Origin of the sequence: Demequina sp. NBRC 110054 (assembly GCF_002090115.1) — a bacterium.
Classification (GTDB): Bacteria; Actinomycetota; Actinomycetes; order Actinomycetales; family Demequinaceae; genus Demequina.
In genome coordinates, this window is the sequence record NZ_BBRK01000006.1 from 513,439 (window position 1) to 596,753 (window position 83,315).

64 protein-coding genes (1 of these 64 running past the window's edge) are annotated in these 83,315 nt (G+C 70.8%); 23 read left to right on the forward strand and 41 right to left on the reverse strand.

All coding sequences use genetic code 11. From position 1 onward, the window contains the following. Positions 1 to 1,581, forward strand: partial view of a glucose-6-phosphate isomerase gene (gene pgi / locus B7K23_RS15025; protein WP_084127487.1) — the 3' portion only. The gene continues 99 nt to the left of window position 1, outside the view; only the last 1,581 of its 1,680 coding nucleotides appear in the window; the start codon falls outside the window, past its left edge; the stop codon is at positions 1,579 to 1,581. A gap of 133 nt (positions 1,582 to 1,714) precedes the next feature. Here the strand turns inward: pgi and deoD are convergent, their stop codons facing one another. From deoD to B7K23_RS15875, 4 genes are all read right to left on the reverse strand, one after another. Then, the gene (gene deoD, locus B7K23_RS15030; RefSeq protein ID WP_084127488.1) at positions 1,715 to 2,425 is read right to left on the reverse strand and encodes a purine-nucleoside phosphorylase; all 711 of its coding nucleotides are present in this window, start codon (positions 2,423 to 2,425) and stop codon (positions 1,715 to 1,717) included. A 43-nt stretch (positions 2,426 to 2,468) separates the two neighbouring features. Next, positions 2,469 to 3,113, reverse strand: a complete 645-nt coding sequence (locus B7K23_RS15035) for a DsbA family oxidoreductase (RefSeq protein ID WP_143338329.1) — start codon at positions 3,111 to 3,113, stop codon at positions 2,469 to 2,471. 169 nt (positions 3,114 to 3,282) lie between these two features. Further along, positions 3,283 to 3,615: a hydroxyisourate hydrolase gene (gene uraH / locus B7K23_RS15040; protein ID WP_084127489.1), complete on the reverse strand. Its 333-nt coding sequence runs from the start codon at positions 3,613 to 3,615 to the stop codon at positions 3,283 to 3,285. Then, entirely contained in the window at positions 3,612 to 4,091 is a 480-nt protein-coding gene (locus B7K23_RS15875) for a 2-oxo-4-hydroxy-4-carboxy-5-ureidoimidazoline decarboxylase (protein ID WP_143338330.1), read from the reverse strand. The genes uraH and B7K23_RS15875 overlap by 4 nt, the downstream gene beginning before the upstream one ends. A gap of 58 nt (positions 4,092 to 4,149) precedes the next feature. Between B7K23_RS15875 and B7K23_RS15050 the strand changes: the two genes are divergently transcribed. Then, positions 4,150 to 4,707: an NTP transferase domain-containing protein gene (locus tag B7K23_RS15050; RefSeq protein WP_234996562.1), complete on the forward strand. Its 558-nt coding sequence runs from the start codon at positions 4,150 to 4,152 to the stop codon at positions 4,705 to 4,707. A 6-nt stretch (positions 4,708 to 4,713) separates the two neighbouring features. Here the strand turns inward: B7K23_RS15050 and B7K23_RS15055 are convergent, their stop codons facing one another. The 6 genes from B7K23_RS15055 to B7K23_RS15080 form a co-directional block, all read right to left on the reverse strand. Continuing rightward, the gene (locus B7K23_RS15055; RefSeq protein ID WP_200809864.1) at positions 4,714 to 5,508 is read right to left on the reverse strand and encodes an HNH endonuclease family protein; all 795 of its coding nucleotides are present in this window, start codon (positions 5,506 to 5,508) and stop codon (positions 4,714 to 4,716) included. A gap of 76 nt (positions 5,509 to 5,584) precedes the next feature. After that, positions 5,585 to 6,535 (reverse strand): PhzF family phenazine biosynthesis protein, encoded by a 951-nt coding sequence (locus B7K23_RS15060; RefSeq protein ID WP_084127491.1) that lies wholly within the window; start codon positions 6,533 to 6,535, stop codon positions 5,585 to 5,587. A 168-nt stretch (positions 6,536 to 6,703) separates the two neighbouring features. Then, positions 6,704 to 7,996, reverse strand: coding sequence for an allantoate amidohydrolase (locus tag B7K23_RS15065; protein WP_234996563.1), 1,293 nt, complete (start codon positions 7,994 to 7,996; stop codon positions 6,704 to 6,706). Continuing rightward, positions 7,993 to 9,219 (reverse strand): alanine--glyoxylate aminotransferase family protein, encoded by a 1,227-nt coding sequence (locus tag B7K23_RS15070; protein ID WP_234996564.1) that lies wholly within the window; start codon positions 9,217 to 9,219, stop codon positions 7,993 to 7,995. Before B7K23_RS15070 ends, B7K23_RS15065 begins: the two co-directional genes overlap by 4 nt. A 78-nt stretch (positions 9,220 to 9,297) precedes the next feature. Next, complete coding sequence (locus tag B7K23_RS15075) at positions 9,298 to 10,875, reverse strand: AtzH-like domain-containing protein (protein WP_084127492.1); 1,578 nt, start codon at positions 10,873 to 10,875, stop codon at positions 9,298 to 9,300. After that, a complete protein-coding gene (locus B7K23_RS15080; RefSeq protein WP_084127493.1) occupies positions 10,872 to 11,990 on the reverse strand; it encodes an acetamidase/formamidase family protein in 1,119 nt (372 codons plus the stop codon). The genes B7K23_RS15075 and B7K23_RS15080 overlap by 4 nt, the downstream gene beginning before the upstream one ends. 151 nt (positions 11,991 to 12,141) lie before the next feature. Here B7K23_RS15080 and B7K23_RS15085 point away from each other — a divergent pair, with 151 nt between their 5' ends. Beyond that, positions 12,142 to 12,855: a YoaK family protein gene (locus tag B7K23_RS15085; RefSeq protein WP_234996565.1), complete on the forward strand. Its 714-nt coding sequence runs from the start codon at positions 12,142 to 12,144 to the stop codon at positions 12,853 to 12,855. A gap of 472 nt (positions 12,856 to 13,327) precedes the next feature. Continuing rightward, entirely contained in the window at positions 13,328 to 13,777 is a 450-nt protein-coding gene (locus B7K23_RS15090) for an Hsp20/alpha crystallin family protein (protein WP_084127495.1), read from the forward strand. A gap of 157 nt (positions 13,778 to 13,934) precedes the next feature. On the opposite strand, the gene B7K23_RS15095 is transcribed toward B7K23_RS15090, so the two are convergent. From B7K23_RS15095 to B7K23_RS15105, 3 genes are all read right to left on the reverse strand, one after another. Then, positions 13,935 to 14,513 carry a gamma carbonic anhydrase family protein gene (locus tag B7K23_RS15095; protein ID WP_084127496.1) on the reverse strand — a complete coding sequence of 193 codons (579 nt, stop codon included), beginning with the start codon at positions 14,511 to 14,513 and terminating at the stop codon, positions 13,935 to 13,937. A 143-nt stretch (positions 14,514 to 14,656) separates the two neighbouring features. Next, entirely contained in the window at positions 14,657 to 15,742 is a 1,086-nt protein-coding gene (locus B7K23_RS15100) for an SDR family NAD(P)-dependent oxidoreductase (protein ID WP_084127497.1), read from the reverse strand. 22 nt (positions 15,743 to 15,764) lie between these two features. Continuing rightward, positions 15,765 to 17,411, reverse strand: coding sequence for an FAD-binding protein (locus B7K23_RS15105; protein WP_084127498.1), 1,647 nt, complete (start codon positions 17,409 to 17,411; stop codon positions 15,765 to 15,767). Positions 17,412 to 17,464: 53 nt separating this feature from the next. Here B7K23_RS15105 and B7K23_RS15585 point away from each other — a divergent pair, with 53 nt between their 5' ends. Next, positions 17,465 to 18,022, forward strand: coding sequence for a TetR/AcrR family transcriptional regulator (locus B7K23_RS15585; RefSeq protein WP_143338331.1), 558 nt, complete (start codon positions 17,465 to 17,467; stop codon positions 18,020 to 18,022). 23 nt (positions 18,023 to 18,045) lie between these two features. Here B7K23_RS15585 and B7K23_RS15115 read toward each other — a convergent pair whose 3' ends face one another. The 5 genes from B7K23_RS15115 to B7K23_RS15135 form a co-directional block, all read right to left on the reverse strand. Then, entirely contained in the window at positions 18,046 to 19,539 is a 1,494-nt protein-coding gene (locus tag B7K23_RS15115; protein ID WP_234996566.1) for an amidohydrolase, read from the reverse strand. Positions 19,540 to 19,594: 55 nt separating this feature from the next. Further along, entirely contained in the window at positions 19,595 to 20,632 is a 1,038-nt protein-coding gene (locus B7K23_RS15120) for a LacI family DNA-binding transcriptional regulator (RefSeq protein ID WP_234996567.1), read from the reverse strand. A gap of 60 nt (positions 20,633 to 20,692) precedes the next feature. Continuing rightward, entirely contained in the window at positions 20,693 to 21,547 is an 855-nt protein-coding gene (locus B7K23_RS15125) for a carbohydrate ABC transporter permease (protein WP_084127500.1), read from the reverse strand. Beyond that, positions 21,547 to 22,575, reverse strand: a complete 1,029-nt coding sequence (locus B7K23_RS15130) for a carbohydrate ABC transporter permease (protein ID WP_084127501.1) — start codon at positions 22,573 to 22,575, stop codon at positions 21,547 to 21,549. The genes B7K23_RS15125 and B7K23_RS15130 overlap by 1 nt, the downstream gene beginning before the upstream one ends. A gap of 85 nt (positions 22,576 to 22,660) precedes the next feature. After that, on the reverse strand, positions 22,661 to 23,995 hold the full coding sequence (locus tag B7K23_RS15135; RefSeq protein ID WP_084127502.1) for an ABC transporter substrate-binding protein: 1,335 nt from the start codon (positions 23,993 to 23,995) through the stop codon (positions 22,661 to 22,663). A 334-nt stretch (positions 23,996 to 24,329) separates the two neighbouring features. Between B7K23_RS15135 and B7K23_RS15140 the strand changes: the two genes are divergently transcribed. Together B7K23_RS15140 and B7K23_RS15145 are read left to right on the forward strand one after the other, a co-directional pair. After that, entirely contained in the window at positions 24,330 to 24,773 is a 444-nt protein-coding gene (locus B7K23_RS15140) for a hypothetical protein (protein WP_084127503.1), read from the forward strand. Between the two features lie 175 nt (positions 24,774 to 24,948). Then, positions 24,949 to 25,152: a hypothetical protein gene (locus B7K23_RS15145; RefSeq protein WP_084127504.1), complete on the forward strand. Its 204-nt coding sequence runs from the start codon at positions 24,949 to 24,951 to the stop codon at positions 25,150 to 25,152. A 13-nt stretch (positions 25,153 to 25,165) separates the two neighbouring features. Here B7K23_RS15145 and B7K23_RS15150 read toward each other — a convergent pair whose 3' ends face one another. The 4 genes from B7K23_RS15150 to B7K23_RS15165 all read right to left on the reverse strand — a co-directional run bounded on the left by B7K23_RS15150 (position 25,166) and on the right by B7K23_RS15165 (position 30,971). Beyond that, on the reverse strand, positions 25,166 to 28,162 hold the full coding sequence (locus tag B7K23_RS15150) for a BTAD domain-containing putative transcriptional regulator (protein ID WP_084127505.1): 2,997 nt from the start codon (positions 28,160 to 28,162) through the stop codon (positions 25,166 to 25,168). Between the two features lie 150 nt (positions 28,163 to 28,312). Next, positions 28,313 to 29,389 (reverse strand): tRNA 2-thiouridine(34) synthase MnmA, encoded by a 1,077-nt coding sequence (gene mnmA / locus B7K23_RS15155; RefSeq protein ID WP_084127506.1) that lies wholly within the window; start codon positions 29,387 to 29,389, stop codon positions 28,313 to 28,315. 98 nt (positions 29,390 to 29,487) lie between these two features. Beyond that, positions 29,488 to 30,090 carry a VanZ family protein gene (locus B7K23_RS15160; protein WP_084127507.1) on the reverse strand — a complete coding sequence of 201 codons (603 nt, stop codon included), beginning with the start codon at positions 30,088 to 30,090 and terminating at the stop codon, positions 29,488 to 29,490. Between the two features lie 74 nt (positions 30,091 to 30,164). Then, positions 30,165 to 30,971 carry an IclR family transcriptional regulator gene (locus B7K23_RS15165; protein WP_084127508.1) on the reverse strand — a complete coding sequence of 269 codons (807 nt, stop codon included), beginning with the start codon at positions 30,969 to 30,971 and terminating at the stop codon, positions 30,165 to 30,167. A 77-nt stretch (positions 30,972 to 31,048) separates the two neighbouring features. Between B7K23_RS15165 and hutH the strand changes: the two genes are divergently transcribed. The 5 genes from hutH (at position 31,049) to hutI (ending at position 38,198) form a co-directional block, all read left to right on the forward strand. Beyond that, positions 31,049 to 32,626 (forward strand): histidine ammonia-lyase, encoded by a 1,578-nt coding sequence (gene hutH, locus B7K23_RS15170; RefSeq protein ID WP_084127509.1) that lies wholly within the window; start codon positions 31,049 to 31,051, stop codon positions 32,624 to 32,626. Positions 32,627 to 32,718: 92 nt separating this feature from the next. After that, entirely contained in the window at positions 32,719 to 34,413 is a 1,695-nt protein-coding gene (gene hutU, locus B7K23_RS15175) for a urocanate hydratase (RefSeq protein WP_084127510.1), read from the forward strand. Further along, positions 34,410 to 35,708, forward strand: coding sequence for an allantoate amidohydrolase (locus tag B7K23_RS15180; protein ID WP_234996568.1), 1,299 nt, complete (start codon positions 34,410 to 34,412; stop codon positions 35,706 to 35,708). Before hutU ends, B7K23_RS15180 begins: the two co-directional genes overlap by 4 nt. Continuing rightward, the gene (locus B7K23_RS15185) at positions 35,705 to 37,021 is read left to right on the forward strand and encodes a formimidoylglutamate deiminase (protein WP_084127511.1); all 1,317 of its coding nucleotides are present in this window, start codon (positions 35,705 to 35,707) and stop codon (positions 37,019 to 37,021) included. Before B7K23_RS15180 ends, B7K23_RS15185 begins: the two co-directional genes overlap by 4 nt. Continuing rightward, complete coding sequence (hutI, locus tag B7K23_RS15190) at positions 37,014 to 38,198, forward strand: imidazolonepropionase (protein ID WP_084127512.1); 1,185 nt, start codon at positions 37,014 to 37,016, stop codon at positions 38,196 to 38,198. The genes B7K23_RS15185 and hutI overlap by 8 nt, the downstream gene beginning before the upstream one ends. Here hutI and B7K23_RS15195 read toward each other — a convergent pair. Continuing rightward, on the reverse strand, positions 38,167 to 40,212 hold the full coding sequence (locus B7K23_RS15195; protein ID WP_084127513.1) for a TIM-barrel domain-containing protein: 2,046 nt from the start codon (positions 40,210 to 40,212) through the stop codon (positions 38,167 to 38,169). The two genes, hutI and B7K23_RS15195, sit on opposite strands and share 32 nt — an antisense overlap. Before the next feature lie 174 nt (positions 40,213 to 40,386). On the opposite strand from B7K23_RS15195, the gene B7K23_RS15200 reads away from it, so the two are divergent. The 5 genes from B7K23_RS15200 to B7K23_RS15220 are packed head-to-tail and all read left to right on the forward strand — an operon-like array spanning position 40,387 to position 45,761. After that, a complete protein-coding gene (locus B7K23_RS15200; protein ID WP_159451447.1) occupies positions 40,387 to 41,061 on the forward strand; it encodes a response regulator transcription factor in 675 nt (224 codons plus the stop codon). Continuing rightward, entirely contained in the window at positions 41,058 to 42,476 is a 1,419-nt protein-coding gene (locus tag B7K23_RS15205) for a cell wall metabolism sensor histidine kinase WalK (protein WP_084127515.1), read from the forward strand. Before B7K23_RS15200 ends, B7K23_RS15205 begins: the two co-directional genes overlap by 4 nt. 23 nt (positions 42,477 to 42,499) lie before the next feature. Beyond that, on the forward strand, positions 42,500 to 43,078 hold the full coding sequence (locus tag B7K23_RS15590; RefSeq protein ID WP_143338332.1) for a hypothetical protein: 579 nt from the start codon (positions 42,500 to 42,502) through the stop codon (positions 43,076 to 43,078). Then, positions 43,075 to 45,237 (forward strand): MMPL family transporter, encoded by a 2,163-nt coding sequence (locus tag B7K23_RS15215; RefSeq protein ID WP_159451448.1) that lies wholly within the window; start codon positions 43,075 to 43,077, stop codon positions 45,235 to 45,237. Before B7K23_RS15590 ends, B7K23_RS15215 begins: the two co-directional genes overlap by 4 nt. Next, positions 45,234 to 45,761 carry a hypothetical protein gene (locus B7K23_RS15220; protein WP_084127518.1) on the forward strand — a complete coding sequence of 176 codons (528 nt, stop codon included), beginning with the start codon at positions 45,234 to 45,236 and terminating at the stop codon, positions 45,759 to 45,761. The genes B7K23_RS15215 and B7K23_RS15220 overlap by 4 nt, the downstream gene beginning before the upstream one ends. 57 nt (positions 45,762 to 45,818) lie before the next feature. On the opposite strand, the gene B7K23_RS15225 is transcribed toward B7K23_RS15220, so the two are convergent. Beyond that, positions 45,819 to 46,955, reverse strand: a complete 1,137-nt coding sequence (locus B7K23_RS15225) for a cysteine desulfurase family protein (protein ID WP_084127519.1) — start codon at positions 46,953 to 46,955, stop codon at positions 45,819 to 45,821. Positions 46,956 to 46,981: 26 nt separating this feature from the next. Then, a complete protein-coding gene (locus B7K23_RS15230) occupies positions 46,982 to 47,674 on the reverse strand; it encodes a tyrosine-protein phosphatase (protein ID WP_084127520.1) in 693 nt (230 codons plus the stop codon). Positions 47,675 to 47,822: 148 nt separating this feature from the next. Between B7K23_RS15230 and B7K23_RS15235 the strand changes: the two genes are divergently transcribed. Continuing rightward, positions 47,823 to 48,653, forward strand: a complete 831-nt coding sequence (locus B7K23_RS15235) for an oxidoreductase (RefSeq protein WP_159451449.1) — start codon at positions 47,823 to 47,825, stop codon at positions 48,651 to 48,653. A gap of 104 nt (positions 48,654 to 48,757) precedes the next feature. Here B7K23_RS15235 and B7K23_RS15240 read toward each other — a convergent pair whose 3' ends face one another. After that, on the reverse strand, positions 48,758 to 53,773 hold the full coding sequence (locus tag B7K23_RS15240) for an ExeM/NucH family extracellular endonuclease (RefSeq protein WP_159451450.1): 5,016 nt from the start codon (positions 53,771 to 53,773) through the stop codon (positions 48,758 to 48,760). A 235-nt stretch (positions 53,774 to 54,008) separates the two neighbouring features. Continuing rightward, positions 54,009 to 54,941: a hypothetical protein gene (locus B7K23_RS15245; RefSeq protein WP_084127523.1), complete on the reverse strand. Its 933-nt coding sequence runs from the start codon at positions 54,939 to 54,941 to the stop codon at positions 54,009 to 54,011. A gap of 176 nt (positions 54,942 to 55,117) precedes the next feature. On the opposite strand from B7K23_RS15245, the gene B7K23_RS15250 reads away from it, so the two are divergent. Further along, positions 55,118 to 55,420 (forward strand): helix-turn-helix transcriptional regulator, encoded by a 303-nt coding sequence (locus B7K23_RS15250; protein WP_234996569.1) that lies wholly within the window; start codon positions 55,118 to 55,120, stop codon positions 55,418 to 55,420. Beyond that, entirely contained in the window at positions 55,417 to 56,634 is a 1,218-nt protein-coding gene (locus B7K23_RS15255) for a permease (RefSeq protein ID WP_084127525.1), read from the forward strand. The genes B7K23_RS15250 and B7K23_RS15255 overlap by 4 nt, the downstream gene beginning before the upstream one ends. An 81-nt stretch (positions 56,635 to 56,715) precedes the next feature. On the opposite strand, the gene B7K23_RS15260 is transcribed toward B7K23_RS15255, so the two are convergent. The 9 genes from B7K23_RS15260 to B7K23_RS15300 form a co-directional block, all read right to left on the reverse strand. Further along, on the reverse strand, positions 56,716 to 57,675 hold the full coding sequence (locus B7K23_RS15260) for an electron transfer flavoprotein subunit alpha/FixB family protein (RefSeq protein ID WP_084127526.1): 960 nt from the start codon (positions 57,673 to 57,675) through the stop codon (positions 56,716 to 56,718). Beyond that, positions 57,672 to 58,460 (reverse strand): electron transfer flavoprotein subunit beta/FixA family protein, encoded by a 789-nt coding sequence (locus B7K23_RS15265; protein ID WP_084127527.1) that lies wholly within the window; start codon positions 58,458 to 58,460, stop codon positions 57,672 to 57,674. The genes B7K23_RS15260 and B7K23_RS15265 overlap by 4 nt, the downstream gene beginning before the upstream one ends. A 50-nt stretch (positions 58,461 to 58,510) precedes the next feature. Next, complete coding sequence (locus B7K23_RS15270; RefSeq protein WP_084127528.1) at positions 58,511 to 59,968, reverse strand: glycoside hydrolase family 43 protein; 1,458 nt, start codon at positions 59,966 to 59,968, stop codon at positions 58,511 to 58,513. 36 nt (positions 59,969 to 60,004) lie between these two features. Then, positions 60,005 to 62,422, reverse strand: a complete 2,418-nt coding sequence (gene pgmB / locus B7K23_RS15275) for a beta-phosphoglucomutase (RefSeq protein WP_084127529.1) — start codon at positions 62,420 to 62,422, stop codon at positions 60,005 to 60,007. Continuing rightward, positions 62,419 to 63,654 carry a glycoside hydrolase family 1 protein gene (locus B7K23_RS15280; protein ID WP_084127530.1) on the reverse strand — a complete coding sequence of 412 codons (1,236 nt, stop codon included), beginning with the start codon at positions 63,652 to 63,654 and terminating at the stop codon, positions 62,419 to 62,421. Before B7K23_RS15280 ends, pgmB begins: the two co-directional genes overlap by 4 nt. A 56-nt stretch (positions 63,655 to 63,710) precedes the next feature. Next, complete coding sequence (locus B7K23_RS15285; protein WP_084127531.1) at positions 63,711 to 64,571, reverse strand: ATP-binding cassette domain-containing protein; 861 nt, start codon at positions 64,569 to 64,571, stop codon at positions 63,711 to 63,713. Then, a complete protein-coding gene (locus B7K23_RS15290) occupies positions 64,568 to 66,364 on the reverse strand; it encodes a dipeptide/oligopeptide/nickel ABC transporter permease/ATP-binding protein (protein ID WP_084127532.1) in 1,797 nt (598 codons plus the stop codon). The genes B7K23_RS15285 and B7K23_RS15290 overlap by 4 nt, the downstream gene beginning before the upstream one ends. Then, entirely contained in the window at positions 66,361 to 67,302 is a 942-nt protein-coding gene (locus B7K23_RS15295) for an ABC transporter permease (protein ID WP_084127533.1), read from the reverse strand. The genes B7K23_RS15290 and B7K23_RS15295 overlap by 4 nt, the downstream gene beginning before the upstream one ends. Before the next feature lie 87 nt (positions 67,303 to 67,389). Further along, the gene (locus B7K23_RS15300; RefSeq protein ID WP_084127534.1) at positions 67,390 to 68,946 is read right to left on the reverse strand and encodes an ABC transporter substrate-binding protein; all 1,557 of its coding nucleotides are present in this window, start codon (positions 68,944 to 68,946) and stop codon (positions 67,390 to 67,392) included. Between the two features lie 109 nt (positions 68,947 to 69,055). Here B7K23_RS15300 and B7K23_RS15305 point away from each other — a divergent pair, with 109 nt between their 5' ends. The 3 genes from B7K23_RS15305 (at position 69,056) to glgX (ending at position 74,744) form a co-directional block, all read left to right on the forward strand. Then, positions 69,056 to 69,646 carry a TetR/AcrR family transcriptional regulator gene (locus B7K23_RS15305; protein ID WP_084127535.1) on the forward strand — a complete coding sequence of 197 codons (591 nt, stop codon included), beginning with the start codon at positions 69,056 to 69,058 and terminating at the stop codon, positions 69,644 to 69,646. A gap of 116 nt (positions 69,647 to 69,762) precedes the next feature. Further along, positions 69,763 to 72,540 (forward strand): alpha-L-rhamnosidase, encoded by a 2,778-nt coding sequence (locus B7K23_RS15310; protein WP_143338333.1) that lies wholly within the window; start codon positions 69,763 to 69,765, stop codon positions 72,538 to 72,540. Between the two features lie 47 nt (positions 72,541 to 72,587). Next, complete coding sequence (gene glgX, locus B7K23_RS15315) at positions 72,588 to 74,744, forward strand: glycogen debranching protein GlgX (RefSeq protein WP_084127537.1); 2,157 nt, start codon at positions 72,588 to 72,590, stop codon at positions 74,742 to 74,744. Positions 74,745 to 74,847: 103 nt separating this feature from the next. Here glgX and B7K23_RS15320 read toward each other — a convergent pair whose 3' ends face one another. From B7K23_RS15320 to B7K23_RS15340, 5 genes are all read right to left on the reverse strand, one after another. Beyond that, on the reverse strand, positions 74,848 to 78,528 hold the full coding sequence (locus B7K23_RS15320; protein WP_084127538.1) for a glycosyl hydrolase 53 family protein: 3,681 nt from the start codon (positions 78,526 to 78,528) through the stop codon (positions 74,848 to 74,850). Positions 78,529 to 78,674: 146 nt separating this feature from the next. Continuing rightward, a complete protein-coding gene (locus B7K23_RS15325) occupies positions 78,675 to 79,565 on the reverse strand; it encodes a sugar ABC transporter permease (protein ID WP_084127539.1) in 891 nt (296 codons plus the stop codon). Beyond that, on the reverse strand, positions 79,565 to 81,163 hold the full coding sequence (locus tag B7K23_RS15330) for an ABC transporter permease subunit (RefSeq protein ID WP_143338334.1): 1,599 nt from the start codon (positions 81,161 to 81,163) through the stop codon (positions 79,565 to 79,567). Before B7K23_RS15330 ends, B7K23_RS15325 begins: the two co-directional genes overlap by 1 nt. Before the next feature lie 144 nt (positions 81,164 to 81,307). Continuing rightward, positions 81,308 to 82,579, reverse strand: a complete 1,272-nt coding sequence (locus B7K23_RS15335) for an extracellular solute-binding protein (RefSeq protein ID WP_084127541.1) — start codon at positions 82,577 to 82,579, stop codon at positions 81,308 to 81,310. A 154-nt stretch (positions 82,580 to 82,733) separates the two neighbouring features. Next, a partial coding sequence (locus tag B7K23_RS15340; protein WP_200809865.1) for a beta-galactosidase trimerization domain-containing protein occupies positions 82,734 to 83,315 on the reverse strand: 582 nt, incomplete at its 5' end.

An 83,315-nucleotide genomic window follows, 5' to 3' on the forward strand; every position in this document is an offset into this window, starting at 1 on the left:
GACGCCGGTCGCGTGGAGCGCATGAGCCTGCCGCTGGCCGACCTGCACGTCGACCTGTCGAAGAACCTCGTCACCGATGAGATCCTTAGCAGCCTCGTGAAGCTCGCCGAGGAGACCGGCGTCGCCGACCGCTACGCCGCGATGCTCGCGGGCGAGCACATCAACACCACCGAGGACCGCGCCGTGCTGCACACCGCGCTGCGCCGCCCCGCCGGCATGGAGCCGGGCCTGACGGTCGACGGCCAGGATGTCGACGCCGACGTCCACGAGGTCCTCGCCAATGTGGCCGCCTTCGCGGACCGCGTCCGCTCGGGCGAGTGGCTCGGCATCACAGGCAAGAAGGTCGAGACCGTCGTCAACATCGGCATCGGAGGCTCCGACCTGGGCCCCGTCATGGTCTACGAGACCCTCGAGCCCTACGCCACCGCCGGAATCGACGCCCGCTTCGTGTCCAACATCGACCCGACCGACATGGGCCAGAAGGTCAAGGGCCTCGACCCCGAGACCACGCTGTTCATCGTCGCGTCGAAGACCTTCACCACGCTCGAGACGCTCACCAACGCGCGCCTCGCCCGCGAGTGGCTGTGGACCGCGCTGGCCGAGGCCGGCGTCGCGGTCGGCACCGACGAGGAGAAGTCGGACGCCGTCGCGCACCACTTCGTCGCCGTCTCCACCGCGCTCGACAAGGTCGAGGCCTTCGGCATCGACCCCGCGAACGCCTTCGGCTTCTGGGACTGGGTCGGCGGCCGCTACTCGGTGGATTCCGCGATCGGCCTGTCGCTCGCGATCTCCCTCGGCCCGGACGTCTTCGGCGACCTGCTCGAGGGCTTCCACGCCGTCGACACGCACGTCGCTCAGACCCCGCTCGCGCAGAACGTCCCCGTCCTCATGGGACTGCTGAACGTCTGGTACGTGAACTTCCTGGGCGCGCAGTCGCACGCCGTGCTCCCCTATGCGCAGCAGCTGCACAGGTTCCCCGCGTACCTGCAGCAGCTCACGATGGAGTCCAACGGCAAGTCCGTGCGCTGGGACGGCACGCCCGTCACCACGGAGACCGGCGAGATCTTCTGGGGCGAGCCCGGCACGAACGGCCAGCACGCCTTCTACCAGCTGATCCACCAGGGCACGAAGCTCATCCCCGCGGACTTCATCGCGGTCGTGAACCCTGCCTACGCCCTCAAGGACGGCGACCAGGACGTCCACGCGCTGTTCCTCGCGAACTTCCTCGCGCAGACCAAGGCGCTCGCGTTCGGCAAGACCGCCGCAGAGGTCGAGGCGGAGGGCACCACCGGTGCGCTCGTCGCGGCCCGCACGTTCGCCGGCAACAAGCCGACCACGTCGATCTTCGCGCCGTCGCTCACGCCGCAGGTGCTCGGCCAGCTCATCGCGCTGTACGAGCACATCACGTTCACGCAGGCCGCCGTGTGGGGCATCAACGCCTTCGACCAGTGGGGCGTCGAGCTCGGCAAGAAGCTTGCGATGGAGATCGCCCCGGCGATCGAGACGGACGATGCGGCGCTCGCCGCGCAGGACGCCTCGACCCAGGCGCTGATCGCCTACTACCGGGCGAACCGCAAGTAGTCAGGCTCGTCGGCCCGCGCCGACAGTGTGAACCAATTTCAGATACGACACCCCGCGTCTGAGCCCTCACGGGCCCGGATCGCGGGGTGTCGCGCGTCAGATTGGTTCACACTGTCAGTTAGGGGTCAAGAAATCACGGACGCATGAGCGCCCCGAGCGCGACCGAGACCATCGCCGCGAAAGTCTTCTCGCGCTCGTCCGCCTCGAGGAACTCGCCCTTGACCACATGGTCGGACACGGTGCCGACCATGAGCGCCTCGACGCCCTCGGCTGCGGCGACCGCATAGAGCCCCGCGGCCTCCATCTCGACGGCCAGCGTGCCGTACGCAGCCAGGCGAGGGACGAGCGTCTCGTCGGGGTGGTAGAACGCGTCCGACGTCAGCACGGGGCCCACGCGCAGGGGCGCGCCGGCCTCATCCGCGTAGTCGGCGGCGGCGCGCAGCAGCGAGAACGACGGGGCGTGGGAGTAGTGCACGCCGGGAAGCCGGTGCGCCGTCATCGCGGAGTCGGTGTGGGCCGCGGAGGCCGCGACCACGTCGCCGAGCTGCAGGTCCATGTGGATGCCGCCAACGGTGCCGACGCGCACGAGACGCTTCACGCCGTAGTGGCGGATCAGCTCGGTCATATAGATCGTGGCCGAGGGCATGCCCATGCCCGTCGCCATCACGGACATCGGTCGACCCTGGTAGGTGCCGGTGTAGCCGAGGATGCCACGCACCTCGGTCACGAGCTCGGCGTCGTCGAGGAAGGTCTCGGCGATGCGGGCTGCGCGGCGAGGGTCGCCGGGCAGCAGGACGTCGGGCGCGAAGGCGCCCTCGGGCGCGGAGATGTGCGGTGTGGGCATGCACCGAGCCTACGCGCCGAGCAGGGACGATGCGGGCGCCGGGTCAGGCGTCGGCCGCCGCCTTCTCCCGCGCGCGCTCGAGCGCGGTCTCGAAGACCTCGAGCGGCTGCGCTCCCGACACCGCGAAGGCGCGGTCGAAGACGAAGAACGGCACTCCGTTGGCTCCGAGCGAGGCGGCCTCGTCGATGTCGGCCTGGACCGCATCGTCGTAGGCGTCGGTCGCGAGCATCGCGCGCACCTCGGCGCCGTCGAGGCCGACCTCCTCTGCCAGGCCCGCGAGGACGTCGAGGTCGTCGACGATCGCGCCGTCCGAGAACTGGGCCTTGAGCAGCCGGTCCTTCATGGGGCCACCGAGCCCCGCCTCCTGCGCCATGTGCAGCACGCGATGGGCATTGCGGGTGTTCGCCTGGATGTAGCCGTCGAAGTTGTACTCGAGACCCTCCTCGGCGCCCAGGTCGATGAGTCTCTGGCCGATCTCCTGGACTCGTTCGTCGGGCATGTTGAACTTCTTCGCCATCGCCTCCGCGTGCGGGGTGTGCTCACCGTGCAGGATCGTCGGGTCGAGCTGGAAGCTCCGCCACGTCACGCGCGCCTCGCCGTCGAAGGCTTCGATCGCCTTCTCGAGGCGGCGCTTGCCGAGGTAGCACCACGGGCACGCGACATCCGACCAGACCTCGACCTCGACCACGGGCGCTCCTCTCAGAAGTTCGACCCGGGGACGATGCCCGGGCCGAGACGTGTCAGAGGGTTCGCCCGGGGACTGGCGAACCCTCTGTGTACGGTCCACAACCGCGCGCCGCGCGAATCCATTCCCCCGGGCCGTCACCGGGCCCAGGCGGGCTTCGCAGGCGGACTCCTCAGCTCCCCCGGTACGTCGAGTACGCGAAGGGGCTGAGCAGGAGCGGCACGTGATAGTGGTCGCCGCCCGCGACCGAGAACGCGATCTCGACCTCAGGGTAGAACGTCTCGACCTGACGCTTGGCGAAGTAGATCCCGGTCTCGAAGCGCACCTGGTAGACGCCGTCGTCGAGAACGTCCGGACCCAGCTCGCGCACGCGGCCGTCCGCATCGGTGAGCCCCTGCGCGACGGGCTCCCAGCCCTCGGCACCCCGGCGAGACAGCGTCACCGCGATCCCGGCGGCGGGCACGCCCGCCACGGCGTCCAGCACGTGCGTCGTGACGTGGCTCATGCGAGCGCCTCCTCGTACGTCGTGCGCAGGCGCAGCAGCGCGATGCCCCGCAGCTGGTCGGCGACCTCGGCGATCTCCGCCGCCTCGTCGTTCGTGAGACGTCGCTCGAGCTCCGCGACGATCTCGTCGCGCGACCGTCCCGCAGCGCGGATGAGGAACACCCTCCCGAAGGCCTCCTCGTACGCGGCGTTGAGCGTCGCCAGGCGCGACGCGAGCACCGCATCGTCCGTGGACGATGCCTCCTGCTCCTTCGCCGAGAACCTCGCCTCCGCATCGTCCCCGGCCGCCTTCTCCCCGATGCGGGGGTGTGCGGCGAGCGCCTCGTCGACCTCTGCCTCGCTCATCGGCGTCGCGATCGACACCGCCGCGCGCTCCATCTCGAGCATCGAGTCGAACTCCAAGCGGGCCATCTCGTCGGCCCAGCGCTCGACACGCAGGCACGCGAGCAGGTCCTCGCGGGTCGGCTTCACCGTCACAGCATCTCCCCTGGCCTCACGGCGCGAGGTCCATTCCCTCGCGCGTAGTGTCTCCAGTATGGCAATGAGGATCGCGGGCGCGGTGCTGGCCGCCGGGGCGGGAACGCGAGCCGGTGGACCGAAGGCGCTGCGGCGCGCGGAGGACGGCACTGCCTGGGTCGAGCGCGCCGCCATCACACTTCGCGACGCGGGCTGCGATCCCGTGATCGTCGTGGTGGGCGCGCAGGCCTACGAGGCGGAGGAGCTCGTGCCCGACTGGGCCGACACCGTCGTCGCGTGGAACTGGGCCGAGGGCCAGTCGGTGTCGCTGCGCAAGGTCGTCGAGGAGGCGACCGAGCGCGGGGCCGAGGCGCTCCTCGTCACGCTCGTGGACCTGCCCGAGCAGAAGACGGAGGCGGCGCGCCGGGTGCTCGCCGCGGCGCACGACCAGACGACGCTCGCCCGCGCGACGTTCGACGGCGCTCCCGGACACCCGGTCCTGATCGGCAGGGCCCACTGGGAGCCGCTGGTCGCGATGCTCGAGGGCGATCGCGGCGCGGGGCGGTACCTCGCGGCGCACGGCGCGCGCGAGATCGACTGCTCCGACCTGGGTGGTGGGGCCGACGTCGACGAGTGAGGTCGCCTACGACCCGACGTTGTCCGCCGTGACGGGCTGGTCGCCGAGGTCGGGCAGCTCCTGGTCCGGGCACGAGTCAAGGACCGCGAGCATCGCGTCGAGCTCTGCCTGCGTGACCCACACCTCGTACTTGGTCTTCACCGCGACCTGCCGCGCCACATACGTGCAGCGGTAGGACTTCTGCGCGGGAAGCCAGCTCGCGGCGTCCGAGTCGCCCTTCTCCCGGTTGGCGCTCGCGTCGACCGGCTCGAGGTTGAGCGGGTCGTTCGCGAACGCCACGCGCTTCGCGTATTCCCACTGCGCGGCGCCCTTCTGCCACGCGTCCGACAGCGCAACGAGGTGGTCGATGTCGACCTCGCTCGCCCCGCCGCGCTCGAAGTGGATGCTCTCGCCGGTGAACGGGTCGTCGAGGTCGCCCGCGAGCACGATGCAGTCGCCGTCCATCTCGAGGCCCGTCAGCCGCAGCTGCAGTTCGTCGTTCCTGGTGTCGCAGCCGTTGCGGTCCACGTCGATCCAGCCCGAGCCGAACTCGTCGCGCTCGTAGCCGGTCTTCGCCGCGCGCCCCTTCACGGTGAGCTCGAGGGCCGCCTCATGGACACTCCCCTCGCCCCCGGACGATGCGACGGCCGGCTCGGACGCGGAGGTGGCCTGAGAGGTCGGGGCCGCGGCATCGGCCGCTCCTCCGTCACCCCCGGCGAGGCCGCTGACGGCGATCGCCACAAGGCCCGCGACCAGCAGCAGGATCGCGAACATCGGCTCGGGGCGACCCGCCGTGGGCGCGCTCGCGCTCGTGCCTGCCATCGTGTCTCCCTCCAGTGGCCCGGAGAGAATGTAGTCGCGGGAGCGGGCATCGCGGGGACCCGGTCCCGGCGCGGCGTCAGGCGTCGATCGTCCCCGTCACCGCGACGTGCGTCGCGCCGCCGATCCAGAGCTCACCGTCGCCCTCGGTGACGGAGATGCGGCCGTCGCGGCCGAGCACGGTCCCCTGGCGGGCGTCGTACGGCGCGGCGAGGACGCCGGCCGAGGTCAGCCATTGCGCGGCGGATGCGTTCAGGCTGCCCGTCACGGGATCCTCGAAGAGCCCGGCTCCCGGGTCCCCGACGAATGCGCGCACCTCGAGCGCAACGCCGTCCGGCCCGGCACCGTCGATTCCTTCTCCGTCGGCTACGGTGCCGATGCCGGTGCCGGTGCCGGTGCCGGTGCCGGTGCCGGTGCCGGTGCCGGTGCCGACCATTCGGTCCGGACCGTAGAGCCCGACGACGCCGTAGAAGCCCTTGTCCTCGCGCGCGGCCGTGTCGGGCCGCACCTCGAGGACGCTCTGCGCGTCCTTGAGGAGCAGGCCGAGCCAGCCGGGCCCGTTGTCGACCCACTCGGCGGCGACCACGTCGTCACGGTCCAGGCGCAGCCGCTCGCACGCGACGGCCACGTCCGCCTCGTCCACCGGACCCGACCGGAGCCGATCCGGGGCAGCGAAGGCGAGCATCGTCCCGTCGTGCCGAAGGGGCACCAGACCGACTCCGCACTCCTGGGTGACGCGGCCGAGCACCCGCGGCACGCCGCCCGCGTCGAGCCACGCCCGGGCCGTGCCGAGCGTCGGATGGCCCGCGAACGGGAGCTCCTCCGCGACGGTGAAGATGCGGACGCGGTAGTCGGCCGACGGGTCGGTGGGCGGCAGCACGAACGTGGTCTCCGACAGGTTCGTCCAGTTCGCGATGCGCGCCATCTGCTCCGTGGTCAGGTCCTCGGCGTCGAGGATCACCGCGACCGGGTTGCCCGTGTAGGGCCCGTTGCCGAAGACGTCGACCTGGCGGAAGGGGTGCTGGCTCATGAGCCCACGCTACGGGTGCCCATCAGGGCAGGTCGGGCGACGAGTGGCACCACCCCTGTTGACCATGGTGGGGATTGTCCGTACTGTCGTGTGGCAGGCGTCGAGTGCGATGGGGCTCTTGGCGCCGTTTCTATGCCCGGATTCAGGCGCTGCCGCGAGGCCGCCGGCTCAGCCGAAGTCCTTCGCCAGGTCCAGGACCGCCGCCTCGAACGCGTCGAGCGCGAGCGCCACGTCCGACTCGATCACCGACTCGTCCTTGTGGTGCGAGATGCCGCCGCCGCAGCGGATGAAGAGCATCGCGTAGTCCGTGAGCGACGCGACCGCCATCGCGTCGTGACCGGCCTTCGACAGCAGCTCGAGGGGCTCGCTGTCCCCCGTCGCCGCGATGCCCGCACGGATCGCGTCGGCGAGGCGCGTGCCGACGACGGTCGCCTCCGCATCGTGCCTCTCGACCGCCTCGAACGTCAGGTTGCGCGCGGCGCAGATCTTGTCGGCGCGCTCCTGGATCAGGTCCCAGACCCTGTCGCGCAGCTCGTCGGTCTCGGCACGCAGATCGAGCGAGAACTCGGCGCGGCCGGGGATGACGTTCGCGGCTCCCGGGTAGGCCTGCATGCGGCCGACCGTGCCGATCGCGCCGTTGTCGCGGGACAGCTCCTCGATCGCGGTCACGAGCTCGGAAGCGCCGAGCAGACCGTCGCGGCGCCGACCGTAGGGCATGCCGCCCGCGTGGCCGGCCTCGCCGATCATCGTGAGATCGAAGCGGCGGGCACCCATGATCCCGGTGACCACGCCTAGGGCACGGTCAGCGTCCTCGAGCAGCGGACCCTGCTCGATGTGAGCCTCGAGGTAGCCGAGCACCTGATCGCGCGGCAGCGCCGCCTCCTCGATCCGCGCGGGATCGAGCCCGAACGCCTCGAAGGCCGTGCGCAGCGTGATGCCCTGCGCGTCCTTGAGGTCCCACCACGCGTCCTGCCACGCGCCGGCGACGGCGCACGAGCCGAGCAGGGTGCGGCCGAAGCGCGTGCCCTCCTCGTCGGCGAAGCCGAGCACCTCGATGCCGAACGGCAGGTCCACGCCCTTGGCCTCGAGCCTGCCCACGACCGCGATCGCCATGAGCGTGCCGAGGATCCCGTCGTACCTGCCCGCCCCGGGCACGGTGTCGAGGTGAGAGGCGAGCATCAGCACCGGCGAGTCGTCCTCGGGCCCGGCGAGCGAGCCGCGCTGATTGCCGGCCACGTCCTGCCACGGGTCGAGTCCCGCCTCGGCCATCCACTCGCCCACGGTCCAGTTCGTGCGGGCGTGCTCGGCGGTGAGGTACGAGCGCTCGATCGCGCCGATGCGCGAGCTGTGGGTCGCGAGGACATCGCAGCGCTCGAGGATCTCCCGCGCCGAGAAGGGCACGGGACCGTCCGCATCGTCCATGTCGAGGGGACCCGGGACGATCTCGCCAGGCGAGGTCACGAGGCCTCCCCGTACACGCGGTAGGCCTCGTCGACGCCGCCGCCCGCGGGAAGGCCGAAGCCCTCGCGGCGAAGCACCGCCTCGAGCGCGGCGAGCGTGGTGAGGACCGCGTCCTGGCGCGCGTTGTAGCCCATGGTGCCAATCCTCCACACCTTGCCCGCGAGCGGCCCGAACGACGTGCCGATCTCGATCCCGAAGTCCTCGAGCATGCGCGTGCGCACGGCCTCGCCGTGCACGCCCTCGGGGATGACGACGCCGACGACGTTGGTCATCTTGTGCGCGGTGTCACCGAAGACCTCGAGGCCGAGGCCGCGCACGCCCTCCATCATCGCGCGGCCGTGGAGCGCATGCCTGGCCTGGAAGTTGCCGAGCCCCTCCTCGAGGACGATGCGGGCCGCCTCGCGTGCCGCGTACAGCATGGTCGTGGCCTCGGTGTGGTGGTTGAGCCTGCGCTCGGACCAGTAGTCGAAGACCATCGACATGTCGAAGTAGTTCGAGCGGATCGGGTGCGCCGCGACCTCGTCGCCCTCGGCGCGGATGCCGGCCTCGATGCTCTTGCGGGAGTTGATGACGCCCTCGGCCCGCGGCGAGAAGGTCGCGGGCGCGGACCCGGAGGGACCGCCCAGGCACTTCTGCAGCCCGCCGGTCGCGATGTCGACGCCCCACTCGTCGGTGAGGAACTCGTTGCCGCCGATCGAGGCGGTGACGTCCGCGTACAGCAGCGCGCCGTAGCGCGCGCACAGCTCGCCGAACCCATCGAACGGTTGCGCGACCGTGGTCGAGGTGTCGCCGTGGACCACCGCGAGGAGCTTGGGCTGGACCTTCGCCATGGCGTCCGCGATGAGCTCGTAGGGCGCGACCTGGCCCCACGGCACCTCGACCGTGTGCACCTCCGCGCCGCAGCGCTGGGCGATCTCGACGAGCAGGTGGCCGAAGCGGCCCATGACCGGCACGAGCACCTTGTCGCCGGGCTCGAGCACCGAGACGAGCGCCGCCTCGATCGCGCCACGCGCGGTCGAGTCGACGAGCAGGGTCTGCCGGTTGGCCGTGACGAAGACGCGGCGATACAGGTCCATGACCTCGTTCATCGCGTGGGTCATGAACGGGTCGTACTGCCCGACCAGCGGCGCGGACATCGCGCGCAGCACGCGCGGGTCGGCGTTGATCGGGCCAGGGCCCATGAGCAGGCGTGACGGCGGATTCAGCGGCCCCGGAAGAGTCATGGCTTCTCCAGAAATGTTGATGAGACCTACACAGTCTGGCGGATCGCGCGTTTCATGGGGATTTCGACGGCCGGAGGCCTACCCCTGCTGGTCGTGGAGCAGCTCGCGCTCCCACGTGAGCGCCGTCTCGATGAGCGCCAGGTCCGACCCCTTGGGGCCGATCAGGCTCAACCCCACGGGCCCCTCCGAGGTGCGCATCCACGGCACCGTGAGCGCCGGACGGCCCGTGAGGCCCGCGATCGCGGTCATGGACAGCGTCGCCTCTCGGACCCCCTGGAGGTACTCGATCGACGCGTCGAGGCTCGGCGCCGCGGACGGCGAGGTCGGCAGCAGCAGGATCGCGTTGCCGAGCGCATCGTCGATCTCCTTGGCGAGCTCGGCGACGTCGATCAGCGCCTCGGCCTCCTGCTCCTTGCCCACCGAGGACGCGTACTCGAAGCGCTCGAAGATGTCCTGACCGAGCGCGCCGGGGTGCTTCTCGACCCAGGCGCCGTCCGAGCGCCAGGCCTCGGCCGACTGCGTCACCCTGAACCCGGCGTAGAGGCGGCTCACATCGGGCAGGTCGACCGGCCTGAGATCGACGTGCACCTCGAGCCACTGGAGCAGCTGGATGAAGATCTGCCGCACCTCGGGCTGCGCGAGCACGGTGGCGCTCGGGGACGCAAGCACGACGTCGTCCAGCGTGACCTCCGGCTCGCCGGAGAACGAGGCCTTCGCGGCCGCGAGCAGGGTCTCGCCGTCGCGCGTCATCCACCCGACGGTGTCGTAGCGCGGCGCGAGCGGCACCACCTCCTCGAGGCTCACGGCGCCGTGCGTCGTCCTGAGACCCCACAGCCCCTGGTAGGAGGCGGGGATGCGGATCGAGCCCGCTGTGTCGGTGCCCAGGCCGATGCTCGCCTGACCCAGCGCGACCGCCGAGGCGGGGCCCGACGACGAGCCTCCGGGGACCGCGCCCTGCACGGCGCCGTTGGGCGGGGTGCCGTAGTCGGGGTTGAGGCCCGCGATCGAGTACGCGAACTGGTCCGTCTGGGCGATTCCGACGACGTCGGCGCCCGCGTCGAGCAGCGACTGCACCGCGGGCGCGTTGAGCTCCTTCGGCTCCGACTCCTCGAGATAGGCACGCACGCCTGCGCCCACGCGCTGGCCGAGCACCGAGAACAGGTCCTTCACTGCGACCGTCTCACCCGCGAGCGGCCCCTCGGACCTGCCCTCGAGCAGCGGGGCGCCGACGACGCGCCAGATCCGGGTGTCGATCGCGGCGGGCGTCGAGGACACGTGGGCGACCGCGATGCGCCATCCACCGCCGGGCCCGCCGACCGCGTCGGCCGAGTAGCGCCACAGCTGGGTCACGAGGCCGCGACCGCCCGCGACGGGGGCGTTGACCGAGACCGCGAGCCAGTCGTCGCCGGCAGGGGTCAGGCGCAGCTCCACGAGGCGGCGCGCGCCCGCGCCGCCGCGCTTGGCGCGGAACGAGGCGATCGCGTCGTGGCCGATGAGCAGGCCGGCGCCGTCGCCGCGGAGTGTCTCGTCCCCTGGCTCGAAGAACGCCGCGAGCGCGTCGAGATCGTCCGCCGCGAGCACCTGCTCGTACGCGTGGATCGCCTCGATCAGCCCGTCAGGGGCCATCGCCCCCGCGGCCACGTGGATGTTCGTCATGCCTCGCTCCAAACCGGCGCCCCCGGCGCCTCGAAGTCTTCCTTGCGGATCATCGCGTGCGCCCCGCACACGAGATCGACCACCTGGGAGATGCGCAGGTCCGTCGCCGCGGACAGGTAGGCATAGGCCAGGTGGGACTCCATGCCGTACCGGGCCGCGAGGATCGCGATCGCCGCGCGAGTGGCCTTGCGCACCGCCTCGTCGAGGTCGGCGTCGATCCCCGTGGGCATCAGATGCGTCGCCGTCTCTCCGAGCGGCCCGATGAGGTCGCCGAACGCGCGAGCCGCCTCGGCGGCCGGGATCAGGTCGAGCCTGATGCGCACCCGCAGGGACGCCTCGAGCGCGGTCAGCGCGACCTCGCCGTCGCCCTGCGCGAAGTGCGGGTCGCCCACGTACGCGAGGGCACCCGGCACCTGGACGGGGAGGAACAGCGTCGAACCGACGACGAGCTCCTTGATGTCGATGTTGCCGCCGTGCGAGCCGGGCGGGACCGAGTGGGCGCGCTCCGCGGTATCGGTCGCGACGCCCATGATCCCCAAGAACGGCGCGAGCGGGAAGGCGACGTCGCGCGGGCCACCCTCGCGGCGCGGCAACCAGCCCTTCCACACGCCGTCCTGGTCCGGCGCGATCGGCGCGAACACGGAGACGGCGTCGGCGCCGCCCGCGGGCATCTCTCCGGGCAGCGCGCCCCGGCCGTGGCGATTGGAGACGACGCCGTAGGGCACGCGCGGCGTCGCGTCGAGCAGGGTCATCGCGAGCACATCGCCCAGGCGCGCGCCCTCCACCGCGATCGGGCCGGTGACGACGTGGGGGCCATCGGCGCCGGGGTCGCGGCGCGAGGAGGTGGACAGGGCCGCGGCCTCGGCGAGCACCCTGTCCTCGGGCACACCGTGGGAGGAGAAGAAGCCGGCGGCGTCGGATCCCTGATCCGGCAGCAGGCCCTCGTGGCTCAGTGTGTCGACCACGACCTCGGCGCCCGAGTCCACCGTGAGGACCGGCGCATCGTCCCTGCACGGAAGGCGACCCCAGAACACGGCTTCGGGATCCGCGGGCAGGTACGGGAGACCGTCGGGGATGCTCTCCCCCGACCTCAGAATCCCTGCGTACTCGCCCACGTGACCCCCTCCGCCGCACAGGGCGCCCTCGTGCGGGCCGGAGCGCCCGCACCACGTCGTGTCCTACCCTGGCGCTACGAGACTACCGCCGACGCGCGACCCTGGCCCCGAGGGGCGACACGGCGCGCGCCCGTCCCCACCAGGAGGAACCGTGCTGACCCGGATGCGCGCCAACCCAGACCACAGCTACCTCGGGCTCATGCTCGCGCTCACGTTCTCCACGGGGATCATCGACGCGGTCGGATACCTCGGCCTGGACCGCGTGTTCACGGGCAACATGACCGGCAACGTCGTGATCCTCGGCATGGGTCTCGCGGGCGGCAACGACCTGCCCGTCGAGGGCCCGCTGGTCGCGCTCGCGGCGTTCATGGCCGGGGCCGCGATCGGCGGTCGCGTGCTGCGCGGCGCGCGCAAGGGCTGGACCGGGAAGCACACCGCGCTGTTCGGCGGCGTCGCCGCGGTACTGATCGCGGGCGTGGTCGTCGCGATGACCGTGACGATCGAGCAGGGCACGATCGCCGCGTACGCCGCCACCGCGTCGCTCGGCCTCGCGATGGGATGCCAGGCGGCGACCGCCCGGCACATCGCAGTCAAGGACGTGACGACGGTCGTCGTGACCTCGACCATCACGGGCCTCGCCTCGGACTCGGTGCTCGGCAAGGGCGGCGGCCAGCCGTGGGCGCGCCGCGCGGGCGCGATCGTCCTCATCGGCGCGGGCGCGCTGACCGGCGCGCTGCTGCTCAAGGTCGACTTCTCGGCGGGTCTGATCCTGTCGGCGCTCATCACGGTCGTCGTCCTGGTGCTGGGCCACATCACGCGTCCGATGGGCCACCGCATGCCGTACGACGGCGCGATCAGCCAGTAACCGCTCCGCGCTGTCGGGCGGTGCGACACACCTCCCGACAGTTCGAACCACTCCCACCTGCGACACTCCGGCGACACGCCGCGGTGCGCCTCGACGCGCTCGTGTGTCGCGACTCAGATTGGTTCAAAGTGTCCGCGACGGCTTGGCCCAAAGTGTGAGCGGCGGTTTGGCCCAAAGTGTGAGCGGCGGTTTGGCCCAAAGTGTGAGCGGCGGTTTGGCTCAAAGTGTCCGCGGCGACGCGCGATCGCACGGGGACGATGCTCCGCTCACCTAATCTACCAGGCCTTACTATCAATCTCTCGCCTTGAGCGAACATGACTCAACTTTGACTTGAGTCGAGGCCGCTCAAGTCTTATAGTGAGGGTGAGCGACGGACCCGCGGGGGCCACCAACAGGGGCCGGCCGACCGGGTCCGCCGCCACCGTCGGGAAGGACCCGACGCACACAGACGACTCACAGGAGGTTGAGGACCATGGCACGAGAGGTGATGCGCAAGGCGGCTCCGGCCACCGCGACGAAGGTGTGGCAGGACGACATGGATCGCATGCTCCGGCAGTTCTTCGGCGACGCTGACGCCTCGCTCGCGGGCGCATTCTCGCCTGCCCTGGACGTCAAGGAGACCGACGACGGCTTCACGCTTCACGTCGAGCTCCCGGGCGTCAAGGCCGAGGACGTCGAGGTCTCGCTCGAGGACAACGTGCTCACCGTCGCTGGCGAGCGCAACTTCTACGACGAGACCGAGGGAGAGGGCTACCGCCGCATCGAGCGTCGGTTCGGTAAGTTCCACCGCGCGGTTCGCCTGCCCGACAGGGTCAGCCCGGACAAGGTCGAGGCCACCTACACGGACGGCATCCTCACGGTGAACGTCCCGAAGGCCGAGGAGGCCAAGCCCCGCAAGATCACCGTCGCCAAGGGCGCGTAAGCGGCCTTCGCGACCGTCACGCTCGTCGGAGCCGCCCCCCGGCACCGGCGGGCACCCTCGCCCCGATCCGCTTCACCCCCCGAAGCGTCGACCGAGGCAGCAAGGCCCTCGGGGATCGCACCCCGGGGGCCTTTGCGTGCCCGGGCGCATGCCGCGTTCAGCCGGAGTCGGGCCGGTGCAGCTCGCTCTGGTCGCGCATGATCTGGCGCGTCGGCGTGCCGCGCTCGACCCCGTAGACCGTGCCCGGGAAGTCGAGCTCGCGCTGCACGCGCCAGATCTCGTCGTGCCGGTCGGGAGGCAGGACCAGGGCGGGATGACCGACGGCCACCCAGTGGATCGGCACCATGGTGCCGGCCTCGAGCATCGTGTTGACCTGGACGACGCCGCCGATGCGGATCTCGCACCCCTCCCCCACGCGCGCTCCGGGGAATACCGACGCGCCGGTCGCGACGAAGGATCCGCTCCCGATCGTCGCGCCTGAGACGTGCGCGTGCGGACCGACCATGACGGCGTCGCCGATCCTGCACGCGTGCCCCGCGCGGGACTTCACCACGGCGTTCTCCAGGACGATGCTGTCCTCGCCGATCGTGACCGGACCCTGTTCCCCGCTCACGACGGCGCCGTGCAGGATCCGCACGCCGGGGCCGAGCGTCACGTCTCCGCTCACGACCGCCGACGCGGCGACCGAGGCCGTCGGGTCGATCTGCGGGCTCGTCCCACCGTGGTCGAGGATCATCGTCAGCCTCCCTGGTCAGGCACTGGTCCGAGCCCTTACCGCGGCCACGGAGACGGCGCGCACGCACCCGTCCCTGTCAGGGTACGACCGGACGCAGCGGGGGTCCCGGGCAGCACCCGGAACCCCCGCCTCGCACCCCCTCGTCAGACTGCCGACCAGCCCCCGTCGGAGGGCAGGATCACGCCGTTGAGGTTCACCCCGTCGTCAGAGAGCAGGAACGTGATGGATGCCGCGAGCTGATCGGCGGTGGTGGGCGGAGGCGCGACGACGAGCGCGCCCATCACCCTGTCCTGACCGAGCTCCGAGTCGAAGCGCGCCTCGATGTTCGTGATGACCCCGCCGGGAGCGACGGCGTTGACGCGGATGCCGCTCGGGCCGTACATGAACGCGGAGCTCTTGGTGAGGCCGACGACCGCATGCTTGGAGGCCGTGTAGGCGACGCCGGCCGCAGAACCGCGGAGCCCCGCCTCGGAGGCAATGTTGACGACCGACCCCTTGCCCACCTCGAGCATGAGGGGGAGCACGGCGCGCGTGAGCTTCATGAGACCGGTGACATTGACCGAGAACACCCGCTCCCACACCTGGTCCGAAACCTCGTGCAGCGGCGTCATGTTGTCCATGATCCCCGCGACGTTCGCGAGCGCGTCGACCTTGCCGCCGGCCGCCTCGAGCACGCGGGCGATGTCCTCGTCCTTCGTGACGTCGGCCGTGACGACGGTGACGTCGCTGCCGTCGAGCTCCTTGGCGAGGCTCTCGAGACGCTCGGCGGAGATGTCGAGTGCGATCACCCGTCCGCCCTCGCGGGCGACGCGGGACGCGGTCGCGCGGCCGATGCCGGATCCCGCGCCGGTGACGACCACGGTCTGTCCCGTGAACCGTCCCTCGGTGATCCTCTCCTTCCATTCGGGCAGCTCGTCCGCGCCGTCGGTGAGCGTCGATACATCGTCGGGGGTGACGGGCTCGCTCCCCTCGACTGCCTGCTCGGGCGAGCCACCCTCGGCGGCTGCGGCCTCGGCCCTCTCGATCAGCATGTCGAGCGTCTCCTGAGTGAAACGCCCACCGGAGATCTTGATGAGCTTGTTCATGGAGAAGCGCTTGACCGGCGCCATCGCCTTCTCGCTCTGACCTGACTCCGCGAGCATCTGCCGGATCACGGGGCCGCCGTAGGGGTCCTTGAACCAGTCGGCGATCTTGGTGTCGCCTGTGAGGTGGGTGTGCGTGGTGGACATGGGGACTCGTCCTTTCGGTTGGTCAGGGGCGTGATGCCGCGTGCATGGCCGCGAGGTAACCGAACACCGTCGCCGGGCCGATCGTGGAGCCGGCACCCGGGTAGGTGCGGCCCATGACCGATGCGGTGGCGTTGCCGGACGCGTACAGGCCGGGGATCGGCGCGCCCTTGGTGGAGATGACGCGGGCGTGCTCGTCGGTGAGCAGCCCGCCCTTGGTGCCCAGGTCGCCGGGGACGACCTGCACAGCCTGGAACGGACCCTTCTCAAGGGTGCCCAGGTTGGGATTGGGGTGGACCGTCGGGTCCCCGTAGTAGTTGTCGTAGGCCGTGCGCCCGCGCTCGAAGTCCTCGTCCACGCCTGCGCGGGCGAAACCGTTGAAGCGCTCGACGGTCGAGGTGAGCACCTTCGGATCCATCCCGAGCTCGGACGCGAGCTCCTCGAGGGTGTCCGCCTCGACGAGGATGCCGGCCTCCTTGTACTTCTTGGTGCCGGTGAGGAACGCGTTGAAGAGGTAGCGATGCCGGTGGCGGCGGTCGATGATCATCCAGCACGGGATGGTCGGCACGGTCCTGTGGTGCTCGAGGATGTCGTGCCCGACGTCGATGTAGCTGGCCGACTCGTTGGTGAAGCGTCGTCCCTCCTGGTCCACGAAGATCGTGAACGGCATCGACCGCTCAGCCACGAGGAACTGTGCGTCCTTTCCCTCGGGGTCGGGGACCGAGGCCCCCCACCACGCATCGTCCATGAGCGCCACGTCGCCGCCCGCGTCGATGCCGACCTGGATGCCGCTGCCGACGTCGCCCTCGGGCGCGGAGGTGTAGCCCTCGATGCCGTGGTTCTCGAGGCGCCACTCCTTGTTGCGGGCGAAGCCGCCGGTTCCCAGGACGACGCCCTTGCTCGCCTTCACGCGGAGCATGCCCGACGGGGTGGTCACCTCGGCGCCGACCACGGCGTCGCGCTCCTTGATCAGCGCGGTCACGGGGCTCGAGAGCATCACCTCGGTGCCCTGATCCTTGACGATCCGCATGAGGGCGCCGGTGTACCCACCGCCGAGCCCGTACAGCTTCTTGCCCGTGACGAGACCGCCCATGGTGCGGAAGAAGAACTTCGCGCCGCGGATGAAGCCGTCGGACGTGGACCACGCCCTCGAGATGAGCCACACGTCGTCGGTCTTGATCGGGATCGGCGGAAGCATGTCGGCAGTGCGCCACGTAGCCGCGTCGTCTCCTAGGCGCTTCGCGTCGAAGGGCTGCGCCTCGATCGATCGGCCGCCGGCCATGCCGCCGGGCTTGTCCGGGTAGTAGTCGGGGTAGTCCTTCGAGGGCGCCCACTCCAGCCCGAGCGATTCGAGAAGTCGGTACACGCGGGGCACACCTCGGATGAACGCCTTGCGGCGTTCCAGGGACGATGCGGGGCCGACGTCGCCGATCGTCTCCTCCATGTAGCGCAGGACCGCCTCCTCGGAGTCCTGCTTGCCGAGCGCCTCCATCCCGGGGTGCCCGGGCATCCACAGCCCGCCTCCCGAGATGGCGGTGGTCCCGCCCCACATGTCGGTGCTCTCGACGACGAGGACCTTGAGCCCCTCGTGTGATCCCGTGACCGCGGCCGCGAGCGCCGCGGCGCCGCTTCCCGCGACCAGCAGATCGACTTCCTTGTCCCACTCGGGCATGTATGCGTTCCCTCCGCAACCGGACACCGTTGTCCGGTTGCTAGCCTAGCCGCATGGCCACCTCTCGCGCCAACCCCGGCCCGCGCGCCGCGGCGGCGAACCGCCGCTCGCTGATCGACGCGGCCCGCGCGCTGTTCGACGAACGCGGTGTCGAGGTGCCGCTCGTCGAGATCGCGCGCCGGGCGGGCGTCGGCCAGGGAGTGCTGTACCGCCACTTCCCCGACCGCGCCTCGCTCGTATTCGCGGTGTTCGACGAGAACATGACGCAGCTCGAGTCGCTCGCGCAGGAGCACGGCCCCCTGCCCTTGCGGAGGCTCGGCCACGAGATCTCTCACCGCGTCCAGGGAATCGCCCCCCTGATGAGCTTCGCGACGAGCACTCCCGACGACCCCCGCCTCGGCGCGCTCGAGGGCCGCATGAGGGTGCTGCTCGAGCAGTCGCGCGACAGCGCCCACAAGGCCGGACACCTTCGATCGGAGGTCACCATCGAGGATCTCCTCCTGGCGATCTCTATGCTCGCCGCGCTCGCCTACACGGTGCCGCCCGACCAGCGGGAGTCGCGCGTCGAGCACGCATGGGAGCTGATCTCGCGCGGCCTCGAGAGCCCCTGACCAGGCGACCTACGGCAGGCTAGTTACCAGGTGCGGTGGGTCACCCGTCCCGCGCTCACGGTAAGCGCGACGTACATCCCCCGCAGGGTCGGCATGTCCGCGGCGAGCGGGTCCGCCTCGAGCACCGCGAGGTCCGCGGCTCCGCCGACCTCGAGCCGCGACGCTGACCAGGACGCCCTGAGCGCGGTCAGCGGGTCGAGCGCGTTGCCGGGCTCCCACGGCTCGCGCGCGTCGCGCGTGCGGTGCACCGCAGCGGAGATCGCGAACCACGGGTCGAGCGGCGCCACGGGCGCGTCGGAGCTGAACGTGAGTACCGCGCCCGCGTCGTGAAGCGCGCGGTAGGGGAACGCGCGCTCCGTCCGGCCGACCCACAGGCGGTCCGTCACGTCGCGGTCGTCGAGCGCATGCTCGGGCTGGACCGACGCCCCGATGCCGAGCGCGGCGAAGCGCCCGAGATCCTCGGTGGTGACCATCTGCGCGTGCTCGATGGTCCCCTTCGCGCCCGATGCCTCGAACGCGTCGAGCGCCCGCTGCACCGCCAGGTCGCCGATCGCATGCAGCGCGATCCGGAAGCCTGCGGCGTCGGCGTCGCGCATCACCCGCTCGAGCTCGCCCTCCCCGTAGACGGCGTGGCCATGGCCGCCGTCGGCGTAGGCGTCCACGCACAGGGCGGTCCCGGAGTTCAGCGCGCCGTCGGCGAACAGCTTGAGGGCGCCCACGGTGACGAGCCCGTCGGTGTCGGGCACGACGGACCCCGTGCGCTCGCCGCGCGCGATCGACAGCGGGAGGTGCTCGGGGTACACGTTCGCGGTGACGCGCACCGCGTTCAGCCCGCGTCGGAAGCGGCCCGCCCACACGCTCGGGTTATCGGCCATCTCGAGGTCCGTGATCGAGGTGACGCCGCGCGCGGCGGCGGCAGCGATCGCCGCGGCGATCAGCTCGTCCTCCCCCTCGGCGGCCTCCTTGTCGACGGCCTGCTCGACCGCGAAGGCGGCGCCCTCGCGCACGATGCCTGAGGAGGGAGCCCCGAAGCGCGAGGCGGCGGCGTCGTTGATCCAGACCGTGTGCAGGTCGTGGGAGACGACGACGATCGCGCGTCCGTCCTGGCCCGCGGCGGCGGCTGCTGCATCGAGCATCTCCCCCGTCGGCGAGTGCGACCACAGCGCGTCCTGGAAGCCTCGTGCGACGAAGGCGGAAGTGTCGGTCACGTGTTCGCTCGCGAGCGCGACCCTGATCGTCTCGGCGACGTCCTCGGGCTCGCGGGCTGCGGACACGTCGGTACGTGCGAGGTGCTTGGCCCACATGGTGAAGTGCGCGTGATGATCCACGTAGCCGGGCGTCGCCCAGCGGCCCTCAAGGTCGACGACCTGGGCGTCGCGGTCGACCTCTGCCTGGCCCGTGGGGACGATGCGCACGATGCGATCGCCCTCGATCGCGATATCGACCTCACGCTCGGGCCCGTCCAGCAGGCGGACCGCTCTCACCAGCAGCGTCACGCGCTTCTCCTCGTCACTCATGGGGGACGAGGGCGACACTACTCCGGCCGCGGGACGGCGCGGGACACCAGGGAGGTCAGGCGGAGTCGCGCTCGATGAGCTCGATCGGCAGGATCGTCGACCACGGCCGCTCGTTGCCCGCGAGCACGTCGATGAGGATGTCCGCGGTCTCCCACCCCATCGCCTCCGAGGGCTGCTTGACGGTCGTCAGGGGAACCGGGCACATATCCGCCGCGGGGCTGTCGTCGTAGCCGACGACCGCCACGTCCTCGGGGATGCGACGGCCCGCCTCGATGAGCACGGGCATCGCCGCCGACGCCATGAGGTCCGAGGCGATGAACACCCCGTCGACCTCGGGGTACCTGGCGAGGAGCTCGCGCGCGGCCCGAGCACCCCCCACCGCGGTGAAGTCTCCGCTGATCGCGGGACCAGGCTCGAGCCCCGCCTCCGCGACGACGCGCCTCCAGCCATGCGTGCGCTCGTTCGCGGACTGCATGTCCTCGGGACCCGTGATGGCGGCGATCCGGGTGCAGCCTCGCGCGACCAGGCGACGGCCCGCGACCGCGCCGCCCTCCTCGTTGTCGACGTCGACCACCCACGTGTCGATCGCCTCGAGCCCCGGCCGACCCCCGAACACGAGGGGGATCGCGTCCCCGATGCGCTCGAGGAAGTGGTTCGAGGTGTGATGCGAGACCACGACCGCGCCGTCGACCGCACCGCCCATGAGGTAGCGCGAGTTCTTCGCTCCGGGATCGGAGCTGGCCACCATGAGGTTCAGCACGTAGTCCGACTCCTCGAGCCTGCGGTCGATCCCCGCGACGATCGAGGCGAAGAACACATCGCCGAAGAACCTGGTGATGTCCTCGGGAACGACGAGCGCGATCGCGTGGCTCTGCGCGCTCGCGAGCGAGCGTGCCGCGCGGTTCGGCACGTAGCCGAGCTCGGCGATCGCCGCCCGCACCGCCTCGACCGAGGACGGATTGACCTTGTCGGAGCCGTTGACCACGCGCGAGACTGTCGCACGCGAGACGCCGGCACGGGCAGCCACCATCTCGAGCGTAGGCGCCGTGTGGCGCAGCACGCTCATCTCCATCTCGCCGTCAGGGTCAGGCATGGGCCCATGATGCTATAGAGCCCATGCCTGCCCCAGCAGGAAACGTCGGTCGTCACCGGACTAGCCCTTGACGGCGCCCTGCATGATGCCCGACACCAGCTGCTTGCCGGTGAAGATGAAGAGCAGGAGGAGCGGCAGCGTCGCGAGCAGCACACCCGCCAGCACGAGCGAGTAGTCCACGAAGTAGTTCGCCTGGAGCAGCGACAGCGCCACGGGCAGCGTCGGATTCTGCGGGTCGAGCACGATGAAGGGCCAGAAGAAGTTGTTCCAGGTGGTGACGAACGTGAACAGCGCGAGCATCGCCGCGGCGGGGCGCGCAGCCGGGAGACCGACGTGCCAGAACGTCCTGATCATGGAGCAACCATCCACGCGGGCCGCCTCGATGAGCTCGGTCGGCAGCGACTGGGACAGGTACTGCGTCATCCAGAACACACCGAAAGCGGTGACCAGCGCCGGGATGATGACCGCGCCGAGCGACCCGGTCCAGCCGAACTTCTGCATGAGGATGTACAGCGGCACCACGCCGAGCTGCACCGGGACCGCCATGGTCGCGATCACGGCGACCAGCAGGGGGCCCGAGCCCTTGAAGCGCAGCTTCGCGAACGCGAAGCCCGCGAGGGTGGACAGCACGACCGTGCTGACCGCGGTCGTGGTGGACACGATGATCGAGTTCGACAGCGCCTTCCAGAAGTTGACCGCGGGGTTGGAGATGACCTCCGCAGCGTTGGCGAGGAAGTTCCCGCCCGGCCACCAGGACATGTTCTGGTCGTAGATGGTCGACTGGTCACCCGAGCCGATAAGGAACGACCAGTAGAACGGGAAGATCGCGGTGGCGAGGACGATCGCCAGTCCGCCGTAGACGAACCAGGACGGGCGCCCGGAGGAGATGGACGTAGAGACCTTGCGGCGTGCCATCACTTGCCTCCCTTCGAGGCGGAGTTCTGCTTGGCGGGCTTGGCCTTCTTGGCGACGTTGTCGCTGGCGATGAGCCGCTGCGTGAGGAAGAAGTTGACGAGGCTGATCGACACGATGATGAGGAAGAGGATCCACGCGACGGCGGCCGCACGGCCGAAGTCGAACTTCACCCAACCGGTGTTGTAGAGGTACATCGTGATCGTGAGCCATTGCTTGTTGGCTCCGCCCAGGCCGTACGTGTCGTACATGCGAGGCTCGTCGAAGATCTGGAGCCCGCCGATCGTGGACGTGATGATGACGAAGACCATGGTGGGTCGGATCTGCGGGATCGTGATCGACGCGAAGCGGCGCATGCCGCCCGCTCCGTCGATCGCGGCCGCCTCGTAGAGGTCACGCGGGATGGCCTGCATCGCGGCGAGCAGGATCAGCGCGTTGTAGCCGGTCCAGCGGAAGTTCACCATGGTCGCGATCGCGATATGGCTGGGGATCACGTCCGTGTGCCACAGGATCGAGTCGAGCCCGATGTCGTTGAGGATCGAGTTCACGAGCCCGTACTTGTCACCGAACATGTTGGAGAAGATGAGTGCGACCGCCACCGGGGCGACCACGTACGGCAGCAGGACTCCCATGCGCCAGAACGTCTTCGCGCGCAGGTTCTGGTCGAGCATGGCCGCGATGAACGTCGCGACGATGATCTGAGGAACCGACGACAGCAGGAAGATCGAGAAGGTGTTGCGCAGCGCGATCCAGAACTCGCGGTCCTGGAGGACCCACACGAAGTGGTCCAAGCCGATGAACTCACCGGAGTTGCGCACCTGGTCCCAGTCCATCATCGAGATGAACGCGGTGTAGAGGATCGGGAAGAGTCCCGTGACGGCGAAGACGAGGAAGAACGGCGCGATGTACAGGTACGGCGAGTACTTGACGTCCCAGCGGCCGAGTCGCTGACGCCAGGTCAGCTGCGCGTGGCCGCCGTCCCGACGCTGCTCGTCGGTGGGATGGTCGGGGCGCTGAAGGGTGGAGGTCATGAAGGGTCCTTCGGGGTGACTGCAGCGGCACGGGCCGCCCCCTCCCCTTCAGAGAAGGAGGAGGCGGCCCGTCCTCGCGGCGTGATTAGCCGAGCGCGGCGATCTCGCTGAGGGCCTGGTCCCAGGACGTCGTGGGGTCCTGAGATCCGTCCTCGGTACGGGTCAGCGCGTTCTGGATGATGTCGTTCACGTCGAAGTACGACGAACCCTTGAAGGGCGACACGGTGATCGCGTTGGCACGGTTGGAGAAGATCGTGCCGAGCGAGTCGGTGTTGAAGAACTCCGCCTTCGTGGGCGAGTCACCCGAAGCGAACGCGTCGTTCAGCGCGGTCTCGTCCTCAAGCGCCGAGTTCTGGCTGGGGAAGGTGCCCGCGTTGGCGAGGGCCTTGAGCTGCTGCTCGGGGGCCGTGAGCCAGGCTGCGAACTCGATCGCTGCGTCCACGTTCTCGCCGTCGGCCGGGACGGTCAGGTAGGAACCGCCCCAGTTGCCGCCGCCGCCGGGGAAGACGTCCGCGACGTTCCAGCCGGTGCTGTCAGGAGCGGCACCCTGGATGACGCCGAGCATCCAGCCCGGGCACAGCATCGTCGCGAAGTCCTCGTTGGCGAGGGCCGCGTACCAGTCGTCCGACCACTGCGAGAGGTGGGCCGAGAGGCCTGCAGAGGCGTCGGTCACCATCGTGAAGGCGTCGGCGACCTCGGCGTTGTCGGCAGCGATGAGCTCACCGGTGTCGGGGTCCTCGTACGCGGCCGCGACCTGGTTGATCACGCCCTGGTAGATGGCGCCCGCCGAGTCGAACCACGCACCGCCGGTGGCGTCCACGTAGTCCTGGCCGACAGAGAAGTAGGTGTCCCAGTCACCCTCGAGCAGCGCGGCGACCTCGGCCGGGTCGGTCGGGAGGCCGGCCTCCTCGAAGAGAGTGGCGTTGTAGCAGACGGCCTCGGGGCCGATGTCGGTGCCGTAGGCGACCAGGCGACCCTCGGAGTCGGTGGCGGCCTCGGTCTTCCAGTCGAGCCAGCGGCCGTCGACGTCCGCGGAGGTGAGGTCCGCCAGCAGGTCCGCGTACTCCATGACCTCGGGCATCCAGTCCACCTCGATCGCCTCGACGTCGGCGAGGCCGCCGGCGCCCAGCTTGGCGAAGTAGTTGGTGCGCGCGTCGTTGGAGGTCGCGGCGACGTTCGCCTCGATCGTCACGTTCGGGTGCAGCTCGGTGTACTCGTCGAGAAGCTCCTGCGTGTAGCCGAAGTCGTTGAACGTCGAGATCGTCAGCGTGATGGGCTCGTCGCTCATCGCGTCATCTGATGCCGAGTCCGAGGACGACGGGTCGGAGTCGCCACCGCCGGAGCAGGCGGCGAGGGTCAGGGCGAAGACGGCTGCACCCGCAGCGATCCCCGCCTTCCTGGTGCGTGGTGTGAGGCTCACTTTCACTCCCTTGTGAAGTAGGTGCAAAGACGATTCCCGAGAGTGGTGCACCCCTCTGTGGGAGCGCTCTCACGAATCGCCTTGAACCTACGCCCACGCCCAGTGCCGGGCAAACGTTGCAAGCGTTTGCAGGCCTGTGTCGAAACACAATCGTTACCAAAACTGCACGCGCAACCGGTTTTCTCGTGAGAGCGCGTTCACGTGCTTGCGAGAGCGCTCTCACGTTTCCAGAAGCGACAGCTCATCCCGCGTCGTCGTCCTCCAGCCGGTGCCGGTGGGGACGGCGCCGCACCCGACCCTTTCGCACGTCGCTCCGGCGTGGAAGGCTCTGCCTATGGCGAACCTCGCGCAAGGGACAGGGACGATGCTCGTGCTGGCGTGCGCGATCGCGCTCGCCGGGTGCGCGGCACCGATCGACCACGGCGATCTCGACGCCGCCGACAGCCCCGTCGCGCGCTACGACTGGGACGCGGGAGGCCCGCGCGAGACCGCGCTCCTGACGGGCGTGCTCGAGCTCCGCGACGGCTGCCTCTACGTCGTCGGGACCGGCGACGCGGCGGACCTGACCACGGTCCCCGTGCTGCCCCGCGAGCTCACGGCCTGGGATGCGGAGCTCGAGACCCTGACGTATGCGGGCGTGGAGTACGCGATGGGCGATGCCGTCGCGGCCGGCGGCGGGTGGGGCGAGCCGCACGACGGTGTGGACCTTCCCGACGCCTGCGAGCCTGACGAGTGGGGCGAGGTCATGTACGTCCAGGACGAGTCGCTCGCGCCGTAGGACCAGCGCCGAGCCGACGCCGCATGCGCACGCACTGTCCGCGCGACAGCCTGCGCCCACGCACCGACGCCTCCAGCTCCCGTGCACCGCGCGCATACCAGCCGTATACCGGAGCCTCCGATTCTCAAATCACGTGCATCGGCACGTGTCCAGGGGAATCACAAGGGGAAAGATCATGAGCATCGTCAACTTCAGCCAGAGCCCGCAGGGCTACCCGCAGTTCCGGGTCGATGTCGGCGCCATCGCGACACCGATCATCGCCACCGGCGCCGCGCTCGCCGTCGCGGCCGGGCTCGGCTTCGCGTTCGCCGCGAGTCCTGACGACGTCGCGCCGATCTGCGACGACCTGTCACCCATCGCGGGCGTCGCCGTCTGCTGACCCCTTCTACCCTTCAGCAGTCGGCCCCGGCCGCGGCCCGCGCGACGCGGGTCGCGGCCTCGACCGCACTCACGAGAGGCTGGCGCGCTCCCTCCACCATGAGCTCGTCGCAACGGGCGTCGCCGAGGGTCACCCTCAGCGCAGACTCCGCCTCCGCGGCATCGCACGGCACCCGCCACCGGTAGGTCGACCAGCGGGAGCCCGCGGCTCCGAGCAGCCGGGCGCAGTCCTCGGGCGCGTCCGCGTGACCGAGCACCGCGGCGACGCGCAGCGCCGGGGGCAGCGGTGCCTCCCATCCAAGGAATCCGAGCACCTCGAGGACCTCGACGGTCAAGGTCGCCGAGGTGTCGGGACGCCCGCACCGCAGCGAGATCGATGCGACGGCGGGCAGCAGCACCGCGAGGCGCAGCCCCCTGCCGAAGGCTCGCCAGCGTTCGACGAGCGCAAGGCACTCGTCCAGATGCTCCCGATCGGGCGCCACGAGCGCGCGAGAGAGCGCCGCGTTCGTCTCAAGGCGCAGCTGCGCCTCGTCGAACCGCTGTCCCTCGCACAGCGCGAGGCCTCGCACGGTCTCCTCGTCGACGACGCGGCTCATCGCTGCGTCGTCCTCGAGCGCGAAGGAGGCGACGAGGGCAACCTCGGCGACCCCGGCGCGGAGGTTCGCCTCGATCGCCCCGAGCCCGCGCCCCGCGGCCTCGTCCGCGGCACGCCGCCCCTTCTCGACCGCGTGCGCGTAGCGGCCTCGCTCCGCCTCCATCGCCGCGCTCCAGTAGTCGACCCAGAGCGTCTCCGCCACCTCGCCGGTCTCCTCGAAATGCGCCCGCGCTCGCGCGAGCCCGCGGTCGGCGCCGTCGAGGTCTCCGCTGAAGCCCGCGACAGCGCCGGCGAGCAGCTCGACCTCGCCGCGCAGCCCCGCGGGCACCTCGACGCCGTCCGCGGCCTCGAGGGAGCGCGTCACCCACGAGCGGAGCAGCAGCAGACGGCCGATCGACAGCAGGGCCCAGTTGCCCCGGCCCGCGAGCCTCATGGCAAGCCGCACGTCTCCGCGCGCGAGCGCCCGGTCGAATGCCGCGCGGGCATCGAGCAGGTGCGACTCGAGCTCGCTGGTCCACTCCGCCGTCGCGCCCTGGACCCCCTGCCCGACCCTCTCCACGAGCGCGGCGACCCATTCGCCGTGGCGCGTCTCCCACGCGGTGAGCGCGTCGCGCAGGTTCTCGCGCCCGAACTCCCTCACGGTCTCGAGCAGCGTGTAGCGGTCCCGCTCCCTCTCGACCACCGACCGGTCGACCAGGTCGGCCAGCACGGCGGGCACATCGTCCTCGTCTAGTCCGTCGCCGGAGCAGACCGAGGTCGCGGCGGCCAGCCCGATCGGTCCCACGAAGACGGACATCCTGTCGAGCAGCGCGCGCTGCTGCGTGCTCAGCAGCTGATAGCTCCACTCGGTCGTCGCGCGCAGGGTCCGATGCTGGGACGGGCCTCCGAGGTCGCCATCGGTGAGCAGCCGGAAGCGAGCATCGAGACCCTCGTCGAGGTCGGCCGCCGACATCCCGCCCAGGCGCGCCGCCGCGAGCTCGAGCGCGAGAGGCATCCCGTCGAGTCTGCGGCAGACCCGCACCAGGTGCGCGGCCTCGGCCGCATCCGGGACGAGCGCCCCGCCCGCGCGCCCCGCGCGTTCGAGCAGCAGGCGGCCCGAGGCGCTGGCGACGAGCGACTCCGCTGTCTCCTCCTCGGGCAGGTCCAGCGCGGGGATCCGCCACTTGTGCTCGCCGTACACATGCAGGGGCACGCGGCTCGTCGCGAGCACCCGCAGCTCCGGACATCTCGCCAGCAGCTCCTCCGCGAAGGCGGCCACGGGCTCGCTGAGGTGCTCGCAGTTGTCGAGCACGAGGAGCCCGGGCCTGTCGCGGAACCAGGCCGCGAGCGCATCGCCCGGATCGCTCTCGTACTGCTGGGGCATCCCGATCGCTCGGCCCACGTGGATGGGCAGCGCGGCCGGGTCGGACATGCCCGCGAGCGGCACCCACCACACCGCACCGTCGCGCGCGAGCGCGTGCGCGATCCGCAGCGCGACCCGGGTCTTGCCCGCGCCGCCGGGTCCCACGATGGTGACGAGCGGCTCGCTCTCCACGAGCTCCGTCAGTCCCTCGACGTGCGCCTCTCGACCGATCAGCGCCGTGCGCTCCCTCGGCAGTCGCGTCGCGGGACTCGGCCGCGCAGGCACGTCCGGCGTGGGGGACTGAGGAAGCTCCTCGCGGAGCATCCTCAGATGCAGCGCCGCCAAGTCGGGTCCCGGATCCAGGCCGAGCTCCTCCGCGAGGCTCTCGCGGAGCGTCTCGAACTCCTGCAACGCGGTCGAGCGCCTGCCTGCGCGCCAGAGCGCCTCCATGCGGAGCGCGGCGACGCGCTCGTCGTGCGGCTCGTCGCGCGCGAGCGACTCGAGCTCGGCGAGCGTCTCCTGTGGCGATCCTTCCGCGATGCGCTCGGCGCACCAGCCCTTGCGAGCCTCGCGGTGGAGCGTGTCGAGCCTCGCGGCCTCGGCCCGCGCGAAGGTCTGCGCAATCCCGGCATAGGGCTCGCCGCGCCAGCGCACGAGCGCGTCCGCGAACGTCGCACCCGGCTCGCCGTGCATCGCGGCAGCGACCGCGGCCTCGAAGGCACCCACGTCGGTCGCCTCGTGCTCGAGCGCGAGCACGTAGCCCGAGGCACGCGTCAGCAGCGTCTGCCACTCATCGCCCTCACCGGGCTCGAGGAGCCTCCGCAGCTGCGAGATGTAGGTCTGCACGATCTTGGAGGCGGACGCCGGCGGCTCGTCCTCCCACAGCGCGTCGAGGATGCGCTCCACCGGGACGATGCGGCCGGCGTGGATCGCGAGCAGCGCCAGGAGGGCCCGGCGTCCCTCTCCCTGGACCGCGAGCAGCTCGCCGTCCCGCACGATGCGGACGTCCTCGAACAGCTCGATCGCGGGCGCGGCGGAATCCGCCTCGGCGTACGCCCGCATCGTCTCGACCATGAGCGCCCCCAGTCACGGCGCGCCTCGCGCCGCCTCCCCCTGTTGACACATCCACTGTAAGTCTTGAGAACGATCCGCGCAGAGGTTCCGGTCGACCGTGGCGACGGGGAACCCGAGCCTCGCTTGCATCGTCCGGGGGGACGTGGCGCGTCAGCGGACGAGCGTCGCCTGTCCCAGGACCCGCGTGCCCGCGTAGACGACGAGGCTCTGACCGGCCGCGATGCCGCGGGTCGGCTCGTCGAGGTGGACGACGATGCGGTCACCCTCGCGGGTGACGACGCCGGGCAGCGGGACGCCGTGCGCGCGCACCTGCGCCTCACAGCGCGTCGGCGCGTCGGCGGGAACGTCCGGCGCGAGCCACACGGCCTTCTCCCCCACGAGCGTCGAGACCGACAGCAGCGTCTCCGGACCGACCGTGACGACGTTGCGGGCCGTGTCGACGCCGGTCACGTAGCGCGGCTTTCCGTCGACTGCCGGGTTGCCGAGCCCGAGGCCCTTGCGCTGGCCGACCGTATACGCGTACGCACCCGTGTGCGCGCCGACGACCTCGCCGTCCTGGTCGACGATCGCTCCGGGACGCTCGCCCAGCTCGCGCTCGAGGAAGCCCTTCGTGTCGCCGTCGGCGACGAAGCAGATGTCGTACGAGTCCGGCTTGTTGGAGACTCCGAGCCCACGCGCGGCGGCCTCGGCGCGCACCTCGGACTTCGAGGCAACCGCGCCCAGCGGGAACATCGAGCGGGCGAGCCGATCGGGGCCCATCACCGCGAGCACGTAGGACTGGTCCTTGGCCGCGTCGGCCGCGCGATGGAGCTCGCGCACGCCGTCCTCGCGCAGGTCGATCCGCGCGTAGTGGCCGGTCGCGACCGCGTCGAAGCCGAGCGCCGACGCGCGCTCCAGAAGCGTGTCGAACTTGATGTGCTCGTTGCAGCGCACGCACGGGTTCGGGGTGCGGCCCGCCTCGTACTCGGACAGGAAGTCGGCGACGACGGTGTCGTGGAACTCGTCGCTCAGGTCCCACACGTAGTACGGGATGCCGAGGATGTCAGCGGCGCGGCGCGCGTCGTTCGCGTCCTCGATCGAGCAGCAGCCGCGGCTCCCAGAACGGTAGAGGTCGCGATTGCGGCTGAGGGCCATGTGGACCGCGGTGACGTCGTGACCCGCGTCGACGGCGCGCGCGGCCGCGACGGCGGAGTCGACTCCGCCGGACAGGGCTGCGAGCACGCGCATGGGGACCTCTTCGGATCGTTCGGGGACCCGACAAGTCTACGTGGAGCCCAGGGTCCTCCCCCGTGCTGCCGCCGGCGGCCGCGTGCCCGACGTGCGCCCTACGTTCCGCTCGTTGTCGTCTCTGAGCTCTCGAACTCCCCCAGGTTCGTCTCGGCGTTGCCAGGCCTCGCCATCCGGACCATGCGGAGAGCCCCCTTGGCGAGCAGCGCACCCAGCAGGGCGCCTACGACGGCGAGAATCACATCGTCCACCGAGGCGACTCGACCGGTCGCGAGCGCGAATTGCGCGGTCTCGATCGCGATCACGAGCACGAGCCCCGCGAGCACGCTGCGACCGATGCCCCAACGCGCGTCGATCGCCAGCAGGAGGCCGAGCGGAACGAACATGGCGACGTTGCCACCGATCTGGACGAACGGCACCTGCCACCACACGCTGTTCGCGATCAGCTCCACGATCTCAGCGAAGGGGACGAGCGAGACGGAGCGCGGACCGGCGTCGAACGTGGGCGAGAGTGTGAGCGAGGCGACGCAGAGCACCCACGCGAGCAGCCCCCCGGAGCGGAGGATGCGAAGCACCGGACGGGGCCGACGACGCTGGGCCGGGATTCCCAGCACCGCGAGCGCGACGAGCGCGAACGCGCACCCGCTGAGGATGAGCATCGACTGCAGCTCGCCACCGAAAGCGCGCCACAACTGCACCATCCGAGCCCCCGATCGACGTCGCCCCTGCGTGAAGGCTAGATGCCCCCTTCACCACACGATGCGATCGACACACGTCAGGCCTTCCGCGCCCCGATGCGGCGGCCCAGCTCGGCCGCATCGCGGGTCACCTCCTCGACGAGCGTCCCCCGCCGCTCGTCGTCGATCCGCGCCGAGTCGAAGGTGACCGCGATCGCCGCGATCGGCCAGCCTGCGTGGTCGCGCACGGGCACGGCGACCGAGGCGAGGCCCGCGGTCACGGAACCGTCCTCCCACGCGAATCCGCGCGCCCGCGTGAGCCGCACGAGCTCCTTGAGCTCGCGGTAGGACCCCGGAGACCCCTCGGGCGCCGACTCGAACGCAGCCGTCGACGGAAAGGTCGCGCGCACCTGGGCGTCGGGCAGCGCGGACAGGATCGCGCGCCCCGAGGCGGTTGCGAGCGCGCTGAGCCTCACCCCGACGTCGGTGATCAGCGTGGGGCGGCGGGGCGCGCGCTCCTCGACGATGTAGACGACGTCCCGTCCCTCGAGCACCGCGAGGTGCGCGGACTCCCCGACGCGGTCGACGAGCCCCGCGAGCACCGGGGCGCCGAGCCGGGCGAGCGGCTGCTGCCGCGAGTAGCCAGACCCCAGCTCGTAGGCCGCGACGCCCAGGCCATAGCGCGACTCCTCGGGCAGATGGACCACGTAGCCGTGCTCGACCATCGCGGACAGCTGCCGGTACAGGGACGCGCGAGGCACTCCCAGAGCCGAGGCGAGGTGCCCCGCGGTCACGGGGCCGCGTTGGCGCGCGAGGTGGGTGAGGATCGTGAGCGCCTGGTCGACCGCGGGGGCCGCCGGGCGCGCGCCACCCGCCCCGCCAGGGGCCTCCCGATCCTCCGCCACGGCTCCAGTCTCACATATGAGACACAGGCATAGCGAAGCGCGACCGAAACGCGCCCCCGGGGCCCTTTCATGAACCCATGACCCTCATCGACGCCACCGCCCTCGACCCGGCGGTCCACACCGTGACGCTCGGCTCCGGCGCGCCCTCGCCCGCCGACGTGGTCGCGGTCGCGCGACACGACGCGCGCCTCACGATCGATCCCGCCGCGCTCGCGGCGATGGCCCAGTCCCGCTCGGTGATCGACGCGCTCGCCGCCGATCCGAAGCCGCACTACGGGGTCAGCACCGGCTTCGGCGCGCTCGCCACGACGTTCATCGACCGCGACCGACGCCGCCAGCTCCAGCTCAGCCTGGTCCGCTCGCACGCCGCCGGCTCGGGCCCCGAGGTCGAGCGCGAGGTGATCCGCGCCCTCACGATGCTGCGCCTGTCGACGCTCCTGACGGGACGCACCGGCGCGCGCCCGGACGTCGCCGAGACCTACGCCGCGATGCTGAACGCCGGCATCACGCCGGTCGTGCACGAGTACGGCTCCCTGGGCTGCTCGGGCGACCTCGCCCCGCTGTCCCACGTCGCTCTCGCCGCGATCGGCGAGGGCCCGGTGCGCGACGGCCACGGCTACGCGATGGACGCCGCCACCGCCCTGCGGGCCGCCGGCATCGAGCCGCTCGTGCTCGAGGAGAAGGAGGGCCTCGCCCTCATCAATGGCACCGACGGCATGCTCGGGCAGCTGCTGCTCGCGCTCGCCGACCTCGACCGCCTCGTGACGACGGCCGACGTGACCGCCGCCATGAGCGTCGAGTCGCTGCTCGGCACAGACGCAACGTTCGCCTCCGACCTGCAGGCCCTGCGCCCGCACCCCGGCGTCGGCGCCTCGGCGCACAACCTCACTCGCGTGCTCGAGGGCTCCGGGATCGTCGCGAGCCACCGCGGACCCGACTGCACCCGGGTGCAGGACGCCTATTCGCTGCGCTGCGCGCCGCAGGTCGCCGGCGCGGTTCGGGACACGATGGCGCACGCGTGGCTCGTGGCCAACCGCGAGCTCGCGTCCGCGGTCGACAACCCCGTCGTCATGCCGGACGGCCGGGTCGAGTCGAACGGCTCCTTCCACGGCGCCCCGGTCGCGTACGTCCTCGACTTCCTCGCCATCGCGGTCGCGGACCTCGCGAGCATGTCCGAGCGCCGCATCGACCGGATGCTCGACCCGTCCCGCAACCACGGCCTCACGCCGTTCCTGGCGCACGAGGTCGGCGTCGACTCGGGCCTCATGATCGCGCAGTACACCGCCGCGGGCATCGTGTCCGAGCTCAAGCGCCTCGCCAACCCCGCCTCGACAGACTCGATCCCGTCTTCCGCGATGCAGGAGGACCACGTGTCGATGGGCTGGCACGCCGCACGCAAGCTCCGCACGGCGATCGATGGGCTGAGCCGCGTGCTCGGCATCGAGCTGCTCGCCGCCTCGCGCGCCCAGGCCCTGCGCGCCCCTCTCGAGCCCTCCCCCGCCACGGCGGCCGCCGCCGCGCTCGTGGCCGAGGCCGCCGCGCCCGGCGGGGACCGCTTCCTCGCGCCCGAGATCGACGCCGCCGCGACCGCAGTCCGCGAGGGCCACGTGCTCGCCGCGGTCGAGGAGACCATCGGCCGCCTCGCCCGCGCCTGAGCGACCACGCCGACCACGCCAGGCCCGCCCCGATTGCCAGCCCACCCCGACGCCCAGACCCGCACCAGCCGACACCCCGCCCAGGAGATCGCATGACAGCCACCGACACCGCCCGCATCGTCCGTGCCGCTCGAGGCACCGAGCTCTCCGCCAAGTCCTGGCAGACCGAGGCGCCCCTGCGCATGCTCATGAACAACCTGGACCCCGAGGTCGCGGAGCGGCCCGAGGACCTCGTCGTCTACGGCGGCACCGGCCGCGCGGCGCGCAGCTGGGAGGCGTACGACGCGATCGTCGCGACCCTGCGCGACCTCGAGGCCGACGAGACCCTCCTGGTGCAGTCGGGCAAGCCCGTCGGAGTGTTCCGCACGCACGAGTGGGCACCCAGGGTGCTGATCGCGAACTCCAACCTCGTGGGCGACTGGGCCACGTGGCCCGAATTCAGGCGCCTCGAGGCCGAGGGACTCATGATGTACGGCCAGATGACGGCCGGCTCGTGGATCTACATCGGCACGCAGGGCATCCTCCAGGGCACGTACGAGACCTTCGCCGCGGCCGCGCGTCAGCGCGCCGAGCGCGAGGGCCGCGATCCCTCGACCGCGACCCTCCGAGGGACGCTGACCCTCACGGGAGGCGCGGGCGGCATGGGCGGCGCGCAGCCGCTCGCGGTCACGCTCAACGAGGGCGCGTGCCTGATCGTCGACGTGGACCGCTCGCGCCTCGAGCGCCGCGTGGATCACGGCTACCTCGACGTCGTCGCCTCGGACCTGGACGATGCGATCGCCCGGGCGGTCTCGGCGCGCACCGAGGGCCGGGCACTGTCGGTCGGCGTGGTCGGCAACGCCGCCGAGGCCTTCCCCGAGCTGCTGCGCCGCGGGGTTCCGATCGACCTGGTCACGGACCAGACCTCGGCCCACGACCCGCTGTCCTACCTGCCGATCGGCTACACCGTCGAGGAGTGGCACCACCGCGCCGCGGCCGACCCCGAGCGGTTCACCCTCGACGCTCGCGCCGCCATGGCGAAGCACGTCGAGGCCATGGTCGGGTTCAAAGACGTTGGTGCCGACGTATTCGACTACGGCAACTCGATCCGCGCCGAGGCGAAGCTGGGCGGCTACGACCGGGCCTTCGACTTCCCCGGCTTCGTGCCCGCCTACATCCGACCCCAGTTCGAGGAGGGCCGCGGCCCGTTCCGCTGGGCCGCGCTGTCGGGCGACCCCGAGGACATCGCCAAGACCGACAAGGCGCTCATGGAGCTCTTCCCCGAGCACGAGTCGCTGCACCGGTGGCTCAAGGCCGCGGGCGAGAAGGTCCACTTCGAGGGTCTTCCGGCACGCATCTGCTGGCTCGGCTACCAGGAGCGACACCTCGCGGGACTCAAGTTCAACGAGATGGTCGCGAGCGGCGAGCTGTCCGCGCCGATCGTCATCGGACGCGACCACCTGGACTCCGGATCGGTCGCCTCGCCGTACCGCGAGACCGAGGGCATGAAGGACGGCTCGGATGCGATCGCCGACTGGCCGCTGCTCAACGCCCTGCTCAACACCGCCTCGGGCGCGACGTGGGTGTCGCTGCACCACGGTGGCGGCGTGGGCATCGGCCGCTCGATCCACGCGGGCCAGGTCATCGTCGCCGATGGCACCGACCTCGCGGCGGAGAAGATCGCGCGGGTGCTGGTCAACGACCCTGGCACGGGCGTGATGCGCCACGTCGACGCCGGCTACGACCACGCCAAGGACGTCGCCCGCGAGCGCGGTCTGCGGGTGCCCATGATGGAGGCGGGCGAGTGACGGCTGTCGAGACCGACGAGGCCATCCACGAGGGGGCCGGCACCGTGACGCGGGTCCTCGATCCCGTCGCGGCGCTCGCAGAGCTCGCGCCGATCGGCCGCGACGAGGCGCGAGGCGGGTGGTCGCGCCACCTGCTCGACGACGCGGACCAGAAGATGCGCGAGTGGTTCTTCAACACGGCAGTTTCACTGGGTTTGGATGTCGAAGGCGATCGCAACGCCAACCAATGGGCGGCATGGAGCCCGGAGGGAGCGACCGGCCCCGCAGTCGGCACGGGCTCCCACCTGGACTCCGTGCCGGGCGGAGGACCGCTCGATGGCCCACTCGGAGTCGTCTCGTCGCTCGCCGCCGTGTCACGCCTCATGGACGAGGGTCACCGGCCCACTCGCCCGATCCGCATCGCCAACTTCGCGGAGGAGGAGGGCGCGCGCTTCGGCGTGCCGTGCCTGGGTTCGCAGCTGCTGTGCGGCGAGCTCGCCGCAGAGCGCGTCGGGCCGCTCACCGACAGCGCGGGCGTCTCCGCGAGCGAGGTGCTGCGCGAGGCCGGCTTCGACCCGCAGACGATCGGCGCGGACCCATCTCGCCTGGCAGATCTCGCGATGTACGTCGAGCTGCACGTCGAGCAGGGACGCCAGCTCGCCCCGCTCGACGCTCCCGTGGGCCTCGCGACGGGCATCCTCGCGCACGGCCGCTGGCGGGTGACGATCACGGGCCGTGGAGACCACGCGGGCGCGACCGAGCTGGACTCGCGTCACGACCCGATGCTCGTCGCGTCATCCGCGATCCAGGCGGCGCGCGCCCGGGCGCTGCTCGCGGATCCCCGGACGAAGGCACGTGCAACGGTCGGCAAGCTCCAGGTGGTGCCCGGGGGCTCGAACGCGATCGCATCCGAGGTGCGGCTGTGGCTCGACGCTCGCGCCGAGCATGACGACGAGGTGCGCGCCCTGGTGGCCGACGTCGTCGCGGACGCGCGCAAGGCCGCGCGCGGCGAGGGCTGCGAGATCGAAGTCTCCGAAGAGTCGTTCAGCACCAGGGTGACGTTCGACGTCGACCTCACCGACCGACTGCACGCGGCGATCTCCCCTCACCTCGGAATCGTCCCTCGTATCCCCACGGGCGCGGGCCACGACGCGGGCATCCTCGCCGGGTACATCCCGACGGCGATGCTGTTCGTCCGCAACCCGGACGGCGTCTCCCACTCCCCGCACGAGGGTGCCTCCGACGACGACATCCGCGCCGGAGTGGGCGCCCTCACCGACGCGCTGCGCGCGCTCACGAGCCCGGAGCACCCATGAGGATCGCGTGCCGCCGCCTGGTCCTGCCGGAACAGGTGCTGAGCGACGTCGTGATCGACCTGGACGACGCGGGCGTCGTGACGGCCTGGCAGCAGGACTCCCCTGGCAGACCCGCGGATCTCACGGTCGGCCTCGCCGTGCCGGCGTTCGCGAACACGCACAGCCACGCGTTCCACCGGCGCCTGCGAGGGCGCACCCACGCAGGCGGCGGAGACTTCTGGCGCTGGCGCGAGGTCATGTACCGAGAGGCCGCCGCGATGGACCCGGACCGCCTGCGCGCGGTGGCCGCGGCGGTCTACGCGGAGATGGTCGCGGCCGGCTACTCCGCTGTGGGCGAGTTCCACTACCTGCACCACCGTCCCGACGGCCTGCCCTACGACGACCACGCGATGGAGATCGCCCTCGCGGAGGCGGCCGAGGCCGCGGGGATCCGGCTGACGCTCCTCGACACGCTCTACCTCCGGGGCGGCTTCGGACGGCCGCTCGAGGGCGCGCAGCAGCGCTTCACCGACGGCTCGGTGTGCGGCTGGCTGAGGCGATGGCACTCCCTTCGCGAGACCCTGGCCGCCTCCCACCCGGACGTCACGCTGGGCGCGGCGATCCACTCGGTGCGCGCCGTCTCGGCCCAGGACCTCGGCGATGCCGTGGCCGGGCTGCCCGCCAACGTCCCGCTGCACGTCCACCTGTCCGAGCAGACGCAAGAGAACGAGGACTGCCTCGCCGCCACCGGGCTCACCCCGACCGCGCTGCTCGCGCGCGCGGGCGCACTCACCGAGCGCACCACCGTCGTCCATGCGACCCACCTGACCGACGAGGACGTCGCGACGCTCGGGGCCGCCCGGGTGTCGGTGTCGATGTGCCCCACGACCGAGGCGGACCTGGGAGACGGCCTCGGACGCGCCGCGGACCTGCAGCGGGCGGGTGCGCGCCTCGTGGTCGGCTCGGATCAGCACGTCGTGATCGACCCGTTCGACGAGCTCCGTCGCCTCGAGGGCGGAGCTCGGCTCGCGTCGCATCGTCGCGGCGTCCTCTCCCCCGCCGCACTGTGGCGCGCGGGCGGCACCGACGGCCACGCCTCGGTGTCCTCGCAGTCGTCCCGAGCACAGGCGCTGCGCGTGGGCCACCCTCTGGATCTCGCGATCCTCAACGCGCAGTCGGCCCGCACGGTCGGCTCGGAGCCCCACGAGCTCGTGCTGTCCGCCGCGGCGGACGACGTGATCGGCACCGTCGTGAGGGGCACGTATCGCGAATCTGCGAACCTGCGCGCCCGCGCGGTCGCCGCCTACCTGGTGACGGAGACCAGCCATGTCTAGTCAGGCGATCCTGAACATCGGGACGCTCGCCACGATGGACGACGGCGGAGGGCCCATGGGTCTCGTCCACGACGCCGCCGTCGTGATCGACGGCGGCAGGATCGCGTGGGTCGGTGCGTCGTCCGAGGCTCCGGTCGCGGACACGGCCTTCGACGCCGAGGGCGCCGCGATGATCCCCGGCTTCGTCGACTCGCACACGCATGCGGTGTTCGGCGGCGACCGGTCGGCGGAGTTCGACGCGCGCATGTCCGGCGCGACCTACACCGCGGGAGGGATCCGATCGACGGTCGCCGCGACGCGGGCCGCCTCCTCCGAGGAGCTCGCCGCCCGAACACAGCGCCTGCTCGACGAGGCGCTGCGTCAGGGCACGACGACCGCCGAGATCAAGTCCGGCTACGGCCTCGACGTCCAGACCGAGCGCAGGCTGCTCGAGGTCGCGGGCCGCTTCACCGACGAGGTCACGTTCCTCGGCGCCCACGTCGTGTCGCCCGACTTCGCAGACGATCGGGCCGGCTACGTCGACCTCGTCGCAGGGACGATGCTGGAGACGGTCGCTCCCCTGGCTCGCTGGATCGACGTGTTCTGCGAGGAGGGCGCGTTCGAGGTGTCCGAGACGAGGCGCATCCTGGAGGCCGGCGCGAACGCAGGGCTGGGGCTCAGGGTTCACGCGAACCAGCTCACCCAGTCGGGCGCGGCCGCTCTCGGCGTCGAGATGGGTGCGGCGAGCATCGACCACTGCACCTTCCTGTCCGACGAGGACGTCGACGCGCTCGCGGCCTCGGATACCGTCGCGACCTTCGTGCCCGGCGCAGAGTTCTCGACGCGCCAGCCCTACCCCCGCATCGACCGCCTGCGCGACGCGGGCGTGACCTGGGCGATCGCATCGGACTGCAACCCCGGATCGTCGTTCACGACGTCGATGCCGTTCTGCATCGCGCTCGCGGTGCGAGACATGCACATGACGCCGTCGGAGGCGATCCGCGCCGCGACCCTGGGTGGCGCCCAGGCGCTGCGACGGACTGACGTGGGACGCATCGTCCCTGGTGCGCGAGCCGACCTGGTCCTGCTGGACGCCCCCGACCCGGTCCACCTGGCCTACCGACCCGGCGTGCCACTCGTCTCGCGCGTGTGGCGCGACGGCGTCGTCACCGACCGCTGGGAGCGCCGGGCAGGCTGAGGTCAGCGAGCAGGCCCGAGCCGGACTCGCGCGCGAAGACCGGGATCACCTCGAGCGGCGCCGCGGCCTCGACCCACGCGCCGCCCTCGTGCACCGCGCCGTCGTGAAGCCCTCGCCACCGTGCACCCTCCGGGAGGTACACCGCGCGCGACCGCGCCCCGGGCTCCGTCACGGGCGCGACGAGGAGCTCGTCGCCCATCATGAACTGATCGGCAAGATCCCAGCACTGCTCGTCGCCGGGGAAGTCGTGGAACATCGCGCGCAGCACGGGCTGGCCGTGCTCGTGCGCGTGCCGCATCGTCTCCCGCACGTACGGGCGCAGGTCCTCGCGCAGGCGGACGTACGCCGCGAGGACCTCGTAGACCTCCTCGCCGTAGCTCCACACCTCATTCGAAGCCCCGCTGACCAGGCGCGGTGAGCCGTCGGCGGCCACCACCTGCTCCGTGGGCTTGCGGTCACCGTGCAGCCGCATGACCGGGCAGAACGCGCCGAACTGGAACCACCGGATGAGCAGCTCGCGGAACTCGGGGTCCTCGATGTTGCCGCCGTGGAACCCGCCGATGTCGGTCGTGAACCAGGGGATGCCCGCGATGCCCATGTGGATGCCCGCGGCGATCTGGCGACGGAAGTCGGTCCAGGTCGAGTGGACGTCACCCGACCACGCGAGCGCCCCGTAGCGCTGGCTGCCGGCCCACGCGCAGCGGACCAGGTTGACCACGTCCGCCTGGCCTGCCGCGACCTGCCCGTCGTAGAACGCTCGCGAGAACAGCTGCGGGTAGATGTTGGCGACCTGGACCGCCGGGCCATCGTGATAGCGGTAGTGGTCGAAGTCGTAGACCGCATACTCGGGCTCGGCCTCATCGAGCCAGAACAGCCTGATGCCATGGTCGAAGTAGTTCCGCTTGCACAGCTCCCACACCTTCGCGCGGGCCGCAGGGTTCGTGGCGTCGAGGAACGCACTGGGCCCCTCGAAGGACATGTGGACGTTCGGCCCCCGCTCCGTGCGCACCAGGCCGTTCATCCGTGCGAGCTCGGCGAAGTTCTCCGACTCGACAGAGACCTGCGGCCACACGGAGACCATGAGCTCGATCCCGAGGGAGCGCAGCTCGTCGACCATCGCCTTGGGGTCGGGCCAGAACTCCTCCTCGAAGCGGTAGTCGCCCATCTTGGGCCAGTGGAAGAAGTCCGCGACGATCACATCCATCGGCAGGCCGCGACGCTTGTGCTCGCGGGCCACGTCGAGCAGCTGCTCCTGGTTCCAATAGCGCAGCTTGCACTGCCAGAACCCGAGGCCGTGCTCGGGCATCATCGGCACGTGGCCCGTCGCGTCTGCGTACGCCGCCGTGATCGCGGCGGGCGTCGCTCCCGCGGTGATCCAGTAGTCGAGCTGGAGCGCCGACTCGGCGACCCACTCGGTCCGGTTCGTGGCGAACGTCGCCTTGCCGATCGCGGGGTTGTGCCACAGGAGCCCATAGCCGCGGCTCGACAGCACGAACGGCACGGTCGCCTGCGAGTTGCGGTGCGCGAGCTCGAGCGTGGTCCCCTTGAGGTCCATGAGCTCCTGCTGGTACTGGCCCATGCCGTACAGCCGCTCGCCGGCGTTCGGCTCGAAGGACGCGGTGACCTTGTGCGCCCCACCAGGGATCCCCTGGAGGTGTCGCGCCTCGTACTTGAGGGAGCCGCCAGGCTCGAGCTCGTGCAGCAGCACCGTGCCGTCGGTGTCCGAGTAGTCGATGCGGCACTGGGAGACCGCGTAGCCGGCCTGGAAGTCGAAGGACTGGTGTGCCGTCAGCGTCGCGACGATGCGCCCGTTCACCACGGTCGCGATGTCGCCTTCGACCGTGATCACGGGCGCGGTCGGCACAGGAGCGAGCAGCGCATAGTCGGTGTCGACGATCGCGCCCGCGCGCGTGCTGCGCGTGCGCAGGCTGTCGGAGCCCCATGCCTGGACATAGACGGTCTCGCCGTCGCCTTGCCAGACGACGCCGTCGGGACGGACCTCGAAGTCGGCCACGTTGCCTTCCTCTCCTGCGTGGGCCGCGGCCCGCGCGACAGCGGGCAGCGGCGCCTGGATATGTGAGGGACTCCGCTCACCCTAGCGGGACGGCGGGCCGCCGCCCTTCCCGCGATGGGCCTGCTCCGGGCCATACTTGTCGGACCCGAGCGACGAGCGAGACGAGGAGGAATGATGGCGCGCATCCTTGTCGTCGACGACGACCCCGAGCTGACCGACCTCCTCGCGACCGTGCTGACGCTCGCGAGCCACGAGGTGAGCCGCGCCCCCACGATCGCCGAGGCGAAGGAGTCGCTGCGGCCGGGCACCACCGACCTCGCGCTCGTGGACCTCGGCCTGCCCGACGGCTCGGGTCACGAGCTCGTCGAGCACCTCGCCTCGCGCTTCCCCGCGGTCGGCGTGATCGTCGTGACCGCCGACGGGCGCGAGGACGAGCATGTCCGCGGCCTCAAGGCCGGAGCGGACGACGTCGTGGGAAAGCCCTTCCGCGTCTCAACCCTCGTGGCGCGTGTCGAGGCGGTGCTGAGGCGTCGCGGACCCCAGGCCGAGACGCCCGATGTGATCGAGGTCGGCGACCTCCGCATCGACTGCGACGCAGTGACCGCCACGCGCGCGGGCGAGCCGCTCGACCTCACCGCCACCGAGTTCCGCCTTCTCGAGCACCTCGCGCGCCACCGCGGCACCGTCCTGTCCAAGGCGCAGCTGCTCGAGGAGGTGTGGGGCTACGACTTCGGCGGCGACGGCGCCGTCGTGGAGCGGTTCGTGTCGACCCTGCGGCGCAAGCTCGGTGAGCCCTCCCCCATCCACACGGCGCGCGGCTTCGGCTACTCGCTGCGGGAGCCGCGATGAGCGCGAACCGCTCGCTCCAGCGCACGCTGGTCCTTCGTGTCGCGGCCGCGACCGCCGTCGGCCTCGTGCTCGCGACGGGCGCACTGCTGTGGGCCCTCGCGATCCACCTGCGCAGCGCGGTCGACAGGGATCTGGAATCGGCGCTCGAGCTCGTCGCCACGGCCGAGCGCAATGCCGAGGGCGACGCCACCGTCAACGGCACGCGGCTGTCACGTCTCCTGCCGGGACGCGCGCTGCTCGCGGTGGTGTCGACCGAGGGCGAGATCCAGGTGCTCAGTGCCGACGCGGTCGCCGTCGACGCGCTTCCCACCGAGGCACGCGACTCCGAGGACCCGTTCCCCTTCACGGTCGGCACCACGCACTACCGGGGAGTCATCGTCGAGGCCGACGCGCTCGAGCTCGCGTGGGCGGACGACGCCGCGTCCCCGATCGAGGTCCAGCGCGTCCTGCTCGCGCTCGACATCAGCGCCGACCGCGCGACGGTGCGGACCGTGTCCCTGATCGCGATCGGCGTCGACGCCGCCGCGATGCTGTTCCTGGTCGTCGTCTCGCGCGCGATCGTCGTGAGCTCGATGCGCCCACTGCGGCAGATCGCGAGCGCCGCGGGGCGGATCGCACACTCGGGCGTCGACGAGCCGATGCCGAGGGGCACCGGGTTCGACGAGACCGAGGCGGTCGCGCGCGCCGTCGACGACGCGATCGCGCGACGCACCCGCGCGGAACAGGCGATGAGAGACTTCGTGGCCGACGCCTCGCATGAGCTGCGCACCCCGGTCGCGAAGATCCAGGGCTGGTCCGAGCTCATGCTCTCTGGCGCGCTCGGCGAGGATGCGACGCGAGACGCGCTCGCGACCGTGATCGGCTCCGCCGAGGAGCTCACCGAGGTGGTCGACGAGCTCGCCCTGCTCGCCTCCCTCGACTCCGTCCCTCGCACCGAGCGGGAGGCGGTGAGCCTGGCCGACCTCGCTCGCGACGTCGTCGCCGAGGCCGAGATCGTCGCCGAGGACCGCGCCCTCCACGTCGCCGACCTGACCGCCGCCCCCGCGGACAGCATCGTCCTGGGAGACCGCACCGCGCTCACCCGCGCCCTGCGCAACCTGGTCGGCAACGCCCTCCAGCACGGCGCGGGCGACGTCTCGGTGACGGTGGCGACAGACGGGAACGACGCGGTGGTCACGGTGGCCGACGACGGACCCGGCGTCCCCGCGGAGGTGGCCGCGAGGATCTTCGATCGCTTCTACACGACGTCGCCCGGGCAGGGCCGCCATTCGGGACTCGGCCTCGCGATCGTGCGCTCCGTCGCCCGCGCACATGGAGGAGACGCATCGCTCCTGGAAACCGACCAGGGCGCGAGCTTCGAGGTACGCCTGCCGCGATCGTCAGCAGATCGTCAGGTAGACGTCAGCCACGCGTGAGGCCCGCCCCCTGAGATGGAGGCATGACCTCCTGGCGCCTCCTCACAGCCTCCCTCGCGGGCATCGCCGTCATCGGCCTCGGCGTCGGCGAAGGCGTCGCCCGCGCGACGCTCGATCACCGGCTCGCTCGCGCCGATGACGCGACGATGTCGGTCGAGTTCGTCGGCACCTCCGCACTGTGGTCGCTCGCGACGAGGACCATGCCGCTGCACGTGCAGGTCGAGGTGTCGGCGCTCGGGGAGGTCATCGCCGAGAGTACCGACGCGACGCTCTCCGACGTCGAGTCGACGGACGGAATGCTCGGCCTTGTCTTCGACGACGGCCTCGGCCCGATCCCGGGCCCGACCACGGCCTGGGTGAGCCTCGCCGCTGAGGACGGCGTCATCGAGGCGACCGTCGTCTCCATCGGTGTCGGCGAGCTCCAGTTCCAGCCCGGCGTCGTGCTCGGCGACGACCTGGTGTTCCCCGTCTCCCTGGGACAGGGACGATGCGACGCGGCCGCGCCGATCGACGACGTCACCGTCACCGACGAGGCGATCGAGCTGAGCCTGACCGCGAGCGCCTCAACCCTGTCCTGCCTCACGAACCTGGAGGAAGCATGACCAGACTCGCCCGTACCCTCGCCGGCCTGAGCGCCCGCCGACCGTGGCTCGCGATGCTCGCATGGCTCGCGTTCACGCTCGGAGTCGCCGTGGGCTCCGCCGCGTGGGGCCCCGACTACGCGGACGTGGTCGGGGTCCCCGGCTCGGACTCGGACGCGGCGGCCGCACTGCTCGCCGAGGCGCCCGAGGGCGCCGGCAGCCGCCTGGTCGCCGTGGCGCCCGACGCCCTCACGGACACCGCCACCGCCGCGGAGCTCGCGGACCTCACCGCGTCGGTGAGCGCCGTGCTGGACGTGGACGTCGTGGATCCCGTCGCCGACCCGACGTCCGCGACGACGGCGGGTGCCCAGGTGTCCTCCGACGGTCTCGCGGTGAGCATCCCGCTCGATGTGGACGTGGACGCGCTCACGGAGGAGCAGCAGGATCTCGCGCTCGACGCCATCACGGCGTCTCAGGATGCGGGCTGGCAGGTCGCGTACTCGGGAGAGCTCGGCCGCGCGCTCGACTCCTCGCCAGAGCGCCTCAGCGAGATCGTCGGCATCGCGGCAGCGATCCTCGTGCTCACCGTCGCGCTAGGCTCGCTCGCCGCGATGAGCGTCCCCGTCATCGCCGGCCTGCTGTCGGTCGGCGCGGGCCTCGGGCTGCTCGGCCTCGTCACCCATGTCGCGGACATCCCGGAGATCGCGCCGACGCTCGCGACGATGGTCGGCCTGGGGGTCGGCATCGACTACGCACTGTTCCAGGTCGCTCGCCTCAGGCAGGCCCTCGCTCGCGGGGCCGATCCTCACGAGGCGGTGCTGGCCACCGCCGCGTCTGCGGGAGCGGCCGCCGCGTTCGCCGGCATCACCGTCGCCCTCGCGATCTGCGCGCTCGCCCTGTCGGGGGTGTCGTTCATCGGCTGGCTCGGCTACGCCGCCGCGATCGTCGTGCTCATCGTCGTGACCGCCTCCCTCACGTTCACCCCTGCCCTGCTCACGGTGCTCGCGCCGCGGCTGCGCCCGTCGGAACGCCGCGCGGCGCACGCCGGCGCCGGGACCGCACGCATGGCGCGCGCCGTCGTCCGCCGCCCCTGGGCCATCGGCCTCGCGGCGCTAGGCGGCCTGCTCCTGCTCGCCGTACCTGCAGCGTCCCTCCACCTGGGCATGTCGGGACCCGGCGACCGCGCCGAGGGCAGCCAGGCCCGCACGTCGTACGACCTGGTGAGCGACCACTTCGGAGAGGGCACCAATGCGACCCTCACGGTCGCCGTGCAGCTCGACGACGCCGCGAGCGGCCCGTCCGACCCGAGGCTCCTCGAGATCGGCGCCTCGCTCGCCTCGACGGAGGCCGCGGCGGTCGGCACGCTCATCCCCCTCACGGGCGATGCGACGGTCGCCACGGCGCAGGTGGTCCCGACCGAGGGGGCGAACGCCGAGTCGACGGCGGACCTGCTCGACGACATCCGAGCGATCGAGGCACCCGACGGGACGACGATCCACGTCGGCGGCGTCACCGCGACCCGCATCGACCTCGCCGACCGCGTCACCGAGCGGCTGCCGTGGGTGATGGGCGCCGTGGTGCTCGTCTCGACGCTCGTGCTGATGATGGCGTTCCGCTCGCTCCTCATCCCGCTCAAGGCCGCCGTCCTCAACCTCATCTCGGTGGCCGCGTCGTACGGCGTCGTGGTCGCGGTCTTCCAATGGGGCTGGGGCACGTCGCTGCTCGGCCTCGACGGGCCCGTGGCGATCGACAGCTTCGTGCCGATGATCCTGTTCACCGTCCTGTTCGGGCTGTCCACCGACTATGAGGTCTTCCTGGTCTCGAGCATGCGGGAGACGTGGGAGCGCACCGGGGATCCGCGGGAGGCCATCGTCGAGGGGATGCGCTCGTCGGGACGCGTCATCACCACCGCCGCGCTGATCATGATCGCCGTGTTCCTCGCGTTCGTCGCCAACGACGACCCGACGATCAAGGTCTTCGGGGTCGGCCTCGCCGTCTCGATCCTGCTCGACGCCACCGTCATCCGCATGGTCCTCGCCCCCGCGGCCATGACCGTGATGGGCGCACGTGCCTGGACCCTGCCCGCCTGGCTCGACCGCATCCTTCCGTCCTTCGATGCCCACGGCTCCGAGGACGAACCCCACCCCGCACCGCTCGCCACCATGGAGGTCACCCGATGAAGTACACCCGCTTCGCCGCCGCCGCAGCCCTCGCGCTCGCGCTCACCGCATGCGACCGACAGATCGACGCCGCCGATATCGCCGACATCGACGGGAGCCCCCTCGCGTCGTTCGCGGCCGACGGCTCCGGCCGCGACGCCGTCGAGGACGCGCTGGCCGACAAGGCCGATGCCGTCGGGACGCATCTGCCGACCGGTGACGGCTCGCTGTCGGTCACGATGACCCAGCCACGGGAGCTGTCGATCTCCACGGAGGCCACGGTCGAGTGCGACGCCACGGGGCGGACCTACACGGCGTCGACCTCGGCCGCTGGCGAGGTCAGGGACGCGACCTTCTCCCTCACCGCGGCGCGCTACCAGGGAGCCGGCGACTACACGTTCGTCGGCAGCCTCGAGGTCACCGCCGACGGCGAGACCACCACCGTCCCGGTCACCGCGCAGGGCACCGTCGCCGACGACCTGTCGGGCACGGTCACGGTCGACACCGAGAACGCCTCGCTCACTCTCGGCTGGACCTGCGGATAGGACCCCCGTGGTCCCGGCGCCCTCACCGGGACCACGGGCCTCACGCTCCTGCGCGGCTCACAGCCCCGCCGCGCGGGCGCGCTCCACCGCCTCGGGCAGCGCGTCGAGCGCGGTATCGACGTCCCAGTCCGCCGTGGTCCATCCGAGACTGAGGCGCACCGCTGAACGCGCCTCCTCAGGCGTGTGGCCCATGGCCTGCAGGACGTGGCTGCGCTCGACCACGCCCGCGGTGCACGCCGATCCGGAGGACACGGCCACGCCCGCGGCGTCGAGCAGCATGAGCATCGCCTCGGACGAGGCCCCCGGGACCACCGCATGGACGATATGGGGTGCGCAGCCCTCCCCCGCACCCCGCACGACGGCATCGGGCACGGCGGCGCGGATCCCGTCGGCGAGGCGGGCCGCGAGCGCTGCGACCCGGTCCCGCTCGGCCTCCCGGTCGGCGACCACCTCCTCGAGCGCCGCGGCGAAGGCCGCCGCTCCCGCCGCGTCGACCGTGCCCGAGCGCACCTTCCTCTCCTGCCCTCCGCCGTGCAGCAGCGGGACGAGCGGGGCGTCGCGCCTCGCGATCAGCGCGCCGACCCCGACGGGACCGCCGAGCTTGTGCGCGCTCACCGCCATCGTGGTCAGCCCCGACGCGGCGAAGTCGACCGGCTCGTAGGACACCGCCTGGACCGCGTCGCAGTGCATCGGCACTCCCGCATCGCGCGCGGCCTCGGCGAGCGCTGGGATCGGCTGGACCGCGCCGACCTCGTTGTTGACCCACATCGCAGTGGCGAGCGTTGCGCCCACAAGCGCGGCAACGAAGGCCTCGTGCTCCACGGCCCCCGTGCCGTCGACCGCGATCTCGGCGACGTCCGCATCGTCCCTGTCGGCGAGCCACCGCGCAGGGTCGAGCACCGCGTGATGCTCGACCGCGGTCGAGACGATGCGACCGACGCCACCCCTTCCCCACCACAGCCCCTTGATCGCGAGGTTGTCGGCCTCGGTGCCGCCGCTGAGGAGGATGACCTCGCCCGGGTGGGCGCCCAGGGCTGCGGCGATGCGCTCACGCGCGTCCTCGACGATCGCGCGACGACGCCGACCATCCCCGTGAAGCGCAGACGGGTTGCCGACCGCGTCGGAGGCCTCGAGCCAGGCCTCGCGCGCGACGGGGCGCAGCGGCGAGGTGGCGGCGTGATCGAGATAGTGCACGTTCGCACCCTATGCCGCGCGGGACCTCAGCCGTCGAGCAGGCGCTCCTTGAGGCGCGTGACGACGGCGGAGGCGCCACCCGCCTGGGTCCACCAGGCCTCGACGCCGCCGGGGTGGGCGTCCCACGTGTCGAGCACCTGCTCGATCGCGTACGCCGGCGCGCGCAGCACCTCCTCCGGGATCTCGGCCACGTTCGCCGCGCCGTCGCCGATCCCGAACTGACGGGACATGCGGGCGATGACCCCGGGCATGGCCTCGGTCGTCAGCACGTAGTCCTCGACGATGTGCCTGCGCTCCACGCCGATGAGCGCGAGCGCGAGCGCCACGGTGACACCCGTACGGTCCTTGCCCGCCGAGCAGTGCACGAGCGCGGGGCCGTCCGACTCGGAGATCAGCGTGACCGCCTCGACGAAGCGGGCCGCGGCGTCCGCCTCGAGCATGCGCGCGTAGAGCCCTCGCATCGTCCCTCCCGCGGCCTGCGCCTGGATCGCGGCGTCCGCGAACACCGGCACCGCGACCACGGTCGTCGTCGAGGCGAGCGGGTGCCCGTGCGAGCGCTCGCCGTCGTCCCGCAGGTCGACGACGAGGGCCGGCGGCCACGGCTCGTGCCCCTCGGGAGTGACGTCGCCCTCGTGCGGCGCGTCCGAGCGCCACAGCACACCGGAGCGGATCCCCGGCACGGAGGAGGCGACGTCACGAAGGTTGGCGAGAGTGTTCATGCCTCGAGTTCACCACCTCGCGGGCCGGGCGCATAATCGGCCGACCGTCCCGGTTCCGGGCCCGCACGCGCGGGTAGCGTGGAGGAGGACGCCGGGGCGGGGCGCCGCGAGAGACGCGAGCGCATCGCCCGGCGAGAAGTGGAGACCCATGGCCACCTGGCTCATCACCGGCTGCTCGAGCGGCATCGGACGCGCCGCCGCCGAGGCCGCGGCGCTCGCGGGCAACACCGTGATCGCGACCGCGCGCAGGCCCGAGACCCTCGACGACCTCGTCGCGGCCTACCCCGAGCGCGTCCGCGCCCTTCAGCTCGACGTCACCTCGGACGAGTCCGTGGCGGCCTGCGTCGAGGCCGCGCTCGACCTCGTGGACAGTATCGACGTGCTGCTCAACAACGCGGGAATCGGCTTCTTCTCCACGATCGAGGAGTCCTCTCCCGAGGACGCCCAGGCCGTCATGGACGCCAACTTCTGGGGAGCGGCCAAGGTCACGACCGCGCTGCTGCCGCACATGCGCGAGCGCCGCTCGGGCCACATCCTCACGATCTCCTCGATCGCGGGCGTGCGCGGCTCGGCGGGCCTCGGCTACTACTGCGCATCCAAGTTCGCGGTGTCGGGCTTCATGGAGGCGCTCGCCGCCGAGGTCGAGCATCTCGGCATCAAGGTGACGCTGATCGAGCCGGGCCCGGTGCGCTCGCTGTGGATCCCCTCGGGCGCGAAGAACGAGGACATCCTGCCCGACTACGCGGCCGTGATGGAGCCCTTCTGGGCGCGCATCCACGCCCTCCCCGGCAACCAGCCCGGCTCGCCCGAGGCGCTGGCCGAGGCCATGCTCACGCTCGTCGACGCCGACGTGCCGCCGCGGCACTTCATCGCCGGGCAGCACGCTCTCACCCAGACCCGCGCGAAGCTCGAGCGCTTCGGCGCTGAGGTCGACGCGTGGGAGGACCTCACCATCTCCGTCGACCGGCCGAAGGGCTAGGCGGAGGGCACGGAGCCACGGGCCCTGCACCAGAGTCCAGCGCAGGACGCACGGGAGCCCGGGACCGACGGTCGGTCCCGGGCTCCTTCATGCGTGGAGCCAGGTCAGCTGTCGCGCTGAGACCTCGCCTTCGCCGTGAGGCGCTCGACCAGCGTGGCGAGCGAGTCGCTCACCTCCTCGGTCGTGGAGACCCACGCGGTCCGCGGGCTCTCCTCAGCGTCCTCGATCGCCAGGTTGAGCTTCTGCTTCTGCGCGGCCGTGAGGTTGTTCTTGGCCAGCCCGCTCGTGCGGAACTTCACGGCTGACGCGATGGTGCTCGTCAGCTCGCGGTAGGCCGCGCGCTTCGCGACAGCCTTGGTCGTGAACCCCTTCAGGACCTTGGCGAGCGCTTCATTCGCCGCCTCCGTGGTGGACACGCCCGCCGAGCGAACGGCGGCGGTGTCCTCGATGGCGGCCGCGAGCCTCTTCTGCTGAGGCACGCTGAGGAAGCGCGACAAGGACCCGTCGCGCAGCTTCTCCGCAGCGGCGATGGTGCTCGTCAGCTCGCGGTAGGCGGCGCGCTTGGCCACCGCCTTGGACTTGAGCTGCTGCACCTGCTCCGTCAGCTGCGACGTCTCTTCGAGCCGAGCCTCCGACGTGCCCTCGACACGGACCGCTCTCGCCGCGACGATCCATGCCTTGAGGTCCGCTCGCTGCTTCGTCGTGAGGAACCGCGCGAGGGAGCCATCCCGCAGCTTCACGGCCTTGGCGATGGCTTCCTTGAGCTCAGCCTCTCCCGACGTCCCACCGGAGCCGAGCTCGCCACCGTCGGCGACGGTGACCGCGAGGGCGAACTCCGTCGCGGTGGTATCACCCGCGACCGTGAGGATCTGCTCGCCCGAGAGGCCCTCGGGGATCGTCACCGTCACGGAGGCCGTGCCGTGCTCGTCGTACGCGTCGGTCGGCAGGGTGTTCGTCACCGGGAAGGTGCCGAGAACCGTGCCGTCGAGGCTCACCACGACGTTGGCGTCGGTGAGGTCGGTCTCCGCCGTGAACATGAGCGAGCTGAGATCGAACGAGAACTCCTCGCCGGCGGTCGCCTCGAGCGAATCGGCGCTGACGCCGATCGCCCGCTGGTCGTAGTCGGTGCCGATCTGGTTGCCGGCCATGAGGTAGTCGACCATCGAGTCGAAGTCGACGCGCGCCGAGTCCTTGGCGTCCGTCCCCTCCGCGAAGGTGGTGAAGTTGTCGCCGCCGCTCGCGAGGAACGAGTTCATCGCGACGGTGTACTCCGCCTCCAGGTCGATCGCCTCGCCGTCGAGCCACATCTGGAGGATGCGCTCGCCGCGATCGGCGTCGGGGTCGTAGGTGTACTCGAAGCCCTCCGAGACACCCAGCTTGAGGAACGGACGCGACGAGCCGTCAGGCTGCCACTGCTCCTCGAGAACCGCCTTGATCTGCGCGCCCGTGAGGGTCTCGGTCCACAGGGTGTTGCCGAAGGGCTGCACCGTGTTGGCCTCCTTGTAGCTGACGGTCGACGGGTAGCCGCCCGTGCCCGCGGCCTCGCCGAGCATGTCCGCTCGCAGACCGCCCGGGTTCATGAACGCGATCTCGGCGCCGACGTCCTCGGTCGCCCACAGCTGGGCGTCAGCGATGGCGTTGCCGAGGGTCGACTCGGCACCGCGGGTGCCGCCGTACGAGCCGCCCTCGTTCCGTGCCCGGTAGAGGGGCTCGGTGATCGTGCCGATGGTCTGCGCGCCGAGATCCTCGGCGGCCTCCTCGGCGGCGTCGACGATCGCCTGCACCTCCTCGTCGGCCGGGTACACGAGCTCGCAGTCCTCGGTGCACTCGGGGTCCACCTGCTCCGCGAGATCCACCGTGGCGGACTCGATCGAGGCGATCTCGCCGGCCTCGTTGTCGAAGGTGAAGATCAGCTGGTCGAGGTACATGCCGTACTGACCCGCCGAGACGACGGGACGCTCCGTGACGGCGCGACCCTCGTCGATCCACTCCTGGACCGGCACCATGTGGCTGTACGCGAGGTGCGTGTGGCCGGAGATCACGGCGTCGATGCTCGGGTCGAGCTTGGAGAGCATGTCGCCGAAGTTGTTCGACGTGTCGACCGCGTCCGCGTACGCCGTGGTCGGCGCGCCCTCGTGGACCAGGAGGACGATCGCGTCGACGCCCTCCTCCTCGAGCACCGCCGCTGACCGGTTGGCCGCGATGGACTCGTCCTCGAAGGTGAGACCCGCGATACCCGACGGCGACACGAGCGACGGGGTGTCCTCGGTGACGACTCCGATGAAGCCCATCGTGACGTCGTCGGACACGTCCGTCGTGCCGTTGTCGAAGGTGACCATCCAGGTCTCGGGGAGCGCGGCAGATCCGTCCGAGTTCCGGACGTTCGCTCCGAGGTACTCCCACTCGGCGCCGCCGTAGGGGTTCGTCACCTCATCGTAGTCCGCCATGATGCGGTCGACGAGGTCGTCGTATCCCTGGTCGAACTCGTGGTTGCCGACGGCCGAGACGTCGAGGCCCATGAGATTGAGGGCGTCGATGGTCGGCTTGTCCTTGGCCACGAAGGACTCGAACGTGGACGCGCCCACGAGGTCGCCCGCTGCGGTGAAGACCGAGTTCGTGTACTCCGACTCGAGGGTCGAGACCGCACCCGCCATCACGGCAGCGCCGGCCTCGCCGTTGCTGAGCGTCGGCAGGATGCGACCGTGGAAGTCGTTCGTGCCGAGCACCTGAACGGTCGTGGTGTCGCCGAGCTCCAGGCCGACGAGCACCGGGTCGTGGTCCGAGGTGCGGTACATGTCCTCCGAGTACAGGCCCGCGATCGCATCCTCGGTCATGTAGTCCTCGTTGTAGCTGAGGGCCGGGTTCTCGTCCGCGTTGATGTGGAACTCGGTGGCTCCGGTGACCTGCTCGTTCATCGACTCCGAGGCGAAGGCGTAGTCGAGCGTGCCCCACTGGCCGTCGTAGACGTACGAGTAGTCGCCCTCGCTGAGGTTGACGTAGCCCGCCTCGACGAAGACCTGGATCGGGTCCTCCATCGCGTAGGAGTTGAAGTCGCCCATGAGGAGGACGTCCTGGTCGCCGTTGCCGGCCTCGCCCGCCTCGATCCAGTCGACGAGTGCCTGAGCGGCTGCCGCGCGGGTGGCGTTCCAGCAGCCCGCGCCGTCGCCCTGGTCCTCGTCGGCGGAGCCGTCGCTCGGGCACGAGCCCTTGGACTTGAGGTGGTTGGCGACGACAGTGAAGTCCTCGCCGGTGCCGAGGTCCGTGAAGGACTGCGCGAGCGAGGGACGGTTGCGGTCGTCATCGAAGTCCTCGTCCACGGTGGAGTCCATGACCGTGAAGTCGCCCGCGAGCTCGACCGCGTCGGTGTTGTAGATCATGCCGACGCGGATCGCGTCGGTGCCGAGCACGCCGGTGTCGACCGAGTCCCACACCTCCGCGCCGAGCAGGTCGTTGAGGCCGTCCGCGAGGTCCGCCGCGGGGTCCACGCCGGGCGTGTTCTCGAGCTCCGCGAGGCTGATCACGTCGGCGTCGAGGGCCTCGAGCGCGAGCAGCAGCTTCGCGCGCTGCTTGCTCAGCTCCGACTCGCTGTCGGCACCGCGGCACTCCATGTCCTCGGAGGCGCCGCAGATGTCGTCGCTGCCGTTGTCGACCGTGAGGAAGTAGTTCAGCACGTTGAATCCGGACACCGTGAGCGAACCGCCCACGTCCTCGGGCTCCGTGGGGCGCACGTTGTTCGACACGAAGTCGTACGAGGCGCCGAGCGAGCCCTCGGCACGCACGCGCCAGGTGTTCGGGGACGAGCTCGAGGAGCCGCCATAGGTGTAGTTCATGACTCCGACGAGGCCCGTGACCGAGTCGCCGCCGCGGAGGGAGTTGTCCGCGGTGAGGCTCTCGCCGCCCAGCCCGTACACGATGGGCCAGTCGTTCTGGGTGTTCGTCGCGTCGTCGAGCTTGATGCGGTTCAGGTCGTTGGCGGCCTGCACCTCGTTCGCGGCGGTGCCCGGCATCGCGACCGTGGTCGGCTGGTCCAGGCGGTCGCTGCCGCTCAGCACGAGCTCGCCGAAGCGGGCCTGCTGGTAGTACTCGGTGACGAACAGCTCCTGAGCGAACTCCACGAGCATGCCCTCGTAGCGCTCGAAGTAGTCCTCGGACGTCACGGGGAGCGAGACGGCCGCGGGCGTCACGGTGCTGCCGGAGGACACGACCGTGACCTCGGAGACCGAGCCGATCTGGGTCTGCTCGTAGTACTCGCTGACCGTGCCGGAGACCGTGACCAGGTCGCCGAGCTCGGGAGCGGTGAGGGTCGACGGGTCGTCGAAGGCGCCGGGCGCGTAGACGAAGACGCCCTCGGAGGTGGCGGCGTCGCCATCGGCGTCCGCGTCCTCCTCCTGGACGAAGAAGCCGTCGAGGGCCGGGTACAGGCCCACGACGACGGCCTCGACGGTGACCGTCTCGCCCGCCATCGGCGAGTCGGCGCTGTCGCCCTGGATGTCGTGGATGAGGGTGACGGAGGCCTCCTCGCCGCCGTCGCCCTGGTCGCCGCCGTCGCTCGCGTGCGCCCAGGTGCCCGCGGTGCAGTCGGTGGTGTGGGCTCCGAAGCCCGAGATGTCGTCGTACGAGCTGGAGGTCCAGCCGGCGAGGTCGTAGGTGTCGGTCGCATCGGCGTCGCCCTCGCAGACGTCCGCGTCGCGGTGGATGGTCATGTTGGTCATGGTCGCCGCGGCGGAGGACCAGTACTCGTTGCCGGCGATCTGACCCATCGAGTCGACCACCTCGGTGCCGTACTTGAGCACGATCGAGTCGTTGCCGTTGAAGTTCGCGGTGCCGCTCGCGAGCGTGATGGCGCCGAGCGAGCTGAGACCGAGCGCCTCGCTCGAGTGGCGCACGACGAGGGTCTCGCCGGAGGCCAGGGTGCCGGACAGCGCCTGAGTCGACGTGGCGGACGTGTTGGCGTTCGAGTACATCTCGACCGTGTACCCGGACAGGTCGATGCTGTCCGCGGTGCCGTTGTAGAGCTCGTAGCCCTTGTTGTTGCTGGATCCCTCGAGGTACTCGGTGATCAGCAGGTCGGTGAGTGCGTCCCCGGTCGCGGCCGTGGCTGGGACGGCCACAGCGGCCATTCCCCCCATGGTCAGCAGGCCGACGGAAAGCAATGCGCGTGCACGCATGTTGGTTCCCCCGTCATGACAGTGTCAGTTGGCGTCCTCCATGGACGCTCAACAACCTAGGGTGACGGGGAGCTGTGCAGATGTCGGCCTGATGGACATCGGATGAAATTCGTGAATCGGACACGCGAACTTCTCACGGCCCGGGGAACCGTGCCGATGCGGGCCGCCAGAGCGGGGGCGGCCCCTCCTATCCCAGGAGCCCCAGCATGTCGGAGTCGCGGGGCACCACGAGCGGCAGCCGGCAGCCGCCCGCGCGGATCGTGACGTCGACGGCGTCCGGGTAGAGCGGGTGCGGCGCCGTCTCCACCGAGTCGACCGCGGCGAGCGGCATCGTCAGCCGCGACGCCGACATCGTCGGCACCGTTCCCTGGATGAGCCACGAGTGACGACCGAGCAGCTCGAGGATACGGTCGTCGCCCGCGAGGATCCCTCCGCTGAGCGTCACGGGCGAGAACACGTGCCGCATCCGCACGATCGCACCGTCGAGGCCCGACGTCTCGGGCCACAGCCGCCGACGCCCGTGGCACGCCCACGCCTTGACGTCGCGATGCTCCGCGCGGAGCTCCTGGAGCTCCCCCGCGATGCCCTGCTCGACCACGGAGAGGTCGACCTCGCGGCCCCGCGTCGCCTCGAGCACGGACTCGCCCCACATCCCCGGCTCTCGCGAGCGGAACTCGGGGCGCAGCGCCTCGACGAGCCTCCCGACACCACCACGCGGCGAACCCGAGTGGCGCATCGAGATGGAGCTGCCATCGCGCGCGTGCAGCGCGACCCTCCCGTGCAGGAGGTTCACGGTGTCGTGGATCGCGACGAGTTCGTCGAGCGCGATCCGATCCTCCGAGTAGCCATGGGTGATGTCCGCGTGGCTGCCCTCGACGCCTCGGCGCGTCAGCACGGTGACGGCGTCGTCATCGATCACGACGAGGTGGTCGTAGAGGTCCATGTCGGGGCGCGCGTCGCGGTGCTGGATGTCGCGCGGCACCTTGAGCACCAGGCGGACGGCGTCGAGGTCGAGCGGATGGTCGCGATACAGAGGAGGGATGTCGTCAGGCGTCTCGACCGGATCGATCCACGGCCCGAACCGGGCCCATTCGTCGGTGTAGACCTGTTGCTTCTGCATGGCAACCTCACCTCCCCCGGGGCGACGCCGTCGTCGCTCCGGTGCTGCCGCGCAGCCTCAGCGGGGTCCGAGGCCGCGCACGGTCCTCTTGTCTCCAGGGTACGCCGGACCCCCTTGCGCGGCACGGGCCCGGGAAGCATACTTCAATCGTGGTTGAATCAAGAACTCTTGAAATGATGTCCCGAGACGACGCGGCGCCGCTTGCGACCGAGAGCGCCGCGCTGCTCGCGGCGATCGCCGACCCGCTCCGGCACAGCGTGCTGCGGTTCCTCGACCGCGAGGGCGAGCAGTGCGTCTGCGACATCCAGGCAGCGATCCCGATCGCGGGAAACCTGCTCAGCTACCACCTCAAGACCCTGCGGGACGCGGGACTGGTGAGCACTCAGAGACGGGGCCGCTGGGTGCACTACCGCGTCGCCGACGACGCCGCCTCACGGCTGTCCGCCGCCCTGCCCCTCACTCTCGGGAGCCCGTCATGACCTCTCCGTCCGCCGACACCTGCTGCACGCCCGCCGCCGCATCCGCACCGCCGTCCGCGACGCCGCTGCCCATGGCCCCGACCCAGGCGAGCGCATGCTGCGACACCGCCCCCGCGGCCGCATCGTCCTGCTGCGACTCGGTGACCGCTCCCGCATCCTCCTGCTGCGGCGAGGAGGACGCGGCGCAGGACGACCCGGCTCATCCACACAACGCCTCGCATCCAGGCAGGCTTCGGGCCGGCCTCGCGGCCGCCGCGCTCGGGGCACTCGCCCTCATCACGGTCGCCGACCAGGCCTGGGCAGGGCTGCTGACCGCGGTCGGGCTCGACCTCGACACCGCCGCGGGCGGCGCCGTGCACTTCGCGCTGTACGAGTCGGGCAAGATCCTGTCGCTCATCGCGCTCATCGTGTTCGCGGTCGGGTTCCTGGGCACGTGGCTCACGCCCGCACGCGTGCAGGGCCTGCTCAGCGGGCGTCGACGAGGCGTCGGCCACGGGCTGGCCGCAGGCCTCGGAGCCCTCACCCCGTTCTGCTCGTGCTCGTCGGTGCCGCTGTACGTCGGGATGACGCGCGCCGGGGTGCCCGCGGGAGTCGGGATGACCTTCCTGGTCGCGAGCCCTCTCATCAACGAGGTCGCGCTCGTGATGCTCGCGTCTCTCGTGGGCCCGGCGATCGCGCTCGCCTACCTCGTGCTCGGGCTCGCGATCGCGCTCGGCGCCGGCACGCTCGTCGGCGCGCTGTCGTCGCGGGGAGCCGCCGCCCCCAGGACGATGCTCGCGCTCGCGACCTCGGAGCCGCGCCCGTCGTTCGACGACCGCCTTCGCGCCGGGGTCAAGGAGACGCGGACCACGATGCGCAAGCTCTGGCCCTACGTGCTGCTCGCGATCGGCCTCGGCGCCCTGGTGCACGGCTGGGTGCCGACCGACCTGATCGCGCAGCTCGGCGGCTCGTGGTGGGGCGTCCCCGCGGCCGTGCTGATCGGCGTCCCGCTGTACTCCGGGACCGCGACCGCGGTGCCGCTCATCGCCCCGCTGCACGCCGCAGGAGTGCCGATCGGCACGCTCATCGCGATGCTCATGGCGGTGGTCGGGCTGTCGGCCCCCGAGCTGCTCATGCTGCGCAAGGTGATGGAGCGACGCATGCTCGCGATCTTCTTCGGCGTGGTCGCGACCGGCATCGTCGGCGCGGGCTACCTGCTCAACGCGCTCACCTAGGAGCGACTCGCGGGGCTCGCGACCATCGCTTCCCGCGGGCGGCCGCACGTTCCCGGAGCGCCGCCCGCGGGGTCGCGGGACTCAGGAGCCCTGACGCTCCTTGAGCCGTGCGATCGCCTGCGGAAGCACGTCGTTGAGGTCACCCACGACGCCCAGGTCCGCGATCTCGAAGATCGGGGCGTCGGGGTCCAGGTTGACCGCCACGATCGTGCCCGAGGCCTGCATGCCGCCGCGGTGGTGCACCGCGCCCGAGATGCCGCAGCCCACGTACAGCGCGGGGGTCACCGTCGTACCGGTCTGCCCGACCATGTGCTCGTGGGAGATCCAGCCCTCGTCGGTCGCGTCGCGGGTCGCGCCTACCGCGCCGCCGAGGACCTCGGCGAGCTCGCGCACGAGCGTGTAGTCACCGTTCGTGCCGCGGCCGCCGGAGACGACGACGCGGGCCTCGGACAGCGGCACGCCCTCGGGGCGCTCGACGGGGTCGACGTGCACGAGGATCTCAAGCGTCTCGGGCTCCTCGAACGCCACCTTCGCGACAGCGCCCGCGGCGGGGGCGTCGGCCGGGGCGGCCTGGGTCGTGTTGGGGCGCAGCGCCACGATCGCGTCGTCCGAGACGATGCGGGTGGTGACGTTCCACGTGGCGGCGAAGACCGTCTGCTCGGTCTGCACCTTGCCCTCGACGATCTGAGCGCCCGAGGCGTCGACCACGACGCCGGCGCCGGTCTGCAGCGCGAGCAGCGCCGCGAGCTCCTTGTTCAGGAAGGTGGACGTCACCAGCACCGTGCGCGCATCGGTCGACGCGGCGCCGAGCGCGGCGGCGCGCACCTTCGGCAGGCGCGCCGTGCCCCCGAGCTCGACCCAGCGGACCTCCTCGGCGCCGTGCGACGCGAGGGAGGCGACCGCATCGTCCCCGGGCTCCTCGCCGATCCACACGGCGACCGGGCGACCGAGCGCTCGGGCGAGCGTGAGGTTCTCGAGCGTCGGGCCCGCGACCTGTCCGTCCCGGTGCTCGACGAGCACCGCCACCGTCATGGCGCTCATGCGAGGCCCCTCTCGATCAGGAAGTCTGCGAGGACGACTCCGCCGTCGCCCGTGTCGGTCACGACCTCGCGGCCCTCGCGCGGCGGGCGCTCGGACGCGTCGACCACCTCGGTGCGCGCGGCGGCCGAGCCCACGGCGGCGCCGTCGAGGCCCAGGTCGGCGAGCGACCACTGCGCCACGGGCGCCTTGCGGGCCGCCATGATGAGCTTGAAGTTCGGGTATCGAGGCGTGTTCGCCTCGTCCGTCACGGACACGACCGCGGGCAGCGGCGCCGACACCGTCTCGTGCGCGTCGGGCATGTGGCGCACGATCGTCGCGGTGCCGTCCGCGACCTCGAGGCTCGACGCGAGCGTGAGCTGGGCCCAGCCGAGGTCGGCCGCGAGCGCGGTCGGGAGCATCGACGTGAGGCCGTCGAGGGCCGCCATGCCGGTGATCACGAGGTCGAGCGGCTGCTCGTCGTGCACCTTGCGGATCGCCGCGGCGAGCACCTTGGCGGTGCCGAACACGTCGGCGCCCGCGATCTGCTCGTCGGAGACGTGGATCGCGTGGTGCGCCCCGAGCTGGAGCGCCTTGCGGACCGCGGCCACCGCATCGGGGCCGCCGACCGTGAGCGCGTAGACCTCTCCCTCCCCCGCCGCCTCGACGAGCTGCAGCGCGGCCTCGACCGCGTTCTCGTCGAGCTCGTTCATGGAGCCGTCGTCCGCGGTGCGCGTCACCGAGCCATCGGTGAACGACCGCTGCGACTGAAGGTCCGGCGTGAACTTGACCGTCACCAGAATTCGCATGGGTTCCAGCCTAGTGGCGCTGGGGCGGACGCGTGCATGCCCCCAGGGGCTCAGGCGGAGGGCGCGTAACGGACCTCCGTGATCCGCGCCTCGCCGCCGAGCGCCTCGATCCCGAGCATCCGGCCCGTGAAACCGCCAGCGACCTCGGTGGACAGGTAGCGGCCGTCGAGCGTGGCGATCTCGAGGAAGTCGCCGGCGCGCACGACCCCGAGCGACACCTGGTCGGGGCCGCTGCTCTCGCCCAGCCTGAGCTCGGAGGCTCGCACCCGGATCGCGAGCGCGTCGTCCTGCTCGACGGGGATCTCGCCCAGGACCTGATCGAACGGAGCGCTGACCGCGCGGGCGCGGGCGACGCCTCCCACGCGCTCGACGCCGCACCAGTGGCTCGCGTCGAGCCGCACCGACAGGCACGCGTCTCCCTGGACGATGCGCGCGCTGGCATCCCACGACAGGTCGCCGACGACGGCGCACAGGACGGCGCCCTGCTCCCCGTCGTCCGGCGCTCGCCCAGGTGCGAGGGTGAGCCCGTCGGCGGGCATCGCGAACGACGCCGGGACCACGGACGGTGCGGCCCACCGGGGGTCGAGCATCGTCCCTGCGAAGCCGTCCGACCAGGAGCGGTCGACGTCGGGGACCTCGAAGCGGTCCTCGACCACGACGGGCCAGTCGTCGATCCAGTCGATGCCCGCGAGGTAGGTCTCCCGTCCGAGCACGTGGAAGCCCGGATGCGATCCGGCCTGACGGATGCCGAGGTGCACGAGCGCCCACGCCCCGTCCGCGAGCTCGACCAGGTCGGCGTGACCGACCGCCTGCACCGCGTGCGGGGTGGACCGGTGGCTGAGGATCGGGTTCGCGGGATGCGCCTCGAAGGGACCACGGGGTGACCGCGAGCGCGCGACCGAGACGCCGTGGCCCAGGTGAGTGCCGCCCTCGGCGACGGCCAGGTACCACCAGTCGCCGCGACGGATCAGGTGCGGCCCCTCGGTGTCCGCGAGGCCCGTCCCCTGCCACACGACCGTCTCCTCGCCGAGCCGCTCGCCGGTCGCCGGATCGATCGGCACCTGGTGGATGCCGGGCGGGGCGAAGCCGCGCCACGTGAGCAGGCACGTGCCGTCGTCGTCCCACGCGAGGTCGGGGTCGATGCCGAGCGTGCCGGGCACCCGGACCGGCGCGGACCACGGACCCTCGGGCCGCTCGGCGTGCGTGATGAGCTGGCCGGCGGCGACGTCGCGGATGCTCGTGGTCGTCATCCACAGCAGCCCGTCGCGGTGGCGCAGCGTGGGCGCGAAGATGCCCTGGCTCGCCCCCGCCGCGCCCTGCTCGGCGTTGATGACCGCGGGGTCAGTGAGCGCGTGACCGACGAGCTCCCACGTCACCAGGTCCGAGGACCGGTGGATCGGGACGCCCGGGACGTACTCGAACGTGGACGTCGCGAGCAGGTACTCGTCGCCGACGCGGCAGATCGACGGGTCGGGATGGAAACCAGGCAGGATCGGCGTCTCGCTCATGTGGTCAGCCTCTCACCCGGGCCGCGAGCCCTTCCCTCACCAGCGCGCGTCCTCGTAGCCCATGAACGGGTCGACCGGGCTCTCGCCGCGGAAGTCGTCCTCGCCCGTGAGCTTCGCGACGACCGCGTCGACCGTCTGGTCGTTGGCCGCATACGCGTTGACGTACGTGCGCACGAACGGCACGTCCTGCAGGTGGTACGGGCTCCCCAGCGACACGAACAGCGTCGGGATCTCGGTGAGATACCTGGGCAGGTTGCCCGCCGTGAAGGTCGCCCAGTGGAGGCGCGCAACGGTCTCGTTCGAGCGCGGCTGCACGTCCGCGACGTAGATCACGGCGTCGTAGTTCTCGAGCAGCTCGGCGCCGTTGACGCCGCCGTCCACCCCGACGCGCTTGAACATCGTCGATCCGGGAGGCCCGTCCTCGAACAGGGTCGCCGCGAAGCCTCGCTCATTCAGTTGCGCGGTGAAGCGCTCGGCGGGCCCGGTGAAGGACAGCAGGCCCCGCAGCGAGTACACGAGGACGCGCTGGTGGCGCTCCGTGTCGAGCGGCAGCAGCCCGGCCTCCTTGTCCTTGACCAGCGTGATGCCCGCGTCGGCCTGCTCGCGCGACCACGTACGGTGCTTGGCCGTGTCGATGCCGTCAAGACCGGGGACGAGCTCCTCGGGAGACTGTCCCGCGTGGAGCCCGAGCGCGGCCTTGAGCGCGAGCACGCGCGTGACCGCCTGGTCCACGCGAGCCTGAGAGATCACGCCGTCGCGCACACCCGCGAGCATGTGCGCATGATCTGCGGCGTAGTCCGGGGTGAAGAGGAACATGTCGCAGCCGGCGGCGACCGCGGCGGGCACGAGCTCGGCGCGGGGCATCTTCATGAGCATGCCGCCCATGAGCGACGCGTCGGTGATCACGACGCCGTTGAAGCCCATCCGCTCCCGCAGCAGCTCGGTCGTGAGCTCCGGCGCGAGCGACGCGGGCAGGATGTCCTCGTCCGCGATGCCGGGGCGGAGCGCCCGGCTGTAGGCAGGGAGCGCGATGTGCGCGGCCATGACCGACAGGGCGCCCGCCTCGATCGAGGCGCGGTAGGCGGCCCCGAAGGTCTCCTCCCACTCCTCGACGCCCAGCGTGTTCACGGTCGTGACCAGGTGCTGGTCACGGTCGTCGACGCCGTCCCCGGGCCAGTGCTTGATGGACGCCGCGACGCCGTGATCCTGCAGGCCCTTCACGAACTCCACGCCCATGCGAGCCACCCGCTCGGGGTCCGAACCGAAGGCACGGTTGAGCACGATCGGGTTGCGCGGGTTGACCTGGATGTCGATGATCGGCGCGAAGTCCCACGTGACGCCCAGCGCACGACCCTCGACCGCGGCGACCTCGCCCATCCGGTACGCGCACGAGTCGTCGCCCGTCGCGGCCGCCTGGAGCGGCGTGCCGACCTGCGTGGCCATGAAGCTCGCGCCGTCCGCGCCATTCTCCAGGTTGCCAGCGATCAGCGGAGGCACCGCGCTCGCGGCATGGAGATGGCGGTTGAGGCTCACGGCCTCCTCCACCGGAGCGGCGCGGCGCATGAAGCCGCCGGGCTGGCTGACCGCGATGTCGGCGTCCACGCCCGCGGGGTCGTTCGCCATGAGGAAGAACAGCTGACCGACCTTGTCCTCGAGCGACATCGCGTCGCGGGTCGCGACGACCCAGGCCTGCGCGTCCGCATCGAGGTGGAAGGGCGCCTCGCCGAGGCGCACGGGAGCGGTGTCGGACATGGTCTCCTCCTTGGAGCCGATCGTGAGCGAGCCCACGAAGGTGATGCCGCGCTCGGCGAGCGAGCCGGCCGCGCGAAGTCCGGGGATGACGACGTCTGCCTCGTCGAGCACGGCCGGGTCGCCGATGCCGACGGCGGTCATGCCGCCGCCTCGGGCGGCCTGGACGCCCGCGATCGCGTCCTCGAAGACAACGCAGTCCGCGGGGTCGACGCCGAGCGCCTCGGCGCCCGCGAGGAACACCGCGGGGTCGGGCTTGGCCTTCGTGACGACCGAGCCGTCGATGATCGCGTCGAACAGGTCGCGGATGCCGAGCCGATCGAGGATGAGGGGCGCGTTGCGACTCGCGGAGCCGAGCGCGGTCGGCACGCCCCGTCGCTTGAGGTCCTCGAGGAAGGCGAGCGCGCCCGGGAGCATGTCGTCCGGGGTCAGTGTTGAGATCGCCTCGACGTACTGCGCGTTCTTGTCCGTGGCGAGGCGGACGGCCTCCTCCTCGGAGACCTCCACTCCCCCTAGCCCCAAGACGATGCGGAGCGCGTCCATGCGGCCGACGCCCTTGAGCAGCTCCTCGTCCTCGTCCGCGAGCTCGAACCCCAGCCCGGCCGCCATCGCGCGCCACGCGATGAAGTGGTGCTTGGCGGTGTCGACGATCACGCCGTCGAGGTCGAAGAGCGCGGCCTTGGCGGCGATCGCGGTCGTGGTCATGACGCCACCGCGGCGGACGAACGGCGGGCGATCTCCTTCGCGAACACGGCGGCCGAGGCCTTGGGAGTGCGCTCGAGCGTCGCGCGGTCGACGCTATGGAGGCCGAACCTCGGCCCGTAGGCGAAGATCCACTCGAAGTTGTCGAGCAGGGACCAGTGGCAGTAGCCGAGCACAGGGACGCCGTCGGCGATGGCCTCGTCGAGGCTCGCGAGCGCGGCAGGCAGGAACGCGCAGCGCTGCTCGTCGTCCGGGGTGTTGAGGCCGTGCTCGCTCACGAGCACCGGCACGCCCGAGGCCTCGTGGCAGTAGCGGACCGCTCCTCCGAGGGACCGCGGCTCGACCTCCTGCTCGCCGGCGTGGGCATCGACGCGCCCCTCCGGCCCATAGAGGAGCTGCTCGTAGTTCTGCACGCCGACGAAGTCATCGTCCTTGACCAGACGCAGCCAGCGGCCATAGCACTCCTCGCGCACCGCGTCACGGGCCTCCTCGCCGCCGGGAAGGGCGACGTCGTCGGCGACCGCGAGCGACAGGCCGACGGGCAGATCCGCGCGGCGCGCCTTGATCGCGGCCTTCGCCGCGAGGTGGGCCTTCTCGAAGCCGTCCTCGAACGCATCGAGCTCGTCGAGTCGCTGAACGTTGCCGGCGCGGTAGCGCTCGACCCCGGCCGCCTTCGACGCGGCCTCGAGCGTGACCTCGTGCCCCTTCCAGGCCTCGGGAGGAAGGAAGCCTCCCGCGAGCTGACGCTGGAGGTTGGGCTCGTTGAGCGTCACTGCGATCGCGATGCGGTCGCCGATGCGGTCCATCACGACGCCGCAGAAGCGCGCGAAGTCGTCCGCCGCCTCCTCGACGAGCCACGAGCCGCGAGCGCCGAACCAGTGAGGCGACGTGAAGTGGCTGAAGGTCACCACGGGCGCGAGGCCGCGCTCAAGGCAGCCGTCGATGACCGCGTCGTAGTGCGCGAGCGCGAGCTCGTCGACGACGCCCTGCTCAGGCTCGACGCGGCACCACTCCACGGAGAAGCGGTAGGCGTTCAGACCCATCGCGACGGCGAGGTCCAGGTCCTCCTTCCACCGCTCCCAGCTGCCGCACGCGGGCCCCGAGGGCTCGGCGAACACGGTCGGCGTGACACTCTCAAGGAACGAGGTGTCCGACGTGGTGTCGCCGCCGTCGGTCTGGTGACCGGAGACCGCAACTCCCCACAGGAAGCCAGGGGACGTGCTGACGCTCGACATGGGTGGTGCTCCTTCCGTGACGCTCGCTCGCGCGGCGCCGACATCTGTGTGGTGGTTCAGGCCGCTCCGGCCTGCTCCTGCTGCTGCGCCTGGATCTCCTTGAGCCTCAGGCGGTCGGCGCGACGCTGCTCCTGAGCGAGCGGATCCGGCACCGGAGAGGCGAGCAGCAGGCGCTGCGTGTACGGGTGCTCGGGGGCCGACGTGACCTTGTCCCCGTCGCCCCATTCCACGAGCTCGCCGTGATAGAGCACGGCGACGCGGTGAGACATCTCGCGAACCACGGCCAGGTCGTGCGAGATGAAGAGGTACGCGACCCCCGTGCGCTCCTGGATCTCGAGGAACAGCTCGAGTACACGGGCCTGCGTGGAAAGGTCGAGCGCCGACACCGGCTCGTCGCAGATGATGAGCTTCGGGTCGAGAGCGAGCGCCCTCGCGATCGCGATGCGCTGGCGCTGGCCGCCCGAGAACTCGCGCGGCATGCGGTCCGCGGCGTCAGCGGGGAGCCCCACGGTGTCGAGCAGCTCCTTCACCCTTGCTGCCGCCTCCGTCTTCGAGGTCCTGCGGATGATCATCGGCTCGGTGAGCGAGTCGCCGATCGTGAGCGAGGGGTTGAGCGAAGAGTAGGGGTCCTGGTAGACGACCTGGATGTCGCGGGTGAGCTCGCGGCGACGCTTCTTGCTGGGGTGGCTGATGTCCTCCCCGTCGAAAGTGATCGTGCCGCCGGCGACCGGGGCGAGGCCCAGGATGGCGCGGCCGATCGTCGTCTTCCCCGAGCCCGACTCGCCGACCAGTCCGACGGTCTCGCCGGGCTTGATGTCGAAGTCGACGCCGTGGACCACGCGGATCGGCTTGGCGCGCATCCCGCGGCCGGGGTACTCGACGACCAGATCGTCGACCTTGAGCAGCGGCTCGGTCATGACAGCTTCTCCATTCCGAGGGTGCCGGTGCTCGCCATGCCCGGCAGCGGCGCGCGCGGCGCACCCGTCGGGATCGCGGAGAACAGCGCCTGCGTGTACTCGTGGCGCGGGTCGTCGAACACCGCCTGCGTGGGGCCGTTCTCGACGATCACGCCCTGGCGCATCACCGAGACGCGGTCGCAGATGTCGGCGACGACGCCGAAGTTGTGGGTGACGATGAGCACGGCCATGCCGAGCTCCTCCTGGAGATCCCGCAGCAGGTCGAGCACCTCGGCCTGGACGGTGACGTCGAGCGCCGTGGTCGGCTCGTCCGCGATGAGCAGGGCGGGATGGGAGGCGACCGCGCCCGCGATGAGCACGCGCTGGGCCATGCCTCCCGACAGCTGATGCGGGTACGAGTCGAACGTCCGCTGCGGATCGGGGATGCCGACCCTGTCGAGAAGGGAGATCGCCCGCTCGTGCGCCTCGGCCTTCGACATCCCGAGCACCGAGCGCAGCGGCTCGGTGAGCTGCGACCCGATCGTGAACGCCGGGTCCAGGTTGGACATCGGCTCCTGCGGGACGTACGCGATGCGGCTGCCGCGGTACCTGTTCATGGTCGCGTCGCTCGCGTCCGTGAGGTCCTCGCCATCGAAGACGATCGAGCCGGCCATCACCTTGCCGCCCTTGGGAAGCAGCCCGAGCACCGAGAACGCGGTCTGGGTCTTGCCCGAGCCTGACTCCCCGATGAGCCCGTGGGTCTCGCCCTTGCGGACCTCGAGGCTCGCACCCCTCACGACCGTCGCGAAGCCCGTGCCGGCGGGGTAGGCGACCGCGAGGTCCTTGACCTCGAGGAGCACCTCGGCTTGCCGCTCGTCCTCGTGACGCATGATCTCGGGAGCCGGGCTCTCGAGCGCCCAGGCCGCCTGGCCCTTCACCTTCTTGAGGTCGGACGTTCCCTCGAGCTCGTCGCGCAGCGCGGTGCCGAGCAGCGTGAGGAAGATCATCGTGAGGCCCAGCGCGAGCGCGGGCCACAGCACCAGCTGTCCGGCGCGAGTGATGTTGTAGAAGCCCTCATTGAGCATCTGACCCCACGTCGGGTTCTCGGGGTCACCGAGCCCCAGGAAGTCGAAGCCGGCCTGCATGCCGATACCGGCGGCGATCGTGCCCGCGGTCAGCAGGATCACAGGAGCGCGCACGGCCATGAGCACGTGGCGGCCGATGATGCGGCCGTCTCCGAGGCCCGAGGTGCGGGCCGCGTCGACGTAGAGCTCGTTCCTGACCGACCTGACCGAGTTGTAGACCACGCGGTAGTACACGGGCGAGATGAAGACACCGAAGATCGTCATCGTCCACCACATCGACGGACCCATCACGGAGCGCGCTGCGATCAGCACGATGATCGAGGGGATCGACATCGTGAGGGCCGTGAACCACGAGCCCATCGTGTCGATCCAGCCGCCGTAGTAGCCGGCGATCAGCCCGGCACCGACGCCGATGACCGTGCCGACCGCGGCGACGAGCAGACCGCCCGCGAGCGACAGCCCGGTCGCGACGAGCAGGCGGGACAGGATGTCTCGACCCGCCGAGTCGCCGCCCAGGAGGTAGTCCCCGCCGGGCTCGGCGAAGATCATCTTGAGGTCGGTGGCCGTCGGATCGAACGGCGCGATGAACGGCCCGATGATCGCGATGATGGCGATCAGGGTGAGGAAGACGATCGAGATGCCGCCGAGCGGGTGCGTGATGAGCCGCTTGAGCAGGCCTGCGCGAGGCGCGCGGGTATCCGTGGCTGCGGGTGCGGGTGCGGAGCTCATGAGAGTCGGACCTTCGGGTTGACCCACGCCTGCGCGACGTCGACGAGGGTGTTGACGATGATGACGATCACGCCGGTGATGACGACGATGCCCATGACGACCGGGATGTCACCCTGAGAGGTGCTCGACAGCGCGAGCGGGCCGAGACCGGGGATCGAGAAGAGCTGCTCGACGATGACGGCGCCGCCGAGCAGGATCACGAACTGGAGTCCGAGGATGCTGAGGGCGGGTCCCGCAGCATTGCGCAGCACGTGCTTGTACACGACGCTGCGGTGCGAGAGCCCGCGGCTGCGCAGCGTGCGCACGTAGTCGCGCTCGAACGCGTCGAGCATCGAGCCGCGGACCTGCTGCGCGACTCCACCGATCGAGCCGATCGTGAGCGCGAGGACCGGCAGCGTGATGCTGAGCAGCCACTCGGGCACGGAGTCCGAGGGCTTGGTGTAGCCCGTGGCCGGGAACCAGTCGAGCTGGATCGCGAAGACGAGGACCAGCACCATCGCGACCAGGAAGCCCGGGATCGCCTGGCCGATGACGGAGAGGATCTGCACCGCGCGGTCGAGCCAGCCACGCTTGGTGGCGGCGAACGCACCGAGCACGATCGCGATGATCGCGGTGAGGACCACCGAGCCGACGGCGAGGGTGCCCGTCACCTGCATGCGGGTCGTCACCGCCTCGATGACGTCCTGGCCGGAGAACCACGAGAGACCGAAGTCGCCGCGAAGCGCAGAGGTCACCCAGTCCCAGAACCTCACGAGGACCGGCTGGTCGAGGCCGAGCCTCTCCTCGACCACCTGGACGGCGTCCTCGGTGGCCGACTGGCCTGCGATGCGGCGCGCGGTGTCCGTGCTGCCGAACTGCAGCAGGAAGAACGTCAGTGTCGCCAGCGTCGCGATGAGGCCGACTCCCGTGACGATGCGCCTTCCGATGAAGCGGAGCACGATGACCCTCCTTGTGTGGGGGAAGCTGCGGAGTGATGGTGCCAGCGGGGCGGGTGGGGGCTCCCGCCCCGCCGGCGGTGATCAGGGTCAGGCGGTCGGGACGATGTCCCAGAGGTTGGGCACGGCCTGGCCGCTCTTGAGGGTGACGGAGGTGCCGTCGGCCGTGACGACCACGCCGATGTAGCGGTAGAACGGCGCGAACCAGGCGTTCTCGACCAGGTACTCGTTCATCTCCTGAGCCGCGGCGTCGCCGTCCTCTCCACCCATGCGCATGCGGTCGGCGAGAGCGTCGAGCTCGTCGGTGCTCTGGTGGTAGATGTTCCACGCCGAGTCGACAGAGACCGCGAGCTTGTAGGTCGCCCAGGACTCGGACTCCTGGTTGAGGCCGAACTCGAACGCGGCCCACTTGCCACCGAGCAGATCGGAGATGAACGACTCACCGGCGGTCTCGTACTCGACCGTGATGCCGGCCTCGGCGAGGTTGCCCGCGATGAGCTGAGCCTCGGACTCGGGCACGAAGCCGCTGAGCGGCATCGTGATGGTGATGCCATCCGGGTAGCCGGCCTCGGTCAGCAGCTCCTTGGCCTTGTCCACGTCGTACTCGTAGTACGTGTCGAGGGCCTCGTCGAACGCGGTGGTGCCGTCGCCGAAGATCTGTGCGGTGACCTCGCCGTAGCCGGACTCGATGCCGGCCAGCAGGCCCTCGCGATCGAGCGCGTAGTTGATCGCCTGGCGCACGCGCACGTCGGCGAGAGCCTCGTCCACGACGCCCCACCGGTCGGCCAGGATCAGGCCCTTCCAGTTGAGGGTCTGCGTGTTGATCGTGTAGCCCGCGGACTCGGCGTCCGTGATCTGCGACGTCGAGTTGAGGTTCGCGACGTCGACCTGGCTGTCGCGAAGCGCGTTGAGCAGCGCGTTCGCGTCGGCGTAGTAGTTGATGACGATCGAGTCATAGTGCTGGTTGTCCGCGTCCCAGTAGTCCTCGTTGGCGGTGAACGTGTAGGACGAGCCGATCGTGGACGACTCGGAGTCGAGGACGTACGGGCCCGAGCCGACGGGAACGGTCTGGATGTCAGCGGACTCGAAGGCGGACTCGGCCTCGATGAGGCCCGAGTTCTGGCTCAGGTAGCTCAGCAGGGCCGGGTCGGGCGAGGCCAGCGTGATCTCGACCGTCGTGGCGTCGACGGCAGTGACGGAGTCGATCGAGGCGAGGTTGCCGCTGTTCTCCGACGCTCCGTTCTGGAAGCGCGTGAGGTTCTCCACCACGAGGTCCGCGTCGAGCGTGGATCCGTCGCTGAACGTGACGTCGTCACGCAGGGTCAGCGTGAGCACCGTCATCGAGTCGTCGTATGACCAGTCGCTGGCAAGGCCTGGCTCGATGGTGCCGTCGGCGTTCTGCCGCAGCAGGGTGTCGTACACGGCCGACAGATAGAGGGCGGTGTTGCCCCAGGCCGCGTCCTGCGCTGACCAGGTGCTCACGTCGACGACGGCGCCGATCGTGAGCAGCTCGGCGCGACCTTCGACGGCTGCGGCGGATGACGATTCAGATGAGGCGGTCGAGTCGTCGGTCCCTCCCGACGAGCACGCCGCGAGGGCGAGTGCGGCGACACCGGCGAGGGCGCCGGCCTTGGCAGTGCGGAGCATCGTTGCTTCCCTTCCTCAGGACGCGTCTACCTTGACGCTGCGATGACGCTAGCACGCAAAATCTAAGTCCGCAAAGAATTTAGATCACGATACTGATACGCTCTCATCCATGGCTGGGCAACGAGGCGAGTACAAGAAGAGCGCCAAGCGTCGCGAGGAGATCCTCGACGCCGCATTCGTCGTGTTCTCCCGATCGGGCTACAACGCCGCGACCATGAGCGAGATCGCCCGCGAGGTCGGCATGAGCCAGCCAGGCCTCCTTCACCACTACGGAAGCAAGCTGGAGCTGCTCCAGGCCGTCTTCGAGCGCCGCGACCAGATGGCGCTCGACATCCTCAGTGGGCGCCGCGACATCGAGTTCCTGCGCGGCCTCGTAGAGATCAGCCGCCGAAATCACGCGAAACGCCACGTACTTCGCCTCTACACGGCACTTGCCGGCGAGGCGTCGAATCCCGACCATCCCGCACGCGGCTACTTCGAGCAACGATTCGAGCTCGTCATCGGAGAGACGGAGAAGGCCTTCGCCGACTGCGCCGAGCTCGGATACCTCAAGGAGGGCGTGGACCCGCACCTCGCGGCCCTCACGTCGGTCGGGCTCACCGAGGGCATGCAGCTCCTGTGGCTCACCGGCTACGAGGAGATCGACATGGGTGAGGTCGCGCGCACCCACATCCAGCAGTACCTCTCCGTGGATCTGTGACCCTCTTAGACCGCTCAGATTTTCCAAAAACTTTGCGACTTGAAGATTTTCACCTCGTTACGTAGCGTGGTCCTCCAGGCGCCGCAGGGACGCGTGCGCACGCAGAGAGGACGATGATGACCGAGCAGCACCACATCGAGTCGCTGAGGCTCTCCCGTGAGGGACACGAGACCGCGACGACCGCCGAGCCTCTTCTCACCTGGACCCTCGCGTCGGGCTCCGCCGCGCAGACCGCCGCCGAGCTCCGGGACGCCACGGGCGCGAAGCACCGCATCGAGGGCGCGTCGACGCACCGCGTCGCCTGGCCCTTCGCGCCCCTCGCGCCGCGCGAGCACCGCACCGTCCAGGTGCGCGCCCACCTCGCCGACGGCGCGACCACGGAGTGGAGCGGACCCCTCCTGGTGCGGGCGGGCCTCCTGGACCCGAGCGAGTTCGCCGCCGCGTTCGTCGGGCTCGCCTCCCCCGAGCGGGTCGCGCAGCCCACGCTCCTGCGCCACGAGTTCACGCTGCGCGAGACGCCCGTCGACGCAGTCCTCCACGTGACCGCGCTCGGCGCCCACACGACGTCCCTCAACGGTGCGCGCGTGGGCGACCACGAGATGGCGCCCGGCTGGACCGCATACGACCAGCGCGTCGTCGTCGACACGCATGACGTCACGTCCCTGCTGACCGAGGGCGCGAACGCCTTCGGCGTCTCCCTCGCGGGCGCGTGGCGGACCGAGGCGTATGGCTTCTTCGGACGCCCCGAGCGCGTTTACGGCGACCAGCCCTCCTACGCAGCGCAGCTCCACGTGCGCTATGCCGACGGCTCCGAGGAGATCATCGCCACCGGACCCGAGTGGCGCGCCCGCGGCGATGGCCCGATCACCGACTCCTCCCTCTACCGCGGCGAGACCGTGGACCTCCGCCGCACCGTGCCTGACTGGGGCCTCGCCGGCGCACCCCTCGACGGATGGGCGCCCGTCGCGGTCGAGCAGGTCGACGCGCGCGTCGAGCAGAAGCTGTCACCGCCCGTGCGCGTCACGCAAGAGGTCGCAGTCGCGGACGTGATCACCACCCCGTCCGGCGCCACAGTGCTCGACTTCGGGCAGAACCTGGTCGGCCGCCTGCGGCTCGAGGTCGACGGGCCCGAGGGAACCGTCGTGTCGATCCGCCATGCCGAGGTCCTCGAGAACGGCGAGATGGGCATGCGCCCGCTGCGCGACGCCGTCCAGACCGATACGTTCACGCTCCCCGGCGGCCCCGTCGTGCTCGAGCCCACCTTCACCTTCCACGGCTTCCGCTACGCCGAGGTCTCAGGATGGCCCGGTGACCTGGACCCCACCGCGGTCACCGCGCGCGTCATGCACTCCGACATGCGCCGCACCGCTGAGTTCGAGTGCTCCGACCCCCTCGTGAACCGCCTTCACGAGAACGTCGTCTGGGGCATGCGCGGCAACTTCCTGTCCGTGCCGACCGACTGTCCGCAGCGCGACGAGCGCCTGGGCTGGACCGGCGACATCCAGGTCTTCTCACCCACCGCCTCGACGCTCCACGACGTCGACGCGTTCCTCGCGGACTGGCTGGTCGACCTGAGGCTTGAGCAGTCCAAGCACGACGGCCTCGTGCCCTTCGTGATCCCCGACGCCCTGCGCGACGACGACGTCAAGCCGACCGCCGCCTGGGGCGACGCCGCGACAGTCGTCCCGTGGACCCTGTGGGAGCGCTACGGCGACCTCGATGTGCTCCGCGACCAGTACGAGTCGATGCGCGCGTGGGCCGACAGGCTGATCGCCAAGGCCGGCGAGGACAGCCTCTGGGAAGGCTCCATGCAGTTCGGCGACTGGCTCGACCCCGACGCCGCGCCGGACAACCCGGGCGGGTCCAAGGTGTCGCGCGACATCGTCGCGACCGCGCACGTCTTCAAGTCCGCGCGCATCGTCTCCAAGACCGCGGCCCTCCTGGGCCACGAGAACGACGCTGCGACGTACGGCCGCGTCGCTGAGGAGGTCGCCGAGGCGTTCCGCTCCACCTACATCACCCCGGCGGGCCGCATGATGTCGGACGCCCCGACCGCGTACGCGCTCGCGATCGGCTTCGACCTGGTCACCGACCCCGAGCTGCGCCAGTCGCTAGGCGACCGCCTGGCCGAGCGCGCTCGTTCCAAGGGATACCGCGTCTCGACGGGCTTCGTCGGCACGCCGCTGATCCTGGGCGCGCTGTCCGCGACCGGGCACGCGGACGCGGCGGGGCGCCTCCTGCTCCAGACCGACAACCCCTCATGGCTCTACACCGTGTCGATGGGTGCGACCACGATCTGGGAGCGCTGGGACTCGATGCTTCCCGACGGTTCGATCAACCCCGGCGAGATGACGAGTTTCAACCACTACGCCCTCGGCGCGGTCGCGGACTGGCTGCACCGGGAGCTCGCGGGCCTGTCCTTCGCAGCTCCGGGAGGCTCGCGCCTGCGCGTCGCCCCGACGCCCCTCGCGGGCATCGACTGGGCCCGGACGACGCAGGAGACGCCGCTCGGCACCGCGTCGACCGCCTGGCGGGTCGAGGACGGCACCCTCACGGTCGACGTCCTCATCCCTGCCGGCACGGTCGCGAGCGTCGAGCTTCCCGGCGCGGAGCCCGTTGAGGTCGGAGCCGGATCACACTCGTTCTCCGCGCCCATGAACGCACCCGAGGCGCCGTCCGGGCCGTACTCGCTCGCCACGGAGCTCGCGACGCTCGTCGACGATCAGCGCGCTGTCGCCGCGATCCGCGAGGAGCTGACTGGTTTCGCTCCCGGCTACGCCGCAGGGTTCTTCGACCGCACCGCGTGGACCGAGGGCTGCGCGCTGGGCGATGTGCTCTTCGGCGTCCCCCCGCACCTCAGGGCGCAGCTGGACGCGAGGCTCGGCGAGCTCTGAGTGCGGCACTGCGCGTCATCTCCGCGGGCGGCGGGCACAATGAGGGCATGAGCATCGTCCCTCCCCCGCAGACCGCGCCGTCCCCCACGCCGCACCGACTGGGGGTGCACCTCGTCGAGGGGGGCGTCTCCGTCGGCGTCATGGCCGCCCACGCGACCGCGATGCACATGTGCGTCTTCCACGAAGACGGCTCCGAGACCCGCTACGCGCTCAACGGGCCCCAGAACGGGCTCTGGCACGCGTTCATCCCCGGCATCGAGCAGGGCGCCAAGTACGGGTTCAGGGCGACCGGCCCGTGGCAGCCGCGCAAGGGGCACCGCTACAACCCGCACAAGCTCCTGCTCGACCCGTACGGACGCGGCATCGAGGGCCGGATGGCCCGTTCGCCCGAGCCGGGCGCGAAGGCGCTGCTGTCCAACCGCTCGGACATCGACACCGCGCCGTTCATGCCGCGCTCGGTCGTCACCGCTCCCCCGTCGGGCGAGTGGCAGACCCCGCTGCCGCACGTTCCCTTCGAGGACTCGGTGATCTACGAGGTCCACGTGAAGGGCTTCACCAAGACGATGCCGGGCGTGCCCGAGGAGCTCAGGGGCACCTACGCGGGCCTCGCGCACCCCGTGGCCATCCAGCACCTCAAGGATCTGGGCATCACGAGCGTCGAGCTCCTGCCCGTCCACGCGTTCGCAGACGAGCCGCACCTCGAGCGCGAGGGGCTCACGAACTACTGGGGCTACTCGACCATGTCGTTCTTCGCCCCGCATGCCCCCTATGCGACGCGAGAGGCGCGCGACAAGGGCGCGCAGGCCGTGCAGGACGAGTTCTGCGGGATGGTCGACCTGCTGCACCAGGCGGGCCTCGAGGTCATCCTCGACGTCGTGTACAACCACACTTCCGAGGCGGGCTGGGGCGATCGCACGATCTCGTGGCGCGGGCTCGACAACCGCACCTACTACCGCGCGCAGACGCACGCGCCCCAGCACTACGACGATGTGACGGGAACCGGCAACACGCTGGACTTCGCACACCCGCGCGTCACCCAGATGGCGCTCGACTCGCTCCGGTACTGGGTGACCGAGATGGGGGTCGATGGATTCCGCTTCGACCTGGCCGCGACGCTCGGCCGGACCGGTCAGGGCTTCACGCCCGACCACCCGTTCCTCGTCGGGCTCGTGACGGACCCCGTGCTCAGCGGTGTGAAGCTCATCGCCGAGCCGTGGGACGTCGGTCTTGGCGGCTGGCAGGTCGGCAACTTCCCGCAGCCGTTCTCCGAGTGGAACGACCGCTTCCGCGACTCGGTCCGCTCGTTCTGGCTCACGACCGGCGCGGGGGCGCACGGCAACCGTCACCACCCCACGGCGCCCGAGCTCGCGACGCGCCTCGCAGGCTCCTCCGACCTCTTCGGGCACAGCGACCCGCCGGGCATGCGCGGCTGCATCGCGTCGATCAACTTCGTCACCGCGCACGACGGCTTCACCGCGCACGACCTCACGGCCTACAGCCGCAAGCACAACGAGGCCAACGGCGAGGACAACCGCGACGGGACCGACAACAACCGCTCCTACAACCACGGGATCGAGGGCGCGACCGAGGACGAGGCGATCAACGCCGAGCGGCGCAGGTCCATCCGCAACCTGCTCGGCACGACCCTGCTCGCGGCGGGCACGCCGATGCTCCTGGGCGGGGACGAGCTCGGGCGCACCCAGGGCGGCAACAACAACGCCTACTGCCAGGACAACGAGATCTCGTGGTTCGACTGGAACCTCGAGCCGTGGCAGCAGGACCTGAAGGAGTCGATCGCGCATCTCATCGCGCTGCGCCGCGCGCACCGCGTCCTGCGACCGCGTGCGTTCTACGAGGCCGTCGAGGAGGTGCTGCTCGACAGCCCCCTGCGACCCGAGGCCGGCTGGTTCCAGGCCGACGGCACGCACGAGAACGAGGACTGGTGGGAGGACCCCGCGACTCGCACGGTGCAGTTCATGCGCTCGCTCCAGGACCCCCGCGAGCCCGACGCGCTGCTGGTCATCAACGGCTCGCGCGGCCCCGCCGACGTGGTCATCCCTCCCGACGAGGGCACCGCCTGGATCTACTCGTGGGACAGCGCGCTCGACAACGTCAAGGACCTCGAGCCGGATGTGCTCCAGCCGGGCGACACGTTCTCGATGGAGCCGATGGCGATGCGCCTGTTCCTGTCGAAGGTCGACTGAGCACGTCCGCGTCCGCGCGGCCCTGATCCGGCGGAAGCCACACGCGAAGCGCCCCGGTCCGACCCCTCGCGGGGCCGGGCCGGGGCGCCGGTGCGTGGAGCCGCTAGTCCTGCCCGCGCGTCACCCTCATCGACAGCGCCACGCCCAGGCCGAGCAGCCCGATCGCGAGCGCGACGAGCGAGGCCAGCCCGAACCCGGTGAGGGCGAGAGCGTCCGCCTCGTCGGCCGAGGCCGATTCCGCGAGCTCGTCCGACGCGGCGACGGCGTCCGAGCCGTCGTCGGATCCTGAGGACTCCGCCGCATCGTCCGTGGCGTCGTCGCCGGTGCCGGCGGTCCCGTCCTCGACCGCGAGGACCGTGATCTCCTGCGCCGCGAGCACCGCGCCCTCGCCGTCCCGCACCTGGAGGTGATGCGTGCCGGCCTCGGTGTCGGCCGGGATCGTCACCGTCACCGCAGCCGCGCCGTCCACCGGCGTGATCTGGGCGAGCCGCTGGTAGACGCTCGCGATGCCGACCTCGAGGTCGCCGTCGGGAAGGCCCGACATCTCGAGCGCCACGACGTCACCGGGCATGAAGGCGCCGCCCTCGCCCGAGCCGGTGCTCGCGATCACGATGACCGCCTCGGGCCGGAGCTCGAGTGCCGCGATGGCCGCGTCGATGTCGGCGGCCGCGGCGTCGACGGCCTCCTGCGTGGTCGACGAGGACGCGAGCACGATGCCGCCCCGCTCGAGCGCGAGCGCGAGCGCCGCCGCCGTGTCCTCGGTGTACGCGGTGGTGTCGATCGCCTCCCCCGAGGCGAGGGCCGCCTCGAGAGCGGAGGTGTCCACCGTGCCGTCGGCCACCCGGACCAGCGACACGTCGTCGACGTAGGTCCAGTCGCCGCTCACGATGTCGGCGGAGAGCCACACGCTGACCGTCGAGGCCTCCGAGATCGTGAACTGCACCGACTGCGTGTCGTGGTCGGGCCAGCCGGGCAACGCGAGCGCGACGGTGCTCGTCGTGGAGCCGTCCCAGACGCCGAGCTCCCAGGTGGTCTCTCCCGCGCCGCCGAGGTTGTCGTTGCCGCCGGACGAGGTCGCGGACAGCGCGTAGGTTCCTGCGGGCAGCGCCGCCACCTCCTGCGACGCCGACAGCCAGAAGGCGGGGCCGGCGCTCGCGTCGGACCAGCCGTTGAGCGCGTAGGAGCCCTCGATGTCCGAGTACTCGGCGACCCACGAGCTCGACACCGCGCCGTCGGGCCAGCTGTCGTCGGACTGAAGGCCCGCGGTGATGGACCACGGCGAGACGTCCGAGACGCCCTTCTCGAAGCCGCCGTTGACGATCCAGTCCTTGGCCGTCACCGTGATCTCGGCCGTCGCGGTCCAGCCGCCCTCCGTCGTGCCGGTGACCGTGTACACGCCCGCGGACGTGATCAGGTCGAGCACGTCGTTCCAGGTGACGGACTCGGTGGTCTCCGAGTCGTCGTAGGCGACGACGGTGACCGTGTCCGGCAGGACGATGCTGTCGCCCTCCACGAACGAGAGCGTCACCGGTGCGACGGTCGGGTCGGGGATCGTGCCGTCACCCTCGACGAGCCCGTCCAGGGCCGCCTGGAGCTGATCGGCCGCGCCGTCGACGGACTCCTGGCTCGGGGCGTCCGAGCCGAGCACGAACGCGGCCCGGCTCAGCGCACGATCGAGCGCGAGGAGCGAGACGGCCGAGTAGCCGTCGCGGTCGACGGCCTCACCCTGCGCGACGAGCGCCTCGAGCGTGCCGAGGTCGGCGTCGGGAAGGTCGGCGCCGAGCGCGAACGACACGTCGTCGAGCGTGCCCCAGGCACCGCCGCTCATGTCCCAGTCGATCCAGATGTCGACGGTCCCGCCCTCGGACACGCTGAGCAGCGAGGTCGTGGGGTTCTGCCACACGGCGTAGCCCTCGAGCGTCGCCGACGCGGTGACCGTCGAGATCCCGGACTGGGCGCTCACGACGATCGTGTCGTCCGGTCCGGCGTCGCCGCCCTGGACGTATGCCGAGAGCCGGTACGTGCCGGCAGGGACGTCCGTGAGCGTCTGGGAGATCTGGAAGGAGAAGGCGCTGCCGCTCCACCAGTGCGTGGACGCGCTGCCCGTGTGCGGGTCGGTCCACGCGCCGATCGTGTAGCCGCTGCCCTCGCCGGTCCAGCCGGTGCTGCCGTCCTCGAAGCCGGGGTTGGTGACGAGGTTGTCCCCGACCGCGTCCGGGTCGAGGACCTCGATGGTCGCGGTCACGTCATAGCCGCCCGAGGTCTCGCCCGTGGCCGTGTAGAGGCCCGCGCCATCCATCCACGACACGTCGGTGCCCCACGTGACGGTCTGCGACTCGGAGGTGCCGTCGGTGAAACTGACGAGGACCTCGCTCGGCAGCGTGATCGCGTCGCCCACCGAGACCGCGATGCTCGGCGACTCGACCGAGTCGACCTCGCGCGGCGCGACCGAGCCGGTCACCGCGTACTCGTACACGCTCAGCGACTCGAGCGGGTAGCCGTCGAAGTCGAACAGCGCCTGGTTGTCCCACGACGATCCGCCATACCAGAGCCCGGCGTCGTCCGGGTCGTACTCGCCCGCGTAGCTGGTCGCCCAGCCCGAGCCGAACTCCTCCCACAGGAGCTTGTTGGCCGCCACATCGTCCGCGTCGCCCACCGGGAGCCACGCCGGCTCCCAGTAGAAGGTGCCGAGGCCACGGCCGTCAGATACGTCGGCGACGGCCTGCATGACGTCGCGGATCGCGAGCGCCTGGCCCTGCACCGAGATCGAGTACTGGTCGTAGGACGTGCGGATCGTGTTCTCGTGGCCGTCGCCGTCCTCGAGCGTGTACGCCCACGACACCTCGGCGACGGCCACGTCCTTGTCGAAGTCGGTCGCGATCGCGTCGAGCGTGCTCGTGAGGTTCTCGAGCGTGCCGTGCCAGAACGGGTAGTACGAGGTGAGGAACACGTCGTAGTCGACGCCGCGGTCCTCGAGCGCCTGCGCGTAGCTGTACTGCTGCCCGCGCTCGGGGTTCGTGAAGTGGACGGCGACCTGCGCGTCGGGCACGGTCGCGCGCACCGCGCTCGAGCCCGCGGCCACGATCGTCGCGAAGTCGTCCCAGCCGCCGAGCTCGACGATCTGCTCGGTCGAGTTCCAGGTGTTCTCGTTGCCGATCTGCACCATGCCGACGTCGACGCCCTCGGCGACCATGCCCGCGAGCGTGTCCGCGGTGTACTGCTCGACCACGGCGGCGCGTCGGCCGACCGTGTCGAGCGAGGTCCAGATGGCCTCGTCGATGCCCTCCCACGAGTCGAGCGAGTCGAGGTCCTTCCACGCCTTGGGCAGCTGCTGCTGGCCAGGGTGCGCCCAGAAGTCGGAGTAGTGGAAGTTCACGAGGACCCGCATGCCTGCGTCGGTGGCGCGCTTCGCGATCTCGGTCGCGCGCGCCGCGTCGACGTTGCCTCCGCCGTAGCCGTTGCCCTCGGAGTCGTACGGGTCGTTCCAGACGCGCACGCGCACCCAGTTCACGCCGTGATCGGCGAGGACCTCGAACAGGTCCGCCTCGTGACCCTCGTCGTCATAGAAGACGACTCCGGACTCCTCGAGCGAGAGGACCGACGACACGTCGACGCCGTTGATCCAGTCCTCCCCCATCCCTTCGACCTTCGGGACGGTGATCCCCGCCTCGACGGGGTCGTCCTCGGCCGCGGTGGCGACGGTCGCGGCCGCGCCGCCCCCGATCGCCATCGCCGTCAGTGCGGCGGCGGCCACGAGGGCCCTCCACCGGGTGCGCGTCGTCATTGACTCAGGTTCCCTTCCGGTCATCATCGATCGAACTGCTGAGGGGACTGCACGGGCGCGAGGTGGTGCATGGCGGCCCCTGGCACAGCACGCCCAAGGCTCCCGTCACGGAGCACTCTGCGTCAGGGGTGGGGCAAACCCCGGGATCAGCCCTTCACGGATCCCGCGGTCAGGCCGCCGACGATGTAGCGCTGGAGCACGAGGAAGAGGATCAGGACGGGGACCGCGGCGATCACGGTGCCCGCGGAGAAGATCCCCCAGCGCGCCGTCAGCTGGTCCGAGACCCACTGGTACATGCCGACCGCGAGCGTCCAGTTCTCGTTGGAGACGAGCACGATCTTCGCGAGGATGAAGTCGCCGAAGGCGGAGATGAATGCCAGCAGTCCGACCACCGCGAGCACCGGCCGCACGAGCGGGATGATGAGCTGCCAGTAGATCTGCGAGTGGGTCGCGCCGTCGATCTTGGCGGCCTCGTCCATCTCGGTCGGGATCGAGTTGAAGAAGCCGTACATGAGGAACGTATTGGCTCCCAGCGCGGTGCCGAGATACACGCAGATCAGCGCGAGCTTCGAGTTGATGCCCAGCGCGGGCACGACTTCGCCGAGCGACAGCAGCAGCAGGAAGACTGCGACGAAGGCCACCGTCTGCGGGAACATCTGCAGGATCAACAGTCCTGTGAGCGACGTGCGACGCCCCTTGAACCGGAAGCGCGAGAACGCGTAGGCCGCCGCTGCACCCATGAGGACCGCACCGATCGCGGCGGCTGCACCGATGATGAGGGTGTTGGCGACCCAGGTCCAGAACAGCGTGTCGCTCAGGCCCGCGAAGTTGTCGAGCGTGAACGAGTTGAACAGCCGCTCGGTGCCGCGCAGGTTGCCGCCCTCGTCGAAGGAGGCGGACAGGACGAAGACCAGGGGGAAGGCCGCGTAGAAGATGATGAGCGCGGCGAACGGGTACTTCCAGCCGACCTCGACCCACCAGCGACGGCGACGGGCGTCGGTGCTGCGCTTCTCGTCCACGACGTGTGCTGCGCTCATCACTGGATCTCCTCGAGCTTCTTGGTCTGACGGAAGGCGATCGCGGAGACGATGCCGACGACGATGAACACGACCACCGACAGCGCGGACGCGAGACCGTAGTCGGCTCTACCGCCTGCGATGCCGGAGATCTGGTAGATCGCCGAGATGAGCAGGTCGGTGCTGCCGAGCGGCACGGAGGCGTCGGTGAAGCGAGGCCCGCCATTGGTGAGCATGTAGATGATCGTGAAGTTGTTGAAGTTGAACGCGAAGGACGCGATCGCGAGCGGCGCCGTCGACACCATGAGGAGCGGGAAGGTGATCGAGCGGAACATGCGCCACTTGCCGGCGCCGTCGATCTTGGCGGCCTCGGTCGTCTCCGAGGGCAGCGACTGCAGCGCGCCGGTGCAGACGAGGAACCAGTACGGGTAGCTCAGCCACAGGTTCACGAACAGCACCGCGAAGCGCGCGAGCCACGGATCGCCGAGCCAGTTGATGTCGGCCCCGAAGAAGAACCATTGGTTGATGACGCCGAACTCCGCGTTGAGCATGCCTCGCCACAGGAGCGCGGACATGAACGCGGGGAACGCGTACGGGAGGATGAAGAGCGTCCGCAGCACCTTCTTGCCCTTGATGCGGTCGTCGTTGAAGACGAGCGCGAAGAACAGGCCGAGCAGGAAGCTCGAGGCCACGGTGAGGAAGGCGAACGCGAAGGTCCACAGCGTGACCTTGAGGAGCGGTCCCGCGTAGTTCTCGTCGGTCACCGCCTTGGTGAAGTTCTCGAGGCCGATGTTGACGTAGAAGCCGACGGTGAGCTCGGAGCCGTCGTCGCCGACGAACGTGCCGTACTCGTTCGGGGTGTAGACCACGCCCGTCTCGGTGTTGGTGAGGGTCGTGGTCTCCTCGTCCCACACCAGCGTCGACTTGTAGATCGACGCGGTCGAGGCGTTGCGGGTGCGGAGCGAGCCGTCGTCCGCGTCGTCGGAGACCGGCACCCTGATGTCGGTGACCTGCTGCGCGAGCGCCTGGTCGCCAAGGAGCTCGGAAACCGAGACGATCTCCCAGCCTGGGATGTCGGTCGGCATGCCGGAGCCATCGGCGGTCGCACCGTCGACCGCCGCGAGCGGCTGCTCCTCGGTGCCGACCTGCACGACGCCGTCGATCGTGACCGCGAAGCCGAGCGTGTCGCCGTCGCGCACGACCGCGAGTGGGTAGCTCGGCGAGCCCTCGACCTGGCGCTCGTCCTGGATGAGCGCGGCGTCGACCGCCTGCTGCATGTTGACGTTGTGACCCGCACCGTAGTTGGTAGTCGCCACGTAGGCCGTGTAGCCCATGACGAACACCTGGAAGACGAGGAGGAAGACGAGCCCGGGGAAGATGTACTTGAGAGGAAGAGTCCGCTTGGCGAAGTAGATCCAGTTCGCCGCCACGAGCAGCGCGACCGAGACCCACAGGATCGTCCACTGCTCGATCCCCCACGCGGACATGATGATCGCGAGCCCGACGGCGTTGACGAGCATCATCAGCATCAGCTTGACGATGAAGCCCCAGCCGATGCCCCTCCAGCTGCGGGCGGGAGACTCGGCCGGAGGCGCCGGAACCTCGGTCTCGGTGGACATCTGCTCTCCTGTCATACGTTCATGATGCGCGGTGGGTGCCGCCTGTGCGGCGTGGGCCGCGTGCGCGGGGTGGGCCGCCTGTGCGGCGCGAGCCGCGTGCGCGGGGTGGGGTGCTCACGCGCCCCACCCCGCGGTTGAGGTGAATCAGCCCTCGAGGGCCGCGGTGAGGTCCGTGATCATCTTGTTCCAGGTCTTGGACGGGTCAGCGCCCTTGATGATCGCCGACTCGGCGGCGTTCCAGAAGTCCCAGACCGAGCCCATCTCGGGGATCGACGGCATCGGGACGCCCTGCTCGGCAGAGGCCTGGAAGCCCGCGATCGCGTCGGGGAACTCGGCGGACGACGTGTCGACGCCCTCGAATGCGGGCAGACGCGGGTCGGCGTCGTAGAGCGCCTGCATCGCGTCGGGGGTCGCGATGTAGTCGCTCAGGAAGATGTTCGCGAGCAGCGCGTTCTCCGACTGCGAGGAGACGTAGAAGCCCTGGACACCCACGAACGGGGCGGCGGTCTCGCCACCGGCGCTCGGCACCGCGTTGACGGCGAAGTTGACGTCCGTCAGCGAACCGAGGACCCACGGGCCCGCGATGGTGTACGCGCACTCACCAGCGTTGAAGAGCTGGTTGTTCGTGTCGTAGTCGATCGTGGTCGAGAGGTAGCCGGTGCCGTCCTCACCGTTGTCGTAGAGGAACTGCGCGAAGGCCTCGCCGGCCTCGCCGCCCATGCCGACCTCGGAGGTGTAGGAGCCGCCCTCCTGGACGAACACCGGGGCGCCGAACGAGGTCTGGAGCGGGTACGCCGTGTAGCCGTCACCGGTCTCGCCGTTGGTGTTGATGCAGAACGGACGGTCCGCACCGGAGTCGATGCCCGCCTGGATCATCTCGTCCCACGTCGCGGGAGCGTCCTCGCCGACGAGGTCGACGTTCTGGATGAGGGCCACGGCCTCGGTCGAGTACGGCATGCCGTAGATCTGGCCGTCGTAGGTCATGGCGTCGACCGCGACCTGCGAGAAGCTGGCGGCGTTGTCGCCGAGGTCGACGGTGTTCACGACACCGCCCTCGATGAGGGCACCCAGCCAGTCGTGGGCACCGATGGTGATGTCCGGGCCCTCACCGGTGGGGACCTGGGCGAGGAAGTCCGCACGGATGTCCTCGAAGTTCTTCTGGACCAGCTCCACCGTGGCGCCGGTCTCCTCCTCGAAGGTCTCGGCCGCAGCCTGGACCGCGGGCTCGCGGTTCTCATCGACCCAGATGGTGAGGGTCTGGCCGGTGGCGTCGATGGCCTCCTCGGTCGCCTCCGCGGTCGCGGAGGACGAGGGCTCAGCCGACTCGCTCGAGGTCGAGTCGCCGCCGCCGCTGCAGGCGGTCAGGAGCAGTGCGGACGTCGCGAGCGCGGCGCCGATGCCGATCTTGGTTCGCATGTTCTGGTTCCTTCCAGTGTGTGCCCGAGTCGCGCCTCCGAGGAGATCGCGCCGTTGCGATGGGCGTTTCGGGTCCGGACCGGATCGTCCGGTGCGGGAGGGGTGACGTGCCGGCGGAGCCTGGTCCGCGCCGTCGACACGTCGGGCGGTGCGGTCAGGCCTCACCCCCCTGCCCCGTGAGGGGTACGCGCACGACGGCTGCGCCGCCGCTTGCGACCGTCACCTCGCCCACGGGCATGCCACCCGTGAGCACGTCCGTGCCGGCGATCGGCAGTCGGACCTCCTGGTCGCCGTGGTTGAGCACCACGACGAAGTCCTCCTCGTCACCGCGACGGGTGACGACCTCGACGCCCTCGGGGAGCCTCTGCGGCTCGACCCAGGCGTCGGCGTAGACGCGTGCGTAGACCGCGGCGAGCGCGTCCGTCGTCAGCTGGGCGCTGACATACCAGGCGTGGCCCTCCCCGGTGGAGTGTCGTGTGATGGCGGGCGCGCCGTCCGCCGGTCCTCCCGCGTAGGTGCCGATCACCTCGGCGCCCGCAAGCGCGAGGTCCTCGGCCCACGCGGAGAACGGCAGCTCGGTGCCATCGTCGAGGACGACCGCCGCGGCGTCGCCGGGGCGCAGCGGCAGGTACTCGTCGCACGTCACGCCGAGCGCGCCCTTGAGGGGAGCCATGAACCCGCCGGCGTGAACCGCGTCGTGCTCGTCCACCGCTGCCGCGAAGGCGTCGACGAGCAG

Coding starts and splice junctions, on each gene's coding strand:
- B7K23_RS15320 (WP_084127538.1), bottom strand. CDS start 78,528: ATGACGACGCGCACCCGGTGGAGGGCCCTCGTGGCCGCCGCCGCACTG.
- B7K23_RS15120 (WP_234996567.1), bottom strand. CDS start 20,632: ATGCCTGACCCTGACGGCGAGATGGAGATGAGCGTGCTGCGCCACACG.
- B7K23_RS15235 (WP_159451449.1), top strand. CDS start 47,823: ATGGCCACCTGGCTCATCACCGGCTGCTCGAGCGGCATCGGACGCGCC.
- B7K23_RS15255 (WP_084127525.1), top strand. CDS start 55,417: ATGACCTCTCCGTCCGCCGACACCTGCTGCACGCCCGCCGCCGCATCC.
- B7K23_RS15310 (WP_143338333.1), top strand. CDS start 69,763: ATGACCGAGCAGCACCACATCGAGTCGCTGAGGCTCTCCCGTGAGGGA.
- B7K23_RS15325 (WP_084127539.1), bottom strand. CDS start 79,565: ATGAGCGCAGCACACGTCGTGGACGAGAAGCGCAGCACCGACGCCCGT.
- B7K23_RS15245 (WP_084127523.1), bottom strand. CDS start 54,941: ATGCAGAAGCAACAGGTCTACACCGACGAATGGGCCCGGTTCGGGCCG.
- B7K23_RS15305 (WP_084127535.1), top strand. CDS start 69,056: ATGGCTGGGCAACGAGGCGAGTACAAGAAGAGCGCCAAGCGTCGCGAG.
- B7K23_RS15260 (WP_084127526.1), bottom strand. CDS start 57,675: ATGAGCGCCATGACGGTGGCGGTGCTCGTCGAGCACCGGGACGGACAG.
- B7K23_RS15125 (WP_084127500.1), bottom strand. CDS start 21,547: ATGGCACGCCGCAAGGTCTCTACGTCCATCTCCTCCGGGCGCCCGTCC.
- mnmA (WP_084127506.1), bottom strand. CDS start 29,389: ATGCGCGTGCTCGCAGCCCTGTCCGGCGGAGTCGACTCCGCCGTCGCG.
- B7K23_RS15060 (WP_084127491.1), bottom strand. CDS start 6,535: ATGAGCCAGCACCCCTTCCGCCAGGTCGACGTCTTCGGCAACGGGCCC.
- B7K23_RS15300 (WP_084127534.1), bottom strand. CDS start 68,946: ATGCTCCGCACTGCCAAGGCCGGCGCCCTCGCCGGTGTCGCCGCACTC.
- B7K23_RS15590 (WP_143338332.1), top strand. CDS start 42,500: ATGACCTCCTGGCGCCTCCTCACAGCCTCCCTCGCGGGCATCGCCGTC.
- B7K23_RS15335 (WP_084127541.1), bottom strand. CDS start 82,579: ATGCGAACCAAGATCGGCATCGGCGCCGCGCTCGCGACGTCCGCACTG.
- B7K23_RS15330 (WP_143338334.1), bottom strand. CDS start 81,163: ATGTCCACCGAGACCGAGGTTCCGGCGCCTCCGGCCGAGTCTCCCGCC.
- hutU (WP_084127510.1), top strand. CDS start 32,719: ATGACAGCCACCGACACCGCCCGCATCGTCCGTGCCGCTCGAGGCACC.
- B7K23_RS15095 (WP_084127496.1), bottom strand. CDS start 14,513: ATGATCCTCGACCACGGTGGGACGAGCCCGCAGATCGACCCGACGGCC.
- B7K23_RS15220 (WP_084127518.1), top strand. CDS start 45,234: ATGAAGTACACCCGCTTCGCCGCCGCCGCAGCCCTCGCGCTCGCGCTC.
- B7K23_RS15585 (WP_143338331.1), top strand. CDS start 17,465: ATGGCCACCTCTCGCGCCAACCCCGGCCCGCGCGCCGCGGCGGCGAAC.
- B7K23_RS15160 (WP_084127507.1), bottom strand. CDS start 30,090: ATGGTGCAGTTGTGGCGCGCTTTCGGTGGCGAGCTGCAGTCGATGCTC.
- B7K23_RS15070 (WP_234996564.1), bottom strand. CDS start 9,219: ATGACTCTTCCGGGGCCGCTGAATCCGCCGTCACGCCTGCTCATGGGC.
- pgmB (WP_084127529.1), bottom strand. CDS start 62,422: ATGACCACGACCGCGATCGCCGCCAAGGCCGCGCTCTTCGACCTCGAC.
- B7K23_RS15285 (WP_084127531.1), bottom strand. CDS start 64,571: ATGACCGAGCCGCTGCTCAAGGTCGACGATCTGGTCGTCGAGTACCCC.
- B7K23_RS15290 (WP_084127532.1), bottom strand. CDS start 66,364: ATGAGCTCCGCACCCGCACCCGCAGCCACGGATACCCGCGCGCCTCGC.
- B7K23_RS15100 (WP_084127497.1), bottom strand. CDS start 15,742: ATGTCCACCACGCACACCCACCTCACAGGCGACACCAAGATCGCCGAC.
- B7K23_RS15200 (WP_159451447.1), top strand. CDS start 40,387: ATGGCGCGCATCCTTGTCGTCGACGACGACCCCGAGCTGACCGACCTC.
- B7K23_RS15050 (WP_234996562.1), top strand. CDS start 4,150: ATGGCAATGAGGATCGCGGGCGCGGTGCTGGCCGCCGGGGCGGGAACG.
- B7K23_RS15280 (WP_084127530.1), bottom strand. CDS start 63,654: ATGTCGAGCGTCAGCACGTCCCCTGGCTTCCTGTGGGGAGTTGCGGTC.
- uraH (WP_084127489.1), bottom strand. CDS start 3,615: ATGAGCCACGTCACGACGCACGTGCTGGACGCCGTGGCGGGCGTGCCC.
- B7K23_RS15105 (WP_084127498.1), bottom strand. CDS start 17,411: ATGCCCGAGTGGGACAAGGAAGTCGATCTGCTGGTCGCGGGAAGCGGC.
- B7K23_RS15265 (WP_084127527.1), bottom strand. CDS start 58,460: ATGCGAATTCTGGTGACGGTCAAGTTCACGCCGGACCTTCAGTCGCAG.
- B7K23_RS15055 (WP_200809864.1), bottom strand. CDS start 5,508: ATGGCAGGCACGAGCGCGAGCGCGCCCACGGCGGGTCGCCCCGAGCCG.
- B7K23_RS15185 (WP_084127511.1), top strand. CDS start 35,705: ATGAGGATCGCGTGCCGCCGCCTGGTCCTGCCGGAACAGGTGCTGAGC.
- B7K23_RS15130 (WP_084127501.1), bottom strand. CDS start 22,575: ATGACCTCCACCCTTCAGCGCCCCGACCATCCCACCGACGAGCAGCGT.
- B7K23_RS15250 (WP_234996569.1), top strand. CDS start 55,118: ATGTCCCGAGACGACGCGGCGCCGCTTGCGACCGAGAGCGCCGCGCTG.
- B7K23_RS15150 (WP_084127505.1), bottom strand. CDS start 28,162: ATGGTCGAGACGATGCGGGCGTACGCCGAGGCGGATTCCGCCGCGCCC.
- B7K23_RS15075 (WP_084127492.1), bottom strand. CDS start 10,875: ATGACGAACATCCACGTGGCCGCGGGGGCGATGGCCCCTGACGGGCTG.
- B7K23_RS15205 (WP_084127515.1), top strand. CDS start 41,058: ATGAGCGCGAACCGCTCGCTCCAGCGCACGCTGGTCCTTCGTGTCGCG.
- B7K23_RS15230 (WP_084127520.1), bottom strand. CDS start 47,674: ATGAACACTCTCGCCAACCTTCGTGACGTCGCCTCCTCCGTGCCGGGG.
- B7K23_RS15140 (WP_084127503.1), top strand. CDS start 24,330: ATGGCGAACCTCGCGCAAGGGACAGGGACGATGCTCGTGCTGGCGTGC.
- B7K23_RS15090 (WP_084127495.1), top strand. CDS start 13,328: ATGGCACGAGAGGTGATGCGCAAGGCGGCTCCGGCCACCGCGACGAAG.
- glgX (WP_084127537.1), top strand. CDS start 72,588: ATGAGCATCGTCCCTCCCCCGCAGACCGCGCCGTCCCCCACGCCGCAC.
- hutI (WP_084127512.1), top strand. CDS start 37,014: ATGTCTAGTCAGGCGATCCTGAACATCGGGACGCTCGCCACGATGGAC.
- hutH (WP_084127509.1), top strand. CDS start 31,049: ATGACCCTCATCGACGCCACCGCCCTCGACCCGGCGGTCCACACCGTG.
- B7K23_RS15270 (WP_084127528.1), bottom strand. CDS start 59,968: ATGAGCGAGACGCCGATCCTGCCTGGTTTCCATCCCGACCCGTCGATC.
- B7K23_RS15145 (WP_084127504.1), top strand. CDS start 24,949: ATGAGCATCGTCAACTTCAGCCAGAGCCCGCAGGGCTACCCGCAGTTC.
- B7K23_RS15240 (WP_159451450.1), bottom strand. CDS start 53,773: ATGGCCGCTGTGGCCGTCCCAGCCACGGCCGCGACCGGGGACGCACTC.
- deoD (WP_084127488.1), bottom strand. CDS start 2,425: ATGCCCACACCGCACATCTCCGCGCCCGAGGGCGCCTTCGCGCCCGAC.
- B7K23_RS15215 (WP_159451448.1), top strand. CDS start 43,075: ATGACCAGACTCGCCCGTACCCTCGCCGGCCTGAGCGCCCGCCGACCG.
- B7K23_RS15115 (WP_234996566.1), bottom strand. CDS start 19,539: ATGAGTGACGAGGAGAAGCGCGTGACGCTGCTGGTGAGAGCGGTCCGC.